Source organism: Kosakonia sp. SMBL-WEM22, assembly GCF_014490785.1.
Classification (GTDB): Bacteria; Pseudomonadota; Gammaproteobacteria; order Enterobacterales; family Enterobacteriaceae; genus Kosakonia.
In genome coordinates this window covers 1724933-1840275 of sequence record NZ_CP051488.1, presented here as the reverse complement: position 1 = coordinate 1840275, position 115343 = coordinate 1724933, and the positions used below count along the sequence as shown (strand labels likewise).

Here is a 115343-nt window from a genome sequence, read left to right as displayed (position 1 = left end):
CGGTCACAGTATTATCAACGAACTGACGGTCATGGCTCACCAGCAGAACCGTGCCCTGATAGCTATCGATCAGCTCTTCCAGCAGCTCGAGGGTTTCAACATCCAGGTCGTTGGTCGGTTCATCGAGAATCAGTAGGTTGCTGGGTTTCAGGAACAAACGCGCCAGCAACAGACGGTTACGCTCCCCGCCCGACAGCGCTCGCACCGGTGTCATCGCCCGTTTCGGATGGAACAGGAAGTCCTGAAGGTAGCCAAGAATATGGCGCGGCTTGCCGTTGACCATCACCTCCTGCTTACCTTCCGCCAGGTTATCCATTACGGTTCTGTCGGGATCCAGCTCGGCACGATGCTGATCGAAATAGGCCACTTCAAGCTTGGTGCCAATGTGAACGCGGCCGCTATCGGCTTTCAGCTGTTCGAGCATCAGCTTCAGCAAGGTCGTTTTACCGCAGCCGTTCGGGCCAATCAGCGCAATTTTGTCGCCACGCTGAACCTGGGTGGAGAAGTCGCGCACCAGCGCTTTGCCATCGACGCCGTAGTTAACATGTTCAAGCTCGAAGACAATCTTGCCGGAGCGGGATGCCTCCTCGACCTGCATTTTTGCGCTGCCCATCACCTCACGGCGTTCGCTGCGCTCGCGGCGCATCGCTTTCAGTGCGCGCACGCGCCCTTCGTTACGGGTACGACGCGCCTTAATCCCCTGGCGGATCCACACCTCTTCCTGAGCCAGCTTGCGATCGAACTCGGCGTTTTGCAGCTCTTCGACGCGCAGCGCCTCCTCTTTCTCCAGCAGATACTGGTCGTAATTGCCCGGATAGGAGACCAACTTGCCGCGATCGAGATCGACAATCCGCGTCGCCATATTGCGGATAAACGAACGGTCGTGCGAAATAAAGATAATGGTGCCGCCGAACGATTTCAGGAACCCTTCCAGCCAGTCGATGGTTTCGATATCAAGGTGGTTAGTTGGCTCATCCAGCAGCAGCACGCGCGGGCCGCTAACCAGCGCACGCCCCAGCGCCGCTTTACGCAACCAGCCGCCGGAGAGCGCCGAGAGCGACATGTCAGCCGTCAGGCCGAGCTGCGCCAGCACTTCATTAATCCGGTTCTCCAGCTGCCACAGGCCGTGGTGATCCAGCATCTCCTGCACGCGTGCCAGTTCCGCAAGATTTCTGTCGCTCGGATCGGTCATCACCAGGTGAGAGATCTCATGGTAACGCTTGAGATACTCCGCCTGCTCTTCGATACCTTCGGCAACGAAATCATATACGCTGCCGCTGACATTGCGCGGCGGATCCTGCTGCAAACGTGCAACAACTAAATCCTGTTCATAAACAATGCGACCATCATCGAGATTCACTTCCCGGTTGAGGATCTTCATCAGCGTCGATTTGCCTGCGCCGTTACGGCCAACCAGGCAGACGCGCTCATTCTCTTCGATATGCAATTCCGCGTTATCGAGAAGCGGTGCGTCGCTGAATGAGAGCCACGCGCCGTGCATACTAATTAATGACATCTATTTATCCTTTCAGGCTGCGGTAATCAGCCAGCAGTTATGGATCTGACGGTTGCGGGCAAAATCCTGCGACTGCGTTTTTTGGGTGATTTCTTGTGCTTTAAGCCCCAGCTTCGCCAGCCCATCGAGATCCATACGGAAACCGCGTTTGTTATTGGAGAACATAATGGTGCCCCCTTTACGCATCAGACGTTTCAGGTCAGCCATCAGGCGCATATGGTCGCGCTGCACATCGAAAGACTCTTCCATGCGCTTGGAGTTGGAGAAGGTTGGCGGATCGATAAAGATAAGATCGAACTGCTCATCGGTCTCCTGCAGCCAGCCGAGGCAATCGGCCTGAATCAGGCGATGCGCGCGACCGCTTAAACCATTGAGGCGCAGGTTACGCTCTGCCCACTCCAGATAGGTGCGGGACATATCCACGGTAGTGGTGGAGCGCGCGCCGCCCAGGCCCGCATGGACGCTGGCACTGCCGGTGTAGGCGAAGAGGTTAAGGAAATCTTTGCCTTTGCTCATCTGGCCCAGCATGCGGCGGGCAATACGGTGATCGAGGAACAGGCCGGTATCCAGATAATCCGTCAGGTTGACCCACAGGCGTGCGTTATATTCGCTCACCTCGATAAAGTCGCCCTTCTCATTCATCTTCTGATACTGATTATTACCCTTCTGGCGCTCACGGGTTTTCAGCACCAGCTTGTTAGGCGCAATGCCGAGCACGTGAATGGTCGCGGCAATAATGTCGAACAGGCGCTGACGTGCTTTTTGCGCATCGATGGTTTTCGGCGCGGCATACTCCTGCACCACCACCCAATCAGCATAGCGATCGACGGCAACGTTGTAGTCCGGAAGATCGGCATCATAGAGGCGATAACACTCAATCCCCTCCTGAAGTGCCCACTTCTCCAGCTTCTTAACGTTTTTACGCAGGCGGTTAGCATAATCTTCCGCCATCGCTGGCGCTTTGGCTTCGCCGGTGTTTTCTGCCAGATGGTAGTTTTTCTGCACGCAGTCGAGCGGGCCGTTTTTAGCTTTGAACTGACGATCGGCGCGCAGCTGCAGACAGTTAAGCAGATCGACCGAGGCGCTAAACAGCGACAGGTTCCAGCCGCCAAACTGCGCCTTCAGCAAACGCCCCAGCAGGCTATGCAGGGCTATCAGCGCCGGTTCGCTCTCCAGACGCTCGCCGTAAGGTGGGTTACTAATAACCGTGCCGTAGGGGCCTTGCGGCACTGGGTTGCTGAGCTGTGCCACATCTTTCGCTTCAAAGGTAATCAGCTCGCCAATACCAGCGCGGCGGGCGTTTTTACGGGCATTTTCGATGACACGGGCATCGCTGTCAGAGCCATAAAAACGGGATTCATAGGCCGCCAGACCCTGGCGTGCGCGGTTTTGCGCATCGGCTTTCACTTCGCTCCAGATGGCATCGTCATGCTGCGCCCAGCCGCTAAAACCCCAATGGCCACGGTGCAGACCAGGCGCGCGATCGGTTGCCGCCATGGCAGCTTCAATCAGCAGCGTGCCGGAGCCACACATCGGATCGACCAGCGGCGTACCCGGCTGCCAGCCGGAGCGCATCACGATTGCTGCGGCCAGGTTCTCTTTAATAGGGGCGATACCGGTACGATCGCGGTAGCCACGCAGGTGCAGGCCTTCACCGCTCAGATCGAGGGAGATATGCGCCGTTTCCTGGTTCAGCCAGACGTTAATGCGCAGATCCGGCATGTCACGCTCGACGTTTGGGCGCGGCAGATTTTTACGCGTAAAGCTGTCGACAATCGCATCTTTAACTTTCAGCGCGCCGTACTGGCTGTTGCGGATCTCATCGTTCAGCCCGCTGAAGTGCACGGCAAAGGTGGCACCCGGGTTGAAAATCTCTGTCCAGTTGATCGCCTGCACACCGAGATAGAGATCAAGGTCGCTATACACCTTGCACTCTCCCAGCGGCATCATAATGCGCGAGGCCAGGCGGCTCCACATCAGGCTTTGGTACAGGAGCCGCGTGTCGCCTTCAAAATGGACACCACCCTGAACGACGCGGCACTCCACGGCGCCGAGTTTTTCAAGTTCAGTTTTTAACAGCTCTTCCAGCCCACGGGCCGTACTGGCAAACAGAGAAATCATAATGTCACTTACACTCTACGAAAATTGTTGCGCATTATAGCTAATCTCGCCCTCATGTCATAAAGTTGAGGGCTTATTTTCGTCTAACAGGGAGGAAGACGTGCCTACCCTTTCACGTCTTTATATCCATCCGGTGAAATCCATGCGCGGCATTGGCCTGACGCATGCACTCGCCGATGCCAGCGGCCTTGCCTTTGACCGCGTTTTTATGGTCACGCAGCCTGATGGCACCTTTATTACCGCGCGTCAGTTTCAGCAGATGGTGCGTTTTCTGCCCTCGCCTTTAACGGATGGCCTGCATCTGACAGCGCCCGACGGCAGCAGCGCGGTGATCCGCTTTGGGGATTTTGCGCCTGATGCCGCGCCCACAGAGGTGTGGGGCAACCACTTTACGGCGCTGATTGCGCCTGCGGCCATCAACCAGTGGCTGAGCGGCTTTTTCGGCCGCGAAGTACAGCTGCGCTGGGTAGGCCCCCATCCAACCCGCCGCGTGAAGCGTCATGAAGAGGTTCCCCTCTCCTTTGCCGATGGCTTTCCCTATCTGTTAACCAATGAGGCCTCGCTACGCGACTTGCAAAAACGGTGCCCCGCCAGCGTGCAGATGGAGCAGTTTCGCCCCAATCTGGTGGTGACCGGTGCGCAGGCGTGGGAGGAAGATAGCTGGAAAGTGGTGCGCATTGGCGACGTGGTGTTTGACGTGGTTAAACCCTGCAGCCGCTGCATCTTCACCACCGTCAGCCCCGAGCGCGGTCAGAAGCACCCTGCCGGTGAGCCGCTCGCCACGCTGCAAAAGTTCCGCACGGCGCAGGATAATGGCGATGTCGACTTCGGTCAGAATTTAATTGCCCGTAATAGCGGCGTGATCCGCGCAGGCGATGAGGTTGCAGTGCTGGCTACCGGCCCGGCGAAGATGTATGGCGCGGGTGCGGTCGTTGAAGCGCTCGAGCCGGAGGTGCAACCCGTAGGCACCGTGGACATTGAGTGGCAAGGTCAAACCTTTCGCGGTAACAACCAGCAGGTGCTGCTGGAGCAGCTGGAAAACCAGGGGATCCGCGTGCCCTACTCATGCCGCGCAGGCATCTGTGGCTGCTGCCGGATACGGTTGGTGGAAGGCGAAGTGAGCGCGCTGAAACAATCAGCGCTGGGTGAGGATGGCACTATTCTCAGTTGCAGCTGCGTACCGAAAACGTCGCTGCGGCTGGAATCTTAAACCGCGTGCTCGAAAGCGAGGCTCGCGGCAGTAAGCTGCGGCTTCAGGCGGTCATTCATGATCTTGATCGCATCGCCCAGCTGCATCGTGCGCCCGGCAATCACCACGCCGGGCTGCGCCAGCAGGCAGAGCGTCGCGTTCTCTCCCGGCTCGACCACCAGCAAATTCACACACTCGTGCGTATCGCTTAACCAGACGCAGGCACCGTCGCCAGTTGCAGGCGTCCACGGTGACGTGTGGCTCATAAAGTGCCAACTTTTCGGCATTTGCGGTTTAAGAAAGCGGATTGCCACCAGCGCGTTGAGCACCAGCTCGGCGCGTTGCTCATTAGATAATTCTAAATCGCGGCATTTTTCATCGAAGGAGAAATAAAGCGCAGCGTCATCAACACAAAAACCAGACGGTGAAAAGGCATCGGGAGTGAGCATTTTACGGGCAAAACGGGAGCGAAATAACATACCATTGGCTAAATCGAGCATCATACGATCGTGCTCTTCATCAAAATACCAGCGCCAATTATCGTCAGGTTTAATTCGCATTGTTTTCCCCTTTCCCCTTAAACATCCTGTCGTTTTTTCATCCGTTTTGCCGCCTCGCTTATTAACTTAATAATTGAAGACTGAAATGTTTAAATTAGCAACAGTGACGGAATATAAAACAACCAGGGCCGGAAATAAAGCCCTGGTTACTCAGCAGGGGAAAAAGATCAGAGGTGGGTGACGATCTCTTTTACCAGCGGCGGGCCTTTAAAAATAAAACCGGAATAAATCTGCACCAGCGAAGCCCCCGCCTCCATCTTCTCACGCGCGGCGATAACGGAGTCGATTCCACCGACGCCAATAATCGGTAAGCGCCCGGATAATTCTTGTGACAGACGTCGGATAATTTGCGTACTTTTTAATTGCAGAGGACGTCCACTTAAACCACCGGTTTCATCACAGTGCTTCATTCCCTGCACCAGCGAGCGTTCGAGAGTGGTATTGGTAGCAATAACGCCATCAATATTGTGGCGAACTAAACTGTCGGCCACCTGGATAAGCTCTTCCTCGGAAAGATCGGGGGCAATTTTTACCGCCAGCGGAACATATTTATGGTGACGGGCCTGGAGATCATTCTGCTTATTTTTGATGGCGCTGAGTAAATCGTCCAGCGCTTCGCCATATTGCAGCGTGCGCAATCCTGGGGTGTTTGGCGAGGAGATATTAATAGCGATATAACCGGCATAGGGATAAATTTTCTCCATGCAGATCAAGTAGTCATCTTTACCCTGTTCAACCGGCGTGTCTTTATTTTTGCCAATATTAATGCCAAGTACGCCATCAAAATGCGCCTTTTTGACATTTTCGACCAGGTTATCGACGCCAAGATTGTTAAAGCCCATGCGGTTAATCAGTCCTTCAGCTTCCACCAGCCTGAAGATCCTCGGCTTATCGTTCCCCGGCTGCGGGCGCGGCGTCACGGTGCCAATCTCAATTGAGCCAAACCCCATCGCGCCCAGCGCATCAATGCACTCGCCGTTTTTATCCAGGCCTGCGGCCAGACCGAGCGGATTTTTAAAGGTCAGCCCCATGCACTGCACCGGTTTTACCGGTACACGCTGGCGGACAAGCGCTTCGAGCGGCGTGCCGGTAATACGGCGCAGTTGCTGGAACGTTAATTCATGAGCGCGTTCTGGATCGAACTGGAAAAGGGCTTTACGAACGAAGGGGTAGTACATGAACTCTCCTGGATTCCCGGTGTGCAAACCGGGGGCGTATTATCAGTGAAAGCGCAGAGAAAGGGAATTGACCTGTGGCAAAAAAAGACCATTACGCGCAATCGTTTTCCTCTCATCCCCCCTCTTTATGCAGATTTCAGTAACTTTTCCCCGAATAAATCATTTAGGGGAATAAACCGCCTCTGTCACACTGCCTGAAATTGTTATCAATGTTATCTAAAAGCAAACATTTGGTTATAAGGAGTAAGCATGCGCGTCATTACACTGGCTGGCAGTCCCCGCTTTCCCTCGCGCTCCAGCGCGCTTCTGGAGTACGCCCGCGATCGGCTTTCCGCGCAGGGCGTTGAGATTAACCACTGGCATCTGCACAACTTTGAGCCTGAAGACCTGCTTTATGCCCGCTTCGACAGCCCGGCGCTGCAAACTTTTATTGAGCAACTTAGCACGGCTGATGGGCTGATTGTCGCCACACCGGTCTATAAAGCAGCCTATTCGGGAGCCTTAAAAACCCTGCTCGACCTGCTTCCCGAGCGCGCACTGGCGGACAAAGTGGTATTGCCGCTGGCAACGGGCGGCACGGTGGCACACCTGCTGGCAGTGGATTATGCCCTGAAACCAGTGCTGAGCGCTCTGAAAGCACAGGAGATCCTACACGGCGTTTTCGCCGACGACAGCCAGGTAATCGATTACCAGCATAAACCGAGCCTGACTCCCAATTTGCAAGGCCGGCTGGACGGCGCGCTGGAGACCTTCTGGCAAGCACTGCACCGCCGCGACATCAAAGCCCCGGAGCTCCACGCCCCGCAAGGAGTTGCTCATGTTTAACCGCTTCTCATTTTCCGCTACCGGGCTGCTGCTCGGCGGTCTGCTCACCCTCTCCGCCTGGGCGCAGGCCGCCGAGACCGCGCCGGAGGCTTTGCGTATTGGCTATCAGAAAGGGAGCGTCAGCATGGTGCTGGCAAAAAGCCACGGCCTGCTGGAGAAGCGCTATCCGCATACCAAAATATCCTGGATCGAGTTTCCAGCCGGGCCACAGATGCTTGAAGCGTTGAACGTCGGCAGTATCGACCTTGGCAGCACGGGCGATATCCCGCCGATTTTCGCCCAGGCCGCCGGCGCAGACCTGGTCTATGTCGGCGTTGAGCCGCCCAAACCGAAAGCGGAAGTGATCCTCGTGGCTGAAGATAGCCCGATTAAAAGCGTGGCGGATCTGAAGGGCCATAAAGTCGCGTTCCAGAAGGGCTCGAGCTCCCACAATTTGCTCTTGCGGGCGCTGCAACAGGCCGGGCTGAAGTTCAGCGATATTCAGCCGGTGTTCCTCAGCCCGGCAGATGCTCGCGCTGCGTTCCAGCAACACAATGTCGATGCCTGGGCTATCTGGGATCCCTACTACTCTGCCGCCCTGTTACAAGGCGGTGTACGGGTGCTGAAAGATGGCACCACCCTCAAGCAGACCGGCTCGTTTTACCTGGCCGCGCGCCCGTATGCTGCGAAGAATGGCACCTTTATTCAGGGCGTGCTCGATACCTTTAGCGCAGCAGATGCGTTAACGATCAGCCAGCGAGATGAGAGTGTTGCCCTGTTTGCCAAAACCATGGGGCTGCCGCAGCCAGTGATCGCCACCTATTTTGATCACCGCCCGCCGACCAAAATCACCCCCGTTAATGAAGCGACGGCTGTACTGCAGCAGCAGACCGCCGATCTCTTCTATGAAAACCATCTGGTACCGAAAAAAGTCGATATCCGTAGCCGTATCTGGCAGCCGACCCAAGAAGGAGCAAAATCATGAGTCTCAATCTGTTCTGGTTTTTACCGACCCACGGCGATGGTCACTATCTTGGCACCGACCACGGTGCGCGACCGGTGGACTATGGCTATTTGCAGCAGATCGCCCAGGCAACCGACAGGCTCGGCTTTAGCGGCGTTCTGATCCCGACCGGGCGATCCTGTGAAGATGCCTGGCTGGTGGCCGCCTCGTTGATTCCGGTTACCCAGCGGCTGAAGTTTCTGGTGGCCCTGCGCCCGAGCGTCATCTCGCCGACGGTCGCCGCGCGCCAGGCGGCGACGCTCGACAGGCTCTCTAACGGACGGGCGCTGTTTAACCTGGTGACCGGCAGCGATCCGCAGGAGCTGGCGGCCGACGGGGTGTTCCTCGATCACAGCGAGCGCTATGAGGTGTCGTCGGAGTTTACCCATATCTGGCGTCGCTTGCTGGAGGGCGACACCGTCGATTTCACTGGTAAGCATTTACAGGTACGCGGCGCGAAGCTGCTCTTCCCGCCGGTGCAGCAGCCGCGCCCACCGCTCTACTTCGGCGGATCTTCTGACGTAGCGCAAGATCTGGCGGCAGAGCAGGTCGATCTCTATCTCACCTGGGGCGAGCCGCCCGAGCAGGTAAAAGAGAAGATTGAGCAGGTGCGCGCAAAAGCCGCAGCCCACGGGCGAAAAGTGCGCTTCGGTATTCGCCTGCATGTGATTGTGCGCGAAACCAATACCGAGGCGTGGCAGGCCGCGGATCGCCTTATCTCACACCTCGATGATGCAACGATCGAAAAAGCGCAGGCGGCCTTTGCCCGTCAGGACTCAATTGGTCAGCAGCGTATGGCCGCCTTACACAACGGTCGTCGCGATAAGCTCGAAATCAGCCCCAACTTGTGGGCTGGGGTCGGTCTGGTGCGTGGCGGCGCGGGCACGGCGTTAGTGGGCGATGGTCCGACGGTTGCGGCGCGCATCAGCGAATATGCCGCTCTCGGCATCGACAGCTTCATCCTCTCCGGCTACCCGCACCTGGAAGAGGCGTATCGCGTTGGCGAACTGCTCTTCCCGCATCTGGATGTCGCCATCCCCGAGATCCCCCAGCCGCAGCCGTTACAGCCGCAGGGTGAAACGGTGGCGAATGAGTTTATTCCGCGTAACGTGGCGCAAAGCTGAGGTCGTGATGGCGAAAGAGAATAAGTGGTTACTGCGCCTGGCCCCCTGGCTGCTGCCAGCGCTGATTGTCGCGGTCTGGCAGCTTGCCTCGACCTTCGGCTGGCTCTCGAGCCGCATCTTTCCCTCGCCGGAAGGGGTAGCAGAAGCGTTCTGGACGCTGAGCGCCAGCGGGGAGCTGTGGCAGCATCTGGCGATCAGCGCCTGGCGCGCGGCGATTGGTTTCTCCATCGGCGGCAGCATTGGCCTGACGCTTGGGCTAATCAGCGGCCTCTCACGTTGGGGGGAGCGTCTGCTGGATACCTCGATTCAGATGCTGCGCAACGTGCCGCATCTGGCGCTGATCCCGCTGGTGATCTTATGGTTTGGTATTGATGAGACGGCAAAGATCTTTCTCGTCGCGCTCGGGACGCTGTTTCCGATCTATATCAACACCTGGCACGGGATCCGCAATATCGACCGCGGGCTGGTGGAGATGGCACGCAGCTATGGCCTCTCCGGCTTTGCGCTCTTTGCCCACGTGATCCTGCCCGGTGCCCTGCCGTCGATAATGGTTGGCGTGCGCTTTGCACTCGGCCTGATGTGGCTGACGCTGATTGTTGCCGAAACCATCTCGGCGAATGCCGGTATCGGTTATCTGGCGATGAACGCGCGCGAATTCCTGCAAACCGATGTGGTGGTGGTCGCCATCATTCTCTACGCCCTGCTCGGCAAATTGGCCGATATCAGCGCACTGGCGCTGGAGCGGCTCTGGCTGCGCTGGCACCCCGCATACCATACGAAGGAGGCGACAGCATGAATACCGCCCGACTGAATCAAGGCATCCCACTGCTGTTAAATAGCGTCAGCAAACGTTATGGCAGCAACACGGTGTTAAATGGACTCGATCTGCATATTGCCGCCGGGCAGTTTATTGCGGTGGTGGGCCGCAGCGGCGGCGGGAAAAGCACCCTGCTGCGCATGTTAGCCGGGCTGGAGACGCCAAACGGCGGTGAGTTGCTGGCAGGCACAACGCCGCTTGCCAGCATTCAACACGATACGCGCATGATGTTTCAGGACTCACGGCTGCTGCCGTGGAAATCGGTAATTGATAATGTCGGTCTCGGGCTAAAAGGCCACTGGCGCGAGGCAGCGGAAGCCGCGTTACGCTCAGTCGGGCTGGAGCAGCGCGCGGCAGAGTGGCCAGCGGCGCTCTCGGGCGGGCAAAAGCAGCGTGTTGCGCTGGCGCGCGCGCTGGTGCATAACCCGGGTTTGCTGCTGCTTGATGAACCCTTAGGGGCGCTGGATGCCCTCACCCGGCTGGAGATGCAGGCGTTGATCACACAGTTGTGGCAAGAGCAGGGCTTTACGGTGGTGTTGGTGACGCATGATGTCAGTGAAGCGGTGGCGATGGCAGATCGCGTGTTGCTGATTGAGGAGGGGAAAATTGGCCTTGATGTGAGTGTCGATTTGCCACGCCCGCGCCGCCTCGGATCGGTCAGGCTCGCCGAGCTCGAAGAGCAGGTGTTGAACCGCGTAATGCAGCGTGGCGAGTCCGAAAACAGCGTTGTACCCCGAACCCGCCACGCGTGATTTTATGTGTATTGCGTTAATGCATGTCAGACCGTAGGCCCGATAGCGCAGCGCCATCCGGCACCACTGCCGGATGGCGGCTGACGCCTTATCCGGCCTACAATCAAACCCATGTACTCTGATGCCGCACCGGAATCGTAGCCCGATAAGCGCAGCGCCATCGGGCGCCACTGCCGGATGGCGGATAACGCCTTATCCGGCCTACAAAGTGCGCAGGTCGGATAAGGTGCTCCGCTCAATTACGCCAGCGCTTTGCTGACCTTCTCGTAGAGATCGCCGGAGAGATTCGGCAGCGCTTTCAGCTGTTCAAGCGCTTTACGCATCAACGCCTGACGACCCTCATCGTAACGCTTAAAGCGGATCAGCGGCTCAATCAGACGCGACGCAACCTGCGGGTTGCGGCTGTTAAGCTCCGTCAGCATTTCGGCCAGGAAGCGGTATCCGCTGCCATCTTCGGCGTGGAACGCTGCCGGGTTGCTGCTGGCAAATGCGCCAATCAGCGAGCGGATACGGTTCGGGTTGCTGAGGGTGAAAGAGCGGTGTTGCAGCAAACCGCGCACCGTCTCCAGCGCGTTCGCCGCCGGGCTGGTGGCCTGCAGAATAAACCACTTATCCATCACCAGGCCGTCCTGATGCCACTTATCATCATACGCCTGCATCAGCGCATCGCGGCCCGGCAACTGGGCGGCAACCGCCGCTGCCAGCGCGGCCAGCGCATCGGTCATATTATCCGCCTCGTGATACTGCTGGCTGACCAGTTTGTCTGCCAGCTGCGCATCGCCAAAAGCAAGATAACGCAGGCAGGTGTTGCGCAGGGAGCGCTTACCAATATCCGCATGTTCCACGCGATAGCTGTCGAGTTTTTGAGCGTTGTAGACCGCGAGGAATTCATCAGCCAGCTCGGTGGCCAACGTGCGGGTCAGGGCTTCACGAACAGCAGCGATCGCCACCGGATCGATGATGTCGAACAACTCGGCAATCTCATTGACCGACGGCAGGGTCAGGATCTCGGCGGCGAGGGCTGGATCGATCTGCGCATCAAGCAGGATCGCGCGGAACGCGTCGGCAACATGCAGTGGTAGCGAGAGCGCCAGCCCCTGCTGATGACGCGCGACGTTCAACTTAATATGCGTCGCCAGCAGGCTTTGCGCCGCATCCCAGCGCGCGAAGTCGTTCTTCGCATGACGCATCAGAAAGGTCAGTTGCTGATCGCTCCACTTATACTCCAGCTTCACCGGCGCCGAGAAATCACGCAGCAGCGACGGAACAGGCTGGAAGTAGACGTTATCAAACACAAAGGTCTGCTCCGCCTGAGTCACGTTCAGCACGTTGTGTACCGGGTGCCCCTCTTTCTGCAGCGGGATCACCTTCCCTTCGTTATCGTAAAGCTCAATATCAAACGGAATATGCAGCGGCAGCTTCTCCTGCTGCTCCGCCGTGGGCGGTGTACGCTGGCTGATGGTCAGCGTGTACTGCTCCGTATTCGGATTGTAATCATCCTGTACCGAGACAATCGGCGTACCGGCCTGGCTGTACCAGCGGCGGAAATGGGAGAGATCGATATTGGACGCATCTTCCATCGCCTGCACAAAATCATCGCAGGTCGCTGCGCTGCCGTCATGGCGCTCAAAATAGAGCTGCATCCCTTTCTGGAAATTCTCTTCCCCCAGCAGGGTGTGCAGCATACGGATCACCTCCGCCCCTTTTTCGTACACCGTCAGGGTGTAGAAGTTATTCATCTCAATAACTTTTTCCGGGCGAATCGGGTGCGCCATCGGGCTGGCGTCTTCGGCGAATTGCATGCCGCGCATGGTGCGCACATTATTAATGCGGTTAACGGCGCGGGAGCCGAGATCGGAGCTGAACTCCTGATCGCGGAAGACCGTTAGCCCCTCTTTCAGGCTCAGCTGGAACCAGTCACGGCAGGTGACGCGGTTACCGGTCCAGTTATGGAAATATTCATGACCAATCACGCGCTCAATATCGAGATAGTCTTTATCGGTCGCGGTATCGGTGCGGGCGAGAACATACTTGGAGTTGAAGATGTTCAACCCTTTGTTCTCCATCGCGCCCATATTGAAGAAGTCGACGGCGACGATCATATAGATGTCGAGATCGTACTCCAGGCCGAAACGCTGCTCATCCCACTTTATTGAGTTTTTCAGCGAGGTCATCGCCCACGGCGCGCGATCGAGGTTTCCGCGATCGACATAGAGCTCCAGCGCCACTTCACGACCGGAACGGGTAGTAAAGGTATCGCGCAGTACATCGAAATCACCGGCCACCAGCGCAAAGAGATAGCAAGGTTTCGGGAAGGGATCCTGCCACTGCACCCAATGACGGCCATTTTCCAGCTCGCCCTGATCGACACGGTTGCCGTTAGAGAGCAGGAATGGGTAGCGGGTTTTATCGGCAATCAGTTTGGTGGTAAAGCGCGCCAGCACGTCCGGGCGATCGAGGTACCAGGTGATATGACGGAACCCTTCCGCTTCACACTGGGTACAGAGCGCTTCACCGGATTGATAGAGCCCTTCGAGCGCGGTGTTCGCCGCCGGGCTGATCTCATTAACGATGCGTAAGGTAAAACGATCCGGCAGACCGTCGATCACCAGCTGACCGCCCTCTTTTTTATAGTTCGTCCAGGGTTGGTCGTTAATATGCAGGGAGATCAGGGTCAGATCGCCGCCATCCAGGCGCAGCGGCGCAGCAGATACGCTTTGGCGTGACACGTTGCTCAGCGCAGTGACGACGGTTTTTGCGGCGTCAAGGTCGAAGGTCAAGTCAATATCACTAATCAGGTAGTCCGGCGCACGGTAGTCGTGGCGGTATTTGGCTTGTGGCTGTTGTGTCATAAAAAACCTTTAGCATCTTCTGTTGGTTACGGTTCCAGTCTATTCCGGTTGCTAGAAACGCGCCACGCAGAATGTTTATCTTTTCAGAGGGAAAAGCTCTGTCTGCTACATTTTTATAACAGTGGGCACGAAAAGCCATCGACCCTTTTTCGACGATATGGTGTGATGGGGTTCACTAAATGAGTAAACAAGGTATACTCCAGCGACTTACTTGCTTTGTTTAATCTACTAAACGCTCCTGTAAGAGGATGCAACTGCGCGCCATGACTCAACTCGCTTTTTCTGGTCTGCAAACGCTGCTGGATACCGATGCCTACAAACTGCACATGCAGCAAGCGGTGTTCCATCACTACTATGATGTGCATGTCTCAGCGGAATTTCGCTGTCGCGGCGACGATCTGCTGGGCATTTATGCCGACGCGATCCGCGAGCAGGTTGATGCGATGCGCCATCTGCGCTTGCAGGATGACGAATTCCTCTGGCTCTCCGGCCTGCCCTTCTTCAAACCTGACTATCTCGCCTGGCTGCGTAACTTCCGTTACGATCCACAGCAGGTCACCATCAGCAACGACAATGGCAAGCTCTCGATTCGCCTCGCCGGCCCGTGGCGCGAGGTAATTATGTGGGAAGTGCCGCTGCTGGCGCTGATCAGCGAAGTGGTACACCGCTGCCGTTCGCCTGAAGCGGGTGTACAGCAGGCCCTGCTACATCTTGAGAGTAAACTGGAAGATTTCGCTGCGCGCACCGCCTCGCTGGATATGTCCGGTTTCCGGTTGATGGACTTCGGCACGCGCCGCCGCTTCTCTGCCGACGTCCAGCAAGCGATTGTTGAGCGGCTAAAACAGGAGCCGTGGTTCGTTGGCACCAGCAATTACGATCTCGCCCGCCGCCTGTCGCTGACGCCGATGGGTACGCAGGCCCATGAGTGGTTCCAGGCGCATCAGCAGATTAGCCCCGATCTGGCGACCAGTCAGCGTGCCGCCCTGGCTGCCTGGCTTGCTGAATACCCGGATAAACTTGGCATCGCCCTGACGGATTGCATCACCATGGATGCTTTCCTGCGCGATTTCGGACCGGAGTTCGCGACGCGCTACCAGGGGCTTCGTCATGATTCCGGCGATCCCGTTGAGTGGGGCGAGAAAGCGATCGCGCATTATGAAAAGCTCGGAATCGACCCGCTGTCAAAAACGCTGGTTTTCTCCGATAACCTCGATCTCAATAAGGCACTGGATCTCTACCGCCATTTCGCCTCCCGTATCCAGCTTGGCTTCGGTATAGGCACAAGGCTTACCTGCGATATTCCGGACGTTAAGCCGCTCAATATCGTAATTAAGCTGGTGGAGTGTAACGGTAAACCGGTGGCGAAATTATCCGATAGCCCCGGAAAAACGATTTGTCACGACAAGGCGTTTGTCCGTGCGTTGCGCGAGGCCTTCGACCTGCCGCAGGTGCGCAAGGCGAGTTAATCATCAGGGAGCCAGCCGGCTCCCTTTTTTCATGACAAATTATTAATGCTGCCTGCGAATTCTGCTTGTCTGATGGCGCTCGCCAGGTAACATAGGTGATCCTGCCCATTTCGGGTGGACAAGTGTTTATTTTTTCCGACTATTAATAGAGAGAATATTATGAGCGTTGTGCCTGTAGCCGACGTATTCCATGGTCGCGTTGCCGTTGACAGTGAAGTGACGGTTCGCGGATGGGTGCGCACCCGCCGAGATTCTAAAGCTGGTATCTCCTTCCTCGCCGTTTATGACGGCTCCTGCTTTAATCCTGTACAGGCCGTTATTAATAATTCTCTGCCCAATTACAATGATGACGTTTTGCACCTGACTACCGGTTGCTCGGTGGTGGTCACCGGCAAAGTTGTGGCCTCGCCGGGAGAAGGTCAGAGCCTGGAGATTCAGGCAACTTCCGTAGAAGTGACCGGCTGGGTTGAAGATCCGGACACCTACCCGATGGCGGCAAAACGCCACAGCATCGAATATCTGCGTGAAGTGGCGCACCTGCGCCCGCGCACCAACTTGATCGGTGCCGTGGCGCGCGTTCGTCATACGCTGGCGCAGGCGCTGCACCGCTTCTTCGACGAGCAGGGCTTCTTCTGGGTTTCTTCTCCGCTGATCACCGCCTCCGATACCGAAGGCGCTGGCGAAATGTTCCGCGTCTCGACGCTGGATATGGAAAACCTGCCGCGTAATGCCGAAGGCAAAGTGGATTACGACAAAGACTTCTTTGGCAAAGAGGCCTTCCTGACGGTTTCTGGTCAGCTGAACGCAGAGACCTATGCCTGCGCGCTCTCTAAAGTCTATACCTTTGGCCCGACTTTCCGCGCCGAAAACTCCAACACCAGCCGCCACCTGGCGGAGTTCTGGATGCTGGAGCCAGAAATCGCCTTCGCGAACCTCGACGATAACGCCCGTCTGGCTGAAGCGATGCTGAAGTATGCCTTTAAAGCGGTGCTGGAAGAGCGCCTGGACGATCTGCAGTTCTTCGCCGAGCGCGTGGATAAAGATGCAATCGGTCGTCTGGAGCGCTTTATCGCGGCTGACTTCGCGCAGGTCGATTACACCGATGCGGTAGCCATCCTTGAGAAGTGCGGTGAGAAGTTCGAAAACCCGGTTTACTGGGGTGTCGATCTCGCCTCAGAACACGAACGCTATCTGGCTGAGAAGCACTTCAAAGCGCCGGTTGTTGTTAAAAACTACCCGAAAGAGATTAAAGCGTTCTATATGCGCCTTAATGATGACGGTAAGACCGTGGCGGCGATGGACGTGCTGGCACCGGGTATCGGCGAAATCATCGGTGGCTCGCAGCGTGAAGAGCGCCTCGACGTGCTGGACGCGCGTATGGCTGAAATGGGGCTCAATAAAGAGGACTACTGGTGGTATCGCGATCTGCGCCGCTACGGCACCGTACCGCATGCCGGTTTTGGTCTCGGCTTTGAGCGTCTGATCGCCTACGTCACTGGCGTACAGAACGTGCGCGACGTGATCCCATTCCCGCGTACGCCGCGCAACGCGACCTTCTGATTTAAAGAATGTCAAACAAGGCCAGCACATTTGCTGGCCTTTTTATTCTCTGCTGTCAACTTTTGTTAACAAGCTCACATTTTTTCTCGCCTGTAAAAACGCCCTTTCTACATTTCTTTGCTTTTTTTTACGCTTGAATTGCTTCGCAACAAAAATCACTCACGTGAATATTTCAAAGTGTTTCATTCGGATGATTAGCACATTTGGTTAAAATAAGCACAGCTATCTGGACGTCTAAAAGCAAATATAAGAAAAAGCTTTAACTGCTCCTTTTGTGCATAAGCCAGGCCTTTATCTCAATTAAACATAAGTAATTCATATAAATAGGAATGAAGGCGCTTATTTTTTCAGCGGCAGGTGCGGAAGTTAGAGATGGTTCACAAAGTTCCGTCAAATACACAAAATATTACACATTATTTCTTCTTGTTACTTCTTTAAGACATTTGTAGCACTTTCAGGCTAGCGAAACGTTTACTTGTTTGGAAAGATGCCTCTCAGACACAGAAAGACACCAAACTCTCATCTGTAGTTCCGTAAATTTTTTTTGACGGATTTACACGGCGGCAGTGGCAGGTGTCCAAAAAAACCAATGAGGGTAATAAATAATGATGAAGCGCAATATCCTGGCAGTGGTTATCCCTGCCCTGCTCGTAGCGGGCGCAGCTAACGCTGCTGAGATCTATAACAAAGATGGCAACAAAGTTGATATCTACGGTAAAGCGGTCGGTCTGCACTACTTCACCAAAGATAATGGCGCTAATGGTTACGGTGGCAACGGCGACAAAACTTACGCTCGTCTGGGCTTCAAAGGCGAAACTAAAATTAACGACCAGCTGACTGGTTACGGTCAGTGGGAATATAACTTCCAGGGTAACAACTCTGAAAGCGGCACCGATGCTCAGAGGGGTAACAAAACCCGTCTGGCCTTCGCTGGCCTGAAATTTGGTGATGCAGGTTCTTTCGACTACGGTCGTAACTACGGTCTGGTATACGATGCAATCGGCGTAACCGATATGCTGCCAGAATTCGGTGGCGACACTGGCAACAGCGATAACTTCTTCTCTGGTCGTACTGGCGGTCTGGCGACTTACCGTAACAGCAACTTCTTCGGCCTGGTTGATGGTCTGAACTTTGGCGTACAGTACCTGGGCAAAAACGAACGTTCTGATATCGGATATGCTAATGGCGACGGCTGGGCAACCTCTCTGAGCTACGACTTCGACGGCTTCGGCATTGTCGGTGCGTATGGCGCAGCAGACCGCACTAATGCTCAGCAAACTTCTACCACCTACGGTACATCAGGTAAGAAAGCTGAGCAGTGGGCGACTGGTCTTAAATACGACGCGAACAATATCTACCTGGCTGCACTCTATGGCGAAACCCGCAACGCACAGCGCCTGACTACTACTCTCCCGGGCGCTACTGATGAAGTTACCGGTCTGCTGAACAAAACTCAGGACTTCTCCGTTGTTGCACAGTACCAGTTCGATTTCGGTCTGCGCCCGTCCATCGCTTACTACAAATCTAAAGCGAAAGACGTTGCAGGCGTAGGTAGCGAAGATTACATCAACTACATCGAAGTTGGCGCGACATACTACTTCAACAAAAACATGTCCACCTATGTTGACTACGCTATCAACCAGATTGATAAAGACAACAAACTGGGCGTAGGTTCTGACGACACCGTAGCTGTTGGTATCGTTTACCAGTTCTAATCAGTCACCCTCGACTGTTATAGGCATTTAAAACAGGGCTTCGGCCCTGTTTTTTTATGCCTGCGGCAAAAAGCGCGACGACTTTTGAAAAGCGTCGCGCTTTTTATTGCAAACGGTTGGCAATTCCCCTGCCAGCCGTTAACCTGATAACGGAATTCCCTTCTGTCATCAAAATGGAACCTCGTCATGTTTGAGAATATTACCGCTGCCCCTGCCGACCCAATTCTGGGCCTGGCCGATCTGTTTCGCGCCGATGAACGCCCGCACAAAATTAACTTAGGCATCGGTGTCTATAAAGATGAAACCGGTAAGACGCCGGTGCTGACCAGCGTGAAGAAAGCAGAGCTCTATCTGCTGGAAAACGAAGCTACAAAAAATTACCTCGGCATCGACGGCATTCCAGAATTTGGCCGCTGCACCCAGGAGTTACTCTTCGGCAAAGGCAGCGCCATTATCAATGACAAACGCGCACGGACGGCACAAACCCCAGGCGGCACCGGCGGTCTGCGCGTTGCCGCAGATTTCCTCGCCAAAAACACCAGCGTAAAACGCGTCTGGGTCAGTAACCCGAGCTGGCCGAACCACAAAGGCGTGTTTAACTCTGCCGGCCTGGAAGTGTGCGAATACGCTTACTACGATGCACAGAACCATACCCTCGATTTTGATGGCCTGCTGGCCAGCCTCGAGCAGGCACAGGCGGGTGACGTCGTGTTGTTCCACGGCTGCTGTCACAATCCGACCGGTATCGATCCAACGCTGGAGCAGTGGGAGACGCTGGCGAAGCTTTCTGTAGAAAAGGGTTGGTTGCCGCTGTTCGATTTTGCCTATCAGGGCTTTGCTCGCGGTCTTGAAGAGGATGCTGAGGGGCTGCGTGCCTTCGCTGCGCTGCATAAGGAGCTACTGGTCGCCAGCTCCTACTCGAAAAACTTCGGCCTCTACAACGAGCGTGTAGGTGCCTGTACGCTGGTTTGCGCCGATGCAGATGCCGCCGATCGCGCATTCAGCCAGATGAAATCCGTGATCCGTGCGAACTACTCCAACCCGCCAGCCCACGGCGCGTCGGTAGTTGCCACCATCCTCAGCAACACCGCACTGCGCGCCATCTGGGAGCAGGAGCTGACGGACATGCGCCAGCGCATCCAGCGTATGCGTCTGCTGTTTGTGAATACACTGCAGGAGAAAGGTGCGAACCGCGACTTCAGCTTTATCACCCGACAGAATGGTATGTTCTCATTTAGCGGCCTGACCAAAGAGCAGGTGCTGCGCCTGCGTGAAGAGTTCGGCATCTACGCCGTCGCTTCCGGGCGCATCAACGTGGCTGGTATGACCCCGGACAATATGGCCCCGCTGTGCGAGGCGATTGTCGCCGTCCTGTAAGCAGGCACAGGAAAGTAAAAAGGGTCGCTTGCGCGACCCTTTTTTGTTTACCACACCGGTTGTTCATCCTGCAGGAACGGATTGTGCAACCGCTCATTCCCCAATGTCGAGAGTGGCCCGTGACCCGGAATAAAAGTCACGTCATCACCAAGCGGCAACAGCTTATGCTTGATGGAGTGAATCAGTTGCGCGTGATCCCCTTTCGGGAAATCGCTGCGTCCTACGCCGCCTTTAAAGACCACGTCGCCAGAGATGAGCAAACGTGACTGCGCGTCAAAAAAGACGATATGCCCCGGTGTATGTCCCGGACAGTGCAGCACCTGCAGGCTGATATTGCCCACGGCTACGCTGTCGCCTTCATTCAACCAACGATCGGGCGTCAGCGGCTGGCAATCTTCGAGGCCAAACATGCGGCTCTGCGCCGGTAATCCCTGTAGCCAGAACTCATCCTCTTTTTCCGGGCCGATGATCGGCACACCATAATGCTGTGCCAGTTCCGCCGCTGCACCAACATGATCAAGATGACCATGCGTGAGCAGGATTTGCGTCACCGTCACATCACACGCATCCACTTCCTGAATAATGCGCTCTGCGTCTCCGCCGGGATCGACCACGGCAGCGAGTTGAGTCTGCTCACACCAGATTAGCGAACAATTCTGGGAGAACGCGGTAACCGGAATAATACGATAGTTCATACTGCTCCTGTAGCTCAGACTGAGTTTTACCAGTGCCTTACCGGCCCGGTGTCAATATGCACAAAATTGCTTTTGGGGTAGTATCCTACACCACCCGCGCGCAGAGATAACGCAGCTTTGCGAATATTACTCAGGGAAATCCCTTCAATATGGAAATCCATCGCCTGGCCTTTGGTGTGATAGCTTTTTTTCGCTACACCGCGGCTATGAGCACGTAGCTCATTGTTGGTATCAACAGAGCGATAACCGGAGATGAGTTGGACAGGTTTATTAGTGCCTAATAAGCCTTGCAGGCGGAACAGGTGATCAAAGAGCTGAGGATCCATGCGCGTTATTTTATTTGCGCGGTAATCACGGAAGAAATGGTTGAGTTTTGCTAATTCATCCTGAATATAGCCTCTACCATCAAAGAACTCAGCTTTAATAGACTCCCCGGTATTAAGATTATTAAGTCTTAAAATACGCGGGCGCGGCGTGGAGAGCGTAGCAAAAGCGGGGGTGGGCAGCAGAGCAACACCGAGTGTGGCTCCACCCAACGCCAGCAATTTGCGGCGATTAGCGTCAAATTTATCCATGATAATCAGATCTACAGAAAAAGTGCATTGAACGATTTTTATGCACTGCTTTAGCGCACGAGAGGCACCTTACCGGGCATCAAACGCCGCGTCAAGGCGGCCTCTCCCCAGCAATCCCGGGCTCTGTAGCCTGAACCACCCGGGAATTGCCTGTCACTATGACAACGGAAAATCGCAAACTGCTTCATTTACCTGATTAATTTTTCAGCTTTCGCCAGAACAAGCGCACCGCTGCGCGCTGTCAGATCATAATTGTAAATATCTGTGCGATATTGCGTGCGCCCATCCGCGCCAACAAACGCGGTCAAATAGTACAGATTGACTGGAATATTTTGGCGAATATTAACGTAGCGCGTATCGCCCTGCTTTAACGCATCCGAAATACGCGTATCGCTCCAGCCCGCATCCTGCAACAGCATATTGGCAAGTTCAGAGGATTTATTTACCCTCACGCAGCCGGAGCTGAGCGCACGCGCCTGTTTCTGGAACAGAGCGTGATTCGGCGTGTCATGCAGATAAATCGCGTCAGAGCTCGGCATATTAAACTTATAGCGGCCCAGCGAGTTAGTCACGCCAGGCGCCTGCTGGAAGCGGAAAGGCAAGTTGGAAGGCGTAATGGTTGCCCAGTCGACCATCGTCGGATCGATCGGTTCTTTGCTGTTCCAGCCACGCAGTACAGTGTAGCCATGGCGCTCAAGGTAAGTGGGATCGTTCCACAGCTTCGGCAGGATATCTTTGCGCGCAAGCGTCGGCGGGACGTTCCACGGCGGGTTAACCACAACGTTGTTAAGCGCGCTGCTCATCATTGGCGTCTTGCGATCCGGACGGCCAACAATCACTCTCGACGACAGCACTTCATTACCGTTGAGATAGTAGACCAGCGAGTACTCCGGAATGTTGACCATAATGCCGGTCGAGAGCGTGGAGGGCAGCAAGCGCAGACGCTGAATATTGAGCGCCAGCAGGCCAGCGCGCTGCGCAGGCGTGACGTTCAACCAGTCACGCGTGCTTTTACCAATCACGCCATCAGCATGTAAACCCTGCCAGGCCTGAAAACGTTTTACCGCTTCAACCAGCGTGCGGTCATAGGCCTCACGCGCGGCGGGCTTCTTCTTCGGCGCAGGCTCAGCCGACGGGCTGACTGCGGCATTACCCTCCGGCAGCGCAATTTCCGCGCCACTCTCCAGCATGCCGTTGCGCTGCAAAATCTCACGCAGCGCCGGAACGTCATTGCTCCACTGCCCCGGGCGCAACGACGCTGTACCGGTCATCTCCGGCCACGGGCGCGAATCCGCCACCAGCGTCAGCAGGGATTGATGCATCGCCGCGTATTGCGGGTGATGCGGTGCAAGTGTGGCAATGAAAGCCGGCAGAGAGCCGTTATCAAGCGCGGATTGCCACTGGTTGATGACTGAAATTGCGGGCGTGGCGAGTGCATAGGGCTTATCGCTGTAGAGCCAGCGCTGACCTTTCGCCTGGATACCGGCGACAAACTGCAGGTAGCCCATCATCGCATCAGAGAGTACGACATCCCGCGCCATACCGGTCACATCCGGGTTGGTCAGCAGTTCGACCCAGGTAGTGAATTGCGGTTGAAAGCCGCCAATAGCCACTTCCGCCAGCTGCTGCTGGAAAGCCTGAACCGCTTCGCGGTTCTCCCACATCGGCTTCTGTCCGCGGGCAGCATAGAGCGCCGCGAGCTGATCTAGATAAACCGGCGTCCAGTTTGCGGGCAGCTGAGATTGCAGCTGTGTCCGCACATCAGCAACCGACACACCGTTTGGATAGGGTTGCACACCGATCATCATCGCTGTCGCCGGAGATTGCTCCAGCGGCTGCGGTAATAGCGTCGGCTGGTCGCCCGGCGTCGCCGAGTTATCAACCGGTACCACTTCAGGCTCATCGGCCTGCGCATTAAACAGCGGAGCGAGTGCGAATGCCAGGCACAAACTCAACGCCGACATTCGACGACCATACGACTTTAAAAGCAACATCCCTGCCCCCTGTTCTCTCACCTTGCATGTGACTGAATGTCACCTTTTTCTCAGTATATAAAGACAAAAAAACATTTGCCTGCCCTACTGTAAAGAAGTTTAAAGATTAAACGCCGACTGGCAATCTTTTTCAGAAAACAAAAAGAGCGGCACTGAGGCCGCTCTTTATTAGTGTGCTGCGATTACGAGACGTCTGCCGTGCCGGGGAGCGTTTCCGGGATTTGCGGGGCAAAGCCACGCAGGCCAACGACATGCACATGCTCCTGATTCTGCACCACTTTACGCACCAGCTTGTAGGTAGTGCCTTTTTCAGGGCTGATGTTCTCCGGTGCGGCGATAATCAGCTGCATCTCCAGACGCTCGCAGAGCTCAAACAATGTGGCGATAGAGCGGGCATCCAGACGCGCCGCTTCATCAAGGAACAGCAGACGACACGGCGAGATATCTTTGCCGCGCAGGCGGCGGGCTTCATCTTCCCAGCTCTGCACCACCATCACCAGAATCGACATCCCGGTACCGATCGCTTCCCCGGTCGACAGCGCGCCCGACTCGGCGCGCAGCCAGCCGTCGGAGCCGCGGTTAACTTCCACTTCCATCTCCAGATAGTTGCGGTAGTCGAGCAGCTCTTCGCCAATGGTCTGCGGCGTGCGCTGCCCCATATCGATTTGCGGGTTAAGGCGCTGATAGAGCTTCGCCAGCGCTTCCGAGAAGGTCAGACGACTGCTGTTAAACAGATCCTGGTGCTGCTCATGCTGCTCTGAAAGCACATTCAGCAGCGTGGCATGGGTTTCCCGCACGTTCACGTTTAAGCGCACACTGTTGACCTGGCCGAACGAGACGCTCTGCAAGCCCTGGTTGAGCATGCGGATACGGTTCTGCTCGCGCTGAATGGTTTTGCGAATTATATTCGCCACGCTGCGGGAGCTAATCGCCAGCTTCTGCTCGCGGGAGGTGAGCTCTTCCGTCAGGCGGCTCAGCTCAATCTCCATCTGCTCAATCGCTTCCACCGGATCGTCGGTGCGAATAATATCCTGGCGGATACGTTCGCGCAGATGCTGGTAGACCGCGACAAAGAACTGGATTTTGCGCTCCGGCCGTTTCGGATCTTCCGACATGCGCAGCACATCGCGCAGGTGTTCATTATCCGCCACCGCCAAGCGCAGCGCGCCAAGGGCTTTATCCGACATGGAGCGCAGCTCATCGGCAGAGAGGTAAGCCAGCTCGCGGCGGTGGAGACGACGCTCAACGCCGTTATCTTTCACCATGCGCATCACCGCGCACCAGCCCGCTTTGGCACTCACTACCTGCTCGCGCATCTCGTGATAATCGCGCTCCAGACGGCGTAACTTGCGCGTCAGGTTATCCATCTCGGCTTCACAGAAGGTGAGCGCTTTTTCCAGCTGATTGCGGCGCGAGCGGTTGCCGGAGAGCTGGGCATGCAGTTCGTCACGACGCTGACGCGCCCGCTCCTCTGCCCCGCTGTCGGCGCGCACGCCGATATCCTGCAGCTCTTTTTGCAGGTCGTTAAGCAGCTCTTTTTTGGTATCAAACGAACTCTTCAGCGAGGCGAGGACCTGGTTGTATTGGCTGTACTGCGCGGCATGGCTGCGCATCGCTTCGCGCGCGCGGGTACGCTCCGCTTCAGCCTGCTCCAGGCGCTGACGCAGCTTCTCGTTGAGATCATTATTGCCGTTAAACATCTCGGCAGAGTCGGAGTAGCTGAAGTGCGCCCTGCGTTGAACCACTTCCGCCAGCGCAAAGGCCTGCTGGCGCGCATCACGCTGCACCTGCTGCGAAGCAGCGTAGTCGGCTTTAAGCTGTTCAAACTGCTCGGGGTCGCTCTGCAAGACGGAAACCATCGGCTCGAGCTTCGCCAGTTGGTTGCCGAACTGCTGAATAAAGCGCGCGGCTTCCTGCGCTTCATCGAGGCGCTCCTGGATCTCATCGACGCGATCGGCGAGAGTCTCATCCGCCAGCAGGCTCAGGCGCGGCAGCAGGCGGTTAAGCTGGGCGACGCCCTCTTTCGCCTGCTCAAACTGAACGCGATTCTGCTGGTTATCATTTTCATGATTGCTGATGGCACGCTCGAGCTCGCCACGGCGGCTGTTGAGGGTGCGAATTTCCGCTTCCGGATCGTCCTCAAACGCTACGCCAATATGGCTACCGATAAATCGGCTGAAGGCCTGGTGCAGACGCTGGGTTTTCTGTACGTCAAACGACAGCGTGGCGAAGCGTTCCGCCAGCGTTTCCCGCTCGGCGTGCAGACTTTCAATCCGGCTTTCACGCGCGGCGCGGCCAAAGATCGGCAGCGTCGGGAAACGGGAGTAGCGCCACTGGCGATCGGCGATTTTCACCACCACCGCTTTTTCCAGCTCATCCACGCTGAAGACGCTGTCATCGAAGGATTGGGGATCCCCTTCGATCAAGTAGAGATCTTCCGGGCAATCCTCAAGCCCTTCGAGCATCCCCGCAACCAACGAGAGATCCGGCACCACGATAGCGTGACGCGATGGGCCATACAGCGCCGAGTAGTAAGGAGCATCTTCGAGGCTGACATCATCATAAATTTCCGAGAGCAGGACGCCGCCAAAACGTTCCGCCAGCGCATTGAGGCGCTGATCCTCCGCACCGCCCGGCTGGCTTAAACGCTCGATCTCATCATCGACCGCACGCTTACGCGCGCCAATCTCATCGCGCTCAACGATGGCTTCGCGCTCGCGCTCGAGCAGCTGTTGCAGATATTCCGTGACATCCTGGCTCGATTCGAACTGCTCGCCGCTCTGTTCACACAGCTGCGACAGGCTGTTCTGCGCCGCCAGCCAAACCGGCGCGCGTTTGGTAAGGGTCTGAATGCGCGACTGCAGCTGCTCCAGCTCCTGGCGCAGCGCCATACGCTGCTCGCTTGCGGCGGAGACATGGTCAGAGAGTGCGGCAATCTGCGCTTCCAGCTGCTGATGCAGCGCTTCCAGCTCATCTACATCAATCTGTTTGCCCTGACGTTTGCAAAACTCCGCCAGCAGGCGCTCGGCGTCCTGCTGCTCGCGCAGGCGCTGCTCCAGCTCTGACAGGCGCATCCGCAGGGGCTGAACCTGCTCCGCCAGGTGGCGTTGATTGACCGCATCGCGCAGCAACTCACGCGCCACGCTCCAGGCTTCATTACGCGCCAGCGGGCCGTTAATCGCTGCCACCAGCTGATACGCCTGTTCAAACTGGCTGTGCGCCGTTTGTGCGACGCTGATTTTTTGATCAAGCGACAGCAGTTTCTCGGTTGCTTCCTGCTCTTTGGCCTGGAAGGTCTCGAGCCACTCATCGGCACTCTCGATGGTCAGATCCGGCAGATGGCAGAGCGTTTTCGCGCGTTCCAGCGCCTGCAGGGCCTGGTTATACTGAATCGCACGGGTTTGCTGAACGTCCAGCGCCTGCTGGTAATCCGCGAGCTGGTTTTTCAGCTCATCCACTTCCAGCTCGGCCGCTTCGGCACGCGCTTCGTTATCTTCCTGGCGCTCGGCGGCTTCCGCCACCACTTCCTGCTGCTCTTCGAGGCGGATCTGCAACTCTTCCAGATCGGCTTCATAGCGCTCAATTTTCTCCTGCTGACGCAGCGCGGTCTGCACGAGGTTCAGGTGATCGCTGGCGGCCTGGTAATCGGCTTCCAGATCCCCTTCTGCACCGCTATGTTCCGCCAGCTCGCGCGCCATATCGACATGCTTATACTGCTCGGCGGCCAGTTGCTTGCGCGAGGTAAAGAGATCGCGGCGATACTCCAGCGCTTTGTCCAGATGCACTCGACGCTCGTTGGCGTGGCGCATATAGTCCGCCGCCACATAATCAGTGGCTTCGCTGATCAGGTGTTTAAAGAGATCGCGGTCGGACTGGGTAACGCGGATCGCCTCCAGCGTCATGCGGTTTTCGCGCAGCGCCGCTTCCATATCCTGGAACGCTTTACGCACACCGCTGTTTTCCGGCAGCAGGTAGTCGCGCAGAGAGCGCGTAATCGCGCTGGAGATCCCGCCGTAGAGCGAGGCTTCAATCAGGCGGTAGAACTTGCTGCGATCGGAAGCGGAGCGCAGACGACGCGCGACGATCCCCAGATCGAACATCAGCGAATGGTAATCGGTGATGGAGTTGAACTGCTTAAACTGCACCCCTTCCATCGCATCGAGCTTATCTTTCACTTCCTGCAGCGTCAGGACACGCGCCTGACGCTCATTGAGGGTTTCCGTCAGCAGCTGTGTTGGCAGCATAGCGGTGGGTAAGCCCTGAATCGCGAAGGGTTTGATATCCACTTTGCGATCGCGACCGGCGACCTGCTGCAAACGCACGCCAACCAGCACGCGCTGGTTGCGGGAGTTGAGCACATCCAGCACCGAATAGCAGACGCCGGCTTTCAGTTTGCCATGCAGACCCTTATCGCGTGAGCCGGATGTCGCACCCGCTTCGGTGGTGTTACGGAAGTGCAGCAGCGTCAAATCCGGGATCAGCGCTGTGACAAACGCCGCCATGGTGGTCGATTTTCCGGCACCGTTACCGCCTGACAGGGTGGTGACCAGCTCGTCGAGATCAAAGGTGCGGGCAAAAAAGCCGTTCCAGTTAATCAGCGTAAGCGAACGAAATTTACCGCGATCAATCATTACTCATCCTCCGAGCTGTCCGGCTGGTTCTCTTCTGGCTCATCATTGAGCTGCAGGTGATTTTCCACAGGCATCGCTTCCCCGTCGCGGATCATGCGCAGCTGCGCTTCACGTGCATCGTCACCCGAACGCACATCGGCTCCGAAGCGGAACACCGATTCGGTGATGCGGAACTTGCTGCTGTCATTACCCATAAACCAGATCATGCCAAGACGGCGCAGACGGTTAAGAGAGGAGCGCACCTTTTCCTGCAGCTTCTGACGGTCGAGATCGGAGCCGGTTGAGCGGTTATTCACCAGCTTCAGCAGCTTGTTTTCATCCGCCAGCGACAGCAGCTCGTCATAAAGCTCCTGCTGGGTAAAAATCCCCTCGTTAGCCAGACGCTCCGGGCTGAGATAGAGATAGCAAAGAATTTTGCCGACCATCATATCCAGCTCAGAGAGCACCGAGCGCGGGATGAGGGTGGTGGAGCGCGGGCGCAGATAGAAGAAACCTTCCGGCGCGCGAATCAGCTCCACGTTATAACGGGCGTAAAACTCCTCGAGATACTCCTGGAAATCCATCAAAAAGGCGTGATTATCCAGCTCGTCGAGGCCAATATGCCGCCCTGAGCGCAGTGCGCTATCCAGCGCCGGAAACAGCGGATTTGCCAACGCTTGTGCCAGTTTAACCGGCATCACTTGTTCAATATTTGTCGATGACATGCGCCTGTACCTTGGCTCCGTAATCATTAATCGGCTGCCATTTCGGCGGCAGGCCGGTGAAATCTGCTTGCGCTACGCCGAGACGTACCGCCTGATCAACTACGATGCGCGCGATGTCAAAGTGACGCGCGCGCGGGTATTGCGCCAGATACTCGCGGGCCACAAGGCCGAGATCGAGCGGCACACCTTTGGTTTTATAGATAGCCAGCTGCTGTTCAATCAGCGCTGCGAGCTGTTCGCGGATTTCGTTAAACTCTTCGAACTCCATCTCCGTCGGCAGCTCACCGGTCACCTCTTCGTCACGCAGCGCCATCTCTTCATCGCGCATATCCAGCAAGCGGTCGGCGCTGGCGTGGGTCAACGTCCACGGTGCGTCGAAATAGGTCTGCACAGACTGGCGTAAACGCTGGGCAAAGACGCGGTTTTTATCCATATCGATCGCCGTACGGATAAATTTATGCACGTGGCGGTCGTAACCGATCCAGAGATCGATGGACTGCTGCCCCCAACTGACAATACGGTCGAGCTTGCTTTGTAGGTTGAAGACCAGCTGATCGAGAAACTCAAGATCGTCGCGTCCCATGGTCGCTTCCTGGATGCTCAGCAAATTGGTCTGCAACTTATCACCCGCCGCCTCAAGCGTATCCTGCAGTTCGCGCAGGGTACCGGAGGTTTCAGAGAGCAGTAGCTCACAGCTGGAGATAGCGGCGCGCCAATCCTTGTTCAGCAGCTGGGCAATATCATCTTTTACCTGCTGCTGCTGCTCATCCATGATGCGCTGGGTGAGATCGATGCTGTCGAAAATCTCTGCAACAGAGTATTTCAGCGGCGCAAAGACGTTCCGGTGCCAGTGAAACTCATCCCCGCCCTCTTCTGCCGCATCGGCAGCGCGCTTCAACTCGGCCGCCACAATAGAGAGCTGCATCGAGAGGCGCAGCGTAGAGAATTCGCGCTGGCGAATATAGTAATCGGTAATACCGATGCCCAGCGGCGTCAGGCGGTAGATGGCGTTGCCCTCTGCCTGCTCGCTGGTAAAGCGGTTCAACAAACGCTGACGCACCATATCGTTAATTGCGTTGTTAGCACGCTGGTTAACGGTTTCGCTGGTTTGCTCAAACGCTTCACTCACATGACGAAAGGCGTCAACCAGCTCGCCTTCACTCATTTCGCCATCAAGACGCTCGCCGTTAAGGGTGGCGACAGCCAGCAAAAAAGAGAGCCTGTCGACCGGTAGCGAGATGGAGAAATCATTTTTCCTGGCCCAGGCAACCAGTTCGGGGACTGTCTGGGAAAATTCACTCATCGTTTGTCCTTCCATCGATTTGCGGCTTACGGGCTGTCACGTGGATATAACGGCCGAGGCTAATATAGGGTTCCTGCCGGCAGTAGCGGGTTTCCAGCTCCAGTAGCATTTCGAAACTGCGCTGCTGTTGAGTCTTGTCGCGCAGGTAGTCATGGAAGACACGCACACCGGTTCTGCCGGTGATGTGCCAGCCAATCTGCTCAAGCCAGCGGTAAACCTCGGCGGGCGTACGCGGGTAATCCGGGGAGAGCGTACGCTTCTTCCGCTTCGGCATGCCCACCTGCACATAGTCAAAGTTCCCTGCCACCATGTTATGCATCAGCAGGCCATCAGCATTGTAAAACATCAGCGACAGCGCGCCGCCCGACCTTAATACCGTCCACAATGTTTGCAGCACGGCGACGGGATCGGCGACCCATTCAAGAACCGCATGGAACAATATCAGATCAACCGGCGATGCCAAATGCTGAGCGATATCCTGAACCGGGCAGTGTACAAAATGCATGTTACCGCTGACGCCTTTCTCTTCTGCCGCGGCCTGCGCACGTTTGAGCATCTCTTGCGACACATCGCAGAGGGTCACATGATGGCCAAGCTGCGCCATACGGATCGCCGTTTGCCCCTCGCCGCCGCCCGCGTCAAGCACGTGCAGCGGACCGTCATTCATTTCTGCCAGTAATATATCAAGATCCTGCCACAGGATCGCCTGACGCAGCAGACCTTTTGTCGTGCCGTAAATGTTGCGCGAGAACTTCTCGGCGATATCGTCGAAATTGCGATCCTGCATGGCCGCCCTACGCTCCTGGCAAAAGCGCTATTTTGTCACAGCCGTGCCGATAATGAACCTATCTGGTGTAAGATCCGCGGAAATCGCCTGCTGTATGCTCAAAAAGGAGACGGATACAGTGCTTTTCACACTGAAAAAAATCGTTGGTGGCCTGCTGCTGCCGTTACCGCTTTTACTTTTGATTATCGGGGCTGGAATTGCGCTGGTCTGGTTTAGCCGCTGGCAGAAAACCGGCAAGGTATTCATCAGCGTCGGCTGGCTGTTATTGCTGCTTTTAAGCCTCCAGCCGGTGGCAGATCGCCTGTTGAAACCGATAGAGGAGAGCTACCCAACCTGGCGCGGTAGCGAGCGGGTGCAGTACATCGTGGTGCTGGGGGGTGGCTATACGTGGAATGAGGACTGGGCACCGAGTTCGAACCTGATCGGCAACAGCTTGCCACGGCTCAATGAAGGGATCCGCTTATGGCGCGCCAACCCCGGAGCCAAAATGATCTTTACCGGCGCCGCAGCCACCACCAATCCGGTCAGCACCGCGGAAGCGGGTGCCAGAGTTGCCGAGAGCCTTGGCGTACCGCGCAGCGACATCATCACGCTCGATCAGCCCAAGGATACCGAAGAGGAAGCGGCTGCAGTGAAGCAGGCGATTGGCAATGCACCTTTCCTGCTGGTGACCTCCGCGTCGCATATGCCGCGGGCAATGATCTTCTTCCAGCATGTCGGGTTAAAACCGCTGCCCGCGCCGGCTAATCAGCTAGCGATCGACTCGCCGCTTAATCCATGGGAGCGCGCAATCCCTTCCCCGGTGTGGCTGATGCACAGCGACCGCGTCGGTTACGAGACGCTGGGGCGCATCTGGCAGTGGCTAAAAGGGAGTTCAGGCCAGCCAGGGGAGCAGTGATTTTGAGGCCAGATCGAGATTGGCGCGGCTGAATCTTCCAGTATTCACCAGCTGCGCTACTTCATCCCACAGCAGATAGAGCCAGCGCCGCCAGATAAAGGACTCGGCCACCGGGGCGCGCTGTAAATAGTGCCACAGCAATCCTTCCGCCTGCGGGCCATCCACCAGGCGGAAGAGTTCATACTCTCGCGGTGCCCACAGCATAATGCCGGGGCCGACCATAGCCAGCAACTGGTCGCTGCGGGCATCTTTCAGCATGCTGCGCAGATTAAAACTGCCGTGCACTAGCACGCAATTGTCATTAAATCCTTCAAACAGGGTAGGCAGGCATTCGCGGGTGCGAAACAGCAGCCGCTTATCCTGCATCGTCAGGCCGGTGTTTTGATACTGGTTGAGAGTGGTCCAGAGCACTTCGACGCGCTGGCGGTACCAGGAGGGCCAGATATTCTCCTGGGTGCTGTCGACGGTGCCGACGCAACCATGGCTGTCCTGACGATGCCAGGCGAGCAGCCCCTCGACAATTTGATCTTTGAGTTGTTCCCAGCGCTCCGGGGTGCGGGCGGGCGCTTCCACCGGTACGCCGCGCAGACGTTCAATCAGCAACACGTCAGGGCCAGGATGCTCTTCATGGGTCATTACGCCATACACCACCGGCATGCGTACCGTACCACTGCGGGCGAGCATGGAGATTTTCCACGCCAGCTGTTGTGCCAGCCCCGGTGTGGTAAAGCTTCTTGCCATCAGCGGCATCGGGTTTCCCCGGCTGTCATACAGAGTCCAGAGCGCCGAATCAGGTTTTTCACTGACGCACTCCATGCGGCTTAATTTCTCTCCCAGCAGATGACTTAATTCGGCGCGAAGTTGTTCCATAGCAATGCCCCTACAAAAACGACTGCTTTTATAATGAGCGCCATACCGGAAGATGTCACCCCAATGAGATCAAATCAGGGTGATTATTTGGCAAGATAGAGCAAATCCCCTCTGGCCGGAGGGGATGAGAGGCTTAACGCATCGCCTGGCGAACGCGTTCGAGATCGTCTGGCGTATCGACACCGGTGCCGGGCACCACGCTTGCCACATCGACGTGGATCTTTTCGCCGTACCACAATACGCGCAGCTGCTCGAGCATCTCGATCTGCTCCAGCGGGCTGGTCTCCCAGCTGACATAGCGGCGGATAAAGCCGGCGCGATAGCCGTAAATACCGATATGGCGCAGGAAGCTGTCGCCGATGGTCTCACGCGAGGCGGCAAAACGGTCACGATCCCACGGAATGGTGGCGCGCGAGAAGTAGAGCGCATAGCCCTGCGCATCCATCACCACTTTCACCGCATTGGGGTTGAAGGCCTCTTCCGCACTCTCAATCGGCACGGCTAACGTTGCCATACCGACATCGCGGCGCGCCGCCAGATTGTCTGCAACCTGGCGAATGATCGCCGGCGGGATCATCGGCTCATCGCCCTGCACGTTAACGATCACCGTCTCATCGCTGAAACCACATTTTTCAACGACTTCAGCAAGACGCTCGGTGCCGGACTGGTGATCGGCGCGGGTCATGCACACTTCGCCGCCTACCGCCTGCACTGCGGCCATCACCTCTTGGTTATCGGTCGCTACGATAATGCGCTCTGCGCCAGATTCGCGGGCGCGCTCCAGCACATGTACCACCATCGGTTTACCGTTAATGTCGACCAGCGGCTTACCCGGCAGGCGCGTCGAGGCGTAGCGCGCGGGGATAATCACAACAAAGCTCATGGACGGCTCTCTTCTGGGGTTAAAGCGCGGGCTTCGTTTTCCAGCAGCACCGGAATGCCTTCGCGTACCGGGAATGCCAGGCTGTCGACTTTGCAGATCAGCTCCTGCTTATCCTGGGTGTAATTGAGCTTGCCGTTGCAGACCGGGCAGGCAACTATTTCGAGTAAACGGTGATCCATCTTTCCTCCTGAGAAACCGATGATGAGCAGATTGAACTTATCATAGGCAATTATGACGCCGCGTCTATCTCCAGACCGGCACGCGATGATGAAAACAGGCCATCGGGCAGACGTGAAAAAGTGATGCGCTGCGCACCCTGCCAGCGTGCAAAGTCGGTGATCGCACGCTGTAACCCTCTCTCCAGCTGAAGCGACGGCGTAACGCCCTCTTCAAGGAACAGCGCAATCACCTCCAGCACGCCGGTTTTGCGATGCATTTTCGCATCCATCCGTCCGACCAGCCTCCCCCGGTGCAGCAAAGGCAGAACAAAATAGCCATATTGCCGCTTTGGTGCCGGGGTATAACACTCCAGCCGGTAGCTGAAGCCGAATAATTGTTCCGCGCGCTTGCGATCCCAGACCACCGGATCGAACGGCGAGAGCACTGCGCTGTGGGTGGCGGTGAGTTTGTCCGCCTGCGCCTGCTCCAGCAGCGGCAGCAAAGAGGCGTGTAGCCATGCAGGGCCAAGCCCTTCGACATTAACCGGCAAAATGGTTTGCGCCTCTTGCATCTGCGCCAGCGCTTGTGCCAGCGCAGGGCGACGCAAACGATAGTAATCCGCCAGCCACTGCGCACGAAATAAGCCAAGGCTGCGGGCGCTCTTCTCCAGCATGATGGCTTCGGCCTGCTCCTGCGTGAGCAGATCGCGCACGTCGTCCCAGTGCGGCATCACGCGCTGCGTCAGATCATAGACGCGCTGGAAATTACGCCGCTCAATGACCATCACTTTTCCGGCGGTGAACAGCCCTTCAAGGTGGCGCTTATGGGGTTTCCACTCCCACCAGCCGCTGGTGCCTTTACGCGGATGTTCAAAATCAGCGGAGCGCACCGGGCCATGCGCTTCAATGTGTGCGATAAGCTGCTCGATTCCAGCCGCGTGCTCCTGCATCCACGCCTGGCGGTACTTCCACCCCATTTTGTCAGGTGCCAGCATGCGGTGACGGACAAGGGCAAAATCCTCGCGCGGCAGAAAGCAGGCCTCATGCGCCCAGTACTCCATCAGCTCACCCTTGCGCAGGGCATCATCCAACCAGTGCGGCTCAAAGGCGCCGATTCGGCTGAATAACACCAGGTAAGGGCTGCGGGCAACGATATTAATGGTATCGATCTGCAACAGCGACATGCGCCGGATAGTCGAGAGGATATCGTCCGGTTTCGCACGGCGGGAGGGTTTTCGCAGCAGGCCCTGTGCGGCGAGATGGAGATGGCGAGCAGCGGTGAGCGAAAGTTGCGGCACAGTCATAGGCGTTCCTGTTAATTCAACAGGGCGCAGCCGAGGCGGCGATCCTCAGCGCACCAGTGTGAGCAGATCCAGCAATAATTTTTCCGCCGCCTCGCCCGCAAGCTCGGCATCGACCGGCAGATACCACCAGTTAGCCTGCGCAAAGGGACGACATTTTACGGCATCTTTTTCTGTCATCACCAGCGTCTCTCCGGGCTGGAGCAGCGCGTCGACATCCTTCTGTGCCAGCGTCTGGTGATCGGCCAGCGCCACGCTGCGCTTAAGCATTGCGCCACACTCGGCAAGAGTGGCGAAAAAGCGCGGAGGATGACCAATTCCGGCCATCGCAACAATCTGGTCAAGCGCGTTTACTGCACAGCGTTCGCCCGTCAGCAGGTTGACCGCCAGACCCGGGCGCAGACGCATGGCGATTTCGCCCGCCTGAGGCGTACCGCCGTTGATGATCACGGCATCGACGTTTTTCAGGCGCGACGCGCGTTCACGCATCGGCCCGGCCGGTAACCACCAGCCATTGCCGAAGCGCCGCACACCGTCGACCACCACAATCTCTTTATCACGCGCCAGCCGGTAGTGCTGTAAGCCATCATCGGTGACGATCAGCTGCAGCGGATGCTGCGCCAGTAAAGCTCTGACCGCCTCGCATCTGTCCGGAGAGACAGCCACCGGCGCGCCGGTGCGCTGATAGATCAGCACCGGTTCATCTCCCGCCTGCGCTGTTGAGGTTTCCGGCGTCAGCAGCAGCGGATAGCGATCGGCGTTACCGCCATAGCCACGAGAGACTACGCCAACGCGGACACCGCGCTGCTGGAGCTGCTCGACCAGCCAGATAACCACCGGCGTTTTACCGTTGCCGCCCGCCGTCAGGTTACCGACCACGACAACGGGCACCGGCGCCCGCCAGCTTTTTTTTAAGCCGATGCGATAAGCAAAGCGGATCGCGCCGCTCACCAGGCCATAGAGCCAGGAGAGCGGTAGCAGCAACAGCCACAGCGGAGATTCACCGGACCAGATGCGCGCAATCATTCGCCAAACTGCATCTTATGAAGTTGCGCATACGCCCCGCGCTGCGCCAGCAACTCGGTGTGGCTGCCGCGCTCGACAATGCGGCCATCTTCCACCACCACAATCTCGTCGGCCTGTTCAATGGTCGACAAACGGTGCGCGATGACCATTGAGGTGCGGTTTTTCTGCAACTCATTCAGCGCCGCCTGAATAGCGCGCTCGGACTCGGTATCGAGTGCAGAGGTCGCCTCATCAAGGATCAGGATCGGGCTGTCACGCAGCAGTGCGCGCGCGATGGCGATACGCTGGCGCTGACCGCCGGAGAGGAGGACACCATTTTCACCAATTATCGTATCGAGACCGTTATCCATCTTATTGATAAAGTCGAGGGCGTAGGCCATCTCAGCGGCACGCTCAATCTCTGCCCGGCTGTACTCTTCCGTACGCGCATAGGCAATGTTATTCGCCACGGTGTCGTTAAAGAGGTGTACATTTTGCGAAACCAGGGCGACCTGATTACGCAGTGAGGAGAGCGTATACTCGCGCAGATCGTGACCATCCAGCAGGATTTCGCCCTCGTCGATATCGTAGAAGCGCGTGATCAGGCTGGCCATAGTGGTTTTACCTGAACCAGAGCGCCCCACCAGTGCGACGGTTTTACCGGCCGGAATGGTGAGATTGATATTACGCAGCGCCGGCGTTTCGCGCCCCGGATAGGTAAAGGTCACATTGCGGAACTCGAGATCGCCACGCGCGCGTTCAACTTTGCGGGTGCCTTCATCTTTCTCCTGCTCGCTATCGAGGATCGCAAACAGCGTCTGGCAAGCCGCCATGCCGCGCTGAAACTGCGCGTTCACGTTGGTCAGCGATTTCAGCGGACGCATCAGCGCAATCATTGACGAGAAGACAACGGTGATAGTACCGGCGGTCAGCGTTTCCATTACGCTCGGGAAGCTTGCGGCATAGAGCACAAAGGCCAGTGCCAGAGAAGCGATAAGCTGAATAATCGGATCGGAGATGGAGGAGGCCGAAACCATTTTCATCCCCTGAAGGCGCATTCTGTTGCTAACTTTGTCAAAGCGGCTTGTTTCTACCTCCTGACCGCCAAACATCAGCACCTCTTTGTGCCCTTTCAGCATCTGCTCTGCGCTAGTGGTCACCTGCCCCATAGTGTTTTGCATATTTTTACTGATACTGCGAAAACGTTTGGAGACGACGCGAATGGCGATCGACACGATAGGTGCAAGCACAATCAGAATCAGCGACAGCTGCCAGCTGTACCAGAACATCATGATAAACAGCCCGATAATCGAGGCACCTTCGCGCACCACGGTGATCAGAGCACCTGAAGAGGATGAGGCCACCTGCTCAGAGTCGTAAGTAATGCGTGACAGCAAGGTGCCGGTTGACTGTTTGTCGAAGAAGGAGACTGGCATACCCATCATATGGCTGAACAGGCGACGGCGGATGGTCATCACCACTTTGCCAGAGACCCATGAGATGCAGTAACTCGAAATGTAGCTGGTGATACCACGCAGGATCATCAGGCCAATTACCACCAGCGGCATCCATAGCAGCACTGAGCGATCCGTTTTACCAAAACCCTCGTCCAGTAACGGTTTGAGGAGCGATAGCATAAAGGTATCGCTGGCTGCGTTGAGGATTAGCGCTATCGCCGACACGATCAGCCCCGCTTTAAAAGGCGCAATAGTCGGCCATAGACGGCGGAATGTCTGCCATGTAGAGAGATCTTTGTCGTTATGCATTCAAAAAACCAGCACTTGTTGAAATAGCCGCATATTCTACCCGTTATCTCTGGGGACGCCAAACCACTGATGATACCAGCGTGGTAAAAGTTGATCGCGTAAGCCGTGAATTTCCCAGCCCTGAGGCGAAAATGAAGCAGTGATCTGCCCCTGGCGAGGCGTTTCGTACCACTGATAACCCTGTTGCTGGTAGCGCTTTTTTATCTTTTTAGAGGGCAAGCGCCAGGCGTTATAACGTGAGGCTGACGCCAGAGCCGCCGTACCACTGACGCGCTGTATAAAGGGCAATGTTGAAGAGCTCTGACTGCCATGGTGAGGCACCTGAATGAGTGTAGCCTGCAAATGCGCCCAGTAATGACTGAGCATCGCCATCTCTCCCTGCTCTTCGATATCCCCTGTGAGCAGCACGCTGTAACGTCCATCCTCAATCTTCACTACGCAGGAGCGATTATTCCCTTTCGTGCGCGTTTCTTTCAGCGGCCAGTGCGCAGTAAAGGTTAATCCTTGCCACTTCCAGCGCTCGCCACGGAAACAGGGCGCATGACCTGCCCAGCCCATGGGGCTTCTTATCCATAACTGCGGCCAAATCTTTAACAAGGAATCCAGTCCACCACGATGATCGAGATGATCGTGACTAAGAATAATCCCTTCTGGCTGCAGACCATGCCAGCGTAACCAGGGCGCAATCAGTTGAGCCCCGCTGTCGCCGCCAGGCCACGCTGTGCCGGTGTCATAGAGAAGTGCCTTTCCGCGACGCTCTATCACTATCGACAGGCCTTGTCCGACATCCAGCATATGTACTGACCACTCATCAGGCCGCGCGGTGTGCCAGACAGGAAAAGCGAGCAGCGTCAGGCAAGCTACACAGATGGCAGGAAGCATTCGCCACAGGCGAAAACGTATCGCAATCAGTAGCAGCCACGGTGCCCAACAGAGCCATTGCCAACGCTTGTCAATATCAACCCAGCCGGGCGGTAGCCCGCGCAAAATCGTAAACAGCAGCTCCAGGCTCATATCCGCCAGCGCCCAGCAAAGCGGCTGTAAAAATGTGGAGCCGACCAGATGCAGTAGCATTCCTGCCAGAATGAGAGGCACTGTCACAAACGTCACCAGCGGGACAGCAATCAGATTCGCCACCAGCGCGCTCAGGCTAAAACCATGAAAGATGGCGAGCTGCATGGGCAGCAAAAGAAACAGCATCCCGACCTGCAGATGCAGCAGGTTAAGCGCCCCTCTACCGAGCCATGTGCGCGCATTGAACGGCACAGGAAACCACTGAAACCAGAAGAGCAAAGCTGCGACGGCAAAGGCAGAGAGCCAGAGGCTATCGGATAGCACGGCGAGCGGATCGCTAAAAAGAATCGCGGCTATGCAGCAAAGCCACACTTGCCAGGGCGTCCACTGCCTGCCGGAAAGACGCAGCAGTGCCCAGACACAAAGCGATATCGCCGTACGCAGCGCTGGGGGTTGTAACCCTGTAAGCCAGGCGTAAAAGACCGCGCAGGCTAGCCCGGTCAAGAGAGGAAAACGCCAGTTAATCCAGTGCGCAGGGAAGAGAAATTGTGCGGCTCTGGCAAAGAGCCAGCCAAGCATAGCGGCCAGCGCGATGTGTAAGCCGGAAATCGCCATTAAGTGTGCGGTACCCGTCTGACGGAACGTCTCCTTGATCTCCCGGCTAAGCGCAGCACGCTCGCCCATACCAAGCGCGAGAATAACGGCTTTCCATTGCCTTTCAGCCACTGCTTCGCCCAGCGAGTGAAGATAGTTTGCGCGCGAGCTGCAGCGTGATTCCAGTAACCTGGCATCGATAAAGCGACCGGTAAGCGTTTGATGCGAAGCCAGCGCATAGCGCTGCGCGTCAAAGCCCCCTTCGTTCAGTTGCCCGTGAACGGCCCGCGTGCGGAGGGTCATTGCCCAGCGTTGCCCGGCACAAACCGGAACGTGTAGATACTGCCCGTAGAGCGTAATGCCAGGCGTTGCGAGAAGCCGCTTGCCGTCAAGACGAAGGATTTGGCCCTGGTGACGGGTCGCATTGTCAGTGTGGGTGATTTCAACCTCGACACGGTGATGCGCTGCTGGCAGATGCTGTGCGGGCCAGATCGCCTGCATTGCGGCAAGGATCCCCCACGCTAAAAAAAGCAGCGTGATGCCAGCGTAACGAAACGCAAGGCTGCGTAAACAAGCCAGCAGGCATCCTGCAATGATGACGCACCAGACTGTTCTCATGCCCGGCAGCGCAGGCAGCCATGCCAGCGGCAAAATACCAAGCGTTATACAGGCGGCCAGCGCGGTCAGTCTCATCTCCACCTCCATGTCGTGTGGCGCAGTATGGGACGCAGAGATAGTGATGTCAGGAGTCTTTTCCGCGGTTTGCGGCGCATGTCGGGGGGTGTTTACAGGATTACGCTACAGCGACATATTTTTGCGAGGTGGGTAGAAAAAGTGAGCAATGCTAAAAACGAAAAAAGCACCCCGAAGAGTGCTTTTTCGACAAGTAAACGCTAGCGTTCGCTAAGGCTTACTCGTAAATATTGGCGCGGTCACGTAATTCTTTACCCGGCTTGAAGTGCGGAACGTATTTGCCTTCCAGATCCACTTTGTCGCCTGTTTTTGGGTTACGCCCGGTGCGTGGTGCACGATAGTGCAGGGAGAAACTGCCGAAACCGCGGATTTCAATGCGCTCACCCTGGGCAAGAGTAGAGGCCATATGCTCCAGCATCTCTTTCACTGCATCTTCAACAGCTTTAGCCGGAATATGCGATTGCTGGCTTGCAAGTCTTTCGATCAATTCTGACTTGGTCATGATTCCTCCGGTCTCCTTCAACGCAAGGTTAGCTTAGTAGCTTGAACAAGGGCGGCCGTAGCCGCCCTTTGTCATTGATTACAGGACGAATCTTGTAATCTGTCAAGTTGCTCATCACCAATTGCGCTATAACGGTCGACTAACGTCGCGCTATAGCGCAAATGAGACAGCGTGCTTGAATTACTCGCCTTTAGCTGCTTTGAAAGCTTCAGCCATAGCGTTAGAGAAGTTGCCTTCTTCCTGTTTGTTGTTAACAGAAGCGATTGCATCTTTCTCGTCAGCTTCGTCTTTCGCACGGACAGACAGGCTAACTACGCGGTTTTTACGGTCAACACCTGTGAATTTAGCTTCAACATCGTCGCCAACATTCAGAACCAGAGTTGCGTCTTCAACGCGGTCACGGGAAGCTTCAGAAGCGCGCAGGTAACCTTCAACGCCGTCAGCCAGTTCTACGGTTGCGCCTTTAGCGTCAACTGCAGTCACTTTACCGTTTACGATTGCGCCTTTCTTGTTCAGTGCAACGTAGTTGTTGAACGGATCTTCTGCGAGCTGTTTAACGCCCAGGGAGATGCGCTCACGCTCTGCGTCAACCTGCAGAACAACGGCTGCGATTTCGTCGCCTTTTTTGTATTCACGAACTGCTTCTTCGCCTGCAACGTTCCAGGAGATGTCAGACAGGTGAACCAGGCCGTCGATACCGCCGTCCAGGCCGATGAAGATACCAAAGTCAGTAATAGACTTGATTTTACCTTCAACGCGGTCGCCCTTGTTGTGGGTTTCAGCGAACTGCTGCCACGGGTTGGATTTGCACTGCTTCAGGCCCAGGGAGATACGACGACGTTCTTCGTCGATATCCAGAACCATAACTTCCACTACGTCGCCAACGTTAACAACTTTGGACGGGTGGATGTTTTTGTTGGTCCAATCCATTTCGGAAACGTGAACCAGGCCTTCAACGCCTTCTTCGATTTCAACGAAGCAGCCGTAGTCAGTCAGGTTGGTCACGCGGCCAGTCAGCTTGGTGCCTTCCGGGTAGCGTTTAGCGATAGCAACCCACGGATCCTCGCCCAGCTGTTTCAGGCCCAGAGATACACGGGTACGCTCGCGATCGAACTTCAGCACTTTAACAGTGATTTCGTCGCCAACGTTTACGATTTCGCTCGGATGCTTAACGCGTTTCCATGCCATATCAGTGATATGCAGCAGGCCGTCAACGCCGCCCAGATCAACGAATGCACCGTAGTCAGTGAGGTTCTTAACGATACCTTTAACTTCCATGCCTTCCTGCAGGTTTTCCAGCAGCTGATCGCGCTCTGCGCTGTTTTCGGATTCGATAACCGCACGACGGGAAACAACAACGTTGTTACGCTTCTGGTCAAGCTTGATTACTTTGAATTCAAGCTCTTTGCCTTCCAGGTGCAGAGTGTCACGGACCGGACGAACGTCTACCAGGGAACCCGGCAGGAACGCGCGAATACCGTTGAGCTCAACAGTGAAGCCGCCCTTGACTTTGCCGTTGATAACACCGGTAACAGTTTCTGCGTCTTCGTAAGCTTTTTCCAGCGTGATCCAAGCTTCGTGACGTTTCGCTTTCTCACGGGACAGCAGGGTTTCACCGAAGCCGTCTTCTACTGCATCCAGAGCAACGTCAACTTCGTCGCCAACCTGGATTTCCAGCTCGCCCTGGGCGTTTTTGAACTGCTCAGCCGGAATGGCGGACTCAGATTTCAGACCGGCGTCAACCAGTACTACGTCTTTGTCGATAGCAACAACAACACCGCGGACAATGGAACCCGGGCGGGTTTCGATTTCTTTCAGGGACTCTTCAAAGAGTTGAGCAAAAGATTCAGTCATATTGATAATCTTCAGGATTCTTCAATTTAACGTCCACCTGGCTTCATGCCGGATGGGGTTGTTTCACATGCCTGCTCACACTCCGTTGCAGCAGGGGGTACTACGAATTCGGTCGCTTATGCGAGAGCCAACTTTTGGCGGGCGTATTGTAGCGCTTTTTCAATCACTTGCTCAATGCTTAAGCGGGTAGAATCCAGCACTAAAGCATCTGCAGCGGGAACCAGCGGTGCAACAGGACGATTACGATCGCGGTCGTCTCGTTCCTTTATCTCAGCCAAAAGGCGTTCAAAGTTAACACTAAAGCCCTTCTCCTGCAACTGTAGCATACGGCGATGCGCACGCTCCTCTGCCGAGGCGTCGAGGAAAATTTTTACCGGCGCATCGGGAAAAACCACCGTGCCCATATCTCGTCCATCGGCAATAAGACCGGGCATTTCACGGAAGGCGCGTTGGCGACGCAATAGCGCTTCGCGCACGCGCGGGAAAGCAGCGATCTGCGACGCGGCATTGGCCACTTCCTGGGTACGGATTTCGCCGCTGACATCTTCGCCTTCGAGGACCACTTCCAGGTGACCGTCGGTGGAGACAAAACGCACATCCAGATGCACGGCGAGCGGCACCAGGGCATCTTCCGATGAGACATCAACATGATGATGCAGTGCGGCCAGCGCCAGCACACGATAAATTGCGCCTGAATCTAACAGATGCCATTGCAACGCTTCCGCCATTGCCTTGCAAAGCGTGCCTTTTCCCGCACCGCTTGGCCCATCAATGGTGATTACCGGGGCAATTGCCGTCATCTTTTTCTCCTTAATCAAGGCATATCGTTATATAACGCCGCGCATTATACGCGCCAACGCGCACGAAAGTTACTGCTGCGTGCGAATAACAGAAGAGTATGAGGCTGAGTGTAGATTAATTGCGCGGGAGTACGGGCTGATTTGCACCAGCCCGGAGTAAAACTTACTTCTTGCTATCTGCGGCGATACGGTCGCGGATATGCTTCGCACGCTCAGCTGATGGCGGGTGAGAATCAAACATCGATTTCTCGGAACCGGCATCCAGCTTCGCCAGCTTGTCAAAGCTGGTAACCAGACCCTGACGACTGATGTTGCGTTTTTTCAGCAGGTCGTAGGAGAAATCATCCGCTGCGGACTCCTGGCTACGGGAGAAGGCAGAGTTGATCAGGTTCTCGCCCAGATCGCCCAGCTGAGACTGGGAGAGCTGTGCACCTGCCGCGCTGCTGGCGGAGATGGCATCACGCGCGGCCAGTGTGGCGTACGCGGTTTGCATCGCTTTACGGCTATGACCGAGCGCAACGTGGCCCATTTCATGACCCAGAACCGCTTCAACTTCGTTGTTGGTCATCATGTCCATCAGACCGCTATAGACACGGATACAGCCGTTCGCCATCGCCCACGCGTTCACTTCTTTAGTCATATAGACTTTGTAAGTGACCGGCGTGCCGTCGATGTTGTTACCCAGCGCTTTAGCGATCTTGTTCAGACGCTTCGCGTAGGTGCTTGATGCAGGCGCGATGGTGTTTTGCTTGTCCATCTCAGCACATGACTGCTCAGAAAGCGCTTTTACATCCGCGTCGCTCAGCGTTGCCGCTTTATAAGCAGACATACCGGATTTGGTCAGCGCATCCGTATCAATACCACCCATGTTTTTACAACCAGAGACCAGCGTTGCTGCGACGAGGCAGCTAAAAATCATTGTTTTTTTCATTGACAGTCCATGTATTAACTAACTGAATTGAGGGAAAGAGTCCCGCGCAAATGGTAGCACAGCGCAGCGGCTTTTCACCCTCTCAACAATGGCGGGTATTCACGCCCCGCTGAGAATTCAGGGCGTGAAGATTATCAGGCAAGCGTGCTGATATGCGCTAGCTGCTCGAAGTAATCCGGGAAGGTCTTCGCCGTGCATTTCGGATCGAGAATCGTGACCGGCGTATCCGACAGCGCCACCAGCGAGAAACACATCGCCATACGGTGATCGTTATAGGTGCCAATCTCTGCAACCTGCAACGCGGCTGGTGGCGTCACGCGAATAAAATCTTCGCCCTCCTCCACCGTTGCGCCCACTTTGCGCAGCTCCGTCGCCATGGCAAAGAGGCGATCGGTCTCTTTCACGCGCCAGTTGTAGATATTACGCAGCGTGGTGGTGCCCTTCGCGAAGAGCGCCGTGGTGGCAATGGTCATCGCCGCATCGGGAATATGGTTCATGTCCATATCGATGCCGTTCAGCTCACCGCGCGAACAGGCAATATAATCCTCGCCCCAGACCACGGTCGCGCCCATTTTTTCCAGCACATCGGCAAAACGAATATCGCCCTGCACGCTATTACGGCCAATACCGGTGACTTTCACCGTTCCACCTTTAATAGCCGCAGCCGCAAGGAAATAGGAGGCAGAAGAGGCATCGCCCTCAACCAGGTAGTGCCCCGGCGACTGATAGTGCTGCCCGCCACGCACAACAAAACGCTGGTACTGCTGGTTATCAACGTTAACGCCAAAAGTTTTCATCAGATGCAGGGTGATATCGATATAGGGTTTCGACACCAGATCGCCTTTGATGGTGATCACCGTATCCTGCGCTGCCAGCGGCGCGGTCATCAGTAGTGCGGTTAAAAACTGGCTAGAGACGCTGCCATCAACGCTCACCTCGCCGCCGTTAAACCCGCCGCGCAGGCGCAGAGGCGGATAGTGCTCCTGCTCGAGGTAATCGATCTTCGCCCCGCCCTGACGCAGCGCGTCGACGAGATGGCCAATCGGGCGCTCTTTCATGCGCGGCTCGCCGGTCAACACCACGTCGCCCTCGCCCAGGCAGAGCGCGGCGGCCAGCGGGCGCATCGCCGTGCCGGCGTTCCCGAGGAATAACTCAACTTTTTCTGCCACCTTCAGCAGGCCGCCCACGCCGGTTACCTCACAGCGGGTGCGATCGGCAGACAGCGTGTAGTGAACCCCCAGCGTAGTCAGGGCATTAAGCATATGGCGAACATCATCGCTGTCCAGCAGGTTGGTCAGCACCGTGGTGCCACGAGCAAATGCGGCAAGCAGCAAGGCGCGGTTTGACACACTCTTTGAGCCAGGCAGATTGATGGTGCCATCCACGCGCGCGATGGGTTGTAACGTCAGGGATTCCATGAAACTTCACTCTCTACGAACAAAATAAAACCCCGCAGCCGGGCTACGGGGATCGTTATTACTGCATTAACCGTGACGGCGTTCGAACTCAACCATAAAGTCCGTCAGCGCCTGCACGCCTGCCAACGGCATGGCGTTGTAAATAGAGGCTCGCATGCCGCCCACTACACGGTGACCTTTCAGCGCGTGCAGGCCCGCGGCGAAGGACTCTTCAAGAAAGAGCTTATCGAGCGCGCTGTCAGCCAACTGGAAAGGCACGTTCATGCGCGAGCGGTTCGCTTTTGCCACATCGTTACGGTAGAAATCGCTGCCGTCGATGACGCCATACAGCAGATCGGCTTTTTGCTGGTTGATGCGATCCATCGCCGCTACGCCGCCCTGCTGCTTCAGCCATTTGAACACCAGGCCGGAGAGATACCAGGCAAAGGTCGGCGGAGTGTTGAACATGGAGTCGTTATCGTTAAGCACGCTGTAATCCAGAATCGACGGGCAGGAGTGGTGCGCCTTACCGAGCAGATCTTCACGCACAATCACCAGCGTTAATCCGGCCGGGCCAATGTTTTTCTGCGCACCGGCGTAGATCACGCCAAAGCGGCTGACATCCAGCGGGGCAGAAAGAATGGTAGAGGAGAAATCTGCTGCCACGACGACGTCGCCAAAGTCCGGCGTTTCGTCAATGGCGATACCGTCGATGGTTTCGTTCGGGCAGTAGTGCAGATAGGCTGCGTTGTCGCTCAGCTGCCAGTCGCGCATCGGTTTAACCGCGCGCAGGCCATCGAGGGTAGTTTTCGCATCAATCACGTTTGGCGTGCAGTACTTCTTCGCCTCTTTGACAGCGCTTGCCGCCCAGTAACCGGCATCCACGTAATCCGCGGTAGTTTTATCGCCCAGCAGATTCAGCGGGACGCCAGCGAACTGGCCGCGGCCGCCGCCGTGACAAAACAGCACTTTATAGTTGGAGGGGATATTGAGCAGATCGCGAAAATCCTTTTCTGCCTCTTCCGCCACCTGGATGAACTCTTTGCCACGGTGGCTGATTTCCATCACCGACGTGCCGAGACCTTGCCAGTCACACAACTCCTGCTGAGCCTGCTTGAGCACATCCGCCGGTAATACGGCCGGGCCAGAACTAAAATTGAAAACCTGCGTCATTTCCCCTTACCACCCTATAAAGCAAAACGTTTTTCCTGTGACATCGGTTTTATCATTCACCGCCACAGGCCGCAACGAGTAATCAGAGGCAGGGGAAAGTTGTGCGTCCCATCACATAGCAGAATGTTTTGTCAGTCGAAAGCAGATCCGATAAAAACCCTGTTATGTGACGCGAATCGCCCTGCTGGCCTTCGACCATTCCGGATTTGCGCAGCGTGGGCAGGCTTTTTTTTCACCCGCCTGCAACGCAGAAATTTTACTGCAGCGGACGCAAACATAATCCCCCGCTTCCGGAGCGGTGATAAATCGCTCGCTGCACCCCTCCGGCAGAATACAGAGCCCCGGCTTAACCTCTTCATCAATGTAGTAATAGATACTGAGCTGACCGTTGGTCTCCATAATCGCAAGTCTTACTTGCCCAAGCTGCTCGACGCCATTATTGCGCAGCTCCATAAAGAACTCGAACTCGGTCATATTCTGTTTATGTAGTTTCTCCCACTCCAGCTCGCCCTCTTTGATTATCACCATTGGTTTTCCCTCCAGCAGATCCTCCAGCTTTTCGCTGTGTGACATCAGCCACATCACCAGACGGTAGAGCAGCGCGAGGGTAATAAAGACCACCAGCACCGGCAGCATGGGAACATCATCATAGAAAGCGACATCACCCGCCGCCGAGCCAAGGGTCAAAATAATCAGTACTTCAAACAGCGACATCTGCCGTACGCCGCGTCGGCCAGTGATTTTCAGGAACAGAAAAACCAGCACGAAGGTGTAGAGACTGCGCAGCGCGACTTCGCCCAAAAATTCGAGTGGAACCTTGTCGAGCGCCATGCGATGAATGTCAAACGCTTTCATTTCTAATGCCTTAACAGTGAGTTACTCCTGATAAGCATAGCCAGAACTTTTATTTTCGCCGCACCACGAAGGACGATAGCGCCTGCCACGTAAAACCCGTATCATTGCGCGCTTTACGTACGAAAAAAGTGACCGCCATGACCCAAACATTTATCCCCGGCAAAGATGCCACGCTGGAAGACTCCATCGCTCGCTTTCAGCAGAAACTGACCGATCTCGGTTTCAATATTGAAGAGGCCTCCTGGCTAAACCCTGTACCAAACGTCTGGTCGGTGCATATCCGCGATAAAGAGTGCGCGCTCTGCTTTACCAATGGTAAAGGCGCGACGAAGAAAGCGGCGCTGGCTTCCGCGCTCGGCGAATATTTCGAACGTCTCTCCACCAACTACTTCTTTGCTGACTTCTGGCTTGGCGACGCCATTGCCCAGGGGCCGTTTGTCCACTATCCGAATGAGAAGTGGTTCCCGCTGCCGGAAGATGACTCGCTGCCGGAAGGCATTCTGGATGCGCGTCTGCGCGCCTACTACGATCCGGAAAACGAGCTGGCCGCCGGTATGCTTGTCGATCTGCAGTCCGGTAATGAAGAGCGCGGGATCTGCGCCCTGCCCTTTACCCGCCAGTCGGATGAGCAGACGGTCTATATCCCGATGAACATCGTCGGCAACCTCTATGTCTCCAACGGCATGTCGGCGGGCAACACCCGTAACGAAGCGCGCGTGCAGGGGCTGTCTGAAGTTTTTGAACGTCATATTAAAAATCGCATTATCGCCGAGAGCATCAGCCTGCCGGAGATCCCGCAGGAGGTGCTGGCGCGCTATCCTGGCGTTGTCGAAGCGATTGCCAAACTGGAAGCGGAAGGTTTCCCGATCTTTGCCTACGACGGCTCGCTGGGCGGTAACTACCCGGTTATCTGCGTGGTGCTGTTCAACCCGGCAAATGGTACCTGCTTCGCCTCATTTGGCGCGCACCCGGACTTTGGCGTAGCGCTGGAGCGTACGGTGACGGAACTGCTGCAGGGTCGCGGCCTGAAGGATCTGGATGTCTTTACCCCGCCAACCTTTGATGATGAAGAAGTGGCAGAGCACGCTAACCTCGAGACGCACTTTATCGACTCCAGCGGCCTCATCTCCTGGGATCTGTTCAAACAGGATGCCGATTATCCGTTTGTTGACTGGAGCTTCGCCGGCACCACGGAAGAGGAGTTCGCGACACTGATGAGTATCTTCCAGAAGGAAGATAAAGAGGTTTACATCGCGGATTACGAGCACCTCGGCGTTTACGCCTGCCGTATTCTGGTGCCGGGCATGTCCGATATTTACCCTGCGGAAGATCTGTGGCTGGCAAATAACACCATGGGTACTCACCTGCGCGAAACCATCCTCTCTCTGCCTGGCAGCGAGTGGGATAAAGAGGCCTACCTCGATCTTATCGCCCAACTGGATGATGAAGGTCACGATGACTTTACCCGCGTGCGCGAGCTGCTGGGCCTGGCGACGGGCAAAGATAATGGCTGGTACACCTTGCGCATCGGCGAGCTGAAAGCGATGCTGGCGCTGGCGGGCGGCGATCTCGATCAGGCGCTGGCCTGGACCGAGTGGACGATTGAGTTTAACGCCTCAATCTTCAGCCCTGAACGCGCTAACTACTACCGTTGCCTGCAGACACTGCTCTTGCTGGCGCAGGAAGAGGAGCGTCAACCGCTGCAATACCTCAACGCCTTTGTGCGTATGTATGGCGCGCAGGCCGTTGAAGCTGCCAGCGCCGCCCTCAGCGGTGAAGCGCCGTTCTACGATCTGCAGCCTGCCGACGGCACGTTGCAGGCGTTCCCGGCCCATCAGTCGCTGTTAGCCGCTTACGAAAAATTACAACGTGCGAAAGTCGCTTACTGGTCTAAGTAACGACAAATAACACTACAACCGGTAGGCTTATTCGCAAGTCTACGCTATATTACGGGGCAATTTTATTGCCCCTTTTTTATTATATTTTGGTGATGAATCTTAAATGTAATATTTAAGTTAATTGCGGGTAAATATAATTATATTCGCAGCGATAGTATTGTTACTTCTAATGGCAATTACTCCATATTAATTAACCGTTAACGGAGGATCGCACAAAAAAATTCAACGCTTCTTATAAATTTTAAAATTTATTTTTATTTTAATAATCAACACATTACCCCGCTTTAGCAGAAAAACCATACGCTTTGCGGTCCTATAAGCCAGGCGAGATATGATCCATATCAAATTGTCTTCTATAATGCTTTGTTAGTATCTCGTCGCCGACTTAATAAAGAGAGAGTTAGTGTGAAAGCTGACAACCCTTTTGATCTAATACTTCCAGCAGAGATGGCCAAAGTGGCTGAGGAAGCTGGTGTCTATAAAGCGACGAAACATCCGCTTAAGACCTTCTACCTGGCGATTACCGCCGGTGTGTTTATCTCCATTGCGTTCGTTTTCTATATCACTGCTACCACCGGTACAGGAACGATGCCATATGGCATTGCGAAACTTATCGGCGGTATCTGTTTCTCACTTGGGTTGATTCTCTGCATTATCTGCGGCGCCGACCTCTTTACCTCCACGGTGCTGATTGTTGTGGCGAAAGCCAGCGGACGTATCACCTGGGGGCAACTGGCTCGAAACTGGATCAATGTTTACGTTGGTAATCTGGTGGGTGCGCTGCTTTTCGTCTTATTAATGTGGCTCTCCGGTGAGTATATGGTCGCCAACGGCGGGTGGGGCTTAAACGTATTGCAGACCGCCGATCACAAGGTGCACCACACCTTCATTGAAGCGGTGGCGCTGGGTATCCTCGCGAACCTGATGGTCTGCATGGCGGTGTGGATGAGTTACTCCGGCCGCAGCTTGATGGATAAAGCAATGATTATGGTGCTGCCGGTCGCGATGTTTGTCGCCAGCGGTTTTGAGCACAGCATCGCGAACATGTTTATGATCCCGATGGGCATCGTGATTCGCAACTTTGCAAGCCCGGAGTTCTGGACCGCCGTTGGTTCCAGCCCGGAAAGTTTTTCTCACCTGACCATAATGAACTTCATTACCGATAATCTGATCCCGGTAACAATCGGGAACATCATCGGTGGAGGCTTACTGGTCGGGTTGACATACTGGGTCATTTACCTGCGTGGCAACGATCATCACTAAAATCGTTTCAGGCAGTAAATAAAAAATCCACTTAAGAAGGTAGGTGTTACATGTCCGAACTTAACGAAAAATTAGCCGCAGCCTGGGAAGGTTTTACTCAAGGTGAATGGCAAAACGCTGTAAACGTACGTGATTTTATCCAGAAAAACTACACTCCGTACGAAGGTGACGAGTCCTTCCTGGCGGGCGCGACCGACGCGACCACCAAGCTGTGGGACAAAGTCATGGAAGGCGTGAAACTGGAAAACCGCACGCATGCGCCAGTTGATTTCGACACCTCCGTTGCTTCCACTATCACCTCTCACGATGCAGGTTACATCAACAAGCAGCTTGAGAAGATCGTTGGTCTGCAGACCGAAGCGCCGCTGAAACGCGCCATCATCCCGTTTGGCGGGATCAAAATGGTCGAAGGTTCCTGCAAAGCGTACAACCGCGAACTGGATCCGCAGCTGAAAAAAATCTTCACCGAATACCGCAAAACCCACAACCAGGGCGTATTCGATGTTTACACCAAAGATATCCTGAACTGCCGTAAATCTGGCGTGCTGACAGGTCTGCCGGACGCCTACGGCCGTGGTCGTATCATCGGTGACTACCGTCGCGTTGCGCTGTACGGTATCGACTTCCTGATGAAAGACAAATATGCCCAGTTCCAGTCTCTGCAGTCTGACCTGGAAAACGGCGTAAACCTGGAAGCGACTATCCGCCTGCGCGAAGAGATTGCTGAACAGCACCGCGCGCTGGGCCAGATCAAAGAGATGGCAGCAAAATATGGCTGCGATATCTCCGGCCCGGCAACCACCGCTCAGGAAGCGATTCAGTGGACCTACTTCGGCTACCTGGCTGCAGTTAAGTCTCAGAACGGGGCTGCAATGTCCTTCGGCCGCGTCTCCACCTTCCTGGACGTCTACATTGAACGTGACCTGAAAGCGGGCAAAATCACCGAGCAAGACGCGCAGGAGATGATTGACCACCTGGTCATGAAACTGCGTATGGTCCGCTTCCTGCGTACTCCTGAGTATGATGAGCTCTTCTCTGGCGACCCGATTTGGGCAACTGAATCTATCGGCGGTATGGGCGTTGACGGCCGTACGCTGGTTTCCAAAAACAGCTTCCGCTTCCTGAACACCCTCTACACCATGGGGCCATCTCCGGAGCCGAACATCACTGTTCTGTGGTCTGAAAAACTGCCGCTGAACTTCAAAAAATTCGCTGCTAAAGTCTCCATCGACACCTCTTCTCTGCAGTATGAGAATGATGACCTGATGCGTCCGGACTTCAACAACGATGACTACGCGATTGCATGCTGCGTAAGCCCGATGGTTGTCGGCAAACAGATGCAGTTCTTCGGTGCCCGTGCAAACCTGGCGAAAACCATGCTGTACGCTATCAACGGCGGTGTGGATGAAAAACTGAAAATGCAGGTAGGTCCGAAATCTGAACCTATCAAAGGCGACCTGCTGAAGTTCGACGAAGTGATGGATCGTATGGATCACTTTATGGACTGGCTGGCGAAACAGTATGTCACCGCGCTGAACGTTATCCACTACATGCACGACAAGTACAGCTACGAAGCCTCTTTGATGGCGCTGCACGATCGTGACGTAGTTCGCACCATGGCGTGTGGTATCGCTGGCCTGTCGGTTGCCGCTGACTCCCTGTCTGCTATCAAATATGCGAAAGTTAAACCGATTCGTGATGAAGATGGCCTGGCTATCGACTTCGAAATCGAAGGCGAATACCCGCAGTTTGGTAACAACGACGCGCGCGTCGATGACATGGCGGTTGACCTGGTAGAACGTTTCATGAAGAAAATTCAGAAACTGACCACCTACCGCAACGCAATCCCGACTCAGTCGGTTCTGACCATCACCTCTAACGTTGTGTATGGTAAGAAAACCGGTAACACCCCGGACGGCCGTCGCGCTGGCGCACCGTTTGGACCGGGTGCTAACCCGATGCACGGCCGTGACCAGAAAGGTGCTGTTGCCTCTCTGACCTCCGTTGCAAAACTGCCGTTTGCCTACGCGAAAGATGGTATCTCATACACCTTCTCTATCGTACCTAACGCGCTGGGTAAAGATGATGAAGTGCGTAAAACTAACCTCGCAGGCCTGATGGATGGTTACTTCCACCATGAAGCCTCAATCGAAGGTGGTCAGCACCTCAACGTCAACGTCATGAACCGCGAAATGCTGCTCGACGCGATGGAAAATCCGGAGAAATATCCGCAGCTGACCATCCGCGTTTCCGGTTACGCTGTGCGCTTTAACTCTCTGACTAAAGAGCAGCAGCAGGACGTGATCACCCGTACCTTCACCCAGACCATGTAATGGTATTGGCTGAAAGAAGCTTGTAAAAAGCGTACACTAAAGGCTCCACGTCTGTGGGGCCTTTTTCACAACCATAGCCTGCTTCGTCAGCCATCTATTGAGTGGATGCCTGCCAAAACAGACTTAGTGCAGAAGGAATGCAACTGCACAGACACAGGCCCCGGATGGGCCACATCTGGAGAAAACACCGCAATGTCAGTTATTGGTCGCATACACTCCTTCGAATCCTGCGGTACGGTCGACGGCCCGGGCATCCGCTTTATCACCTTCTTTCAGGGCTGCCTGATGCGCTGCCTCTACTGCCATAACCGGGATACCTGGGATACCCATGGCGGTAAAGAGGTAACCGTTGAAGAGCTGATGAAAGACGTAGTGGCCTACCGCCACTTTATGAATGCCTCCGGCGGCGGCGTGACCGCCTCGGGAGGCGAAGCGATTTTGCAGGCGGAGTTCGTCCGCGACTGGTTCCGCGCCTGTAAAAAAGAGGGTATCCATACCTGCCTTGATACCAACGGCTTTGTTCGCCGCTACGATCCGGTAATTGATGAGCTGCTGGAGGTCACCGATCTGGTGATGCTCGACCTCAAACAGATGAATGATGAGATCCACCAGAATCTGGTCGGTGTCTCCAACCATCGCACGCTGGAGTTCGCCCAGTATCTGGCGAAGAAAGGGATTAAGGTCTGGATCCGCTACGTCGTCGTGCCGGGCTGGTCAGATGATGATGACTCCGCGCACCGCCTCGGTGAGTTTACCCGCGACATGGGCAACGTCGAGAAAATCGAACTGCTGCCCTACCATGAGCTCGGCAAACATAAATGGGTGGCGATGGGCGAAGAGTACAAGCTGGATGGCATTCACCCGCCGAAAAAAGAGACCATGGAGCGCGTGAAAGGGATCCTCGAGCAGTACGGTCATAAAGTGATGTACTGAGCCGCAAAGCAGTAAAAAAAGCCACAACGCTATGTTGTGGCTTTTTTGTTGTCTGCCGGATGAGCCGGATAACCGTCAGGCGTGGGCGACCGGCGTCGGATGGTGGCCCGCTTTGCGCATTAGCATTACCAGGTAGACCAGCGATACGCCGGCAATCATCACAAACAGCAGGCTGTCGGAGTAGCTCTGCATCAGCATGGAGGTGAGCGTTGGTCCGAGCAGGCTGCCGATGGTATAGCTCAGCAGTAGCGCCTGATTCATTGCCACCAGCTGATGGTGTTCCACTTTTTCACAGGCCCAGGCCATCGCCACCGGGTAGAGGGTAAAACCCGCCGTGCCCAGCACAAACAGCGCCGGTGCCATCGCCGCGTTGCTCAGCATGCCGAGGCAGCCGATGATCACCACAAACACCTGCACGCGCAGCACCAGCAAGCGACCAAAGCGGTCAGCGATGCGGCCAATCGGCCACTGGCCAATGATCCCGGCGCTAACCATCAACGCCATCCAGAAACCAATGCCGGAGTCGCTGACGCCCTGATGCGACAGATAGAGCGGCATCAGACCATAGAGCGAGCCGAGAATAATCCCGGAAATAATGCAGCCGTTAACGCCAAGGCGCGCCTGACGCAGACGCAGCATCGGCCAGATCGACGAAGCCACCTGCTCTTCGCTGTGCTGGTTAACAATGCGCGTAAAGAGCAGCGGCAGCATCGCCGCCAGCACCATACCGGTAACCCACGGCAGCACGCTCATCAATTCGGTTGGCAGTTTGCTGACCATCAGTTGACCAAGCACGGTGCCGATATAGTAAACCATCATATAGGCGGCCAGCAGGCGACCACGGTTTTGAGAGGTGCCGCTTGACATCAGCGCGCTCTCCACCACCACCCAAATCATCGCGCAGCCGACGCCGGCGATAAAACGCCAAATCATCCAGCTCCAGAAACCCACCATCAGCCCTAACCCGACGCAGCCTGCGGCGAAAATCAGCGACGCGATGTAGTAGCTGCGGTTAAAGCCCATCTGGCGGATCAGTCGACCGGTCAGTAGCGTGCCCAGCAGATTGCCGGTGAAATAGGAGGAGCCAACCATGCCGACCTGCCAGGTAGGCAGATTTTCATGGGCGAGCCAAAGGGGCACGAGCGTGTTCAGCGTCGCGATAGCCAGGGTCAACAGCATCAGGCCACAGAGCAATAAAAGCACTGGCCGGGTATAGGTGGTCATGGGTTAAAACCGTGAGGAAGTTCAGATTGCGTGCGCATCATGCCACTGGCAAAAACATTGTCAATCCACTGTTTTTCGCCAGGCAGTGCTTTTTATCGACGACGATTTGTAAAACTTATCCTCCTTGCCACTTAGCGCACACCGGCGCGTTATATCTCATTGATATAGCGTTATTAATTAATAACCAGCGCCAATATTTCAGTTGAAAAAATTCATGAAGATTAATGGTTAAGACGCACAAAAAAAGCGCCCGCAGGCGCTTTTAAAAACATGCTGTATCGGCAAGATTAACCGATGTACTCCAGTCCGTTCATATAAGGACGCAGGACTTCCGGCACCTCAATGCGGCCATCGGCCTGCTGGTAGTTTTCCAGCACCGCAACCAGCGTACGGCCTACTGCCAGACCAGAGCCGTTCAGGGTGTGCACCAGACGGGTTTTCTTGTCGGATTTGCTGCGGCAGCGTGCCTGCATGCGGCGCGCCTGGAAATCCCAGACGTTGGAGCAGGAGGAGATTTCACGATAGGTATCCTGCGCCGGAACCCACACTTCGAGATCGTAGGTTTTGCAGGCACCAAAGCCCATATCACCGGTGCAGAGCAGCACTTTGCGATAAGGCAGACCGAGCAGCTGCAACACTTTCTCTGCGTGACCGGTCATCTCTTCCAGCGCCGCCATTGACTCTTCCGGGCGAACCACCTGCACCATTTCAACTTTATCGAACTGGTGCATACGGATCAGACCACGCGTATCGCGACCGTAAGATCCCGCTTCAGAGCGGAAGCACGGCGTATGCGCGGTCATTTTGATCGGCAGGCTCTCTTCATCGATAATTTCATCGCGTACGAGGTTGGTCAGGGGCACTTCCGCGGTCGGGATCAGCGCGTAGTTGCTGCTGTCAGACTCCTCTTCCAGCGGACGGGTATGGAACAGGTCGCCGGCAAACTTCGGCAGCTGGCCGGTACCGTACAGGGTGTCGTGGTTAACCAGGTACGGCACGTAGTTTTCCGCGTAGCCGTGCTGCTCAGTGTGCAGATCCAGCATGAACTGCGCCAGCGCGCGGTGCATACGGGCGATCTGCCCTTTCATCACCACGAAACGGGAGCCGGTCAGTTTCACTGCAGCGGCAAAATCCAGGCCGCTGTGCATCTCACCAAGGGTGACGTGATCGCGGATCTCGAAATCAAACTGGCGCGGCGTACCCCAGCGGCTGACTTCAACGTTATCGTTTTCGTCACGGCCAACCGGCACACTCTCATCAGGCAGGTTCGGAATGGTCAGCGCAATATCACGGATCTCAGCCAGCAGCGTTTCCAGCTCGGCTTTCGCCGCGTCCAGCTCTTCACCCAGCTTGTTCACTTCCAGGCGTAATGGCTCGATATCTTCCCCGCGTGCTTTCGCCTGGCCGATGGATTTCGATCGTGAGTTACGCTCTGCCTGCAGATTTTCAGTGTTGACCTGCAGGACTTTACGACGCTCTTCGAGCGCGCGTAATTTCTCTACGTCCAGCTTAAAGCCCCGGCGTGCCAGTTTTTCAGCGACTGCGTCTGGCTCGGTACGCAGCAGATTGGGATCGAGCATGCTTTTCCTGTGCTTATCGAATTGAAATAAAAGGAACCCGACCGCAGAGTGCGATCGAGGGTATGAGCCGTAACCTTACCGCAACGCCCGCACTAGCGGTAGCGTTTTATAGGGCTTTTATGATCCTGTTCAGCGAGCCAGGCGAGCTTTTCGCCAATCTTGCCTTCAAGACCTCTGTTCGTCGGCTGATAGTAGCGCGTTTCTGCCATTTCCTGCGGGAAATACTCCTCCCCGGCGGCAAAGGCGTTGGGCTCATCGTGGGCATAGCGATACTCCTGCCCATAACCCATCTCCTTCATCAGTTTGGTTGGCGCGTTGCGCAGATGCGGCGGCACATCATAATCAGGGCGCTGTCGCGCATCGGCCATCGCTGCTTTGAAGGCTTTATAGACGGCGTTGCTTTTCGGCGCGCAGGCCAGGTAAACAATCGCCTGTGCAATCGCGCGCTCGCCTTCAGCTGGGCCAACGCGGGTGAAACAATCCCAGGCTGAGATAGCGACCTGCATCGCGCGCGGGTCAGCATTGCCGATATCTTCCGACGCGATAGCCAGGCAGCGGCGCGCAACATAGAGCGGATCGCCACCCGCCGAGATAATGCGCGCGTACCAGTAGAGCGCGGCATCCGGCGCACTTCCGCGCACCGATTTGTGCAGCGCGGAGATGAGATCGTAAAAACGGTCGCCTTTATTATCGAAGCGCGCGCTGCGCTCACCGGCAATTTCGGTGAGCAACTCAGGATTAAGCACGCGCTTGCCGCTCTTATCGAGCTCAGCCATGTCCGCCATCATCTCAAGCGTGTTGAGCGCCCGGCGCGCATCCCCCCCCACCAGCTCGGCAATCGCCAGCCGGGTTTCGTCCGGTAGAACGATATCCTGCCCGCCGTAGCCGCGGGCTTTATCTTCCATCGCCTGCGTCAACACCTGCTCAATATCTTCTGTGGTGAGCGATTTAAGCAGGTAAACACGCGCACGGGAGAGCAGTGCGGAGTTGAGTTCAAACGAAGGGTTTTCGGTTGTCGCGCCAATGAAGGTGATAGTGCCGTCTTCAATATGCGGCAGAAAGGCGTCCTGCTGACTTTTGTTAAAACGGTGGACTTCGTCGACAAACAGAATGGTGCGGCGACCGGCGTTACGGTTCTGGCGGGCGCGCTCAATGGCTTCGCGGATCTCTTTCACGCCGGAGGTGACCGCTGAGATGCGCTCGACATCAGCACTGGCATAGCGCGCAATCACTTCCGCCAGCGTGGTTTTACCGGTTCCCGGTGGCCCCCAGAGGATCATCGAGTGCAGATGCCCTGCTTCAATGGCGCGCGGCAAGGGTTTGCCCTTTGCCAGCAGGTGCTGCTGGCCAATGTACTGCGCTAAATTTTCTGGCCGCATACGCGCGGCCAGAGGTTGGAAGGTGTTCTCGGAAAAATCGAGCGACATGTTACTCATGCACGCCTCTTACTTACGTTGATCGTCAACCGTTACGCCCTGCGGCGGGGTAAAGGTGAATTTCGATGCATCAACCGCGCCGTTCTGCTGCGCTTTCAGCTGGTAGCTGCTGCGCTGGTCATCCTGTTCGATGGCGCTGAACTGATGGATGGTGCCGTCACGGCCGACGTTAATGGTGAACTGTTTCAGGTTACCGTTGCTGCTTTTTGGCGTCAGTTCAAAATCATCGCCTTTCTGCGAAATGTTGTACTGCTGCCAGTCGCTGCTCTGGTTACGGGCGATCAGCATAAACGGCGTGTTGCTGGTGGCATCTTTCAGCCAAGTTGCCGTCGCCTGTTCAACAAACGGGTTGTAGAACCACAGCGTTTTGCCGTCGGAAACCAGTACGCTCTCGTCCGGCTGGGTCATATGCCAGTTAAACAGGTTCGGGCGTTTAACCCACAAATCCCCCTGGCCTTCCTGTACCGCAGCACCGCTGCCATCGGTCACTTTCTGGGTAAAACTGGCGTGGAAGCTGCTGACTTTATCGAGGCGGCTTTTCAGATCGCTTGCTGCGTCTGCCCAGACATTGCTGACTACTAACGAGCCCATCAGCGCACAAACCATGGCGATTTTTTTCATTGTCATTCCTCTGATACGTCACTCCCGACGTGGGAGAATCCTTCTGTCACTTTAGAAAGCGAAACGCCAGAGTGACAGAAGAAAAAACTGAATTTGTAGTTTTTACCTAACTTTGCATCACTCAAACGGCGGCGGAGCCAGCACTTCACGGTTACCGTTGTGCCCCTGCTCACTGACGATCCCCTGCGCTTCCATCTGTTCGATTATGCGCGCCGCACGGTTGTAGCCGATACGGAACTGACGCTGTACGCCGGAGATGGAGGCTTTGCGCTTTTCGGTAACGAAGTTAACGGCCTGGTCGAACAACGGATCCAGCTCTTCACCGCCGTCAAAACCACCGCCGCCGCCTTCGCTTTCGCTGTCGGAGGTGATGCCGTCAACATATTGCGGACGCCCGCGCGCTTTCCAGTCCTGCACCACGGCATGAACTTCCTGATCGCGCACAAACGCGCCATGCACACGCACCGGGGCAGAGGTTGAGTTCGGACCGGAGTAGAGCATATCCCCCATGCCAAGCAGCGACTCTGCCCCCCCCTGATCGAGGATAGTACGGGAGTCGATCTTGCTCGAGACGGTAAAAGCGATACGCGTCGGGATGTTGGCTTTAATCAGGCCGGTGATCACATCCACAGAGGGGCGCTGGGTCGCCAGCACCAGGTGAATGCCAGCCGCGCGCGCTTTCTGCGCCAGGCGGGCAATCAGCTCTTCCACCTTTTTACCGACCGTCATCATCAGATCGGCAAACTCATCGACCATCACCACAATGTATGGCAGTTTTTCCAGCACCGGATGTTCGGTCGCCATGCTGTCGCCCGGCTTCCAGTACGGATCCGGGATTGGACGCCCCATCCGCGCGGCTTCAGCGATCTTCTCGTTGTACCCTGCGAGGTTACGCACGCCGAGTGCAGACATCAGTTTGTAGCGGCGCTCCATCTCATTGACGCTCCAGCGCAGCGCATTCGCCGCATCTTTCATGTCGGTGACCACCTCGGTCAACAGATGCGGAATACCTTCATAGACCGACAGCTCAAGCATTTTCGGGTCGATCATGATGAAACGCACATCTTCCGGCGTCGCTTTATAGAGCATGCTGAGGATCATGGCGTTCACACCGACCGACTTACCGGAACCGGTAGTACCGGCGACCAGCAGGTGCGGCATCTTCGCCAGGTCGGCAATCACCGGATCGCCAGCGATATCTTTCCCCAGCACAACGGTAAGTGGCGACGGGCTTTCACGAAATTTCACGCAATCCAGCACTTCACGCAGGTAAACGGTCTGGCGCTTCTTGTTCGGCAACTCAAGTCCAACGTAAGGTTTGCCGGGGATCACTTCCACCACGCGTACGGCGACGGTGGAGAGCGAACGCGCCAGATCGCGCGACAGGTTAGAGATTCGCGCCGCTTTCACGCCAGGCGCGAGGTTCAGCTCAAAGCGGGTGATCACCGGGCCTGGCGAGTAGTTCACCACGTCTGCTTTGATACGGAAGTCCGCAAGGCGTGCTTCGACCAGACGTGCCATCTGTTCGAGCGCAAAGGTATCCACCGGCTCCACTTCCGCTGGCGGCTGCGTTAAGAGATCGAGCGACGGCAACGGCGTTGTCGGTTTCTGCACCGGACGGCTATCGCCGTTACGCATTAGTAGCGGATGAATCAGGCTCTCCTGCGGCTGCGGAGCGGATTGCTGCGGCTGCTGGACAGGCTGACCATAAGCTGGCGGCTGAACCGGCTGCCCTTGTGGCTGTTGATAGTGCTGCTGCGGCTGCTGAGCAGGCTGACCATAAGCTGGCGGCTGAACTGGCTGCCCTTGTGGCTGTTGATAGTGCTGCTGCGCCTGCTGAGCAGGCTGACTATAGGCTGGCGGCTGAACAGGTTGTGCGGCAGGCTGCTGATAATGCTGCTGCGGCTGCTGGGCAGGCTGACCATAAGCTGGCGACTGAACAGGTTGCGCGGCAGGCTGCTGATAATGCTGCTGCGGCGGCTGGGCAGAGGCTTGCGGCGGCGGCGTAAACAGCGGTGCGTTTGCGCGCTCAACAGGTGCCGTGTTCACTGGCGAGACATCGGCATCTTCCGGTGTAAAGGCCTGCGGCTCACCGCCGTAGCGCTGCTGCTGGGAGGCGGCAAACTGGCGAGCCAGCTCCGCCTCTTCCGCTTCGGCTTCATTAACATCAGACTGAGGGGCAGCAAACTGCGGCGTTTCATGCTGGTACTCTTCACCGTAGCGATCGTGTTGCGTGGCGGCAAACTGACGAGCCAGCTCGTTCTGCTGCAACATATCGGCATCATCATCAGAGAGATGCTGATCTGGCTGACGCACCTCATCTTCACGCGCGCGCTCTTCAGCCATGCGCTGTGAAGGCAGTTTAATGCCATAAGAAGCCAGTTCGCGACGCGTAGGCACCCGCACGCGGTTAGGACGCGGAAGCTGCGGACCAATGCCCTCTTTTACCTGAGGGCGCGGCGCGCCACCGGCAAGGCCAAACACCGGCGCACTCGCTGCGGCTGCAGCTGCGGCAGTTGAAGCTGCCTGCGCAGCGGCTGGCACAATGCTCTCAGCCGCAACTGTCGGATCCACTGCAGGAGGGGCGGGCATCGACGGCGCGGCTGGTCGGGCTATTGGCTCCGGCTCGGCAGGCTCAGGAATCGGCTGATACCAGGCAGCTAGCTGCTCACGCTCACGTGCACGTTTCTCTTCCACTTCTTCAAAATAATAGAGCGGCGGACGGGTATGTTTTGCCTCTTCCACTGCCGGTTCTGGTTCAATAACCGGTTCCGGCGCTGGTGCGATTTGCGGTTCAGGCTGCCACTGCTGGGCCATGGGCTGCGGCTGCCAGTAGACCTCTTCATGTTGCGGCTGTGGGGTCACCTGCGCATCTGGCGTCCACGGCTCTTCCGCGAGCGGCTGCTGCCATTCTGGCACGCTCTGCGCGGCAGGCGGCTGATAAGCAGCCGTTTCGTCATAATGCGCTGGTTGCTGATAAGCTACCTGCGGATCGTTATGTATCGGCGGCTTATAGGCGGCGTGCGGATCGCTATGCATCGGCGGCTGATAAGCGGCGTGCGGATCGGTAGGCACCGGTGACTGATAAGCGGCTTGTTGATTCGGATAACCCGCAGCTTGCTGTGCGTGCTGCCATTCAGCAGGCGGCGGCGTTTGCATAACCGGCTCCGTTGGCGCAGCGAAGCTTTGTGCAGCGACGGTTGTCGCCACGGCAGCCGCCGCCACCGGTTCTGTCACACTGCGCCCATTAAGCAGCGGATCGTACTCCTGCTCCACTTCCGTCGCACGATGTCCCGAGAAGAGCACATCGTCTGGCTGTGCTGGCACACCGCGAGCGCTGTAGGCGATCTCATCTTCATCATCCATGCGCTTGCCGGAGAAGAGTGCTTCGTCCGTTTTGCGCCCCATCGGATTGGCGAACTTCTCTGCAATGCTTTTGCGGCGCGCCAGCGCACCGCGCAGAATGCGGGCGCGGCGCGATTCGCGAGGCGCGTCACTCGCCTCGTCATCTTCATACTCATCCTCTTCTTCATACTCTTCATCATCAACCCAGGTGTCGTCGCGACGGGTACGGTTTGTGGCGAAGGTAAGCATATTGAGAATAATACTGCCGATTTTTTCGGCGATGGTGACCCATGACCAACCGGTGAACAGCGTCAGCCCAGCGGCCCAGATGCAGAGCAGTGCAAGCGTACCGCCGCTACTGCGCAACAGAGGTTGCAGCGTGGTACTGAGCAGGCTGCCAATCACCCCACCCGAGGCGAAGTACCAGATATCATCGGCGTTGATCGCCGCTAGGCCGCAGGAGGTAAGAATGAGCGCCAGCGCACCAATCAGGCGTAGCGAGACGGCGAAATAGTCTATGTAATCTTCAGTCGCGCGATGACGCCAGGCAAACCAACAGCCGCCAATAATAATGACCGGGATGGTGTAAGCCATGATGCCAAAGATGAAAAACAGGGTGTCGGCCAGCCATGCGCCAGGCACGCCGCCAAGATTGTGGATCGGCTCATGCCATGCGGTCTGCGACCAGCTTGGATCGGATGGGTTAAAGCTGAGAAGCGCCGCCATCAGCCAGATGGCAGAAAGGGAAACGAGGATCAGCAACGCTTCGAGGAGTCGGCGTCCGCTGCTTAGCTTATTAAAAGTGACTTCTTTGTCTTCGGTGTATTCCTGGCTCAAGACAGGCTCTCCAGGTCCTTGATGCTAAAACGGACAACAGCGCCGGGTCTCCCCGGCACTGTTGCTGTATGGATTAACAGGAGTGTAATCAAAAAAGAGCGATTGTGCACCTGTTCCGTATTAGCGCGTCTTAATAACCAGACGATTACTCTGCTTGACCTCTTCCATCACCACGTAGGTGCGGGTGTCGTTTACGCCTGGCAGGCGCAACAGCGTTTCGCCCAGCAGTTTGCGGTAGGCCGACATATCCGGTACGCGCGTTTTCAACAAGTAGTCAAAATCACCTGAAACCAGATGACACTCCTGAATTTCTTCAAGTTTTTGCACTGCAGCGTTGAATTGTTCAAATACATCCGGCGCGCCACGATTCAGAGTAATCTCAACGAAGACCAGCAGTGATGCATCCAGATAATGCGGGTTAAGCAGCGCCGTATAGCCCTGAATAAACCCTTGTCTCTCCAGCCTGCGCACGCGCTCAAGGCATGGCGTTGGAGAAAGTCCTACTCGTTTAGAAAGCTCGACGTTGGAAATACGCCCATCTTTTTGCAGCTCATTTAAAATATTGCGGTCAATGCGGTCGAGATCTTTGCCAGGGCGCTTCTTGCTATCTACCATTATTATTGTCTCTCTGTATTCCTTCCCTACTCCTGTCTTGACCCTGTGCACTTCACTGTTCAGGATCTTTGCCCATCGTATTGTGCCGCGCGCCAGCGAACTGACCGTTGCATAATCCCAGGGGCTGTGTTGAGAAGACCGGTGCTTGCGGCAGCTATCGATATCACGGATGGCGTCTGTCCACGCCATGCGTAGATTTCGCTAGCCCGGTAAAATGGCATTTACATGCGTAAACGTGCGTTACGCGCGAAATACTGCTTTTTTTCTTCCTTTGATGTTTTCGCAAAAGCGCAGGGGATTGTCAAAGCAAAACATCTTTTTTTAGTACAACATGCCAGATATTCATCAAGGTCGATTCCTTATCCTCATTTATTCATCTTATAACTGCCTTTTTCTCAGTAGAAGTTGTTATGTTTTTGGCATAAATCATTGCTCCGCCATCGGTCTTTTCTATCACACACATCGTTAACAAAATCGCTACGCCCTTTTTTTACGCCCGCAAATTCCCTACAATCCAGCGCAATGTCTGCCAAACAATAATGAGGATCTCATGGGGACGGCCAAACACAGTAAGCTGCTTATCCTTGGTTCAGGCCCTGCCGGTTATACCGCAGCGGTCTATGCTGCGCGTGCAAACCTGCAGCCGGTGCTGATCACCGGTATGGAAAAAGGCGGTCAGCTCACCACCACCACTGAAGTGGAAAACTGGCCGGGCGACCCGCACGATCTGACCGGCCCGGGTCTGATGGAGCGCATGCATGAACATGCGACCAAATTTGATACTGAAATCATTTTTGACCATATCAACAGCGTCGATTTACAGAATCGTCCTTTCCGCCTGATTGGCGATAGCGCCGAGTACACCTGCGACGCACTGATTATCGCCACCGGTGCCTCCGCGCGCTATTTAGGCCTCGCCTCTGAAGAGGCCTATAAAGGGCGCGGTGTTTCCGCCTGCGCCACCTGCGACGGTTTCTTCTACCGCAACCAGAAGGTCGCGGTCATCGGTGGCGGCAACACCGCAGTTGAAGAGGCGCTCTATCTGGCGAATATCGCCTCTGAAGTGCACCTGATCCATCGCCGCGATACTTTCCGCGCGGAGAAAATCCTGATTAAGCGCCTGATGGATAAAGTGGAGAGCGGCAATATCGTGCTGCATACGCACCGTACGCTGGAAGAAGTGACAGGCGATCAGATGGGCGTCAGCGGTCTGCGCCTGCGCGATACGCAAAACGCAGATAATGTCGAGTCGCTGGAGGTTGCCGGTCTGTTTGTCGCCATCGGCCACAGCCCGAACACCGCGATCTTTGATGGTCAGCTTGAGCTGGAAAATGGCTACATCAAAGTGCAGTCCGGTATTCATGGTAACGCGACGCAAACCAGCGTTCCCGGCGTGTTTGCCGCGGGCGACGTGATGGATCACATCTATCGTCAGGCGATCACCTCCGCAGGCACCGGCTGTATGGCTGCACTGGATGCTGAACGCTATCTCGATGGGCTGGCGGATCTGAAATAATCTTTACAAGTCAGTAACAAAGGTAAATAAGGCGACATTAAGTCGCCTTTATTTTTGCACCGTTGTAACATTGCGCAGGCTAAAAATCCGATAACTTCACCTGCAAAGCGCGCAATGAATAAAACCCGTCAGCAAGAACTCACTCGCTGGTTAAAACAGCAAAGCATTATCTCCCGTCGTTGGTTGACGCTCTCCCGCCTGCTTGGCGTAGTCAGCGGCGTCCTGATCGTCGCGCAAGCGTGGCTACTCGCCAGCATTCTCAACCATATGATTATCGAGCACATTCCTCGCGAGGCAATGCTGCTGCCCTTCGCGCTGCTGGTGCTGGTCTTTATTCTGCGCAGTTGGGTAGTCTGGCTGCGCGAGCGGGTAGGATTTCATGCCGGCGTGCAGATCCGCTTCGTAATACGCCGTTTGGTGCTGGACCGCCTACAGCAGGCCGGACCGGCGTGGATACAGGGGAAACCCGCCGGCAGTTGGGCGACGCTTATCCTTGAGCAAATCGATGATATGCATGACTTTTACGCCCGCTATCTGCCGCAAATGGCGCTGGCAGCGAGCGTACCGCTGTTGATTGTTATCACCCTTTTGCCGATTAACTGGGCTGCGGCGCTGATCCTGCTGGGCACCGCACCGCTGATCCCGCTGTTTATGGCGATGGTCGGTATGGGCGCAGCCGATGCCAACCGCCGCAACTTTAAAGCGCTGGCGCGCCTGAGCGGCCACTTCCTTGATCGCTTGCGCGGCATGGAGACGCTGCGCATTTTTGGCCGTGGCGAAGCGGAAACGGAAAGCATCCGCCGCGCGTCGCAGGATTTTCGTAGCCGCACGATGGAAGTGCTGCGCCTGGCGTTTCTCTCTTCCGGCGTACTTGAGTTTTTCGCCTCTCTCTCCATTGCGCTGGTCGCCGTTTACTTTGGCTTCTCCTATCTGGGCGAACTCAATTTCGGTCATTACGGCACTGGCGTCACGCTGTTTGCCGGCTTCCTGGCGCTGGTGCTGGCACCGGAGTTTTTCCAGCCGCTGCGCGATCTCGGCACCTTTTACCACGCGAAAGCGCAGGCAGTAGGCGCAGCGGATAGTCTGAAAACCTTTATGGAAGCGCCCCTCGCCCATCCGCAACGCGGCGATATCACGCTCAACGCGGGTGAACCTGTCACCCTGACGGCAGAGGATCTGATCGTTAAATCGCCAGAAGGCGTAGTGCTGGCCGGGCCACTCACCTTTACCCTCTCTTCCAAAGAGCGGGTAGTGGTGGTCGGGCGCAGCGGATCGGGGAAAAGCTCGCTGATTAACGCGCTGTCAGGATTTCTGCCTTATGAAGGCTCGCTGCGTGTTAACGGCGTTGAATTGAGCGCCCTCGATCCTGATAGTTGGCGCAACGCGATAAGCTGGGTCGGTCAAAACCCACAGCTGCCCGCAGCCACCCTGCGCGAGAATGTACTGTTATCATGCCCGGATGCCAGCGAAGCGGCACTACAGGCCGCGCTGGACAAGGCCTGGGTGAGCGAGTTTCTGCCGCTGTTACCGGAAGGGCTGGAGACGCAGCCTGGCGATCAGGCGGTCCGGCTCTCCGTCGGCCAGGCGCAGCGTGTTGCCGTCGCCCGCGCCATGCTCTCCTCATGTCAGCTATTGCTGTTGGATGAACCCTCTGCCAGCCTTGATGCTCAAAGCGAGCAGCGCGTGATGCAGGCGTTAACCGCCGCTTCCCATCAGCAGACGACACTGATGGTGACCCACCAGCTGGAAAACCTCGCCGAGTGGGACGCCGTTTGGGTGATGCAGGAGGGGCGTATTGTTGAACAGGGCAGCTATGGCGAGCTTGCTGCCGCCGGAGGCGTGTTTGCCGCGCTGCTGGCACACCGTCAGGAGGAGATTTAAATGCGCGCCTTGCTGCCTTATCTCGCATTATATAAACGCCATAAATGGATGCTGACGCTGGGCGTGGTGCTGGCGGTCGTTACGTTGCTGGCGAGTATTGGGCTGTTAACGCTTTCCGGCTGGTTCCTCTCGGCATCAGCAGTAGTTGGCGTTGCCGGGCTGTACAGTTTTAACTATATGCTGCCCGCCGCCGGTGTGCGCGGGGCGGCGATCACCCGTACCGCCGGGCGCTATTTCGAGCGGCTGGTCAGCCATGATGCCACCTTCCGCGTGCTGGAACATCTGCGCGTCACTACCTTCAGCAAGCTGCTACCCCTTTCCCCCGCCGGACTGGCGCGTTTTCGTCAGGGTGATGTGCTAAACCGCGTGGTTGCCGATGTCGATACGCTTGATCACCTCTATCTGCGCGTCATTTCGCCGCTGGTGGGCGCGCTGGTGGTGATTATTGTGGTGCTGGTCGGCCTGAGCGTCCTTGATCTTTCGCTGGCGTTGACGTTGAGCGGCATTATGCTGGCAACGCTGCTTATTCTGCCGCCCCTCTTCTATCGCGCCGGCAAAGCGACGGGTGAAAATCTTACCGCGCTGCGCGGGCTGTATCGCCAGCAATTGACCAGCTGGTTACAGGGGCAGGCAGAGCTCACCATTTTTGGTGCCAGCCAGCGTTACCGCGAGCAGCTGGAAAATACCGAATTAAACTGGCACGAGGCGCAGCGTCGCCAGTCTGATTTGAGCGCAGTGTCGCAGGCGCTGATGCTGACAATCAGCGGCGCAGCGGTAGTTGTCATGCTGTGGTTCGCCTCCGGTGATGTCGGCGGTAATACCGAGCCCGGCGCGCTGATCGCTCTCTTTGTCTTCTGTGCGCTGGCGGCATTCGAAGCGCTCGCTCCGGTGACCGGCGCGTTCCAGCATCTTGGGCAAGTTATCGCCTCTGCTAAGCGGGTGACGCAGCTTACCGATTGTCAGCCGGAAGTGACTTTTCCGGCAACGCGCACAACCGTGCCGCAGCAGGTTAGCGTGGCGCTTGCCGACGTCTCATTTAGCTATCCGGGACAACCGCAGCGGGCGCTGGATAATCTCAGCGTGTCAATTGCTGCAGGCGAACATGTCGCCATTTTAGGCCGCACAGGCTGTGGTAAATCGACGTTTTTGCAACTGCTTACGCGAGCATGGGACCCGCAGCAGGGCGAGATTCATTTACAGGATCGTCCATTACGCTCGTATGCCGAGGCCGATCTGCGCGCTCTCATCACCATGGTGCCGCAGCGCGTCCATCTCTTCAGCGCTACGCTGCGCGATAACTTACTGCTGGCCTCACCACAGGCAAGCGATGAGTTGCTGAGCGCGACGCTTCAACGCGTGGGGCTGGAGAAGCTGCTGGATGAGAATGGCCTTAACGCCTGGCTCGGTGAAGGTGGGCGTCAGCTCTCCGGCGGTGAACTGCGTCGCCTGGCGATTGCCCGCGCACTGTTGCATGATGCTCCACTGGTGTTGCTGGATGAGCCAACCGAAGGGCTCGACGCCTCGACGGAGAATCAAATCCTTGATCTTATTAATGAAGCGATGAAAGGTAAAACCCTGCTAATGGTCACGCATCGTCTGCGCGGGCTGGTAAATTACGATCGGATAATTGTAATGGACAACGCGCAAATAATTGAGCAAGGTAATCACGCAGCGTTAATGGCGAAACAGGGGCGGTACTACCAGTTTAAGCAGCGTCTGTAGCGGTTCGACTCATTTTCGCTCTCGCATTTCCGACACTGAAGCGAGGGCGAAAAATGACGATATTAACAGAAGTCACTTGTCGCATTGTGGAGCGTTGCGGTCATGCGCCTGGTTCAGCTTTCTCGTCACTCTATTGCTTTTCCTTCGCCGGAAGCGGCGCTGCGCGAACCCAACGGCCTGCTGGCGCTCGGTGGCGACCTAAGCCCGGCGCGCTTGCTGATGGCCTATCAGCGCGGGATTTTCCCGTGGTTTTCACCGGGCGATCCTATTCTCTGGTGGTCACCCGATCCGCGCGCGGTATTGTGGCCGGAGAACTTTCACGTTAGCCGCAGCATGAAGCGCTTTCATAAAACTTCCCCCTATCGCGTGACGCTGAACCATGCATTCGGCCAGGTGATTGACGGCTGTTCGGAGGATCGCGACGAAGGCACCTGGATTACGCCCGATATCGTTATGGCCTACCATCGTCTGCATGAACTGGGTCATGCGCACTCGATTGAAGTGTGGGAAGGAGATGCGCTAGTAGGTGGGATGTATGGTGTCGCGCAGGGCTCGCTTTTCTGCGGTGAGTCGATGTTCAGCCGATGCGTGAATGCCTCGAAAACTGCCCTGCTGGTCTTTAGCGAAGAGTTTGCGAGGCTTGGCGGTAAATTGATCGACTGCCAGGTGCTTAATAGCCACACCGCTTCCCTTGGCGCAGTGGAAATCCCCCGTCGCGACTATCTGCAACATCTCGAGATGCTGCGTAAAGCGCCGCTGCCTTCGCACTTTTGGGTGCCCCGGCGGCTCTTTCCGGCTCGTTGAAGAATGTTTTCGGCACATTTGTATTCAGAGTGTTATAATGGTCGCTCGTAGCAGCTTTTGCCTGTTGCCCCGCCCCATCCGGGAGTCGTTCGTATCAGGGATGCCCTTCGTTTACTTCTACCGCTCCCCTTTACGGTTGCGCTTTACTGGCGCTCTGGCTGCGGCATGCGGGGAATCGGCAAAAGCTGTTTTGCTGCGTTTTATCAGCACAAATCTTTACTTAACACACGAACTTCGGCATTATCTTGCCGATTCAAAAAATTATGGTAGTGATACCCCCGAGGATTAGATGGCCAAAGAAGACAATATTGAGATGCAGGGTACCGTTCTTGAAACGTTACCTAATACGATGTTCCGCGTAGAACTGGAAAACGGTCACGTGGTCACTGCGCATATCTCTGGTAAGATGCGTAAAAACTACATCCGTATCCTGACGGGCGATAAAGTGACTGTGGAACTGACCCCGTACGACCTGAGCAAAGGCCGCATTGTCTTCCGTAGCCGCTAAGATCTTTCGCTAGCGCAACTGCGCACCTAATTGAAAGGCCGGGTAATCCCGGCCTTTTCTGTTTCTGCTTTTGGTCACGACCAAAAACCCGCTTCAGCTATCAGTTATATTGGCAGCCGCCCCGCTCGCGGCAGGCGATCCACTCTGCTGTGCCGATATCGGGGCCTGATGCCGGATCGCGGCAAATGGGCCACCACTTGTTGCTCTCATTGCAAATGCCCGCTTTTCCTGCAAGCGGAGCAAGTAATAACAAACTTAGTAGAATGGGTGTAAAGATATGCCTCATCGTATCTCCTCCTTATAAATTAATTGCTGCATCCTTTTCATGGCAATAACCCCCTCTCAGCGCTATTGCGCAGAAAGTCACCCTACAAAAAAATCTCCTCCACGGCAATATTTTTATTAATATCAATAGATTAGCGTAAGAAGATTTGCACTTTATGCCATAGTTCGCTCTGCAGATTCGCTTTGTGGCAAGGTTTTAATGCGTCGCCATGGAGGAGACTTATGTTAATGAAGTGACAATTTTACCCTGCCATTCCCACGCGCTTATCTGACCGGCATAAAAAAACCGGGCCACGGGGCCCGGTTTGATGGGGGTAAAGCAGAGATTAATGTGCTGCTTCCGGTTTGTGCTTCTGCGCACTGTGGAAGCCATACTCCAGCTCATTCTTCTCTTTATTCAGCGTGACGATAACCTGGCCGCCATCAACCAGCGATCCGAACAGCAGCTCGTTGGCGAGCGGTTTTTTCAGGTTGTCCTGAATGACGCGCGCCATCGGTCGGGCACCCATTGCACGATCGTAGCCTTTCTCTGCCAGCCAGTCGCGTGCTTCCTGGCTGACTTCCAGCGAAACACCCTTCTGATCCAGCTGCACCTGAAGCTCGACGATGAATTTGTCGACCACCTGGTGAATCACCTCGGTAGACAAATGATCGAACCAGATGATGTTGTCCAGACGGTTGCGGAACTCCGGCGTAAAGATCTTTTTGATCTCTTCCATCGCATCGGTGCTGTTATCCTGGTGGATAAGGCCGATGGATTTACGCTCGGTTTCACGCACCCCGGCGTTGGTGGTCATCACCAGCACGACGTTGCGAAAATCGGCCTTGCGCCCGTTGTTATCGGTCAGCGTCCCGTTATCCATCACCTGCAGCAGAATGTTAAAGACATCGGGGTGTGCTTTTTCGATCTCATCCAGCAGCAGAACCGCATGTGGATGTTTGATTACCGCGTCGGTGAGCAGACCGCCTTGATCAAAGCCGACATAGCCCGGAGGCGCACCGATCAAGCGGCTCACGGTGTGGCGTTCCATGTACTCGGACATATCAAAGCGCAACAGCTCAATGCCCAGCGCTTTCGACAGCTGTACTGTCACTTCCGTTTTACCGACCCCGGTTGGGCCAGCAAACAGGAAGGAGCCAACCGGTTTATGCTCCTGACCCAGCCCTGCACGGCTCATCTTGATCGCTTCGGTTAAGGCCTCAATGGCTTTATCCTGACCGAACACCAGCATTTTCAGCCGATCGCCAAGGCTTTTCAGCGTATCGCGATCGCTCTGGGAGACGCTCTTCTCAGGAATACGCGCGATGCGGGCAACCACAGATTCAATATCTGCCACGTTGACCGTTTTCTTGCGTTTGCTGACCGGCATCAGCCGCGCCCGCGCACCAGCCTCGTCGATCACATCAATCGCTTTGTCCGGCAGGTGGCGATCATTAATATATTTCACCGCCAGCTCAACCGCAGCGCGAACCGCTTTCGCCGTGTAGCGCACATCATGGTGCGCTTCATATTTCGGCTTCAGGCCATTGATAATCTGCACCGTCTCCTCCACGGAGGGTTCAGTGATATCAATTTTCTGGAAGCGGCGCGCCAGCGCACGATCTTTTTCAAAGATATTGCTGAACTCCTGATAGGTGGTCGAACCCATCACGCGGATCTTACCACTGGAGAGCAGAGGCTTAATCAGGTTCGCGGCATCAACCTGCCCACCAGAGGCAGCACCCGCACCGATGATGGTATGGATCTCATCGATAAACAGAATGCTGTTACTGTCCTGTTCAAGCTGTTTCAGCAGCGCTTTAAAGCGTTTTTCGAAGTCGCCGCGGTATTTGGTACCTGCCAGCAGCGAGCCGATATCCAGCGAATAGATGGTGCAGTCAGCCATAATTTCCGGCACATCGCCCTGCACGATTCGCCATGCCAGGCCTTCCGCAATCGCGGTTTTACCGACGCCCGATTCCCCGACCAACAGCGGGTTGTTTTTACGGCGGCGGCATAGCACCTGAACGGCGCGTTCAAGCTCTTTGCCACGACCGATCAATGGATCGATACCACCTACGCGAGCAAGCTGATTAAGATTGGTGGTGAAGTTTTCCATACGTTCCTCCCCGCCTGCTTGCTCTTCGCTGCTCGCCTGGCTGCTACTGCTGCTGCCCGCGTCAGAGGATGGACCCGGCTCGTCTTTGCGCGTGCCGTGAGAGATAAAGTTCACCACATCAAGGCGGCTGACTTCATGTTTGCGCAGCAGGTAAGCCGCCTGCGACTCCTGCTCGCTAAAAATGGCGACCAACACGTTCGCGCCGGAGACTTCGCTGCGTCCGGAAGACTGAACGTGAAACACCGCGCGCTGCAGAACACGCTGGAAGCTGAGCGTTGGCTGCGTGTCACGCTCCTCTTCGCTCATCGGCAGGACGGGTGTGGTTTGTTCGATGAAGGCCTCGAGTTCCTGCCGCAGCGCCACCAGATCCACGGAACACGCTTCCAGCGCATCACGGGCAGATGGGTTACTGAGCAGAGCCAGTAACAAGTGCTCGACGGTCATAAACTCATGTCGGTGCTCGCGCGCTCTGGCGAAAGCCATGTTTAAACTGAGTTCCAGTTCTTGATTGAGCATAGGCACCTCCCCCAAGTTTTATTGCCTGACGTCAGGCTTTTTCCAGCGTACACAGCAACGGATGCTCGTTCTCCCTTGCATACTTGTTCACCATGGCAACTTTCGTCTCCGCGACCTCGGCGGTAAAGACACCGCAGATAGCCTTACCGTGATAGTGAACCGTTAGCATCAGTTGCGTTGCACGTTCAACATCATAAGAAAAGAACTTTTGTAGCACGTCAATAACAAATTCCATTGGCGTGTAGTCATCGTTCATTATCATCACTTTGTACATCGATGGCGGTCTGAGCGCGTCGCGCAGTTTATCTTCCGCCAATTGCTCAAAATCCAGCCAGCTATTGCTCTTGCCCATCGTTAGCGCTTCATCTTAGGTTACAGGTTCCGGCGCACGTCTAATCGGCCGATTACATGAGTTTAGATGCATTTTCAATCAGCATCAGATGTCAGGCAACTATAATGGATCGCCCTGCGTTTGAATAACAACATTAAGAGAGTGGTTATACGAAGACATCCTGCTTAGTGCACATTATATGTGTCGATTATAGGTTTTTTTGCCGATCCTTGCCATTTCGCCTATGTAAAAAGATTTCAATGTATCTTATTTTTCTATTTTTTAATTTTTTAAGATTGCCCTGAATAAAAAGACGAACCGCTGAGGGCTCGTCTTTTTATTACTGCCTGAGTTATTTATCGAGTGCCAATAATGACCTCGCAATATCGGCATAAAAAGCATTAACGTAGGCCTGCGGAATGACATCAAATCCCATAAAGTCGAGATAATCCCAATCTTCCATTACCGGGTAATAGCTCCACTGCCCTTTTTTCGGTTGGCCATCATAGGGCTTTGCATCGGCACCAAAGGGGTAGTAACTGGATACCGAATTTACCAGACCATCATTCGTCGTCCAGGTGGCGTTAATTAACGATGTTTGTGGATCGGTAATGGTTTTGCCCATATAGGTAGCTGAGGAAAGCAACAGCGGATTGGTATAGACACCGGGTATCTGGAAAGAGGTAAACGGTACACCAACGGTGGTTTTTCCGGTATGCGAGAAATAATAGACATTAGGCTTAGTCTCCAGGTAGTTCTTATTCCCGCTAACACCAACCACCGAAAGATCGTAAGAGGCAATATCCTTCGAATCCCAGATACTGCTATTGAAAATATCGCGAATATATTCAGCAAGGCTCTCATCCGTATCACGCTTTAACCCAAACTGATCGAGTTTGAAATCGTAAACAAATGAAGAGAGGGACGATACGCCGGCAATACTTGCCGCTTTGCGGACCATATCTTCAATCAGGCCAACGATCAGGTTCTTGTCCTGCGCAAACGAGCTACCATTATTTGGCGTCGCGACGGTAGACACACTGAAAACAAAGTCTTTTCCACCTTCAAAAAGCGGGGAGATCTCCGTTCCCGGGTGCGATTCATGGTAAGCACGCTCCTCTTCGCTGCCATCCTGGAGCATGTCCACCAGCTGACGGCTGGTTAACCCGCCCATGCTGTGCCCAATCAGGTGGATTTTATGGTGCTCATCCCAGTGAGGATAGATACCAGGGTAGGTTTTGCCATAGCGGGCATGATTCTCCCTGAGTGAATGGGCAGCACCATAATCAACGGTGCCCCCTTTAATGTAGTAATAGAGCTCAACCGCGCGATCCCAGTTACTGGAAACGGGGCCAACCACGGCCGCGTAGGACTCCACGCCATTGCTATTTAAATAGGTAATGGTGTCATCAAATCCACCCCAATATTTGAAACCCAGCATTTCATCTGGCCCCCAACCAATGACGCCATGAACAAAAACGAGGGGATAGTGATTTCCTTTTTGCGCAGTGTTATAGGGAGTAGCCTCAACGGATTCAGCCAGAACGGAGGAGGAATTGATAAGTGAAGCTGATACTAATAGCGCCAATGATAGTTTCGTCAAAATTTTCAATGTAACTTTTTCCTGTTTATTTACACCAACGTTGCGTCACTAATAGTACCTTTCGCACTGCTTTCCTTTTCAGCTCTTAAACTGGAGTAATATACAAGCATGCTCTCGGATAATTCATGAATTGTCGCATTCGCCTGCAAGAATAATTATTTCATTCAACTTAGGATAATTCAGGTGAATTAAAAATTATTAAATTAACTTTTTTTAATTCGCCGTAATTAAGTTTTCTATTACCTGAACCTTACCGTGGAATAGCCACATTCGAGACTTGCATCACATTTTTTCACTATAGCGTTAACTGCTTCAAAAAATTGATGCGCTGTCTCCCAGAATGCTTGCCAAATGCTTGACGCATTATACGAATTATCTAAATTGTAGAGTCGTGAGTTGGCGAGGTTTTGAACAACCCGCTGCTCCGCCACCGGTTCATTCCATCTTACTTAAATAAGTTTCACGAAGGATGTCGAAGCATGGAAACGGGTACTGTAAAGTGGTTCAACAATGCCAAAGGGTTTGGCTTCATCTGCCCCGAAGGCGGTGGTGAAGATATCTTCGCCCATTACTCCACCATTCAGATGGATGGTTACAGAACGTTAAAAGCCGGGCAGACGGTCCGGTTTGATGTACACCAGGGCCCTAAAGGCAATCATGCCAGTCTTATCGTGCCAGTAGAAATGGAAGCGATAGCCTGACACCTTTAGCTTCGTCGTGTACAGACAGAGTGCAGTGAAATGCCAGCCCGGTGGGCTGGCATTTTTATTACTCGCGCGCCAGCGCGTCCACCGGATCGAGCCGCGCGGCATTGCGCGCAGGAAGCCAGCCAAACAGCACGCCGGTAAAGGTGGAGCATAAAAAAGCAGTTAACAGCGCGACGGGCGAAAAGCCAATCTCCCAGCCGGGCAGAAAGAGCTGCAGAGTGAAGGCGATAAGCATTGACAGCATCACACCGAGCGCACCGCCGACCAGGCAGACAAAAACCGCCTCGATCAGAAACTGTGACAGCACGTCGCCCGCCCTTGCACCCACCGCCATCCTGATACCGATCTCCCGGGTACGCTCGGTGACCGACACCAGCATAATGTTCATCACGCCAATCCCGCCGACGAGGAGCGAAATCACCGCTACCAGCGTCAGAAAGAGCTGCAGTGTGCGCGTGGTCTTCTCCGCGGTTTTCAGCACCCCGTCCATGTTCCAGACGAAGAAATCCTTTTTACCATGACGAAGGTTTAGCAGTTGCGTCAGCTGCTGCTCGGCTTGTTCGCTGCTGTAGCCCTCATTTACGCGCACGGTGATAGAGTTAAGCCACGACTGGCCCATAATCCGCCCGGCAATAGTGCTGTAAGGCAGCCAGACGCGCAGGATCTTGCTGCTGCCAAACATTGATTGCTTCTCTTCCGCCACGCCAATCACCGTCGCGGGCATATTACCAACCAGAATGACTTCGCCCACCACGCTGGCTTTATCGGGGAAGAGCTGCCGCCGGGTATTGCTGTCGAGCACCACAACCTGCGCGCGCCTGCCCTGCTGCTCGGCATTAAAAGCGGTCCCTTCGCTGAAGGTCATGCCGTAGACGTTAAAATATTGCCCGCTCACGCCGTTCGCACTGGCCGCCACGTCGATATTGCCGTAACGCAGACGCAGATTTTGCGACACCGATGGCGTGGCTGAGCGCACCCAGGGCTGCTTTTGAATGGCAAGCAAATCGTCATATTTGAGCGCCTGCTGGTTTTGCGGCTCATCATCACCAAAATCTTTGCCAGGGTAGACATCAATGGTGTTGGTGCCAATGGAGCGGATATCCGCCAGCACCAGCTGTTTAGCCGCATCGCCCACCACCACAATCGATACCACCGAAGCGATACCGATAATAATGCCGAGCATGGTGAGTAGGGTACGCATCTTGTTGGCCGCCATCGCCCGCCAGGCCATGGTCAGCGCCTCCTGGAAACGGCTGGTGAACTGCCGCCAGCCGCCAACCGACGCGACAGCGCCCTCATGCTTCGCCGCAGTGGGCGCAGCGGTTTTTGCCGGTGGATTGGCAATAATCTCACCATCGCGGATCTCGATGATCCGCTCGGCCTGCGCGGCAACCTGCGGATCGTGGGTGACGATAATCACCGTGTGGCCGCGATCGCGCAGTTGATGGAGGATCGCCATCACCTCTTCGCCGGAGTGGCTGTCCAGCGCGCCGGTTGGCTCATCGGCGAGGATCACCTGCCCGCCGTTCATCAGGGCGCGGGCAATACTGACGCGCTGCTGCTGGCCGCCGGAGAGCTGCGAAGGTTGATACTCGCTGCGTTCGCCAAGCCCGAGGCGCGTCAGCAGCTCTTTGGCGCGTGCCAGCCGCGCTTTACGCTCGGTCCCGGCATAGACCGCCGGCACTTCGACATTCTGCGCGGCAGTCAGATGAGAAAGCAGGTGATAACGCTGAAAGATGAAACCAAAATGCTCGCGGCGCAGCTGCGCCAGCGCATCGCCGCTGAGTGTCGAGACATCTGTTCCCGCCACGCGATAGGTACCGTGGGTTGGTTTATCAAGACAGCCGAGAATGTTCATTAGCGTCGATTTACCGGAGCCGGAGGCACCCACAATCGCCACCATCTCGCCTGCATTAATGGTCAGCGTAATGCCTTTCAGCACCTCAACCATGCCGTCGCCTGAGGGGTAGCTGCGGCGAATCTCATTCAGTTCTAACAGGGCGGTCATTGCGCCGCGCCCTCTTGCCGCTCGCCAATCACCACTTCGTCGCCCGCATCCAGCCCTTTAACCACTACCACATCGGTATCGTTACGCGCCCCGAGGATCACCTCCCGCTCGCGCGTCTCGCCGTTGCGCAGCACTTTGACCTTATAGCGATTATCGCCAACCGGCTCGCCGAGCGCTGCCAGCGGAATGGTCAGCACGTTTTTCTGCCCGGTGAGCTGGATCTGCACCTGCGCGGTCATCTCCAGGCGCAGCACGCCCTGCGGGTTAGGGACTTCAAAACGCGCGTAGTAGAAGATGGCGTCATTTACCTTCTCTGGCGTCGGCAGAATATCTTTCAGTACCCCTTCATAGCGGGTACCCGGATCGCCCAGCACAGTGAACCACGCTTTTTGCCCTGGTTTGAGATGAATAACATCCGCTTCGGAGACCTGCGCTTTCACCAGCATGGTGCTCATGTCGGCAACCGTCAGAATGTTCGGTGCCTGCTGCATAGCAATCACCGTCTGTCCTTCCAGAGTAGTGATTTGTGTCACCTCACCATCCATTGGCGCGAGGATGCGGGTGTAATCGAGGTTGGTTTTTGCGGTATCGAGCGTCGCCTGATTACGTTTGATCTGCGCATCAATGGTGCCAATCTGCGCCTGCTTCACGGCAACATCCGTTGCCGACGTATCGAGATCCTGCCTCGACACCAGGTGGCTTTGTACCAGCTGCTGCTGACGTCCATAGGTCACCTGCGCCAGCTTCAGCTCGGCCTGCGCCTGGCGGCGCTGCGCGCGCAGCTCCATCAGCGTCGCTTCCACTTCCTTGATCTGGTTTTCCGCCTGCGCCGGATCAATGATGCCCAGCAGCTGATCTTTCTTCACCTTATCGCCGATGTTGACCGTCAGGCGTTGTAACTCACCGTTGACCTGCGCGCCGACGTCAACTTTGCGAAGCGCATCGAGTTTGCCGGTTGCCAGTACCATTTGTTGCAGCTCGCCCGGCTTAACAATCAGCGTTTGATACTGCACCACCGGCGCATTTAACTTGCTCCAGAGCCAGAAAGCCGCCAGCACAACAACGGCAATCAGCACAAACAATCCTGTCCTGCGTTTTCCCTTCAGTTTCATAAAATTTCCAGATAATCGGACATGCGATGGAGAGAGCAATTTTAACTAAACAGCGGCTCAACGAAACCTCATCTTCGCATTTTCTCCCTTATCCATTGAAGAGGCGTTGAGCCAGCACCTGATGAAATTGCCTTCTTCTTGTGAAATGTGAGTTGCACCATGTCCGTTATCGCTACTGTTTTCCAACCTCAACGGCCGCTTCCGAAAACGGCCTGGCAGCTATTCGCTTCGCTAATTACCGGCGATCTGGTGCCGGGCCCCGCCTGGGAGAAAACCTCCCATCGGCGTAAATTTCTGCTGCGCTCGCTGGCGATGCCTTTTGCCACCGCGCACTTTTTGTCACGTCTCGTTGACCAGCCGCACCTTGCCCGCAAGCTGCATATGCAGCCAGGTCTGCCGTGCCGGTTACACCGCCCCTGGCTCTCCGTCAACCTGACGCGTCAGCAGACCAGCGAAGCTATTTGCTGGCATTACGACAGCTTTAATCGCCTTCTGCCAGAAGGGATGGTTAACAGCTATCTCACCACGGCGGGCTGCACGCTGGCCCGGCTGACCGGGAAAGATGAGCAGAGTTACACCATCCGCCTCTGGTCAGATGCCGCACTGGATAAAGAGGGCGAAGCGACGCTCACTTTCTATGACGCGCTGGAGACGCCACTGGCTCGCCTCACCTTCACCGTCTGCCCCTTTAACGGTATGACCACGCTCTATATTGGCGGGCTGCAAGGGCCAAAATCCCATGTGCCGCACGAAGCGATCCAGGGCGCGACCAAAGCGTGCCACGGGCTATTCCCGAAGCGGCTGCTGGTCGAGGCGGCAATGATGCTGGCGCAGTTCCTTGAAGTGGAAGCGATCCGCGCGGTAAGCAATGAAACGCACATCTACCAGAGTTTACGTTATCGCAAGAAAAAGCTGCGCCAGCTGCATGCGGACTACAACAGCTTCTGGGCATCGCTCGGTGGCGTTGTCGATGGTCAGAGAGACTTTGTGCTGCCATTAATGATGCCGCGCAAACCGATTGAGGAGATCGCCAGCAAAAAACGCGCAGAGTATCGCCGCCGTTATGAGCTGCTCGACAGCCTACAGAGCCAGACTGCCGAACGCTGCCAGCGCTAATCGGCTCTCCCGCGCGCCAGCCACAGCACGCGGGAGAACATTTTACGCAGCAGCGGCGGGATCGCCTCCACGCCGCGCCTGCCCGCCTCCATCGCTACCTCAATCGCCAGATCCGGTTTTGAGGCGCGGTGGATCGCTTTGGTTATCACCCGGTGCGCGTTCATCGGCACATTTGCCGGCAGCTGCGCCACGCGGTGATAGACATCATCAAACCCTTCGCGGTACATAAAGTGTTCCATGTCTCGCGCCGGCAGTTCAGTTAAATGAACCCGTACCTGATCGGGATGGTTATCCAGCACGCCGCGTACGGTAGCGGCATACTTTTTCCCCGCTTCGTCGCCATCTACCAGCACATGCCACTCAATCCCCATTCGCCGGGCGAATTTGATCAGCGGCTTCAGGCCGGACTGGGCAAACTCAATCACCTTGATCCCTTCGGCATCGAAGTGGTGCCCGCACTGGCGCGCGAGGTCGTTAATCACCCAGGTTTCTGTCTCCCCTTCGACCAGCAACCAGCAGCGGGCAAAGAGCGCCGACGGGCGGTTGACGCGAATATGAAACGCGATGCGTCGCCCATCTTCTGCGCTCAGCCCGTCCGGACCGAGACGCCAGGCCGCGACGCGTGACGATTCGCGCACCAGCCGGCAGACATGCTCAACGGGCGTCAGCGACAGCAGTTCGCCGGAGTTCGTGGTGGTAATTCGCTGCAGCGGCAGCAGGTTCAGTAACTGCCAGGCGACGGAGAGCATAATCGGGTGCAGCCGCGTTTCGGGATCTTCCACCAGCAGCAGCGGACGCGCATCCCGATCGAGGCGCACAGAGCCTTTGGCCTGTAAAAGCGTGGAGAAAAAGCCCAGCAGGATCACCCGGTACATGCGTCCACCGGGCTTATCAATCATGCGGTTGATGGTGTCGAGATAGCGCCAGCTGCGCTGCTCATCATGGGAGCGGCGGCGCATCAGGCGCGGAAGCGACGTACCGCTGCCCTGCTCGGCAAAGTAGTGCTCCAGCAGTTGCACCATCGCCGACAAGCCGTGGCGGATCTGCGCATCGGTCAGGTTTTGCGGTCTTGATACCAGCTCGCGGGAGAGAAAATCGAGCTGGCGCGCGGTGCTCTCCAGCAGCGGAGTTTCCGGCGTGCCGCCGCTGCGCAGCCGCCGCATAAAGCGCGCATCGCGCAGGCGTAACACCGGCGAGAGGCGAATCAGCTGGCGCGCCCTCTCATCACTATCCGGCAGCGGCAGCAGTTCGCCTTTGGTGTCGAGAAAACCGCGCAGCGTCCTCACTTCGCCCCCGGCAGAAAGCTCCCCTTCATGGCGGTAAAAGAGACGGTAATAACCATCATCACTGGGCACCCAGCAGTCGGCCAGCGGGCGGTAGCGCCGCGTTTTATGCCGCCCGGGTTCGGATTCACGAAAAGTGAGGATAATGTGCAGGTGGTGCTCGCGTCCGTTGATATCTCCCGGCGGGAACCAGAAGTCATCGCGCACAAAATGGTAGAGATCGTTTTGCGGCGACAGCAGCAGAGTGAGCGCATCCAGCAGGCTCGATTTGCCCCATGCGTTCTCACCAATTAATACGTTGTTCTGTTCAAGCTGCAATGAGAGACGATTAATCCCCCGAAATCCCACAACCTCAACTCGCTCCAGAATCATCTCTCATCCTCCTGGTGTGCTGCCCTCTACCTGCGCCAACAGCATTGGGTAAGCGCCATTAAAATCTACAGTTGCATAAAATTGCTCACTTTTCGCAGCTTTACTCACTTTCAGCCTTTCTGTAGTGTGTCGCAGTGCATATAAATTTACGTAAGGATTCGGGCTGTTCATGTTTTCAGGATTGTTAATTATTCTTCTGCCACTGGTCGCGGGCTACCTTATTCCACTACGTCACGAGCCCGCGCTCAAACTGATCAATAAACTGCTCAGCTGGATTGTCTACGTGATCCTCTTTTTTATGGGGATCAGCCTCGCCTTCCTCGATAACCTTAGCGCTAACCTGCTGTCGATACTGCATTATTCCGCGGTCAGCGTGGTGATTATTTTACTCTGCAACGCCTGCGCGCTGCTGTGGCTAGAGCGATCCCTGCCGTGGAATCATCATCACCAGCAAGAGGTTCTGCCCTCGCGGCTGGCGATGGCACTGGAGTCGTTGCGCCTGTGCGGTGTGGTGCTGCTTGGCTTTGTGATTGGCCTGAGCGGGCTTCAATTTTTACAGCACGCGACCGAAGCGAGCGAATACACGCTGATCTTCCTGCTGCTGCTGGTCGGTATACAACTGCGCAACAGTGGCATGACCCTGAAACAGATTGTGCTTAATCGCCGCGGCATGATCATCGCAGTGGTCGTTGCCGCCAGTTCGCTGGTGGGCGGCGTAATCAATGCCCTGCTTCTCGATTTGCCGCTGAAGACTGGGCTGGCGATGGCCTCTGGCTTTGGCTGGTACTCCCTTTCCGGGATTTTGCTCACCGAATCCTTTGGCCCGGTGATTGGCAGCGCGGCGTTTTTTAACGATTTGGCGCGGGAACTGATAGCCATTATGCTCATTCCCGGGCTTATTGGCCGTAGCCGCTCCACCGCGCTGGGATTATGCGGCGCGACGTCGATGGATTTCACCCTGCCGGTGTTGCAGCGCTCGGGCGGGCTGGAGATGGTGCCCGCCGCCATTGTCCACGGATTTGTGCTCAGTCTTCTGGTGCCGCTGTTAATGGCCCTCTTCTCCGCGTGACACGCTCGGCGGTGGGTTTCCGCCGCCAAACTTGCGCTAAATCAATCTCTGCGTAGATAGCCGTTAAAAGACCTTTCACCCCTTCGCGCGCACTATTAATCTTAAACATGTATTTTAAATATAACTTTAAAGAAGGTGTGACCATGTTTTGTGTGCAATGTGAACAAACCATCCGTACCCCGGCAGGAAATGGCTGTTCTTACGCGCAGGGGATGTGCGGGAAAACCGCTGAAACCTCCGATCTCCAGGATCTGCTGATTGCCGCTCTGCAGGGGCTTTCCGCCTGGGCCTGCAAAGCGCGCGACTACGATCTGATTGACCATGAGATTGATAACTTCGCGCCGCGCGCCTTCTTCTCCACCCTCACCAACGTCAACTTCGATTCCGTGCGCATTATCGGTTATGCCCGTGAAGCGATTGCCAAACGCGAAGCGCTGAAAGCCCTCTGCCTGGCGATCGATCCGCAGGCAAAGGTAGATAACCCGATGGCGGATCTGCAACTGGTAAGCGACGATCTCGGCGCGTTGCAGCGCCAGGCAGCGGAATTTACCCCGAACAAAGATAAAGCGGCGATTGGCGAAAACATTCTTGGCCTGCGCCTGCTCTGCCTGTATGGCCTGAAAGGCGCGGCGGCCTACATGGAGCATGCCCACGTGCTCGGCCAGTACGATAATGATCTCTACGCGCGCTATCACAAAATCATGGCATGGCTCGGCACCTGGCCGGCAGATATGAACGCCCTGCTGGAGTGCGCGATGGAGATCGGCAAGATGAACTTCAGCGTGATGAGCATTCTCGACGCGGGTGAGACCAGCCTCTACGGTCACCCGACGCCAACCCAGGTCAACGTCAAAGCGGTGGCGGGCAAATGCATTCTCATTTCCGGTCACGACCTGAAAGATCTCTATAACCTGCTGCAACAGACTGAAGGCACCGGCGTAAACGTCTATACCCACGGCGAAATGTTGCCAGCGCACGGTTACCCGGAACTGCGTAAATTTAAACATCTGGTCGGTAACTACGGCAGCGGCTGGCAGAACCAGCAGGTCGAGTTCGCCCGTTTCCCCGGCCCGATTGTGATGACCTCCAACTGCATTATCGACCCGACCGTCGGTTCCTATGATGACCGCATCTGGACGCGCAGCATTGTCGGCTGGCCGGGCGTTAACCACCTTGAAGGGGACGACTTTGCCCCGGTGATCCGCCAGGCACAGCAGATGTCCGGCTTCCCGTTCAGCGAAATCGAGCATCTGATCACCGTTGGTTTTGGCCGCCAGACACTACTCGGCGCGGTCGATACACTGATCGATCTGGTGAGCCGGGAAAAACTGCGCCATCTCTTCCTGGTCGGCGGCTGCGACGGCGCACGCGGAGAGCGCAACTACTTCACCGATTTTGCCACCCAGGTGCCGGACGACTGCCTGATCCTGACGCTGGCCTGCGGCAAATACCGCTTTAACAAACTCGACTTTGGCAATATTGAAGGCCTGCCGCGTCTGGTGGATGCCGGGCAGTGTAACGACGCCTACTCAGCGATTATTCTGGCGGTAACGCTGGCCGATAAGCTCGGCTGCGGGGTTAACGATCTGCCGCTCTCGCTGGTGCTCTCCTGGTTTGAACAGAAAGCGATTGTCATTTTGCTGACCCTGCTCTCGCTGGGTGTGAAAAATATTGTCACCGGCCCTACCGCGCCGGGCTTCCTGACGCCGGATCTGCTGGCGGTGCTGAACGAGAAGTTTGGCCTGCGCCAGGTGACCACCGTTGAGCAGGATATGCAGCAGTTACTGAGCGCATAAGGAGCGAAAAATGAGCATGCCAACCCCTCAATGCCCGTGGCGGATGCAGGTGCACCATATCCGCCAGGAGACGCCGGATGTCTGGACGCTTTCGCTGCTGTGCCACGACTACTACCCCTACCGCGCCGGGCAGTATGCGCTGGTGAGTATTGGCAACAGCGCGAATACGCTGCGCGCCTATACGCTCTCCTCGACGCCGGGAGTCAGTGAATACATTACGCTGACCATTCGCCGTATTGATGAGGGTGCCGGCTCGCAGTGGCTGACACGCGAAGTTAAGCGCGGCGATTATCTCTGGCTCTCCGACGCGCAGGGGGAATTTACCTGCGATAACGAACCGAACGACAAGCTGTTGCTGCTGGCGGCAGGCTGCGGCGTAACGCCGATTATGTCGATGCGCCGCTGGCTGGCGAAGTACCGTCCGCAGGCGGATGTGCAGGTGATCTTCAGCGTGCGCTCGCCGCAAGATGTTATCTTCGCCGACGAGTGGCAAACCTACCCGGTAACGCTGGTAGCGGAGCACAACGCTACCGACGGCTTTGTGCCGGGGCGGTTAAGCCGCGAGCTGTTAAGTGCCGTGCCGGATCTCACTGCGCGTACGGTGATGACCTGCGGCCCGGCACCCTATATGGCGTGGGTTGAGCAGGAGGTGAGAGCGCTGGGCGTCACCCGTTTCTTTAAAGAGCAGTTCTTTACCCCGGTTGCCGAAGCCGCCACCAGCGGGCTGAAATTCAGCAAGCTGTCGCCGATGAAAACCTTCTATGCGCCGGTGGGCAGCACGCTGCTGGAGGCGCTGGAGAGCAATAACATGCCGGTCAACGCCGCCTGTCGCGCAGGCGTTTGTGGCTGTTGCAAAACGCAGGTCATTTCCGGGGAGTACTCAGTTAGCAGCACCATGACGCTGACTGAGAAGGAGATTGCCGAGGGGTTTGTGCTCGCCTGCTCCTGCCACCCGCAGGGGGATTTGGTTTTAGCATAAGGTGCAAGTCAACATGCCGGATGGCGCTGCGCTTATCCGGCCTACAAAACAAGCCGTTATGCCTTTGTAGGCCGGATAAGGCGTTAGCCGCCATCCGGCAAGGCAGAACATGCGTTGAACCAGTAGGCCGGATAAAGCGCCAGCCGCCATCCGGCAAGGCAGAGCATGCGTTGAACCAGTAGGTCGGATAAGGCGCCAGCCGCCATCCGGCAAGGCAGAACATGCGCTGAACCTGTAGGCCGGATAAGGCACCAGCCGCCATCCGGCAAGGCAGAGCAGGCGTTGAACCAGTAGGCCGGATAAGGCGTTAGCCGCCATCCGGCAAGGCAGAACATGCGCTGAACCTGTAGGCCGGATAAGGCGCTAGCCGCCATCCGGCATTTTTACATCACCATTACTTCCAGGCAGGCGCCACGGAATAGCGCCCTGCGCCCATAAATGCCACCGCCAGCGCACCGAGGAAGAAGTAGACAATGCTCTCAATCGCCCACGCGCCGGTCACCTCCAGCGAACCAGTTTCACCGATGCCCATCATCAGCCAGGCGACAACCATGGTAAACGCCAGCACCAGCGCCGCCGGGCGGGTAAACATACCGAGAATGATCAACACCGGGCAGAGCACCTCCCCCACCAGCACGCCGTAGGCGATAAACCCCGGCAGCCCTTTTGCCGCCAGCATCCCGGCAATGCCATCAATGCCACCAATCAGCTTATGCACACCGTGAAACAGCATCAGCCCGCCGACCGCCAGCCGCAGCAGCAAGCGCCCTAAATCCTCATGCGAAAACATCTTATTAACTGAATTTAACAATGAATTAACCATCTGAAATTATTCCTGTTTTCGTTAAATGACACCAACTTATGCCTCTTCACCGTCAAAATAAACCCCTGTTTCACTTATGGATATAATATTCCCGCCTCGTCAGCGGTTGATTGTCTAAGCTTGTAAGCGTGATCACAAAAAGGAGCCTCAAGATGAAACAGACAGTGGCCGCGTATATCGCCAAAACCCTCGAACAGGCGGGCGTAAAACGGATTTGGGGCGTCACCGGCGACTCCCTCAACGGGCTAAGCGACAGCCTGAACCGCATGGGCACCATCGACTGGATGCCCACCCGCCATGAAGAGGTCGCTGCTTTTGCCGCCGGTGCCGAAGCGCAGGTATCAGGCGAGCTGGCGGTGTGCGCCGGCTCCTGCGGGCCAGGCAACCTGCACCTGATCAATGGCCTGTTTGATTGCCACCGCAACCGCGTCCCGGTGTTGGCTATCGCCGCGCACATTCCGTCGAGCGAAATCGGCAGCGGCTATTTTCAGGAGACCCACCCGCAGGAGCTCTTCCGTGAATGCAGCCACTACTGCGAGCTGGTCTCCAACCCGGAGCAGATCCCGCAAGTGCTGGCGATTGCCATGCGCAAGGCGATCCTCAACCGCGGCGTCTCCGTCGTGGTGCTGCCCGGCGATGTTGCCCTGCAGGCAGCCCCGGAGAACGCCAGCAGCCACTGGTATCGCGCCCCGCAGCCGGTGGTGGTTCCCGCCGAGGAGGAGTTGCAAAAGCTGGCGCAGTTGCTGCGTTACTCCAGCAATGTCGCACTGATGTGCGGCAGCGGCTGTGCCGGTGCGCATAAAGAGCTGCTGGCCTTCGCCGGTAAGCTGAATGCGCCGATTGTTCACGCCCTGCGCGGTAAAGAGCACGTTGAGTATGACAACCCCTTTGATGTCGGCATGACCGGGCTGATTGGCTTCTCATCCGGCTTCCACGCCATGATGAATGCCGACACGCTGGTGCTGCTCGGCACCCAGTTCCCCTACCGCGCCTTCTACCCGAGTGATGCGAAGATCATCCAGATCGATATCAACCCGGCGAGCCTTGGCGCGCACAGTAAAGTGGATATGGCGCTGGTCGGCGATATCAAAGCGACGCTGGCAGCGCTGGTGCCGCTGCTCGAACAGAAAACGGATCGCGCCTTCCTCGATAAAGCGCTGGAGAACTACCGCGATGCACGCAAAGGCCTGGACGATTTGGCGAAGCCGAGTGACAAGGCTATCCACCCGCAATATCTGGCCCAGCGCATCAGTGATTTCGCCGATGATGACGCCATTTTCACCTGCGATGTCGGCACGCCGACTGTCTGGGCCGCGCGCTACCTGAAGATGAACGGTAAACGTCGATTGATTGGCTCTTTTAACCACGGTTCAATGGCTAACGCCATGCCGCAGGCGATTGGCGCCCAGGCCACCTTCCCGCAGCGCCAGGTGGTGGCGATGTGCGGGGATGGCGGTTTTAGCATGCTGATGGGCGATTTCCTCTCAGTGGCGCAGATGAAGCTGCCGCTGAAGATCGTCGTCTTTAATAACAGCGTGCTCGGCTTTGTGGCGATGGAGATGAAAGCAGGCGGCTATCTGACCGATGGCACCGAATTGCAGGCCACAAACTTTGCCCGCATCGCCGAAGCGTGTGGCATCACCGGCATTCGCGTAGAGAAATCCTCCGACGTTGACGAGGCGCTACAGCGTGCTTTCGCTATAGATGGGCCGGTGCTGATTGACGTCACCGTCGCCAAAGAGGAACTGGCGATGCCGCCGCAAATCAAGCTTGAGCAAGCGAAAGGCTTCAGCCTCTATATGCTGCGCGCGATCATTAACGGACGCGGCGATGAGGTGGTTGAACTGGCGAAAACCAACTGGCTCAGGTAAAACAGAGGGCATTACCCATCGCAAGATAAGGAAATGCCGTGATTGATTTACGCAGTGACACCGTGACCCGACCTGGACGCGCCATGCTGGAGGCAATGATGGCCGCCCCGGTCGGGGATGATGTCTATGGCGATGACCCAACGGTTAACGAACTTCAGGCCTACGCCGCTGAACTGAGCGGCAAAGAGGCCGCCCTCTTTTTACCCACCGGCACACAAGCTAACCTGGTCGCCCTGCTCAGCCACTGTGAACGCGGCGAAGAGTACATTGTCGGCCAGGGCGCGCATAACTATCTCTATGAAGCGGGCGGTGCGGCGGTGCTCGGCAGTATCCAGCCACAGCCAATTGATGCTGCCGCCGACGGCACGCTGCCGCTGGAAAAGGTCGCCGCCAAGATCAAAGCGGATGATATTCACTTCGCCCGCACCAAGCTGCTGAGCCTCGAAAACACCCACAACGGCAAAGTGCTGCCACGCGACTACCTGCAACAGGCCTGGGACTTCACCCGCGAGCGCGGGCTGGCGCTGCACGTCGACGGCGCGCGCATCTTTAACGCGCTGGTGGAGTATGGCTGCGACTTAAAAGCGATCGCGCAATATTGCGACTCTTTCACCATCTGCCTCTCCAAAGGTCTCGGCACGCCGGTTGGCTCGCTGCTGGTCGGTGATAAAGCCTATATCGCCCGCGCAAACCGCTGGCGCAAGATGACCGGCGGCGGCATGCGCCAGGCAGGCTTTCTTGCCGCAGCCGGGCTCTATGCGCTGAAACACAACGTTGAGCGGCTGAAAGAGGATCATGAGAACGCCGCCTGGCTGGCGACACAGCTGCGCGAACTCGGCGTCGACGTAATGCGCCACGATACCAATATGGTGTTTGTCCGCGTCGGGGATAACGCTCAGGCGCTGGGCGCGTTTATGCGCGAGCGCGGGGTGACGATCACCGCAGGCAGCGTGGTGCGGCTGGTCACGCATCTGGATGTCAGCCGCCAGCAGCTTGGCGAGGTGGTTCGCCACTGGCAGGCATTTTTGCAGCGCTAAGGAGCAGATGTGGCGCAGCGGATAGCGGTGCTCGGGGCCAGCGGCTATATCGGGCAGCGGCTGGTAACAGCCCTCAGTGAGCAGGGGCATCAGGTGAAAGCCGTGGCGCGGCGCTTAGGGCGGCTGCAAAAGCTGGCGCTGGCGAATGTCGCGCTGCATGAGATCGATCTCTTCTGGCCGCAGGCGCTGCCCGCGCTGCTGGAGGATGTCGATACCCTCTACTATCTGGTGCACAGCATGGGCGAGAGCGGCGACTTTGTCGCCCATGAGCGGCAGATCGCCCTGAATGTGCGCGATGCGCTACAGGGCTGTGGCGTGAAACAGGTGATCTACCTCAGCTCCCTACAGGCGAATGAGGGAAGTGACTCCGATCATCTGCTCGCCCGCCAGCACACCGGCGATCTGCTGCGCGGCGCAGGTGTACCGGTGACTGAGCTGCGCGCCGGGATCATTGTTGGTGCCGGCTCGGCGGCGTTTGAAGTGATGCGCGACATGGTCTTTAACCTGCCGGTGCTGACCCCGCCGCGCTGGGTGCGCTCGCGCACTACCCCCATCGCGCTGGAGAATCTGCTGCACTATCTGCTTGAGTTGCTCAACCATCCGGCCAACACGCTCCGGGTGTTTGAAGCCGCCGGGCCGGAGGTGCTCACCTATCAGCAGCAGTTTATCCGCTTTATGGCGGTGAGCGGCGTCAAACGCCCGCTTATCCCGCTGCCGCTGCCGACGCGGCTTATCTCGGTATGGTTTTTACACCTCATCACCTCCGTACCGCCCTCGATTGCGAAAGCATTAATCCAGGGGCTGAAACATGACCTGCTGGCAGACGACCGCGCCCTGCGCGCGTTAATTCCCCAGACGCTAATCCCCTTTGATGAGGCGGTGCGCCGCACCCTTGAGGAGGAGGAGAAGCTGGTTAACTCCAGCGACTGGGGCTACGACCCGCAGGCTTTTTCCCGCTGGCGTCCGCAATATGGTTACTACCCAAAACAGGCCGGTTTCAGCGTCACCACCCAGGCCAGCGCGCAGGCGTTATGGCAGGTGATTAACGGTATCGGCGGCAAAGAGCGCTATTTTTTTGGCAATCCTTTGTGGCAAACCCGCGCCGCGCTCGACAGGCTTATCGGTCATAAGCTGGCGCACGGGCGGCCGCAACGCCCCTATTTGCAGGTCGGCGATACGGTAGACAGCTGGAAGGTCATTATCGTTGAGCCGCAGCGGCAACTTGCCCTGCTGTTTGGCATGAAAGCGCCAGGGCTTGGGCGCTTAACCTTTACGGTGACGGATAAGGGCGATTGTCGACTGCTGGATGTGCGCGCCTGGTGGCATCCACACGGTATGCCGGGGCTCTTTTACTGGCTGCTGATGTTTCCGGCGCATCTGTTTATTTTTCGCGGTATGGCACAACGTATCGCCAGGCTTGCGGAAAAAGGCAGTGAAAAAGTCTGAGCCCATCGCCTTTCTTTTAACAATCCCATTGCATCAGGACGTGATTCACGAAAGAATGCGCGCGATAAACGCTTAACACAGTGGATTGCTATGAAGGTTCTGGTCACGGGCGCAACCAGCGGTTTAGGCCGAAACGCGGTCGAATATCTGCGGCAAAAAGGCATTGCAGTCCGGGCGACGGGCCGCAACGAAGCGATGGGTAAGCTGCTCTGCAAGATGGGCGCTGAGTTTGTACCGGCGGATTTAACCCAGCTGGTCTCTTCGCAGGCAAAAGTGATGCTCGCGGGTATCGATACATTGTGGCACTGTTCGAGTTTCACCTCGCCCTGGGGTACTCAGGAAGCGTTTGATCTCGCCAACGTGCGCGCCACGCGCCGTCTCGGCGAATGGGCGGTTGCCTGGGGCGTGCGTAACTTTATCCATATCTCCTCCCCGTCGCTCTATTTCGATTACCATCACCATCGCGACATTGATGAAGCGTTCCGCCCGCGGCGCTTCGCTAACGAGTTTGCCCGCAGTAAAGCCGCCGGGGAGCAGGTTATCGATCTGCTGGCGCAGGCAAACCCGCAGACCCGCTTTACCATTTTGCGCCCGCAGAGCCTGTTTGGCCCGCACGATAAAGTCTTTATCCCGCGCCTGGCGCAGATGATGCAGCACTACCGCAGCGTGCTGCTGCCGCGCGGCGGCGATGCGCTGGTCGATATGACTTACTACGAAAACGCGGTGCATGCGATGTGGCTGGCGAGCCAGACCGAGTGCGACACCCTTCCCTCCGGGCGCGCTTTCAATATCACCAATGGTGAACCCCGCTCGCTGCGCACTATTGTGCAGACGCTGATTGATGAGCTGGGCATTGATTGCCGTATTCGTTCCGTGCCCTACACCATGCTGGATATGGTGGCGCGCAGCATGGAGCGCTTCGGCGATAAGCGCGCGAAAGAGCCCGCCTTTACGCATTACGGCGTCTCGAAGCTCAATTTTGATTTCACGCTGGATATCAAACGCGCGCAGCAGGAGCTGGGTTATACGCCGATTGTGACGCTCGATGAGGGCATCAGACGCACGGCGTTCTGGCTAAAAGATCACGGTAAGCTACACCGCTAAGGGACTTAAAACGGCCCGGACCGGATTTCGGAAACCCGCTGGCCGTTTTTATTGATGTAAAACCACTCGCCGCCGCCAAGCGCCGTGTGCTCGCCCTCACGCTGCGGTTTGCAGCCGTTACAGACCAGCGCTTTCCCCTCCTGAAACTGCCACGCGTAGTCAAACTGCGGCGCAATATGGTTGCGGAACGAATCGTCCCAGTAGCCCACTTTGCCATTTTGCCGGGCGCGCACCAGCCCTTCAACAAACCAGTCCGGGCCGTTATCGAAATGCACCACCGGCAGATAGCGATCCGGCGCGCGGACATAGTAATCGGCATCCGGCAGCCCGGCCTCGCGGGTGTAGTCATATAAGCCCACCCACGACATGCCATCCACATCCTGACTCTTTTCGAACAACTCCGGCAGAAACACCAGCTTGCCCTCCTGCAGGGTGGCGCAGTTGGCGAGTGTCTCGACGTTGTCCGTTTTTTTATCCCAGTAAGCGCAGCTAAAGGGCGGTGTCGGCGCACTGTGCACAGCAAAAGCCGCCATCAGCAGCGCACCGGTAAGGATGCGTAAACCCATCTCCATTGACCTCGTCATAAAACCGGTCGGCAGAGATCACTCTGCCTGACCATATTTTTCCAGTAAAGCCTCGGCGATCGCTAAGCTTTCGGCGTCAGCCACGCCGTCCCACTTCGCCGGGCGAAAATGCATTTGAAATGCCATGATGACCCGCTTTTGTTGCAGCGGTGTCATATACGATTTGACGTCATACCCGTAACGCGCCAGCAGATCGAGCAGTGCCGCGTTGCTGACCCGCGTGTACTCGGCGCGGCCATTAAGGTAAAACGCCACGCGCGCCGGATCGGGCCAGGCGCCAATCCCCTGCGCGGCTAACACCTGCCAGGGAAACTGCGGGCCGGGATCGTCTTTACGCTGCGGCGCAATATCCGCATGCGCCACCACATTCTGCGGCGGGATGTTGTAACGCGCGACGATATCTTTTACCAGCGGAATCAATGCATTGATTTGTGCCTGCGCAAAAGGAACAAAAGTTTTACCTTCCGCCGTCTTCTGCCAGCCGCGGTTTTCCAGCTCAATACCAATCGATGTGTCATTAATGCGCGTCGAGCCGCGCCAGAAGCTGGCCCCCGCATGCCACGCCAGTTTCTGCTCCGGCACCAGCTGCCAGATGCGCGGTTTACCCTTTTCCCGCGGCGGATTAGCCGGGATTAAGTAGTGTGAACTGACATCTTTGCCGAGCAGTGTGGTCAACGAGACATCAAAATCATCTGCCGTATAATGGATCACCAGCACTTTAATGCGGGGATAAGCCGCTTGCGCCTGATAACGGGTCACCAGTTGATAGCCAGGTTTCTCAATAACGCCTTTGTTGTCATCTTTCTTATCACTGGCACAGCCTGCCAGTATTAGCGCCAGTAGCACTATACCCCACGTTTTCATGCTTCTCCTTTTAACCATCAATGCGTTACCAGACACATTATGGGAGCAATACACTATTCTTGAAAGGTTGCGACTTCTGAACAGAAATAAGGAAATCATTATGCGCTATTCAGTTTTGACTCTTGTTCTGCCGTGCGCGCTGCTGTTAAGCGCTTGTAGCACCGTTGAGCCCGCTTTCAAAGATACCGGCGCGCGTGTCGGTGCCTGCGTGGAAGGCGGCCCGGACAGTGTGGCACAGCAATTCTATGACTACCGCATTGAACATCCCGGCGCGAACTGGTCTTCGCTGCGCCCTTACCTGAGCGATGATCTGAGCAAAATGCTTACCGCTGCCAGCCGCGACGCACGTAACAACGTGCTGCTGAAGGGCGATCCCTTCTCCAGCCGTAACCTGGCACCAGAAAAAGCGGATGTTGCCAGCACCTCAACCATCCCGAACAGCGACGCGCGCAATATTCCGCTGCGCGTGACCTTAACCAAAGGCGATCAGCGCTGGCAGGACGAGGTACTGATGATCCGCGAAGGTCACTGCTGGGCAGTCGATGATGTGCGCTACCTCGGCGGCACGGTACATGCCCCGGCCGGTACACTGCGTCAGTCGGTGGAGCACCGCTAAGTATTAACCAAATCCATCGATAACCCCCGTAAAATGTCTGGCATTCTGAGAGGAATGCCGACATTTATGCCTGGTTCCCACACCGTCCAGCGTTATGTGCTAACTTTATGTAGTAACTTGGTTTATTTTTAAGTTTTAACGCACAAATATTGCATAACTATTCTGTCAACGTTACTATTTGCGGCCTCAATTGCTATCAGACTGCTTCGATGAGTATTAAATTAAACAGCATCAATTGCTTCTACGGCGCACATCAGGCGCTGTTCGATATCACACTGGAGTGCCCGCAGGGTGAAACGCTGGTGCTGCTCGGCCCAAGCGGCGCGGGGAAAAGCTCGCTGCTGCGCGTGCTGAACCTGCTCGAAATGCCGCGCTCTGGCCAGCTGACCATCGCAGGCAATCATTTCGATTTCGCCAAAACTCCTTCTGATAATGCGATTCGCGAATTGCGCCAGAATGTGGGCATGGTGTTTCAGCAATATAATCTTTGGCCGCACCTCACCGTGCAGCAGAACCTGATTGAAGCGCCGTGCCGCGTGCTCGGATTACGCAAAGATGAGGCGCTGGCGCGCGCTGAGAAGCTGCTCGAGCGTTTACGCCTTAAGCCTTACAGCGATCGCTATCCGCTGCACCTCTCCGGTGGTCAGCAGCAGCGTGTGGCAATTGCGCGCGCGCTGATGATGGAGCCGCAGGTGCTGCTGTTTGATGAGCCAACCGCCGCGCTCGATCCAGAGATCACCGCACAGATCGTCAGCATCATTCGCGAGCTGTCGCAAACCGGTATTACGCAAGTTATCGTGACCCACGAAGTGGAAGTGGCGCGCAAGACGGCCAGTCGCGTGGTGTATATGGAAAATGGTCACATTGTTGAGCAAGGGGATGCGGGCTGCTTTGCTGCGCCGCAGACCGACGCGTTTAAATACTACCTATCTCACTGAAGACTCGGGAATAATGACAATGAAAAAATTACTGATCGCCGCACTTGTTGCCAGCATCAGCCTTAGCGCTACAGCAGCCCAGACCATCCGTTTCGCCACCGAAGCGAGCTACCCTCCGTTTGAATCGACCGACGCCAATAACAAAATCGTTGGTTTTGATGTCGATCTGGCGAACGCCCTGTGTAAAGAGATCGACGCCACCTGTACCTTTACTAACCAGGCCTTTGACAGCCTGATCCCGAGCCTGAAATTCCGCCGTTTCGACGCGGTAATGGCCGGGATGGATATCACGCCTGAGCGTGAAAAACAGGTGCTGTTCACCACTCCGTATTATGACAACTCTGCGCTGTTTGTCGGCCAGCAGGGCAAATTCACCGGCATCGACCAGCTGAAAGGCAAGCGTGTCGGCGTGCAGAATGGCACCACGCACCAGAAATTCATCACCGATAAGCACCCGGAAATCACTACCGTGCCTTACGACAGCTACCAGAACGCGCGTCTGGATCTGCAAAATGGCCGTATTGATGCCGTCTTTGGCGACACGGCGGTAGTGACCGAGTGGCTGAAGTCTGACGCCAAACTGGCGGCGGTCGGCGACAAAGTGACCGACAAAGATTACTTCGGCACCGGCCTCGGTATCGCGGTACGCCAGGGTAACACCGAGCTGCAGCAGAAATTTAACGCCGCGCTGGAAAAAGTGAAGAAAGATGGGACTTACCAGACCATCTACAGCAAATGGTTCCAGAAGTAATACTGAATGAATGAAATGTTTCCATTAGCAAGCGCCGCCGGGATGACCGTCGGCCTTGCCGTCTGCGCGCTGATCATCGGCCTGGTGCTGGCGATGATCTTTGCCGTCTGGGAGTCGGTCAAATGGCGACCGATTGCCTGGATCGGCACCGCGCTGGTGACGATTTTACGCGGCCTGCCAGAGATTCTGGTGGTGCTGTTTATCTATTTCGGCTCCTCGCAGCTGCTGCTGCTGCTGTCGGACGGCTTTACCCTCAACCTCGGCGTTGTGCAGATCCCGGTGCAGATGCAGATTGAGAATTTCGACGTCAGCCCGTTCCTCTGCGGTGTGATCGCCCTCTCCCTGCTCTATGCGGCTTACGCCTCGCAAACCCTGCGCGGTGCGTTAAAAGCGGTGCCGGAGGGTCAGCGCGAGTCGGGACAGGCGCTGGGCTTATCGAAAGGGGCTATTTTCTTTCGCCTGGTGATGCCGCAGATGTGGCGTCACGCGCTGCCGGGGCTCGGTAATCAGTGGCTGGTGCTGCTGAAAGACACTGCGCTGGTGTCGCTGATTAGCGTTAACGATCTGATGCTGCAAACCAAAAGTATCGCTACCCGCACCCAGGAGCCGTTTACCTGGTATATCGTCGCGGCGGCGATCTATCTGGTGATCACTCTGCTCAGCCAGTGGGTGCTGAAACGCATCGATTTGCGCGCGACGCGCTTTGAACGGAGGCCGGGATAATGCTTGAGTTTATGCCCGAGCTGTTCAAGGGGCTGCACACCAGCCTGACGCTGACTGTGGCCTCGCTGATTGTCGCACTGGTGCTTTCATTGCTCTTCACCATCGTGCTGACGCTGAAAACACCTGTGCTGACGCAGATTGTCCGCGCCTATATCACGCTCTTTACCGGCACGCCGCTGCTGGTGCAGATCTTCCTCATCTACTACGGGCCGGGGCAGTTCCCCTCTTTGCAGAACTATCCGGCGATCTGGCGCCTGCTCTCTGAGCCATGGCTTTGTGCGCTTATTGCGCTGTCGCTTAACAGTGCGGCCTATACCACGCAGCTCTTCTATGGTGCTATTCGCGCCATTCCCGATGGGCAGTGGCAATCCTGTGGCGCACTGGGGATGAGTAAGAAAGATACGCTGGCGATCCTGCTGCCGTATGCCTTCAAACGCGCCCTCTCCTCCTACTCGAACGAAGTGGTGCTGGTGTTCAAAAGTACGTCGCTGGCCTATACCATTACATTGATGGAAGTGATGGGTCACGGGCAGCTGCTGTATGGACGCACCTACGACGTGACGGTGTTTGGTGCAGCGGGTTTAATTTACCTGGTGGTGAACGGCCTGCTTACGCTGATGATGCGCCTGATTGAACGTAAAGCGCTCGCCTTTGAGCGGCGGAACTAAACTGCATAGGTAATCTGTAGAGGCGAGCTAATGACCCCATTACTCGCCTTTATTTTTACCCTCAATAAAATAAATAAGCATTATAGTTGCATATAAATTCATTCACTGGCATTGTTAATCCCATGCCTCCGGGTAACAACAATAAGATAGACAGACAGGAGTTTACTCATGAAAAAAATGATACTGGCCGCCCTTCTCGCTACCGTTTCCGCAGGGAGCGTTGCGGCCGATAAAATCAGCTTCGGCGTGTCGGCGACCTATCCACCGTTTGAATCCCTCGATGCGGGCAATAAGATTGTCGGCTTCGATATCGATCTGGCGAATGCGCTCTGCAAGCAGATGCAGGCCAACTGCACCTTTACCAATCACGCCTTCGACAGCCTGATCCCGGCGCTGAAATTTAAGAAGTATGACGCGGTGATTTCCGGCATGGACATTACTCCGGAGCGTAGCAAACAGGTGGCGTTTACCGACCCGTACTATGCCAACTCCGCGCTGGTGATTGCCAAAAAAGATGCCTTTAAATCTTTTGACGATCTGAAGGGCAAACGCATCGGCATGGAAAATGGCACCACCCATCAGAAATATTTGCAGGATAAGCACCCGGAAGTGACCACCGTGGCGTATGACAGCTACCAGAATGCGATTATCGACCTGAAGAATGGCCGTATCGACGGGGTATTTGGTGATACCGCGGTAGTGAATGAGTGGCTAAAAACCAACCCGCAGCTGGGTGCAGCGACGCCGAAAGTGACCGACCCGCAATATTTCGGCACCGGTCTTGGCATTGCCGTGCGCCCGGATAATAAAGCGCTGCTGGAGAAGCTGAACTCCGCACTGAAAGCGATTAAAGCCGACGGCACATACCAGAAAATCAGCGATCAATGGTTCCCGCAGTAACCCGCTCTTTGTAGAGCCGGATAAGGCGTAAGCCGCCATCCGGAAATGAACTCCGCAATAATGCCCGATGCCGCTTCGCTTATCAGACCTACGGACTTCTAAGCCGTTGGTCTGATTCTTTCGTAGGCCGGATAAGGCGTAAGCCGCCATCCGGCAATGAACTCCGCACAAATGCCTGATGGCGCTGCGCTTATCAGGCCTACGGACGGTCTGATTCTCTCGTCAACCGCCATCCGGCAATGAACTCCGCACCAATGCCGGATGGCGCTTCGCTTATCCGGCCTACGGTTTCGCATTTAACGCCGTGCGCCCGCGGTGGCGACCGGTGTTTCGACGCGCTCCATCGCAATCGGGATACTTTTATACGCCGGGATGCCGCTTTTGGTGTCGTGGCTATCCAGCGGCACCAGAATATTGGCTTCCGGGTAATAGGCCCCCACCGAGCCGGGTGCCATATCGATCACCACCACGGTCAGGTTATCCATCCGCCGCGAGGTAGGATTCCCCTCAGGATCGAGCGCCACCACATTCACCTGATCGCCGACGCGCAACTCGCGGCGCTCCGCCTCATCAGCATTAATAAAGAGCACGTCGCGCCGCCCGGTCACACCGCGATAGCGGTCATTCAGCCCGTAAAGTGTGGTGTTGTACTGATCGTGGCTGCGCAAGGTGGTAAGCACCAGGTCGTGGCACTTGAGCGAGCGCGGATCTTCATTAATCCCCTGCATCACTTTAAATTCGGCAAAGCCCGACGGCGTATGCCACTCCCGCTCGGAGGCGGCATTGCGCAGGCGGAAGCCGCCCGGTTGTTTAACCCGTTCATTAAAATTCGCAAAGGCCGGGAAGACCGCTTCGATGGCGTCGCGAATATTACTGTAGTCGTTAACCATTCTGTCCCAGTTCACCACCGTTTGCGGCAGCGTCGCCTTGGCCAAAGCCGCTACCAGCGCCGGCTCCGACTTCAGGTGCGGAGAGGCCGGGTTTAACGATCCGCGCGAGGCATGCACCATCGACATTGAATCCTCCACCGTCACGCTCTGCGCCCCGGAGGCCTGCTCATCGGTTTCGGTCCGTCCAATCACCGGGAAGAGATAGTTGTGCTTGCCGAGCAGCAGATGGGAGCGATTAAGCTTGGTCGCCATATGCACCACCAGATCAAGCTTGCGCATCGCCGGGAAGGTGACTTGCGGATCGGAGATCGCTTCAGCCAGATTACCGCCCAGGCAGAGCAACGCATTCACTTTGCCTTCGCGCATCGCCTGAATAGCGGCCACTGCGCCGTGCCCATGTTCACGCGGCGGTTTAAAACCAAACACCCGTTCGAGGTTATCGAGAAACTCCGCAGGGGGGATTTCAGTGATGCCAACGGTGCGATCACCCTGCACATTGGAGTGGCCTCGCAGCGGGCAGATGCCCGCCCCTTTCTTACCGATGTTGCCGCGCAGCAGCAGCAGGTTGGCAATCTGCTGCACGTTTTGCGTGCCGTACTGGTGCTGAGTAATACCCATGCCGTAACAGATAATGGTGCGTTCAGATTCAGCATAGAGCCGGGCGATATTCTGGATCTCCTCGCGCTCCATACCGGAGACTTTCAGGATATGGTCCCATTCAGTGGCGTCGAGATCGGCTTTCAGCTCTGCAAAGCCCTGCGTATGCTGGCGAATAAACACCTCATCAATGACACCCGGCTCACCGTTCGCCAGCGCCTGCTCGTGCATCGACAGCAGGATCTTCATCACCCCTTTCAGCATCGCCGCATCGCCGCCGACGCGCACTTTATAGTAGGTTGAAGCCAGTTTGGTTGAGCTGAGCGCCAGCATCTCTATCGGGCTTTGCGGCGAGTTAAAGCGCTCAAGGCCACGCTCACGCAGCGGGTTAATGGCGACAATGGTCGCGCCACGCTTTGAGACTTCCCGCAACGTACCGAGCATGCGCGGATGGTTAGTACCGGGGTTATGGCCGATGCAGAGCACCAGGTCGCAGTGGTCAAAATCCTCCAGTTCGACGGTGCCTTTGCCAACGCCAATCGACTCCGGCAGCCCGACGCTGGTCGGCTCATGACACATATTTGAGCAGTCGGGGAAGTTGTTGGTGCCATATTCGCGGGCAAAGAGTTGCCAGAGAAAGGCCGCTTCGTTGGAGGCGCGCCCAGAGGTATAAAACTCGACGCTATTGGGATCGTCATAGCTTTGCAGCAGCGCGCCAATCTCCTGAAAGGCGGTCTCCCACTCAATCGCCTGATAAGTGTCGCTCTCATCGTCATATTTCATCGGATGGGTCAAACGCCCCTCACCTTCCAGCTCAAAGGCGTTGCGCTGCCAGAGTTCGCTGACGGTGTGCGCGGCGAAAAACTCCGGCGTTGCGCGCTTGCTGGTCGCCTCCCAGGAGACAGCTTTGGCGCCGTTTTCACAAAATTCGAAGGAGGAGGTGTGCTGCGGATCTGGCCATGCGCAGCCGGGGCAATCAAAGCCCTGCGGCTGGTTTACTTTAAATAGCGCAATTACATCCTGCTTAACGGACATCTGCCCACGCAGAGCATCGGCCACCGCTTTTAACGCGCCCCAGCCGCCCGCTGAACCACCGTACGGCGCGATCCCTACCGTTGATTGTTTCTGCTCTTTCATATTGCCCCACACTGTTCGCGTCTCTTTTGGCTTAAGCCTGGTACAAAAAACGCGCCTGCGGAGCAAAAAAGTCAGTATTTCGTCGCGCCAAATGGCATTTAAGCGGGAGAATCAACGCCTGATAAGCAGCGTAAGCACTTCGTAATGAGCAGTATGGGGAAACATATCAAACAGTTGCACACGTGCGACGCGATAATCCGCAAGTGCAGCGAAGTCCTTCGCCATCGTCTGCGCATTACAGCTGGAGTAGATGATCCACGGCGGCGCCATGCGGCTCAGGTAGTCACACAGCTCTGCGCCAATGCCGCGCCGCGGCGGATTGACCAGCACAAGGTCCGGTACCGACGCCTGGGCGGTGGCGAAACGGGTTGAATCGAGGGCCTGGAAGTGGAGATTATGCAGCCCCAGCGCCCTGGCGGATTGCGTCGCGCAGGCGATCGCTTCCCGCGCGATCTCTATCCCGGTCAGCTTCATCTCCGGCGTGGCACAGTGCAGGCCAAAGCCGCCGACGCCGCAGAAGAGATCCCACATATGGTTGACCGGAAGCTGGCGCACCCAGTCCCGCGCCGTCGCGTAGAGCTGGCTGGCGACCGCCGGGTTGGTCTGAAAAAAGCTCTGCGGGCGAATAGCGAGCGGCACGCCGTTGAACTTCTCTGCCAGCGCCTGCTGGTCGGAAAGAAAGATCTCCCTCTCCCCTTCCATAATCGCCATGTGCACCGGCTGGATATTTACCGAGATCACCTTCAGTTGCGGCAACTGCGCCTGAAGCGTTGGCAGCACGGCACGCAGTTGTTCAACTTTCGCTTCTGAGCGCAGCACAAAGCGCAGCATCATACCGCCGTCGAGCTGGCTTTCGGTCAACAGGAGGTATTTCAGTTCACCGCGTTTGCGCGCCACGTTGTAGGGCGTTAAGCCAGCGCGGGCGATAAAGGGTTTCAGGGCGGCAAATACCGGCGCGAAAGTCTCCGGGTAGAGCGGGCAGGCGGTGAGATCTTCCGGCGTCCCGTCGCGGTGCAGCATGCCGAGCAGCGGTTTTTCAACGCTGCCGCTGACCACCATTTTGGCTTTATTACGAAAGCCCTGCTCCGGGCCACTCACCGGCTCGCACCATGACTCCACCGCAAAGGGGGCGAGCAGCGCGCCCAGGTGATCCATCTTGGCGGAGAGTTGCAACGGGAGCGGCTGGGCGATCCACTCACAAGAGCGGCAGCGACCAGCGTCGAAGAGAGCGCACTGCATAGATAAAGCCTTTCAATTTGCGGGGGCGCGATTGTATCACCGTTATTGCAGACGGAAAAAGCGTCTGCTTGGCATCGGCACAAAGAGCAGGAATAGCACCAGTAAATCGGGGAGCTTTTGCATAACCAGAGAGTGAAAAATCTCCCGCCGCGAACTGCCGGCGATGCTGAAGAGTTCGGGATAGCCATAGCCCAGGGATGCGGCCCATAAGTAAGCGGTCGAGGTGAGTTGCGTGAGCAGATAGAGCCAGCGCGCCCAGCGCCGCCCTTTTACCACCGAGAAGGCGCAGAGGATCTCAATAAAGACCAGCATCAGGCTGGCAAGGAAAATCAGCGTCAGGCTCCAGGTCTGGGCGCTACGATGCACGAAGTCGAGCAGCCCGCGCCAGCCGAGCAGGTTCATGATCATCAGCACATCGACACAGCGAATGGTAATGATGGCGATAGCCGCCACCTGAACCAGCGCCGGTACGTTTGGCGTCGCGTGATGCGTGGTTTTGTTGAAGAACCCCAATTCCATGATTTCCCTGTGAAAAATGCCGCGCAAGCGCGGCATCAACGACACAATTTCCAGATTCTAATGAGTTCAGCCCTGTCTTGCACGCTGGATATCACGCTGGCGCTGCTTTTCCGCTCTCGCCATCAGGAACCAGGCAATAAGGCCGACAACTCCCACCACGCCGAGGATAATCGACGCCAGCGCGTTGATCTCAGGATTAACCCCCATGCGCACGCTGGAGAAGACCAGCATCGGCAGCGTGGTGGCACCAGGACCGGAGACAAAACTGGCGATCACCAGGTCATCCAGCGACAGGGTAAAGGCCAGCAGCCAGCCGGAGACAATCGCCGGCATAATCATCGGCAGCGTAATCACAAAGAAAACCTTCAGCGGCGTTGCGCCAAGATCCATCGCCGCCTCTTCAATCGAGCGATCCAGCTCGCGCAGCCGCGAGGAGATCACCACCGCCACATAAGCGGTACAGAAAGTCACGTGCGCCAGCCAGATGGTGAGCATACCGCGATCCGCTGGCCAGCCAATAGCGTGCGCCAGCGCGACAAACAGTAGCAGCAGCGACAAACCGGTGATCACATCCGGCATTACCAGCGGCGCGGTGATCATAAAGGCGAAGCCGTTCGCGCCGCGAAAGCGCCCAAAGCGCACCATCACTACCGCTGCAATCGTGCCTAAAATCACCGCCATCGTCGCCGCGCAGGCGGCAATCGTCAGGCTTAAGCCCACCGCGCTCATCATCGCGTCATCGTGGAACAGCTCGCTGTACCAGCGCGTTGACCAGCCTGCCCACACCGTCACCAGCTTCGAGCTGTTAAAAGAGTAGACCACCAGCATCAACATCGGGGCATAAAGAAAGGTGAATCCAATCACCAGGATCAGGATGCGCCAGGGGGAACGCACTACCGGTAAATTGTTCATGCCTTCTCCCCTGTCTGTTTCTGCTGATGCTTGTGGAACCACATAATCGGCACAATCAACAGCAGCAGCATGATCACCGCCACCGCCGAGGCCACCGGCCAATCGCGGTTATTAAAGAACTCCTGCCACAGCACGCGGCCAATCATGATGCTGTCCGGTCCGCCGAGCAGCTCCGGAATGACGAACTCGCCGACCGCCGGAATAAACACCAGCATGGAACCGGCGATAATTCCCCCTTTGGTCAGCGGCACAATCACGCTGAAGAAAGTTTTCAGCGGACGCGCGCCAAGATCGAGAGAGGCTTCCACCAGCGAGTAGTCAATACGCGTCAGCGCGGTGTAGATCGGCAGCACCATAAAGGGCAGATAGGCATAGACAATGCCGATATAGACCGCGAGATTAGTGTGCAGAATGGTCAGCGGCTGATCGATAACCCCCAGCCAGAGCAGAAAGTTATTGAGCACGCCGTTGTTTTTCAGGATCCCCATCCAGGCGTAGACACGGATCAGAAACGAGGTCCACGACGGCAAAATCACCAGCAGCAGCAGAATGTTGCGCGTCGACGGCTTACTGTGCGCCACCGCCCATGCCAGCGGATAGCCGAGCAGCAAACAGCAGATTGTTGAGATACCCGCAACCTGCAACGACTGCAAATACGCCTCGAAATAGAGCGGATCGTCAGTGAGTTGCAGGAAGTTGCCGAGATTAAGCGTAATCGTCAGCTGCCCATCGGCCCACTCCAGCAGATCGGTATAGGGCGGGATTTGACGTGCCATCTCCGCGAGGCTGATTTTGAAGACGATCAAAAACGGCAGCAGAAACAGCAGCGTCAGCCAGATATAGGGCAGCGCAATCACCAGCTTGCGCCCGTGGCGCATTTGCAGGCGCGCCAGCCACAGTCTTACACCGCCCGGTTTTGTTACGCGGGCCGGTGGCTCGAGTGTACTCATCGCCGCTCCTTAAACCGTCAGAACCACACAACTGTCGGCATCCCAGCAGAGACGCACTTCGTCGCCCCATGTAGGCGCGCCTTTGCGGTAGCGATGCGCGTTTTGCAACTGGGCGCTGATCATCTGCCCGCTCTGCAACCGCACGTGATAAATCGAGAGATCGCCCAGGTAGGCGATATGCACCACTTCACCGACGGCAAAGTTGTAGCCATCGGCTGGCGGATCCTCGCACAGCATGATCTTCTCCGGGCGCAGCGCCACATAGACCGGCACGTTATCCACCACCGAGGCATCGGGGTCGACTTTCAGCGGATGCACCAGCCCCGGCGACTCAATCACCAGGCCATCCTCCTGACGCTCCTTCAGCAACCCTTCGAAGACATTGACCGAGCCAATAAACTCGGCGCTGTAGCGGGTGGTCGGATGCTCGTAAATCTCTTCCGGCTCGCCAATCTGCACAAACTTGCCGCGGTTCATAATGGCGATACGCCCGGCCATGGTCATCGCCTCTTCCTGATCGTGAGTCACCATCACACAGGTGACGCCGACGCGCTCAAGAATATCGACCACTTCCAGCTGCATGCGGTCGCGCAGCTTTTTATCCAGTGCGCCCATCGGTTCATCAAGCAGCAGCAGTTTTGGCCGCTTGGCGAGGCTGCGCGCCAGCGCCACGCGCTGACGCTGACCGCCAGAGAGCTGGTGCGGCTTGCGTTTAGCAAACTCGCTCATGTGTACAAGATGCAGCATTTCGGCGACGCGGCTGGCGATCTCCGCTTTCGGCAGCTTGTCCTGCTTCAGACCAAAAGCGATATTTTGCTCAACGGTCATGTGCGGGAAGAGCGCGTAAGACTGGAACATCATATTGATTGGGCGCAGGTAGGGCGGCACGTGGGCCAGGTCGACGCCATCGAGCATAATCTGCCCGTGGGTCGGTTGCTCGAAGCCTGCCAGCATGCGCAGCAGCGTCGATTTGCCGCAGCCCGATGCGCCGAGCAGGGCAAAGATTTCGCCTTTATAGATAGTCAGGCTGACATCATCCACGGCGTGCTGGCCGTCGAAAGATTTGGTCAGGTTACGGATCTCCAGCAGCGGCGTCAGAACCTTGCGGCTCTTCGCCTGCGGGCGGGGAATAGCGTCATTCACTAAGGTGCTCTCCGGCATAAGCATCACCCTGCTTCAACAGGTTGTGGTACAGATGACGGGACAGCAGGTGCGCCCGCTGTCCCGTTTTGGGGCGGCTGCACCGGCGCGGTGCAGCGCTTTCACCAGTCAGGTGATTGATTTATTTGCCGCTTTTGACTTTCGTCCAGGCGCGAGTACGTACGCGGTCGATTTTCGGCTCCTGCACTTTCAGCGTGAAGAGCTTGGCGAAGACATCCGGCGGCGGGAAGATCGCCGGGTTGTTACGCACCTCTTCGCTGATCAGCGGCACAGAGGCTTTGTTACCGTTGGCGTAGTAGACGTGATCACTGATATGCGCCATCACGTCGGGACGCATCAGGTAGTTAAGGAACTGATAGGCTTCGTCGGTGTTTTTGGCATCTTTCGGCATAGCGAAGACGTCAAAGAAGGCCAATGCCCCCTCCTTCGGAATAATGTAGTTGATGTTAACGCCGTTTTTCGCCTCTTTCGCGCGGTTAGCCGCCTGCCAGACGTCGCCCGCCCAGCCGATGGCTACGCAGATATCGCCATTAGCGAGGTCGTTAATGTATTGCGAAGAGTGGAAGTAGCGGATATTCGGACGCAGCTTCAGCAGCAGATCCGTCGCCGGACCGGTGTAATCATCCGCTTTGGTACTGTTGGGATCTTTACCAAGGTAGTTGAGCACGGTGGCGAAAATCTCTTCCGGCGCATCGAGGAAGGAGACGCCGCAGCTCTTCAGCTTCTCAAGATTTTCCGGCTTCAGCACGACATCCCAGCTATCGATCGGCACATCTTTGCCGAGTACCGCTTTGACTTTATCGACGTTGTAGCCAATACCGGTGGTCGCCCACAGGTAGGGGAAAGCGTATTTGTTATCCGGGTCGTGTTTCGCGACCATCTTCAACACGTCCGGATCGAGGTTTTTCCAGTTCGGCAGCTTGCTCTTATCAAGCGGCTGGAAGACGCCCGCCGAGAGCTGGCGCTCAAGGAAACTGGCGGACGGCACCACCAGATCGAAACCGGTGCTGCCGGCCATTAACTTGCCTTCCAGCACTTCGTTGGAGTCGAACACGTCGTAGACCACTTTAATGCCGGTCTCTTTCTCAAAATTTGCGACGGTGTCCGGCGCAATATAGTCAGACCAGTTGTACACATGCAGCGTCTTTTGCCCGGCGGCGAGCGTGCTGGCAGAGAGAGCCATCAACGCACCCGCAACAAGACCCGATACCCATTTTTTTCTTGAGGCACTCATATCTCATTCCTTCTGGAAAGCTCGTTAAGCTACGAACTAAATCTACGCTTTCTGGGATATGCAAGATTCATGCATAGTTTGTCACTCTGCTCTGCGCCGGAGATAAAATCACTTCGGCAGACGCCGCATGCTTTTAAAGCAGCGCAAGAATAACTGTAGCCAGGGTTTGAGGCTATAGGGCAGATAAAAAACCGCCTTTTATCAATTTTTTATGCAATAAGTCTCTATGGGATAAGCCTGAAGGGGAGGAATGATGGTGAATCATTCTTTAAAGAAAGGTTAAAAGCAGAATAAAAAATGTAGCTACGCAGCCCCCGTGGCAGCGGCTGCGCTAATTGATGCGGGAATCAGTGGAGAAAATTGTTCGGTTCTTCATCGCCCGCCAGCAGATCGTCATCGGCAGGGGTAAAAAGCAGCTGGTGTGCATTAGCTTCCATAATCACCATCGAGACCTGCTCTTCGCTCTGGCGCATAAACCACGCGAACTGCTCAAAGGCGATGCCGGGACCGATGCTCAGCGTCTGACACACTACCAGCTTCGGCAGGTTATCATCCTGCATATCGAGGAAGGCTTTAACGGTGAGCGAGCTGGCGTTGATCGCCGAGAGATCCGCCGCCAGCGCCAGCAGCGCGGAGGGTTTCACTTCCGCCATCGCGGTAAAAAGCAGGACATCATTGACCAGGTCGACTTTTGCATCGAACACGCCGTCAAAATTCTGCATATGTGGCAGGTGCAGCGCCTGGCAGGTGTCGCACTCAAAGAAGTTAATACTGAGTTGATCAAGCCATTGGCGAAGCGTGTCCAGACCGGGGACGACCAGTGAATCCATAGAAAACGTGCTCTGTTGGGAAAAATTGCCCATAGCTTACGCAAAAAGCCGAAGGCGTACCATGCTAAGGCAGGAAATTCCTCTTAGCCGCCGGTTTTCAGGCAGAAGCCGGGCATCGCCTGGCGCTCGATCCAGTGGATCATTCGCCCGGCAATATCCAGCCCGGTGGCTTTTTCGATCCCTTCCAGCCCCGGCGATGCATTGACTTCCATCACCAGCGGGCCGCGGTTAGCGCGCAAAATATCGACGCCAGCAACATCCAGCCCGAGCGTCTGCGCCGCGGCCAGCGCGATCTCCCGCTCGCGCGGCGTGATCTCGACTACGGTCGCCTGCCCGCCGCGGTGCAAATTGGAGCGGAAATCCCCCGCTTTCGCCCGCCGCTCAATCGCTGCCACCACATCGTTACCGATCACCAGGCAGCGGATGTCGCACCCTTTCGCTTCCTCGATAAACTCCTGCACCAGAATATGGGCGTTGAGGCCGCGAAAGGCGTCAATCACGCTCTCTGCCGCCTGCCGCGTCTCCGCCAGCACCACGCCAATTCCCTGCGTGCCTTCTACCAGCTTAACCACCAGCGGCGCACCGCCGACCATATCAATCAGATCGCTGGTATCATCGGGCGAGTGGGCAATGCCGGTGATCGGCAGATCGATTCCCTGGCGTGCCAGCAGTTGCAGGGATCGCAGCTTGTCGCGGGCGCGGGTGATGGCGACCGATTCGTTGAGCGGATAGCTGCCAAGGATCTCAAACTGGCGCAGCGCAGCGGTACCATAAAAAGTGATGGCTGAACCAATTCGCGGGATCACCGCATCAAAATGGGGAAGCTGGCGGCCCTTATAGTGAATCGAGGAGGCGGCCGGGGTGATGTTCATATAACAGGAGAGCGGATCGAGGATCTCAATCTGGTGCCCGCGCTGCACGGCGGCTTCACGCAGGCGTTTACAGGAGTAAAGCGTTCCATCCCGGGATAATACAGCTATTTTCACCCTGCACCTCGCGCAGAAGACCAGTTAAAAGCCTGCGTATCATACACGCAGCACGGGGCAGGATGAACGGGTATTAGCGCGTTGCCCAGCCCTGTTTATGCAAATAGTCGAGAATAAACGGACGGCTCTCTTTAATAATGGTGCGACGGATATGATCGCTCCAGTTATCGCGGCGTTTATTGCTGTCGCGCGTCATATAGTAGTGCTCCAGCTCCGCGTCATACTCCGCCAGCTTCTCTTTATCCAGCGGCTGGTAGTGGTTTTCATGCACCAGCATCGCAGCCGGCATACGCGGTTTGATATCCGGATTATCGGCAGGCCAGCCGAGGCAGAGGCCAAACAGCGGCAGCACCTGCTGCGGAATACGCAGCAGTTCCCCGACCGCGTCGATATTGTTACGGATGCCGCCAATATAGACGCCGCCCAGCCCCAGCGACTCCGCCGCGGTAAAGGCGTTTTGCCCCATGATTGCCGTATCAACGACGCCGAGCAGCAGTTGCTCTGCCAGACCCGGTTTCGCTTCCGGGCAGATCTCAAAGTTGCGGTGAAAATCGGCGCAGAAGATCCAGAACTCGGCCGCCTGGGCGATATGCGGCTGTCCGCCAGCTAATGTCACAAGTTGTTCGCGCATAGCGGGATCGGTAATACGGATAATGGAGCTGCACTGCAAAAAGCTGGAGGTCGATGCCGCCTGTGCGCTGGCGATAATCGCCTCGCGCTGTGCGTCCGTAATAGGCTCATCGGTAAAGTGGCGAATGGAACGATGGGCGCACAGCAATTCAATAGTAGGTGTCATGTTGAATAATCCCCCAGTTAAACAAGTCGTTCAGTATAGGCTAAGCCGCTGCGCTCGTTGTAAGCGGAAATTGCGCAAGCTTAATCAGATGCGCCTGCGCGCACGCGCAATTCGGTGAACGAAATCGCAGCCGAGGCCACCGAGCGCGCACCAGAACATGGCGCTGAAGAGCCAGGCCACCTCCTGCCAGAAGGTGCGTACTGGGGTAAATAAAATATGAATCAAAATATAACAAAGGGGTGCTGCGATCAGCGCGCCCACCAGCGGCACAATGGCGCGACGACGACGAGAGACGAGGCCGCCCAGGATACCGGGCAGAGTAAAGAGCAGCAAACCGGTTGCCGGATCGCCAGGCGCGGGCAATTTACCCTGCATGTTCATCACCAGAGAGAGACAAATTGCGATAAAAAGGAGACCGCAGCAGATAACGCCGAACCAACTACGCCTGTTCTTCAAAAACGCCTCCTGACTTTTTCTCTATCGACGTTTACACCGTTTTAAAGAATGTCGGACGGATAAAGCGTTGCGGCAATTATTGCCTGAATGGCACCCGTGCAAACAAACGATTGTCACTAGCCGTTGTTATGCAATGAGATTAAACTAACGGCCAGTTTATGTTTTGTGCGGGGTGTCTGGTGTTGCACGGCTTTTATTCATCCGCCAGCGCATAGGCAAAACAGTAGCTCAAATCACCATTTCTATCAACAGCTTACAAGTAAACAAGAAGTTAGACTCCGTGAATATAAACGTCGCAGATTTGTTAAATGGGAATTACATACTGTTATTGTTTGTAGTTCTGGCGCTTGGGCTTTGCCTTGGAAAATTACGACTGGGATCTATCCAACTGGGTAATTCCATTGGCGTTTTAGTCGTTTCACTATTATTAGGCCAGCAACATTTCAGCATTAACACCGATGCCCTGAACCTCGGCTTTATGCTGTTTATTTTCTGCGTTGGCGTTGAAGCCGGACCTAACTTTTTCTCAATTTTTTTTCGTGACGGTAAGAATTACCTGATGCTGGCGCTGGTATTAGTCGGCAGCGCGCTGTTAATTGCGCTCGGCCTCGGCAAACTCTTTGGCTGGGATATCGGCTTGACCGCCGGCATGCTCGCCGGGTCGATGACCTCCACGCCGGTACTGGTCGGCGCGGGCGATACGTTGCGCCACTCCGGCATGGAGAGCAGTCAGCTTGCCCGCGCGCTGGACAACCTCAGCCTCGGCTATGCCTTAACTTATCTGATTGGCCTGGTGAGCCTGATCTTTGGCGCACGCTACTTACCGAAGCTGCAGCATCAAGATTTGCAAACCAGCGCCCAGCAGATCGCCCGCGAGCGCGGGCTGGATACCGATGCTCACCGCAAAGTCTACCTGCCGGTGATCCGCGCCTACCGCGTCGGGCCGGAGCTGGTGGCCTGGGCGGATGGTAAAAATCTGCGCGAGCTGGGGATCTATCGCCAGACCGGCTGCTACATCGAGCGAATTCGCCGCAACGGTATTCTCGCCAACCCCGACGGAGACGCGGTATTACAGATGGGTGATGAGATCTCGCTTGTCGGCTACCCGGATGCCCATGCGCGCCTCGACCCGAGCTTCCGCAACGGGAAAGAGGTGTTTGACCGCGACCTGCTGGATATGCGCATCGTCACCGAAGAGGTGGTAGTGAAAAACCACAATGTGGTCGGCCGCCGCCTGGCGCAATTGAAGCTGACCGATCATGGCTGCTTCCTCAACCGCGTGATCCGTAGCCAGATTGAGATGCCCATCGACGACAATATCGTGCTCAACAAAGGGGACGTCTTGCAGGTGAGCGGCGATGCGCGGCGCGTGAAAACCATCGCTGACCGCATCGGTTTTATCTCCATTCACAGCCAGGTGACCGACCTGCTCGCCTTCTGCGCCTTCTTTATTGTCGGCCTGATGATCGGCATGATCACCTTCCAGTTTAGCTCCTTCAGCTTCGGCGTCGGTAACGCCGCCGGTCTGCTCTTCGCTGGCATTATGCTCGGCTTCCTGCGCGCGAACCACCCGACGTTTGGTTACATTCCGCAGGGCGCGCTGATGATGGTGAAAGAGTTCGGCCTGATGGTATTTATGGCCGGGGTCGGTTTAAGCGCCGGGAGCGGCATCGGTAACGGGCTGGGTGCCGTAGGCGGACAGATGCTGGTCGCCGGATTGCTCGTCAGCCTCGTGCCGGTGCTGATTTGCTTCCTGTTTGGTGCCTATGTGCTGAAAATGAACCGCGCCCTGCTCTTCGGCGCGATGATGGGCGCGCGCACCTGCGCACCGGCAATGGAGATCATCAGCGATGCCGCGCGCAGCAATATACCCGCGCTGGGCTACGCGGGTACCTACGCCATCGCCAACGTGCTGCTTACCCTCGCCGGGACATTGATCATCATTATCTGGCCGGGGCTCGGATAACTCCGAAGCTAAGAAATATTTCGCTTATACGCAGAACTTTTTTGTGGGATGTCAGTCATAACTAGTGCCACTGCTTTTCTTTGATGTCCCCCGATTGTGGAGCCCATCAACCCCGCCGCTTAGGTTCAAGGTTGATGGGTTTTTTGTTGCCTGAAATTTACTGCCACATTAAATCAAACGCTTAAATGACCAGTCACATATGGATGGCGATAAGGTGGCGGCTGAGATTTCAATCACGTAACATCATCCCAACGCCAATAAGATGGCAAAGAATGTGTTCCAGACTCCCAAATTTTAAAAACTCATCCTAAACCACATCGCCCACAACATATAAACCCCACCTATCAGGAAGAACCATCGATAGACGTTAACAATTCCTGACTGGTTGCGCAGATAAAACTTAAGCGGGTTACGGTGCAGGTTGGCTGCATTATGGGTGGTGTGAAACTGCGTCATTTTATCTGCGCCCTTGCCGGCGAGTGCGATAAAAAAGCTCAGGGCCATAATCACCATCAGCACCATATAGCTTTTTAGCAGGATCGTCATGGCTGTGACCGTCATCGCGCTGGCGTGGTGTTTAACCAGCACAACCCCATGCTTGTTCAGCGCCATCGCGCCGATATTCAGTGCCAGATGCACCACTATGAATATCCCGAAGTATTTCGCATTGGTTTTAAAGGTGTTTTTGAGGGTGACGTTGAATACCCACGCAAAAAGCGCCGCCGTCGACGCTAACCACATGACTGTGTTGATAATCATCCCTTCCCTGCCTGCATCACTTGCTCAGTTTATAAAAAGGGGCCGTAGCGGCCCGGAAAGCAGGTATCCTGCCATCAATCGCGCAGCGTGTTAAAAACTTTTTCGTCTACCCCTCTGTCACGGCATAACAACATTCCCTCGTGTGAGGTTCGGCTGAGACTGAAGTGTTGGCCATCAAAGTAGAGCCCGAAGCCTTTTGTGCCGCAGGTTGATGCGTCTTTAACTCGCCAGATCTTCTGCTCATCCGCCGTAAGCGGATTGCCGAGAATGATAAATAGCGCCTTAATGCCGTCTCGCGGATAGGCGAAATGTTTAGGTTGCCTTTCCGCTCCGTACAGGAAGTAGCATGGCGAACGGAGGTCAAGCCCGTAACGCTTTATCGCCCTATCGGGTGAGATGACGCTTAACTGGCACTTTTCACCCTCGTTCTGCAACGCCAGGGCGTGCGCTTCATAGGTGAAGCTGTCGGTGGTAGTGGATTGCGCATAACTCACATTGCTTGCCAGCAACAATGCAACTGCGGTCTGCATGATAAATCTCACTTTTATTACTCCCTCAATAAACTATTACCCCAATGTATCATTAACGTAACCGTATGCATTTTCTTAATTATATTGAGTAACCTCATGGCTGTTATTCACCTGCTGCCACCGTAATGACGCAAAAAATGCTAGTGTTACTTCACCTTACTTTTTTTGATGTGAATCTATGACTGAAAACGCCTCCCGAAAAGCCCTGCGCCATCGCTTATGGGCGCTGTTCACCTTCTTTTTTCTCCCCGGATTATTAATGGCCTCATGGGCGTCGCGCACGCCGGCGATCCGCGATGTGCTCTCGGTCTCGACGGCTGAAATGGGCGCGGTGCTGTTTGGTCTGTCGGTCGGGTCGATGAGCGGCATTCTCTCTTCGGCATGGCTGGTGAAGCGATTCGGGGCGCGCAAAGTGATCCGCGCCAGCATGTCCTTCTCGGTGCTCGGGATGGTGATTTTAAGTATCGCCCTGTGGTTCGCCTCGCCGCTGCTCTTTGCCGTCGGTCTGGCCTGCTTTGGCGGCAGCCTGGGCGCGGGCGAAGTGGCGATGAATATCGAAGGCGCGGTGGTTGAGCAGGAGATGAACAAAACCGTGCTGCCGATGATGCACGGCTTTTACAGCCTGGGCACACTGGTTGGCGCAGGGGTCGGGATGTCGTTAACCGCGCTGGGCATCAGCGCAAACCTGCACATTCTGCTGGCGGCGCTGGTGGCGATTGTGCCGATTATTCTGGCGATCTCCGCCGTACCGGAGGGGACCGGGCAGAACAGCGCCGAAGAACACGCGAATCGTCAAAAAGGGATGCCCTTCTGGCGCGATACGCAGCTGCTGTTAATTGGCGTGGTGGTGCTGGCGATGGCGTTTGCTGAAGGCTCGGCCAATGACTGGCTGCCGCTGCTGATGGTAGATGGTCACGGCTTCAGCCCCACTTCCGGCTCGCTGATCTACACCGGTTTTACCCTTGGCATGACCACCGGGCGCTTCTGCGGCGGCTGGTTTATTGACCGTTACAGCCGCGTCGCCGTGGTGCGCGCCAGCGCGATAATGGGCGCACTGGGCATCGGCCTGATTATTTTTGTCGACAGCGCCTGGGTGGCGGGTTTCTCGGTCATTTTGTGGGGATTAGGCGCGTCGCTTGGCTTTCCACTCACCATCTCGGCGGCCAGCGATACCGGACCAGATGCCGCAACGCGCGTCAGCGTGGTAGCAACAACCGGTTATCTCGCCTTCCTCGTTGGCCCGCCGCTGCTCGGCTTCCTCGGCGAACACTATGGCCTACGCAGCGCGATGCTGGTGGTGCTTGGTCTGGTGCTGATTGCCGCGCTGGTGGCGCGTGCGGTGGCAAAACCGGAACCGCAAGCCGAGGCGGAACCCGGCTAACAATCGGGCGGCGGCCAGTGGGCTGCCGCCTTAACCTTCCAGCGAGTTTCCCATGCGCTTATCGCGCAGAAACACCACCATCAGCCCCAGCCAGATAATGCCGTTCAGCAAGTTAAACAGGCTAAAGAGCCCGTTGCCGCCGATCAGCCAAGCATGCTTGCTCAGCTCAATGCCGACGGTAAAGATAAACATCTGCAGCATACCCATCGCCGCCGATACCGTGCCCTTACTCATCTCGCTGGCGAACAGCGTCAGGCGCACCAGCCCGGCGTTGGCAAGGCCAATCCCGAAGGCGTAAACGCTCAACCCGGCCGTCATCCACAAATAGGCATGAGAAGAGGAAACGGTGGCAAATGCCGCCAGCAGCAGGCCAGCAACGATTGGCCAGCCGCCAAGAATGATCAGTGCGCGCACGGTACGCCGCGAGGTCAGCCGCGCCAGCACCAGGTTGCCGACAATCAGCGCGCCGAAAATCGGCACCTGCAACAAACCGTACTCATAGCTGCTGAGCTGCTCGCCGCTGATGATAATAATCGGCGACTGGGCAATCCACGCCAGCAGCGGCAGGCTGACAAAGCCTATCGCCAGCGCACCTGCGACAAAGCGCACGTTCTTCAGCACCTCGGCGTAATCGCGCCACAGAGTTGAAAATGAGAGCTTCTCGCCAAGACGGGTGGCGGTCTCCGGCATCGCCCGCTGTAGCCCGAAGAAGGAGAAGGCCGCCAGCAGCGCAAAGAGAACGAACATCCCTTCCCACGGGGCGGCATGCACCCACGCCGCCCCCACCAGCGGGCCAAGCAGGGGGGCGATCAGTGCGACGTTCGCCATCAGAGCGGTTATCTTGATACAGACCGCCTCCTCAAAGGACTCCTGAATCGCCGCGTACCCCACGGCGCCAATAAAGCAGAGGCTAATACCCTGTAAAAAGCGCAACAGTGTGAACTGCTCAATGTTCTGCGCCAGCAGGGTCGCCAGGCAGGTGACAATAAACCACACCACGCCGGCCAGCATCACCGGGCGACGGCCGATGCGGTCGGAGAGCGGCCCTAACAGCCACTGTAAGAACATGCCGCCCGCCAGGTAGGCGGTCATCGAAGTCGGAACCCACTCAATGCCCGCGTTATATTGCTCGACCACCGTTAGCATACCGGGCTGGATCATATCGTTGCCGATATAGGTGGAGAATTCGTAAAGCACCAGACAGAGAGGGAATAACAGCGCCCGTCGTCCCAGACGTTGGCCGGAAAGGGTATGGTTTTGCATGTAATCTCTTCCTTTGGAAAATCGCGCAGAGTGTAATCAAAGCCACCGCGCGACGGTAGTGAATTCTCCCGTGAGAACAGATAAAACACTTGTTCACTTGTTTAAGGTTTACTTAAGTGACGGGGCGTACCCTGAGACCAGGAATCGTCTAACTCTCGGTGGAGTAAGACAAAACCCCTTTACCGCGTGCCGCACCGCTTTTA

Annotated in this window: 93 protein-coding genes and 1 pseudogene (1 of these 94 cut by a window edge); 38 read left to right on the top strand and 56 right to left on the bottom strand. The window is 56.1% G+C overall.

What is annotated here, in order from left to right:
* Nucleotides 1–1516: the 5' portion of an ABC transporter ATP-binding protein gene (locus tag HF650_RS08685; protein ID WP_187802002.1), read on the bottom strand. It extends 392 nt beyond the left edge of the window; 1516 of the gene's 1908 nt are visible here — the first part of the coding sequence; it begins with the start codon at nucleotides 1514–1516; its stop codon lies off the left edge, out of view.
* Between the two features lie 12 nt (nucleotides 1517–1528).
* On the bottom strand, nucleotides 1529–3637 hold the full coding sequence (rlmKL, locus tag HF650_RS08680) for a bifunctional 23S rRNA (guanine(2069)-N(7))-methyltransferase RlmK/23S rRNA (guanine(2445)-N(2))-methyltransferase RlmL (RefSeq protein WP_187802001.1): 2109 nt from the start codon (nucleotides 3635–3637) through the stop codon (nucleotides 1529–1531).
* Nucleotides 3638–3737: 100 nt separating this feature from the next.
* On the opposite strand from rlmKL, the gene HF650_RS08675 reads away from it, so the two are divergent.
* Nucleotides 3738–4847 (top strand): YcbX family protein, encoded by a 1110-nt coding sequence (locus HF650_RS08675; RefSeq protein ID WP_187802000.1) that lies wholly within the window; start codon nucleotides 3738–3740, stop codon nucleotides 4845–4847.
* Here the strand turns inward: HF650_RS08675 and zapC are convergent.
* Nucleotides 4844–5386, bottom strand: coding sequence for a cell division protein ZapC (zapC, locus tag HF650_RS08670; RefSeq protein WP_187801999.1), 543 nt, complete (start codon nucleotides 5384–5386; stop codon nucleotides 4844–4846). The genes HF650_RS08675 and zapC overlap by 4 nt on opposite strands.
* Before the next feature lie 167 nt (nucleotides 5387–5553).
* Entirely contained in the window at nucleotides 5554–6564 is a 1011-nt protein-coding gene (pyrD, locus tag HF650_RS08665; protein ID WP_187801998.1) for a quinone-dependent dihydroorotate dehydrogenase, read from the bottom strand.
* 249 nt (nucleotides 6565–6813) lie between these two features.
* Here pyrD and ssuE point away from each other — a divergent pair, with 249 nt between their 5' ends.
* From ssuE to ssuB, 5 genes are read left to right on the top strand one after another with little or no spacing between them, the layout of a single operon-like run.
* Nucleotides 6814–7389, top strand: coding sequence for an NADPH-dependent FMN reductase (ssuE, locus tag HF650_RS08660; protein ID WP_187801997.1), 576 nt, complete (start codon nucleotides 6814–6816; stop codon nucleotides 7387–7389).
* The gene (locus HF650_RS08655; protein WP_187801996.1) at nucleotides 7382–8353 is read left to right on the top strand and encodes a sulfonate ABC transporter substrate-binding protein; all 972 of its coding nucleotides are present in this window, start codon (nucleotides 7382–7384) and stop codon (nucleotides 8351–8353) included. The genes ssuE and HF650_RS08655 overlap by 8 nt, the downstream gene beginning before the upstream one ends.
* Entirely contained in the window at nucleotides 8350–9495 is a 1146-nt protein-coding gene (gene ssuD, locus HF650_RS08650) for an FMNH2-dependent alkanesulfonate monooxygenase (protein WP_187801995.1), read from the top strand. The genes HF650_RS08655 and ssuD overlap by 4 nt, the downstream gene beginning before the upstream one ends.
* Before the next feature lie 7 nt (nucleotides 9496–9502).
* The gene (ssuC, locus tag HF650_RS08645; protein WP_187802637.1) at nucleotides 9503–10291 is read left to right on the top strand and encodes an aliphatic sulfonate ABC transporter permease SsuC; all 789 of its coding nucleotides are present in this window, start codon (nucleotides 9503–9505) and stop codon (nucleotides 10289–10291) included.
* Nucleotides 10288–11064: an aliphatic sulfonates ABC transporter ATP-binding protein gene (gene ssuB / locus HF650_RS08640; protein ID WP_187801994.1), complete on the top strand. Its 777-nt coding sequence runs from the start codon at nucleotides 10288–10290 to the stop codon at nucleotides 11062–11064. Before ssuC ends, ssuB begins: the two co-directional genes overlap by 4 nt.
* A 239-nt stretch (nucleotides 11065–11303) precedes the next feature.
* Here the strand turns inward: ssuB and pepN are convergent, their stop codons facing one another.
* Nucleotides 11304–13916, bottom strand: coding sequence for an aminopeptidase N (pepN, locus tag HF650_RS08635; protein WP_187801993.1), 2613 nt, complete (start codon nucleotides 13914–13916; stop codon nucleotides 11304–11306).
* 263 nt (nucleotides 13917–14179) lie between these two features.
* On the opposite strand from pepN, the gene pncB reads away from it, so the two are divergent.
* From pncB to HF650_RS08615, 4 genes are all read left to right on the top strand, one after another.
* Nucleotides 14180–15382: a nicotinate phosphoribosyltransferase gene (gene pncB / locus HF650_RS08630; RefSeq protein ID WP_187801992.1), complete on the top strand. Its 1203-nt coding sequence runs from the start codon at nucleotides 14180–14182 to the stop codon at nucleotides 15380–15382.
* Nucleotides 15383–15541: 159 nt separating this feature from the next.
* A complete protein-coding gene (gene asnS / locus HF650_RS08625; protein WP_023481622.1) occupies nucleotides 15542–16942 on the top strand; it encodes an asparagine--tRNA ligase in 1401 nt (466 codons plus the stop codon).
* Nucleotides 16943–17547: 605 nt separating this feature from the next.
* Nucleotides 17548–18657: a porin OmpF gene (gene ompF / locus HF650_RS08620; protein ID WP_275944610.1), complete on the top strand. Its 1110-nt coding sequence runs from the start codon at nucleotides 17548–17550 to the stop codon at nucleotides 18655–18657.
* A 186-nt stretch (nucleotides 18658–18843) separates the two neighbouring features.
* Entirely contained in the window at nucleotides 18844–20034 is a 1191-nt protein-coding gene (locus tag HF650_RS08615; protein WP_187801991.1) for an amino acid aminotransferase, read from the top strand.
* Nucleotides 20035–20081: 47 nt separating this feature from the next.
* Here HF650_RS08615 and HF650_RS08610 read toward each other — a convergent pair whose 3' ends face one another.
* The 7 genes from HF650_RS08610 to cmoM all read right to left on the bottom strand — a co-directional run bounded on the left by HF650_RS08610 (nucleotide 20082) and on the right by cmoM (nucleotide 30723).
* Nucleotides 20082–20729, bottom strand: coding sequence for an MBL fold metallo-hydrolase (locus tag HF650_RS08610; protein WP_187801990.1), 648 nt, complete (start codon nucleotides 20727–20729; stop codon nucleotides 20082–20084).
* A 26-nt stretch (nucleotides 20730–20755) separates the two neighbouring features.
* Nucleotides 20756–21304 (bottom strand): YcbK family protein, encoded by a 549-nt coding sequence (locus HF650_RS08605; protein WP_124968849.1) that lies wholly within the window; start codon nucleotides 21302–21304, stop codon nucleotides 20756–20758.
* Between the two features lie 188 nt (nucleotides 21305–21492).
* Nucleotides 21493–23298, bottom strand: a complete 1806-nt coding sequence (gene ldtD / locus HF650_RS08600; RefSeq protein WP_187801989.1) for a L,D-transpeptidase — start codon at nucleotides 23296–23298, stop codon at nucleotides 21493–21495.
* A 182-nt stretch (nucleotides 23299–23480) separates the two neighbouring features.
* Nucleotides 23481–27929, bottom strand: a complete 4449-nt coding sequence (gene mukB, locus HF650_RS08595; protein WP_187801988.1) for a chromosome partition protein MukB — start codon at nucleotides 27927–27929, stop codon at nucleotides 23481–23483.
* Nucleotides 27929–28633 carry a chromosome partition protein MukE gene (gene mukE, locus HF650_RS08590; RefSeq protein ID WP_023481680.1) on the bottom strand — a complete coding sequence of 235 codons (705 nt, stop codon included), beginning with the start codon at nucleotides 28631–28633 and terminating at the stop codon, nucleotides 27929–27931. Before mukE ends, mukB begins: the two co-directional genes overlap by 1 nt.
* On the bottom strand, nucleotides 28614–29936 hold the full coding sequence (mukF, locus tag HF650_RS08585) for a chromosome partition protein MukF (protein WP_187801987.1): 1323 nt from the start codon (nucleotides 29934–29936) through the stop codon (nucleotides 28614–28616). Before mukF ends, mukE begins: the two co-directional genes overlap by 20 nt.
* Nucleotides 29929–30723, bottom strand: coding sequence for a tRNA uridine 5-oxyacetic acid(34) methyltransferase CmoM (gene cmoM, locus HF650_RS08580; RefSeq protein WP_187801986.1), 795 nt, complete (start codon nucleotides 30721–30723; stop codon nucleotides 29929–29931). Before cmoM ends, mukF begins: the two co-directional genes overlap by 8 nt.
* A gap of 118 nt (nucleotides 30724–30841) precedes the next feature.
* Between cmoM and elyC the strand changes: the two genes are divergently transcribed.
* On the top strand, nucleotides 30842–31621 hold the full coding sequence (gene elyC / locus HF650_RS08575; protein WP_187801985.1) for an envelope biogenesis factor ElyC: 780 nt from the start codon (nucleotides 30842–30844) through the stop codon (nucleotides 31619–31621).
* Here elyC and HF650_RS08570 read toward each other — a convergent pair.
* From HF650_RS08570 to HF650_RS08505, 14 genes are all read right to left on the bottom strand, one after another.
* Nucleotides 31598–32491 (bottom strand): YcbJ family phosphotransferase, encoded by an 894-nt coding sequence (locus HF650_RS08570; RefSeq protein ID WP_187801984.1) that lies wholly within the window; start codon nucleotides 32489–32491, stop codon nucleotides 31598–31600. The genes elyC and HF650_RS08570 overlap by 24 nt on opposite strands.
* A 133-nt stretch (nucleotides 32492–32624) precedes the next feature.
* On the bottom strand, nucleotides 32625–33374 hold the full coding sequence (kdsB, locus tag HF650_RS08565) for a 3-deoxy-manno-octulosonate cytidylyltransferase (RefSeq protein ID WP_187801983.1): 750 nt from the start codon (nucleotides 33372–33374) through the stop codon (nucleotides 32625–32627).
* A complete protein-coding gene (locus HF650_RS08560; protein WP_124968863.1) occupies nucleotides 33371–33553 on the bottom strand; it encodes a Trm112 family protein in 183 nt (60 codons plus the stop codon). Before HF650_RS08560 ends, kdsB begins: the two co-directional genes overlap by 4 nt.
* A 50-nt stretch (nucleotides 33554–33603) precedes the next feature.
* A complete protein-coding gene (locus tag HF650_RS08555; RefSeq protein ID WP_187801982.1) occupies nucleotides 33604–34836 on the bottom strand; it encodes a winged helix-turn-helix domain-containing protein in 1233 nt (410 codons plus the stop codon).
* Nucleotides 34837–34881: 45 nt separating this feature from the next.
* Nucleotides 34882–35859, bottom strand: coding sequence for a tetraacyldisaccharide 4'-kinase (gene lpxK / locus HF650_RS08550; RefSeq protein ID WP_187801981.1), 978 nt, complete (start codon nucleotides 35857–35859; stop codon nucleotides 34882–34884).
* Nucleotides 35856–37604: a lipid A ABC transporter ATP-binding protein/permease MsbA gene (msbA, locus tag HF650_RS08545; protein WP_187801980.1), complete on the bottom strand. Its 1749-nt coding sequence runs from the start codon at nucleotides 37602–37604 to the stop codon at nucleotides 35856–35858. The genes lpxK and msbA overlap by 4 nt, the downstream gene beginning before the upstream one ends.
* A 36-nt stretch (nucleotides 37605–37640) precedes the next feature.
* Nucleotides 37641–39905: a ComEC family protein gene (locus HF650_RS08540; protein ID WP_187801979.1), complete on the bottom strand. Its 2265-nt coding sequence runs from the start codon at nucleotides 39903–39905 to the stop codon at nucleotides 37641–37643.
* A gap of 217 nt (nucleotides 39906–40122) precedes the next feature.
* Nucleotides 40123–40407: an integration host factor subunit beta gene (gene ihfB / locus HF650_RS08535; protein WP_007374142.1), complete on the bottom strand. Its 285-nt coding sequence runs from the start codon at nucleotides 40405–40407 to the stop codon at nucleotides 40123–40125.
* 180 nt (nucleotides 40408–40587) lie between these two features.
* On the bottom strand, nucleotides 40588–42261 hold the full coding sequence (gene rpsA, locus HF650_RS08530; RefSeq protein WP_017456188.1) for a 30S ribosomal protein S1: 1674 nt from the start codon (nucleotides 42259–42261) through the stop codon (nucleotides 40588–40590).
* A 116-nt stretch (nucleotides 42262–42377) separates the two neighbouring features.
* Nucleotides 42378–43061 (bottom strand): (d)CMP kinase, encoded by a 684-nt coding sequence (gene cmk, locus HF650_RS08525; RefSeq protein WP_187801978.1) that lies wholly within the window; start codon nucleotides 43059–43061, stop codon nucleotides 42378–42380.
* A gap of 163 nt (nucleotides 43062–43224) precedes the next feature.
* Entirely contained in the window at nucleotides 43225–43992 is a 768-nt protein-coding gene (locus HF650_RS08520; RefSeq protein WP_187801977.1) for a M48 family metallopeptidase, read from the bottom strand.
* Nucleotides 43993–44126: 134 nt separating this feature from the next.
* Entirely contained in the window at nucleotides 44127–45410 is a 1284-nt protein-coding gene (gene aroA, locus HF650_RS08515; RefSeq protein ID WP_187801976.1) for a 3-phosphoshikimate 1-carboxyvinyltransferase, read from the bottom strand.
* A 66-nt stretch (nucleotides 45411–45476) separates the two neighbouring features.
* The gene (gene serC / locus HF650_RS08510) at nucleotides 45477–46562 is read right to left on the bottom strand and encodes a 3-phosphoserine/phosphohydroxythreonine transaminase (protein ID WP_042714146.1); all 1086 of its coding nucleotides are present in this window, start codon (nucleotides 46560–46562) and stop codon (nucleotides 45477–45479) included.
* 162 nt (nucleotides 46563–46724) lie between these two features.
* Nucleotides 46725–47417, bottom strand: coding sequence for a DUF421 domain-containing protein (locus HF650_RS08505; RefSeq protein WP_187801975.1), 693 nt, complete (start codon nucleotides 47415–47417; stop codon nucleotides 46725–46727).
* Nucleotides 47418–47554: 137 nt separating this feature from the next.
* Between HF650_RS08505 and ycaO the strand changes: the two genes are divergently transcribed.
* From ycaO to pflA, 4 genes are all read left to right on the top strand, one after another.
* A complete protein-coding gene (gene ycaO / locus HF650_RS08500; RefSeq protein ID WP_187801974.1) occupies nucleotides 47555–49315 on the top strand; it encodes a 30S ribosomal protein S12 methylthiotransferase accessory factor YcaO in 1761 nt (586 codons plus the stop codon).
* 405 nt (nucleotides 49316–49720) lie between these two features.
* Nucleotides 49721–50578, top strand: a complete 858-nt coding sequence (gene focA, locus HF650_RS08495; RefSeq protein WP_187801973.1) for a formate transporter FocA — start codon at nucleotides 49721–49723, stop codon at nucleotides 50576–50578.
* Nucleotides 50579–50628: 50 nt separating this feature from the next.
* Entirely contained in the window at nucleotides 50629–52911 is a 2283-nt protein-coding gene (gene pflB, locus HF650_RS08490; RefSeq protein ID WP_187801972.1) for a formate C-acetyltransferase, read from the top strand.
* Nucleotides 52912–53103: 192 nt separating this feature from the next.
* Complete coding sequence (gene pflA / locus HF650_RS08485; protein ID WP_187801971.1) at nucleotides 53104–53844, top strand: pyruvate formate lyase 1-activating protein; 741 nt, start codon at nucleotides 53104–53106, stop codon at nucleotides 53842–53844.
* A gap of 75 nt (nucleotides 53845–53919) precedes the next feature.
* On the opposite strand, the gene HF650_RS08480 is transcribed toward pflA, so the two are convergent.
* The 6 genes from HF650_RS08480 to lrp form a co-directional block, all read right to left on the bottom strand.
* Complete coding sequence (locus HF650_RS08480) at nucleotides 53920–55068, bottom strand: MFS transporter (RefSeq protein WP_187801970.1); 1149 nt, start codon at nucleotides 55066–55068, stop codon at nucleotides 53920–53922.
* Between the two features lie 287 nt (nucleotides 55069–55355).
* Nucleotides 55356–56648: a serine--tRNA ligase gene (gene serS, locus HF650_RS08475; protein ID WP_187801969.1), complete on the bottom strand. Its 1293-nt coding sequence runs from the start codon at nucleotides 56646–56648 to the stop codon at nucleotides 55356–55358.
* 92 nt (nucleotides 56649–56740) lie between these two features.
* A complete protein-coding gene (locus HF650_RS08470; RefSeq protein ID WP_187801968.1) occupies nucleotides 56741–58084 on the bottom strand; it encodes a replication-associated recombination protein A in 1344 nt (447 codons plus the stop codon).
* Nucleotides 58085–58093: 9 nt separating this feature from the next.
* Nucleotides 58094–58705 carry an outer membrane lipoprotein chaperone LolA gene (gene lolA, locus HF650_RS08465; RefSeq protein WP_187801967.1) on the bottom strand — a complete coding sequence of 204 codons (612 nt, stop codon included), beginning with the start codon at nucleotides 58703–58705 and terminating at the stop codon, nucleotides 58094–58096.
* A gap of 117 nt (nucleotides 58706–58822) precedes the next feature.
* A complete protein-coding gene (ftsK, locus tag HF650_RS08460; protein ID WP_187801966.1) occupies nucleotides 58823–62887 on the bottom strand; it encodes a DNA translocase FtsK in 4065 nt (1354 codons plus the stop codon).
* Nucleotides 62888–63007: 120 nt separating this feature from the next.
* A complete protein-coding gene (lrp, locus tag HF650_RS08455; protein WP_000228469.1) occupies nucleotides 63008–63502 on the bottom strand; it encodes a leucine-responsive transcriptional regulator Lrp in 495 nt (164 codons plus the stop codon).
* Nucleotides 63503–64052: 550 nt separating this feature from the next.
* Between lrp and trxB the strand changes: the two genes are divergently transcribed.
* The 6 genes and pseudogenes from trxB (at nucleotide 64053) to infA (ending at nucleotide 69933) form a co-directional block, all read left to right on the top strand.
* Nucleotides 64053–65018, top strand: a complete 966-nt coding sequence (gene trxB / locus HF650_RS08450; RefSeq protein ID WP_187801965.1) for a thioredoxin-disulfide reductase — start codon at nucleotides 64053–64055, stop codon at nucleotides 65016–65018.
* Nucleotides 65019–65132: 114 nt separating this feature from the next.
* On the top strand, nucleotides 65133–66899 hold the full coding sequence (cydD, locus tag HF650_RS08445) for a cysteine/glutathione ABC transporter permease/ATP-binding protein CydD (protein WP_187801964.1): 1767 nt from the start codon (nucleotides 65133–65135) through the stop codon (nucleotides 66897–66899).
* Nucleotides 66900–68621, top strand: coding sequence for a cysteine/glutathione ABC transporter ATP-binding protein/permease CydC (cydC, locus tag HF650_RS08440; RefSeq protein WP_187801963.1), 1722 nt, complete (start codon nucleotides 66900–66902; stop codon nucleotides 68619–68621).
* Nucleotides 68622–68723: 102 nt separating this feature from the next.
* Nucleotides 68724–69425 carry a leucyl/phenylalanyl-tRNA--protein transferase gene (gene aat, locus HF650_RS08435; protein ID WP_187801962.1) on the top strand — a complete coding sequence of 234 codons (702 nt, stop codon included), beginning with the start codon at nucleotides 68724–68726 and terminating at the stop codon, nucleotides 69423–69425.
* 185 nt (nucleotides 69426–69610) lie between these two features.
* A pseudogene (locus HF650_RS25240) lies at nucleotides 69611–69787 on the top strand (hypothetical protein); the annotation flags it as partial.
* Nucleotides 69715–69933 (top strand): translation initiation factor IF-1, encoded by a 219-nt coding sequence (gene infA / locus HF650_RS08430; RefSeq protein ID WP_001040187.1) that lies wholly within the window; start codon nucleotides 69715–69717, stop codon nucleotides 69931–69933. The pseudogene HF650_RS25240 and the gene infA, both read left to right, overlap by 73 nt.
* A 611-nt stretch (nucleotides 69934–70544) precedes the next feature.
* Here the strand turns inward: infA and clpA are convergent.
* From clpA to HF650_RS08415, 3 genes are all read right to left on the bottom strand, one after another.
* Nucleotides 70545–72833, bottom strand: a complete 2289-nt coding sequence (gene clpA / locus HF650_RS08425) for an ATP-dependent Clp protease ATP-binding subunit ClpA (protein WP_187801961.1) — start codon at nucleotides 72831–72833, stop codon at nucleotides 70545–70547.
* A gap of 31 nt (nucleotides 72834–72864) precedes the next feature.
* Entirely contained in the window at nucleotides 72865–73185 is a 321-nt protein-coding gene (gene clpS, locus HF650_RS08420; protein WP_187801960.1) for an ATP-dependent Clp protease adapter ClpS, read from the bottom strand.
* Between the two features lie 331 nt (nucleotides 73186–73516).
* Entirely contained in the window at nucleotides 73517–74776 is a 1260-nt protein-coding gene (locus HF650_RS08415; RefSeq protein ID WP_187801959.1) for a lipase, read from the bottom strand.
* Nucleotides 74777–75246: 470 nt separating this feature from the next.
* On the opposite strand from HF650_RS08415, the gene cspD reads away from it, so the two are divergent.
* A complete protein-coding gene (gene cspD, locus HF650_RS08410; RefSeq protein ID WP_187801958.1) occupies nucleotides 75247–75468 on the top strand; it encodes a cold shock-like protein CspD in 222 nt (73 codons plus the stop codon).
* Between the two features lie 67 nt (nucleotides 75469–75535).
* Here cspD and macB read toward each other — a convergent pair whose 3' ends face one another.
* On the bottom strand, nucleotides 75536–77482 hold the full coding sequence (gene macB / locus HF650_RS08405; RefSeq protein ID WP_187801957.1) for a macrolide ABC transporter ATP-binding protein/permease MacB: 1947 nt from the start codon (nucleotides 77480–77482) through the stop codon (nucleotides 75536–75538).
* Nucleotides 77479–78594 (bottom strand): macrolide transporter subunit MacA, encoded by a 1116-nt coding sequence (macA, locus tag HF650_RS08400; protein ID WP_187801956.1) that lies wholly within the window; start codon nucleotides 78592–78594, stop codon nucleotides 77479–77481. The genes macB and macA overlap by 4 nt, the downstream gene beginning before the upstream one ends.
* 159 nt (nucleotides 78595–78753) lie before the next feature.
* Between macA and HF650_RS08395 the strand changes: the two genes are divergently transcribed.
* Nucleotides 78754–79710, top strand: a complete 957-nt coding sequence (locus tag HF650_RS08395; RefSeq protein ID WP_187801955.1) for a VirK/YbjX family protein — start codon at nucleotides 78754–78756, stop codon at nucleotides 79708–79710.
* Here the strand turns inward: HF650_RS08395 and HF650_RS08390 are convergent.
* Nucleotides 79707–81365, bottom strand: a complete 1659-nt coding sequence (locus tag HF650_RS08390) for an ATP-dependent endonuclease (RefSeq protein WP_187801954.1) — start codon at nucleotides 81363–81365, stop codon at nucleotides 79707–79709. The two genes, HF650_RS08395 and HF650_RS08390, sit on opposite strands and share 4 nt — an antisense overlap.
* A 169-nt stretch (nucleotides 81366–81534) precedes the next feature.
* On the opposite strand from HF650_RS08390, the gene HF650_RS08385 reads away from it, so the two are divergent.
* From HF650_RS08385 to hcr, 3 genes are all read left to right on the top strand, one after another.
* Complete coding sequence (locus tag HF650_RS08385; RefSeq protein ID WP_187801953.1) at nucleotides 81535–82434, top strand: lysine exporter LysO family protein; 900 nt, start codon at nucleotides 81535–81537, stop codon at nucleotides 82432–82434.
* A 143-nt stretch (nucleotides 82435–82577) separates the two neighbouring features.
* Nucleotides 82578–84230, top strand: coding sequence for a hydroxylamine reductase (gene hcp / locus HF650_RS08380; protein ID WP_187801952.1), 1653 nt, complete (start codon nucleotides 82578–82580; stop codon nucleotides 84228–84230).
* A gap of 10 nt (nucleotides 84231–84240) precedes the next feature.
* Entirely contained in the window at nucleotides 84241–85209 is a 969-nt protein-coding gene (gene hcr / locus HF650_RS08375) for an NADH oxidoreductase (protein ID WP_187801951.1), read from the top strand.
* An 83-nt stretch (nucleotides 85210–85292) separates the two neighbouring features.
* Here hcr and HF650_RS08370 read toward each other — a convergent pair whose 3' ends face one another.
* Both HF650_RS08370 and HF650_RS08365 read right to left on the bottom strand, forming a co-directional pair.
* Entirely contained in the window at nucleotides 85293–85544 is a 252-nt protein-coding gene (locus HF650_RS08370) for a hypothetical protein (RefSeq protein ID WP_187801950.1), read from the bottom strand.
* Between the two features lie 59 nt (nucleotides 85545–85603).
* Nucleotides 85604–86032, bottom strand: coding sequence for a DoxX family protein (locus HF650_RS08365; RefSeq protein ID WP_187801949.1), 429 nt, complete (start codon nucleotides 86030–86032; stop codon nucleotides 85604–85606).
* A gap of 152 nt (nucleotides 86033–86184) precedes the next feature.
* Between HF650_RS08365 and poxB the strand changes: the two genes are divergently transcribed.
* The 4 genes from poxB to HF650_RS08345 all read left to right on the top strand — a co-directional run bounded on the left by poxB (nucleotide 86185) and on the right by HF650_RS08345 (nucleotide 91490).
* Nucleotides 86185–87903, top strand: coding sequence for a ubiquinone-dependent pyruvate dehydrogenase (gene poxB, locus HF650_RS08360; protein WP_187801948.1), 1719 nt, complete (start codon nucleotides 86185–86187; stop codon nucleotides 87901–87903).
* A gap of 38 nt (nucleotides 87904–87941) precedes the next feature.
* Nucleotides 87942–88940 carry a low-specificity L-threonine aldolase gene (gene ltaE, locus HF650_RS08355; protein WP_187801947.1) on the top strand — a complete coding sequence of 333 codons (999 nt, stop codon included), beginning with the start codon at nucleotides 87942–87944 and terminating at the stop codon, nucleotides 88938–88940.
* Between the two features lie 9 nt (nucleotides 88941–88949).
* The gene (locus tag HF650_RS08350) at nucleotides 88950–90386 is read left to right on the top strand and encodes a DUF2867 domain-containing protein (RefSeq protein ID WP_187801946.1); all 1437 of its coding nucleotides are present in this window, start codon (nucleotides 88950–88952) and stop codon (nucleotides 90384–90386) included.
* 90 nt (nucleotides 90387–90476) lie between these two features.
* Entirely contained in the window at nucleotides 90477–91490 is a 1014-nt protein-coding gene (locus tag HF650_RS08345) for an NAD(P)-dependent oxidoreductase (RefSeq protein ID WP_187801945.1), read from the top strand.
* Nucleotides 91491–91495: 5 nt separating this feature from the next.
* On the opposite strand, the gene HF650_RS08340 is transcribed toward HF650_RS08345, so the two are convergent.
* Nucleotides 91496–92056 (bottom strand): WG repeat-containing protein, encoded by a 561-nt coding sequence (locus tag HF650_RS08340; RefSeq protein ID WP_223284286.1) that lies wholly within the window; start codon nucleotides 92054–92056, stop codon nucleotides 91496–91498.
* 36 nt (nucleotides 92057–92092) lie between these two features.
* A complete protein-coding gene (locus HF650_RS08335; protein WP_187801943.1) occupies nucleotides 92093–92938 on the bottom strand; it encodes an N-acetylmuramoyl-L-alanine amidase in 846 nt (281 codons plus the stop codon).
* A 100-nt stretch (nucleotides 92939–93038) separates the two neighbouring features.
* Here HF650_RS08335 and HF650_RS08330 point away from each other — a divergent pair, with 100 nt between their 5' ends.
* From HF650_RS08330 to artJ, 6 genes are all read left to right on the top strand, one after another.
* On the top strand, nucleotides 93039–93554 hold the full coding sequence (locus HF650_RS08330; RefSeq protein ID WP_187801942.1) for a lipoprotein: 516 nt from the start codon (nucleotides 93039–93041) through the stop codon (nucleotides 93552–93554).
* 209 nt (nucleotides 93555–93763) lie between these two features.
* The gene (artP, locus tag HF650_RS08325) at nucleotides 93764–94492 is read left to right on the top strand and encodes an arginine ABC transporter ATP-binding protein ArtP (protein ID WP_128483284.1); all 729 of its coding nucleotides are present in this window, start codon (nucleotides 93764–93766) and stop codon (nucleotides 94490–94492) included.
* 19 nt (nucleotides 94493–94511) lie between these two features.
* Nucleotides 94512–95243: an arginine ABC transporter substrate-binding protein ArtI gene (gene artI / locus HF650_RS08320; protein WP_187801941.1), complete on the top strand. Its 732-nt coding sequence runs from the start codon at nucleotides 94512–94514 to the stop codon at nucleotides 95241–95243.
* A gap of 6 nt (nucleotides 95244–95249) precedes the next feature.
* Nucleotides 95250–95966: an arginine ABC transporter permease ArtQ gene (gene artQ / locus HF650_RS08315; protein ID WP_023481425.1), complete on the top strand. Its 717-nt coding sequence runs from the start codon at nucleotides 95250–95252 to the stop codon at nucleotides 95964–95966.
* On the top strand, nucleotides 95966–96634 hold the full coding sequence (gene artM / locus HF650_RS08310) for an arginine ABC transporter permease ArtM (protein WP_023481628.1): 669 nt from the start codon (nucleotides 95966–95968) through the stop codon (nucleotides 96632–96634). The genes artQ and artM overlap by 1 nt, the downstream gene beginning before the upstream one ends.
* 168 nt (nucleotides 96635–96802) lie before the next feature.
* Nucleotides 96803–97534 carry an arginine ABC transporter substrate-binding protein ArtJ gene (gene artJ / locus HF650_RS08305; protein WP_187801940.1) on the top strand — a complete coding sequence of 244 codons (732 nt, stop codon included), beginning with the start codon at nucleotides 96803–96805 and terminating at the stop codon, nucleotides 97532–97534.
* A 296-nt stretch (nucleotides 97535–97830) separates the two neighbouring features.
* Here artJ and HF650_RS08300 read toward each other — a convergent pair whose 3' ends face one another.
* The 11 genes from HF650_RS08300 to ybjM form a co-directional block, all read right to left on the bottom strand.
* Nucleotides 97831–100158: an FdhF/YdeP family oxidoreductase gene (locus HF650_RS08300; RefSeq protein ID WP_187801939.1), complete on the bottom strand. Its 2328-nt coding sequence runs from the start codon at nucleotides 100156–100158 to the stop codon at nucleotides 97831–97833.
* Between the two features lie 111 nt (nucleotides 100159–100269).
* A complete protein-coding gene (gene rlmC, locus HF650_RS08295; RefSeq protein ID WP_187801938.1) occupies nucleotides 100270–101397 on the bottom strand; it encodes a 23S rRNA (uracil(747)-C(5))-methyltransferase RlmC in 1128 nt (375 codons plus the stop codon).
* Nucleotides 101398–101439: 42 nt separating this feature from the next.
* Nucleotides 101440–101916, bottom strand: coding sequence for a YbjO family protein (locus HF650_RS08290; protein ID WP_187801937.1), 477 nt, complete (start codon nucleotides 101914–101916; stop codon nucleotides 101440–101442).
* A 66-nt stretch (nucleotides 101917–101982) separates the two neighbouring features.
* The gene (potI, locus tag HF650_RS08285) at nucleotides 101983–102828 is read right to left on the bottom strand and encodes a putrescine ABC transporter permease PotI (RefSeq protein ID WP_187801936.1); all 846 of its coding nucleotides are present in this window, start codon (nucleotides 102826–102828) and stop codon (nucleotides 101983–101985) included.
* Entirely contained in the window at nucleotides 102825–103778 is a 954-nt protein-coding gene (potH, locus tag HF650_RS08280; protein WP_187801935.1) for a putrescine ABC transporter permease PotH, read from the bottom strand. The genes potI and potH overlap by 4 nt, the downstream gene beginning before the upstream one ends.
* A gap of 9 nt (nucleotides 103779–103787) precedes the next feature.
* On the bottom strand, nucleotides 103788–104921 hold the full coding sequence (potG, locus tag HF650_RS08275; RefSeq protein ID WP_187802635.1) for a putrescine ABC transporter ATP-binding subunit PotG: 1134 nt from the start codon (nucleotides 104919–104921) through the stop codon (nucleotides 103788–103790).
* Nucleotides 104922–105060: 139 nt separating this feature from the next.
* Nucleotides 105061–106173, bottom strand: coding sequence for a spermidine/putrescine ABC transporter substrate-binding protein PotF (gene potF, locus HF650_RS08270; RefSeq protein WP_187801934.1), 1113 nt, complete (start codon nucleotides 106171–106173; stop codon nucleotides 105061–105063).
* A 347-nt stretch (nucleotides 106174–106520) separates the two neighbouring features.
* On the bottom strand, nucleotides 106521–107003 hold the full coding sequence (locus tag HF650_RS08265) for a YbjN domain-containing protein (RefSeq protein WP_187801933.1): 483 nt from the start codon (nucleotides 107001–107003) through the stop codon (nucleotides 106521–106523).
* Between the two features lie 83 nt (nucleotides 107004–107086).
* The gene (rimK, locus tag HF650_RS08260) at nucleotides 107087–107989 is read right to left on the bottom strand and encodes a 30S ribosomal protein S6--L-glutamate ligase (protein ID WP_187801932.1); all 903 of its coding nucleotides are present in this window, start codon (nucleotides 107987–107989) and stop codon (nucleotides 107087–107089) included.
* A 73-nt stretch (nucleotides 107990–108062) separates the two neighbouring features.
* Entirely contained in the window at nucleotides 108063–108785 is a 723-nt protein-coding gene (gene nfsA, locus HF650_RS08255) for an oxygen-insensitive NADPH nitroreductase (protein ID WP_187801931.1), read from the bottom strand.
* Between the two features lie 84 nt (nucleotides 108786–108869).
* Nucleotides 108870–109241 carry an inner membrane protein YbjM gene (gene ybjM / locus HF650_RS08250; RefSeq protein ID WP_187801930.1) on the bottom strand — a complete coding sequence of 124 codons (372 nt, stop codon included), beginning with the start codon at nucleotides 109239–109241 and terminating at the stop codon, nucleotides 108870–108872.
* Nucleotides 109242–109521: 280 nt separating this feature from the next.
* On the opposite strand from ybjM, the gene HF650_RS08245 reads away from it, so the two are divergent.
* The gene (locus HF650_RS08245; protein ID WP_187801929.1) at nucleotides 109522–111207 is read left to right on the top strand and encodes an aspartate:alanine antiporter; all 1686 of its coding nucleotides are present in this window, start codon (nucleotides 109522–109524) and stop codon (nucleotides 111205–111207) included.
* A 294-nt stretch (nucleotides 111208–111501) separates the two neighbouring features.
* Here HF650_RS08245 and HF650_RS08240 read toward each other — a convergent pair whose 3' ends face one another.
* Both HF650_RS08240 and HF650_RS08235 read right to left on the bottom strand, forming a co-directional pair.
* Nucleotides 111502–111966 (bottom strand): hypothetical protein, encoded by a 465-nt coding sequence (locus tag HF650_RS08240; protein ID WP_187801928.1) that lies wholly within the window; start codon nucleotides 111964–111966, stop codon nucleotides 111502–111504.
* 74 nt (nucleotides 111967–112040) lie between these two features.
* Nucleotides 112041–112496 (bottom strand): hypothetical protein, encoded by a 456-nt coding sequence (locus HF650_RS08235; RefSeq protein WP_187801927.1) that lies wholly within the window; start codon nucleotides 112494–112496, stop codon nucleotides 112041–112043.
* 178 nt (nucleotides 112497–112674) lie between these two features.
* Here HF650_RS08235 and HF650_RS08230 point away from each other — a divergent pair, with 178 nt between their 5' ends.
* Nucleotides 112675–113877 carry an MFS transporter gene (locus HF650_RS08230; protein ID WP_187801926.1) on the top strand — a complete coding sequence of 401 codons (1203 nt, stop codon included), beginning with the start codon at nucleotides 112675–112677 and terminating at the stop codon, nucleotides 113875–113877.
* A gap of 30 nt (nucleotides 113878–113907) precedes the next feature.
* Here the strand turns inward: HF650_RS08230 and HF650_RS08225 are convergent, their stop codons facing one another.
* Nucleotides 113908–115140 (bottom strand): MFS transporter, encoded by a 1233-nt coding sequence (locus tag HF650_RS08225; RefSeq protein WP_187801925.1) that lies wholly within the window; start codon nucleotides 115138–115140, stop codon nucleotides 113908–113910.
* Nucleotides 115141–115343: the final 203 nt, after the last annotated feature.

Bases quoted from the DNA above. Each gene is read 5' to 3' on its own strand.
- rlmKL (WP_187802001.1), bottom strand. From the start codon at position 3,637: ATGATTTCTCTGTTTGCCAGTACGGCCCGTGGGCTGGAAGAGCTGTTA.
- zapC (WP_187801999.1), bottom strand. From the start codon at position 5,386: ATGCGAATTAAACCTGACGATAATTGGCGCTGGTATTTTGATGAAGAG.
- pyrD (WP_187801998.1), bottom strand. From the start codon at position 6,564: ATGTACTACCCCTTCGTTCGTAAAGCCCTTTTCCAGTTCGATCCAGAA.
- ssuE (WP_187801997.1), top strand. From the start codon at position 6,814: ATGCGCGTCATTACACTGGCTGGCAGTCCCCGCTTTCCCTCGCGCTCC.
- HF650_RS08655 (WP_187801996.1), top strand. From the start codon at position 7,382: ATGTTTAACCGCTTCTCATTTTCCGCTACCGGGCTGCTGCTCGGCGGT.
- ssuD (WP_187801995.1), top strand. From the start codon at position 8,350: ATGAGTCTCAATCTGTTCTGGTTTTTACCGACCCACGGCGATGGTCAC.
- ssuC (WP_187802637.1), top strand. From the start codon at position 9,503: ATGGCGAAAGAGAATAAGTGGTTACTGCGCCTGGCCCCCTGGCTGCTG.
- ssuB (WP_187801994.1), top strand. From the start codon at position 10,288: ATGAATACCGCCCGACTGAATCAAGGCATCCCACTGCTGTTAAATAGC.
- pepN (WP_187801993.1), bottom strand. From the start codon at position 13,916: ATGACACAACAGCCACAAGCCAAATACCGCCACGACTACCGTGCGCCG.
- pncB (WP_187801992.1), top strand. From the start codon at position 14,180: ATGACTCAACTCGCTTTTTCTGGTCTGCAAACGCTGCTGGATACCGAT.
- asnS (WP_023481622.1), top strand. From the start codon at position 15,542: ATGAGCGTTGTGCCTGTAGCCGACGTATTCCATGGTCGCGTTGCCGTT.
- ompF (WP_275944610.1), top strand. From the start codon at position 17,548: ATGATGAAGCGCAATATCCTGGCAGTGGTTATCCCTGCCCTGCTCGTA.
- HF650_RS08615 (WP_187801991.1), top strand. From the start codon at position 18,844: ATGTTTGAGAATATTACCGCTGCCCCTGCCGACCCAATTCTGGGCCTG.
- HF650_RS08610 (WP_187801990.1), bottom strand. From the start codon at position 20,729: ATGAACTATCGTATTATTCCGGTTACCGCGTTCTCCCAGAATTGTTCG.
- HF650_RS08605 (WP_124968849.1), bottom strand. From the start codon at position 21,304: ATGGATAAATTTGACGCTAATCGCCGCAAATTGCTGGCGTTGGGTGGA.
- ldtD (WP_187801989.1), bottom strand. From the start codon at position 23,298: ATGTTGCTTTTAAAGTCGTATGGTCGTCGAATGTCGGCGTTGAGTTTG.
- mukB (WP_187801988.1), bottom strand. From the start codon at position 27,929: ATGATTGATCGCGGTAAATTTCGTTCGCTTACGCTGATTAACTGGAAC.
- mukE (WP_023481680.1), bottom strand. From the start codon at position 28,633: ATGTCATCGACAAATATTGAACAAGTGATGCCGGTTAAACTGGCACAA.
- mukF (WP_187801987.1), bottom strand. From the start codon at position 29,936: ATGAGTGAATTTTCCCAGACAGTCCCCGAACTGGTTGCCTGGGCCAGG.
- cmoM (WP_187801986.1), bottom strand. From the start codon at position 30,723: ATGCAGGATCGCAATTTCGACGATATCGCCGAGAAGTTCTCGCGCAAC.
- HF650_RS08570 (WP_187801984.1), bottom strand. From the start codon at position 32,491: ATGGAACAACTTCGCGCCGAATTAAGTCATCTGCTGGGAGAGAAATTA.
- kdsB (WP_187801983.1), bottom strand. From the start codon at position 33,374: ATGAGCTTTGTTGTGATTATCCCCGCGCGCTACGCCTCGACGCGCCTG.
- HF650_RS08560 (WP_124968863.1), bottom strand. From the start codon at position 33,553: ATGGATCACCGTTTACTCGAAATAGTTGCCTGCCCGGTCTGCAACGGC.
- HF650_RS08555 (WP_187801982.1), bottom strand. From the start codon at position 34,836: ATGACTGTGCCGCAACTTTCGCTCACCGCTGCTCGCCATCTCCATCTC.
- lpxK (WP_187801981.1), bottom strand. From the start codon at position 35,859: ATGATTGCGCGCATCTGGTCCGGTGAATCTCCGCTGTGGCTGTTGCTG.
- msbA (WP_187801980.1), bottom strand. From the start codon at position 37,604: ATGCATAACGACAAAGATCTCTCTACATGGCAGACATTCCGCCGTCTA.
- HF650_RS08540 (WP_187801979.1), bottom strand. From the start codon at position 39,905: ATGAGACTGACCGCGCTGGCCGCCTGTATAACGCTTGGTATTTTGCCG.
- ihfB (WP_007374142.1), bottom strand. From the start codon at position 40,407: ATGACCAAGTCAGAATTGATCGAAAGACTTGCAAGCCAGCAATCGCAT.
- rpsA (WP_017456188.1), bottom strand. From the start codon at position 42,261: ATGACTGAATCTTTTGCTCAACTCTTTGAAGAGTCCCTGAAAGAAATC.
- cmk (WP_187801978.1), bottom strand. From the start codon at position 43,061: ATGACGGCAATTGCCCCGGTAATCACCATTGATGGGCCAAGCGGTGCG.
- HF650_RS08520 (WP_187801977.1), bottom strand. From the start codon at position 43,992: ATGAAAAAAACAATGATTTTTAGCTGCCTCGTCGCAGCAACGCTGGTC.
- aroA (WP_187801976.1), bottom strand. From the start codon at position 45,410: ATGGAATCCCTGACGTTACAACCCATCGCGCGCGTGGATGGCACCATC.
- serC (WP_042714146.1), bottom strand. From the start codon at position 46,562: ATGACGCAGGTTTTCAATTTTAGTTCTGGCCCGGCCGTATTACCGGCG.
- HF650_RS08505 (WP_187801975.1), bottom strand. From the start codon at position 47,417: ATGAAAGCGTTTGACATTCATCGCATGGCGCTCGACAAGGTTCCACTC.
- ycaO (WP_187801974.1), top strand. From the start codon at position 47,555: ATGACCCAAACATTTATCCCCGGCAAAGATGCCACGCTGGAAGACTCC.
- pflB (WP_187801972.1), top strand. From the start codon at position 50,629: ATGTCCGAACTTAACGAAAAATTAGCCGCAGCCTGGGAAGGTTTTACT.
- pflA (WP_187801971.1), top strand. From the start codon at position 53,104: ATGTCAGTTATTGGTCGCATACACTCCTTCGAATCCTGCGGTACGGTC.
- HF650_RS08480 (WP_187801970.1), bottom strand. From the start codon at position 55,068: ATGACCACCTATACCCGGCCAGTGCTTTTATTGCTCTGTGGCCTGATG.
- serS (WP_187801969.1), bottom strand. From the start codon at position 56,648: ATGCTCGATCCCAATCTGCTGCGTACCGAGCCAGACGCAGTCGCTGAA.
- HF650_RS08470 (WP_187801968.1), bottom strand. From the start codon at position 58,084: ATGAGTAACATGTCGCTCGATTTTTCCGAGAACACCTTCCAACCTCTG.
- lolA (WP_187801967.1), bottom strand. From the start codon at position 58,705: ATGAAAAAAATCGCCATGGTTTGTGCGCTGATGGGCTCGTTAGTAGTC.
- lrp (WP_000228469.1), bottom strand. From the start codon at position 63,502: ATGGTAGATAGCAAGAAGCGCCCTGGCAAAGATCTCGACCGCATTGAC.
- trxB (WP_187801965.1), top strand. From the start codon at position 64,053: ATGGGGACGGCCAAACACAGTAAGCTGCTTATCCTTGGTTCAGGCCCT.
- cydD (WP_187801964.1), top strand. From the start codon at position 65,133: ATGAATAAAACCCGTCAGCAAGAACTCACTCGCTGGTTAAAACAGCAA.
- cydC (WP_187801963.1), top strand. From the start codon at position 66,900: ATGCGCGCCTTGCTGCCTTATCTCGCATTATATAAACGCCATAAATGG.
- aat (WP_187801962.1), top strand. From the start codon at position 68,724: ATGCGCCTGGTTCAGCTTTCTCGTCACTCTATTGCTTTTCCTTCGCCG.
- infA (WP_001040187.1), top strand. From the start codon at position 69,715: ATGGCCAAAGAAGACAATATTGAGATGCAGGGTACCGTTCTTGAAACG.
- clpA (WP_187801961.1), bottom strand. From the start codon at position 72,833: ATGCTCAATCAAGAACTGGAACTCAGTTTAAACATGGCTTTCGCCAGA.
- clpS (WP_187801960.1), bottom strand. From the start codon at position 73,185: ATGGGCAAGAGCAATAGCTGGCTGGATTTTGAGCAATTGGCGGAAGAT.
- cspD (WP_187801958.1), top strand. From the start codon at position 75,247: ATGGAAACGGGTACTGTAAAGTGGTTCAACAATGCCAAAGGGTTTGGC.
- macB (WP_187801957.1), bottom strand. From the start codon at position 77,482: ATGACCGCCCTGTTAGAACTGAATGAGATTCGCCGCAGCTACCCCTCA.
- macA (WP_187801956.1), bottom strand. From the start codon at position 78,594: ATGAAACTGAAGGGAAAACGCAGGACAGGATTGTTTGTGCTGATTGCC.
- HF650_RS08395 (WP_187801955.1), top strand. From the start codon at position 78,754: ATGTCCGTTATCGCTACTGTTTTCCAACCTCAACGGCCGCTTCCGAAA.
- HF650_RS08390 (WP_187801954.1), bottom strand. From the start codon at position 81,365: ATGATTCTGGAGCGAGTTGAGGTTGTGGGATTTCGGGGGATTAATCGT.
- HF650_RS08385 (WP_187801953.1), top strand. From the start codon at position 81,535: ATGTTTTCAGGATTGTTAATTATTCTTCTGCCACTGGTCGCGGGCTAC.
- hcp (WP_187801952.1), top strand. From the start codon at position 82,578: ATGTTTTGTGTGCAATGTGAACAAACCATCCGTACCCCGGCAGGAAAT.
- hcr (WP_187801951.1), top strand. From the start codon at position 84,241: ATGAGCATGCCAACCCCTCAATGCCCGTGGCGGATGCAGGTGCACCAT.
- HF650_RS08370 (WP_187801950.1), bottom strand. From the start codon at position 85,544: ATGTTCTGCCTTGCCGGATGGCGGCTAACGCCTTATCCGGCCTACTGG.
- HF650_RS08365 (WP_187801949.1), bottom strand. From the start codon at position 86,032: ATGGTTAATTCATTGTTAAATTCAGTTAATAAGATGTTTTCGCATGAG.
- poxB (WP_187801948.1), top strand. From the start codon at position 86,185: ATGAAACAGACAGTGGCCGCGTATATCGCCAAAACCCTCGAACAGGCG.
- HF650_RS08345 (WP_187801945.1), top strand. From the start codon at position 90,477: ATGAAGGTTCTGGTCACGGGCGCAACCAGCGGTTTAGGCCGAAACGCG.
- HF650_RS08340 (WP_223284286.1), bottom strand. From the start codon at position 92,056: ATGGGTTTACGCATCCTTACCGGTGCGCTGCTGATGGCGGCTTTTGCT.
- HF650_RS08335 (WP_187801943.1), bottom strand. From the start codon at position 92,938: ATGAAAACGTGGGGTATAGTGCTACTGGCGCTAATACTGGCAGGCTGT.
- HF650_RS08330 (WP_187801942.1), top strand. From the start codon at position 93,039: ATGCGCTATTCAGTTTTGACTCTTGTTCTGCCGTGCGCGCTGCTGTTA.
- artP (WP_128483284.1), top strand. From the start codon at position 93,764: ATGAGTATTAAATTAAACAGCATCAATTGCTTCTACGGCGCACATCAG.
- artI (WP_187801941.1), top strand. From the start codon at position 94,512: ATGAAAAAATTACTGATCGCCGCACTTGTTGCCAGCATCAGCCTTAGC.
- artQ (WP_023481425.1), top strand. From the start codon at position 95,250: ATGAATGAAATGTTTCCATTAGCAAGCGCCGCCGGGATGACCGTCGGC.
- artM (WP_023481628.1), top strand. From the start codon at position 95,966: ATGCTTGAGTTTATGCCCGAGCTGTTCAAGGGGCTGCACACCAGCCTG.
- artJ (WP_187801940.1), top strand. From the start codon at position 96,803: ATGAAAAAAATGATACTGGCCGCCCTTCTCGCTACCGTTTCCGCAGGG.
- HF650_RS08300 (WP_187801939.1), bottom strand. From the start codon at position 100,158: ATGAAAGAGCAGAAACAATCAACGGTAGGGATCGCGCCGTACGGTGGT.
- rlmC (WP_187801938.1), bottom strand. From the start codon at position 101,397: ATGCAGTGCGCTCTCTTCGACGCTGGTCGCTGCCGCTCTTGTGAGTGG.
- HF650_RS08290 (WP_187801937.1), bottom strand. From the start codon at position 101,916: ATGGAATTGGGGTTCTTCAACAAAACCACGCATCACGCGACGCCAAAC.
- potI (WP_187801936.1), bottom strand. From the start codon at position 102,828: ATGAACAATTTACCGGTAGTGCGTTCCCCCTGGCGCATCCTGATCCTG.
- potH (WP_187801935.1), bottom strand. From the start codon at position 103,778: ATGAGTACACTCGAGCCACCGGCCCGCGTAACAAAACCGGGCGGTGTA.
- potF (WP_187801934.1), bottom strand. From the start codon at position 106,173: ATGAGTGCCTCAAGAAAAAAATGGGTATCGGGTCTTGTTGCGGGTGCG.
- HF650_RS08265 (WP_187801933.1), bottom strand. From the start codon at position 107,003: ATGGATTCACTGGTCGTCCCCGGTCTGGACACGCTTCGCCAATGGCTT.
- nfsA (WP_187801931.1), bottom strand. From the start codon at position 108,785: ATGACACCTACTATTGAATTGCTGTGCGCCCATCGTTCCATTCGCCAC.
- HF650_RS08240 (WP_187801928.1), bottom strand. From the start codon at position 111,966: ATGATTATCAACACAGTCATGTGGTTAGCGTCGACGGCGGCGCTTTTT.
- HF650_RS08235 (WP_187801927.1), bottom strand. From the start codon at position 112,496: ATGCAGACCGCAGTTGCATTGTTGCTGGCAAGCAATGTGAGTTATGCG.
- HF650_RS08230 (WP_187801926.1), top strand. From the start codon at position 112,675: ATGACTGAAAACGCCTCCCGAAAAGCCCTGCGCCATCGCTTATGGGCG.
- HF650_RS08225 (WP_187801925.1), bottom strand. From the start codon at position 115,140: ATGCAAAACCATACCCTTTCCGGCCAACGTCTGGGACGACGGGCGCTG.